This window comes from Bradyrhizobium sp. Ec3.3 (genome assembly GCF_000472925.1).
Lineage (GTDB): Bacteria > Pseudomonadota > Alphaproteobacteria > Rhizobiales > Xanthobacteraceae > Bradyrhizobium.
Genome location: NZ_AXAS01000036.1, coordinates 1 through 106,189 on the forward strand (window position 1 = coordinate 1; position 106,189 = coordinate 106,189).

Sequence of the window (106,189 nt, forward strand, 5' to 3'; positions counted from 1 at the left end):
GCGAAGGGTAGAGTCGAGATGTGGCGCGGTGGCGGTAGGCTGAACATATCTGTTGGCCGCCTCTTTCGTCTGGCGGTGCCTTAGTAGTTCACCCTTGGCTCCGTTTCCACATCCCGCTCATCGAACCGGACAGGCAGATTTCCCGCATCCGGCTCTCGGACAAGACTTCAAGCCTTCGCCCACGGCATGTCGCGCCCAAGCGCGGTTAGGCGTACGAGCCCGAAGTACCCGTATAGGTGCGAGAGTGGATAGGTTCCGCCCCTGCGTCGCCTGACCTTGTGCTTGAAGCGCAACCACCGGCGCAACCGCGCAGCCGCGTAATTGTCGAGCGCCCGATACGCTTTGGTGACGGTGCCTACATTGAAGTAGTTCGCCCATCCGCGCAGCGTGCGGTTCAACTGGCCTACGAGCTCCGTGGTCTCTTGCCAAGTTCCTGATCGGGCGGTGAGCGCGTGAATGCTTTCGATCACGCGTTTGATGCTCTTGCGCGATGGCCGGTAGCCCAGGCGCGCCTGGCCGGTTTTCGCTGAGTACATCCGCCCGAACGTGTAGCCCAGGAAGTCGAACTCTCCTTCCGGTACCTTGCAGATTCGTGTCTTCTCCTCGTTGACCATCAGCTTCAGCCTTCCCATGATCATGCGCAGTTGTCGCAAGGCCTCTTCAGCTTTGCCCCGCCTGCACAGGATTACGAGATCGTCGGCATAGGTCACGATGCGAGAGCCAAGGCTTCGCTCCAGCCCGAGCATCTTCCATCCCAGCACAAACCGGCGCATGTACAGGTTCGCCAGCAGTGGTGAGATGGGTGAGCCTTGCGGGATGCCTCGCCGCTTGTCCCGTGCCTCGGTCGTCCGTTTCTTCCTTCCTCGATCGTCGGTTTCTTCCACGGGACATTCCAGCCACATCTTGATCAGATGCAGCACGCGCCGATCAACAATTCGGCGCGCTACCGACTTGAGAAGTTCGGCATGCGGAATGCTTCCGAAGTAGTCCGCGAGGTCGGCATCCACGACTTCCGGATGGCCACGGAACAGCTGCGCTTCCACCTCGACCACCGCCTGCTGGGCGTTTCGCCCGGTGCGGTAGGCATATTGCTCTGGTGGAAGATCGGCTTCAAAGATCGGCTGAAGCACCAGCATCGCTGCTGTCATGCAGACCCGATCACGCACGGTCGAGATGCCCAATGGCCTGAGTTTGCCATTGGCCTTCGGTATATACACTCTTCTGATAGGGTCCGGTCGATACGTCTCCTGCCTGAGCGCAAGCGCCAGTTCGCCAAGCCACCGCTGCACCCCGTACGCCTCGAGCTCCGCGAAGTCCTGCCCATCTACACCCGGTGCGCCCTTGTTGGAGCGGCATTGAGCATAGGCATGGGCCAAGATGTCTTCCCGGCTGATCTTGTCGTACAGAGCGTAAAAGCGGTAGCCGGCTTCTGCCTTCGCTTTCGCGTGTAACGCCGTCTGCAGTTTCTGAACACTCTTTGGAGTTGTTAGGTTGCCCAATCCCCAGGTCCCTCACCACGTCTTGCGTTCGTCTTGAACTGAGGTCCCTTCCCTCCGCCGGCGTTACCCGGCTTCAGCGGTACTACAAACCTCTCCGCCACCTCAAGGCGCCCGGCCTGTCCCTCGCGGGCGTCCGGTTGATCATCCCTGACCACGCCTTGGGGCCTCCCGTGTTGCGTACGCTTTCCTGGTGTACATGCCGTCGCCACTACCCCGGCACAGCGACTGGAGGTATTGCTTCGCTCACGTCGCCCCAGTCGTGTCAGCCTTCCCTGATATGGCCGTCAGGTCGGCCCGTGCATCGTCCTTTTCGAGGCTTGCTCAGCGTTCACTCGCGTTACGGCCTGCACACTCGCGCTGTCACCGTATATCGTGACAGCTATCCGAAGGCTTCAGCCACTTCGTCACCTCCATAGCTGCTCCGGTTGCTTCCGGCTGGAGCGTTTCGCCGGGTGGGACTTGCACCCACTGGAAAGCGCCGCCTTCTCACGGCGCACGCCAGAAGCGGCCATTCCATGACCTCGTCGGCACAAGTGCACCGGCTTCACTCGGGCAACCCCGCCTTGCGAAAACCCTCGATTACTAGTTTCGCATTGGATTGCCCGCCTCGAGCGATCCACCCAGATATTGTGAAGGCGGGGTCGAACTCAATCACACGCGCTGCAGCCTCATGTGCCTCAGCATCGCGTCCGAGTAGCGCGAAAGCGGACGCGAGACAGCGGTGAGCTGCCGCATAGGAGGGGCTCTGACGTCGGGCTTTCCTGCCAGCGACGATTGCTTCGTCAAAGCGACGAAGCTCGATGTATGCAAAACCCATTCCTGCCAAATTTGAAGCAAGTAGCCGGTCAAATGGGCTTATTCGAATGGCGCGCTCAAAGCTCCTGATAGCCTCTTCGGGCCGTCCCGCTAGCAAGTAAGTGTGACCTCGATGGACCCATGCGTCAGCTGCATTAGGGTTAGAGGAGACCGCACGGTCCGCCAACTCTCGCGCAGTATCGAAATCGCAAGACCACATAGCCGTTGCACGGCCAAGTGCGCTTAACGCCTCAGAGTCGTTCTCGTCGATGCGAATTGCCAATCGGAGAAGCCGCAATCCTTCCGCAATTTCCGACTTCGGATCGGCCGTCCATCCCTCACCCGCATTAACAAAGTGGCAGGTTCCTGCAAGGGTCGCAGCAAAGCCGTATCGGGGGTCAATCTCCAAGGCGCGAGAGGCAAGCCGAAGGGCCTCGACCGTTCCGCCCGGGGCGCGTGAGGTTAAATGCGGTACTGCTCGAAGACAAAGGTCGTAGGCACTAAGGTCATTCGGCCGACGTGCAGCTAAACTGATTTCAATTTGAAACATTTTTGGTGCAATGGCTGAAACAACACTCTCGGTCATCCGATCCTGGAGAGCGAACATATCGGTCAGGTCACCTTCAAATCGATCGGCCCAAAGGTGCACCCCCGTCGCGGCATCGATCAATTGGCCGATGATGCGGACCTTTCCGGCTGCCTTGCGTACACTGCCTTCCAGCACGTACCGCACGCCGAGTTCGCGCCCGACCTGCTTGATGTCGACGGCTTTGCCTTTGTAAGTAAAACTCGAATTGCGCGAGATCACGAAGAGAAATTTGAACCGTGATAACGCTGTGGTGATTTCATCTACCATGCCATCAGCGAAGTAATCCTGATCGGGATCACCACACATGTTTCGGAACGGCAGCACCGCTATGGAGGGTTTGTCGGGGAGCGCGAGGGCCGATTTCAGCGGTTCTACGCGGTCGTCGGGAACTGCAGTGCATCCCGGGCCTCGTATCTCCAGCACTGTTCCGACGAAGCGGAATCCCTTGCGCTGCAGCGTTTTGATAAGGCGCTGCTCGTCGCCGGAATCGCCAATCACGCTGCGGGCTACATTGAGACGGGTCGTCAGTGCTGCATCGGACACGACACGGCCGTTCCAAACGGCATTGATTAGATCCTCCTTACTAACAACGCGTTCCCGGTTGCGGATCAGGTAATCGAGCAGGTCGAATACCTGTGGAGCGATGGAGACCATTTCCGTCCCGCGATGCAGTTCGCGCCGGTCAGTGTCGAGTGCGAACTCCTCGAAGTGATAACGCAAGCTGCCATTCCTTCAGGCTCTGATCATGCCCGGACCTAGCACCTCTCAGAACGTAAAGAATAAGCTGCCGGTGAGGAGAATGTAAGCCAAATGTGAAGCGTGCCCTCCCGTGCTTGGCATCATCCGAGTAGAAATCACACCCAGGAGCTGCCGCGATGAGCACGACCTATGATGCGACAGGGTTGGGACAGACCGCCCCATCGACGCGACGCGTATCCAGCTTCTTCAACAGATGTTGGAGTGCGCTACAGGAACGGCACAGCCGCCAGAGACTACGAGCCACCTTGTGCGATCTAAGTGATCGGGAGCTAATGGATATCGGCACTACGCGTGGCGAGATCGACTACATCGCTTCGAACCGAGGTATCGACCCACGAGGCATCCGGTCCGCATGATGAACGTCCGATACTGCCGACGGTGCATAGCCGGAAATTGGACACACGACCAGACGCACCATTGCCAGACCCGACGATTTGGGCGCGGGTCAGTTTTGTTATCCGTATTTCGCTGAGATGAGCCCGATGGCCAACTTGTACTTTGAAGACGCGGAAATCGGAACCCGTCGCACCGCAACCAAAGACGCGAGATAGTGTTGCAGTGTTTCAGCAACATTCTCGTTGCGCGGCGACCGGATGCGAAAGCATCGACGTAAGCTATTCGATGAGCGCCGCCGGTTTGGTTTTCGCTCCGATGTCCCTTGTGGGTCATTCGCGACTAAGCCGGGCAGTGCTCGCCACCAATCGATGTCCGCTTCGGTCCCGATAGCGCTCGCATTTGTGCAGAAGCAGCAAATGACGCGAGGGGCCAGAAGCGGGAATCTCTACCGTGAAATTAACTGCCTCCATTCAAGGTAGCCAATCGTCCTTGGCATCGCTCAACATTCTTCGTGGCTTGCTAATTTGCGATAGATAGCAAAGTCATCGAAGTTAGCCATCCGCATCTTGGTAGACGAGATCGCCTGAGTGTGAAACCAACCCTCGATCAGAGCGGCCGCCGTCGCGAAGCCTAATCGGCGAGGCGTCTACGACGCCGTTAGGGCCGTATCGCATTGGTCCCTTTCCTAGGGAAAATACGACGATACGGTCGCGGTGTTGTTGCGACAAGCGCGGATTCAAGGATTTCTGGCGGTAAATCCTGGCGGTATGGCCAGCGCCGTTGTGCTCGTTCTGGCGCTAGTCCGCCCAACGAACGCACCGACGAGTGTGCTATGTTGCCGGGGGAGGAAGGGCGATGAAGGTCATTACCGCGGCACTCGCCCTGCTTACTGACGATCTGTAACCTTTCCTGGCCGAAGCGCGTCCCAGTGGACTCCCTAGCGGGTGCCCGCCAGACTCCGTCGCTCAGGAAGATGACCTCCGCAGTGACACGGCCGATGCCGGCACTTGCTAGACCGACGGCACGCGCCGCAGCGGTCGAGAGGTCGAGCACCCGGCCGCGGATGAAGGGGCCGCGGTCGTTGACCGTGACGACCACGCTGCGACCGCCATACGTCACGCGAAGCTTGGTGCCGAAAGGCAGCGAGCGGTGGGCGCATGAGAGCTCGTTCTGGTCGAAGCGCTGGCCCGACGCAGTCCGGCGGCCGGATTCGTTCCCGTAAAACGACGCAATGCCGGAGAACACGCGCCCGCTCTCCGATGAGGGCGCGGCCGACGCGCTGTCGCTATGCAAAGAGGTGCCAGACATGTTCACAGCGTGACGTGCCTGATGGCTGTGATGGTGCCTCGCCTCGGCCGAAAGGTCGGCGGCAGTCACACCGACCAGGAGAGTTGCAGCGAACACGGCGAATGCCGTCCGCGAGCGGGCTACGCATCGCGCCGTCCACTTAGAAGTTACCATTTAGTGCAGGCGCTGGCGGTAACCTTCAAGGGACCGCGTAGCGCGCTCCTCCTTTGTGCAGGCGGGAGCGCTAGCGGTCTCTCAGCCACCGGCGGCCTACGGACGAGCCCCGGCCGGTGATCGAAGCAAACTCGCAAAACGATCTTTGGTTGCTCCAAATTTCCCGGCTATTCGACGATTTTTCCTGGGGCCGACTGCATCAGCATTCTCGGCGCAAGGTGCGAGTTGATTCGCCCGCGGACGGCTCCGCGAAGTCATGGTCGTCGATCGACAACCCGACCAAAAATGCGCGCTGATATCCATGATGGCCCGGAGCCCAACACGCTCCAATCAGAGGCCGGATACATTGATGCAAGACCGCATCTGCCAGGTTGACGAAACCTCTTGCAACGCGCGGCCGGACCATACATTCGGGTCAATCGCGACTGGGCTGGCCGTGCAGAAATTCCGGCGATGTCCGCTTTGCTCTGGAAGCCGGAGTAAAGTCGGCGGGTGCAGGCGTTTTGCTATGCAGTCCCTTCGCATCCGTCCGCCAAAGCAAGGGGGCCACGAGACAAAACGCAGCAGATGCCGGAACGTCGCCACGCGCCGGTTCGGTAGCGGCCCCTCGAGTTCAGGAGTCCGCCAGGAGTCCTTCCCTCCACGAGCTGGAGGGGCAGCCTTGACCCACACAAACGCCCCCATGGACCCCGCTGAGTCACCGAGAGGCATCGTAGTCGGAAGTACCCCCAGCATCCCCGCACTTAAAGCCGGTCATCGGGGCCAGGATCCGTTCCTACCTGCTAGCGATCTGAATGCGATGGTGTCAGGTCATAATGGTCTATTCCGAGCCCAACACCAGGGAGCTACCCAATCGGCAATAGTTGCTGTGTGGCAAGAAGGACCGCGCCGAACCGTCTGCGCTGCACTGCATCCCCGGGGGAGATGCGCTGATGTCCGTCGTCCACCTCATTGATCACGCCGACTTCGGTCGGCTGCAGATCGACGATCCCGAACACGTGCGGGTTGATCGCGAGGGCGAGCATGAGTTCTATGTGATGATCATCGATGGCAGTTTCGAGCAGACCGCCTATAGCCTGCACGACAACGCGGCAGGCGCTGAGGGGACAGCAGCCGTGTTGGCCAAGCGGCTACGATGCGACTGGGGCACAAACTACCGCCGACGCAAGAGGGTCAGTTCGAGCGATTGAGTTGCTTGGAGCAAGGAGACCCGGCTCCCCTACCGTTGCACGCATGGAGCCACTTGGCTGGCAGAACCCGGCGAGACGGCTGCGAACAAAAAGACATGTGTCACTGACCGATACCGGTACCTTGGTGGCTTCGATCCCGGGTGAACGCCCCCGGAGTCCCCACCCCCCTTCAGCGATAGCTGCCCACCGTGAGGGCCGCCAGAGCCGTTGGGCGGAGCGTGTGCTCTACGCAATCCGCCCGGCGCGATCGGCGGTCTGACGGACCAGTCCGACTACGACCAGTAACGCACCGCGCTGAGACCACCGATATCGTATTCCTCCATCAGCAGGCCGCCCAGCTCGCTTCCGCGCCGGATGCCTTCCATCTGGCGCTCGATCATCTTGTACTCGGCGCTGCCCTCGCGAGCATCCTTAAGCCGATAAGCCAGCTCGCGGATGATGTCTTCCAGCTCGACCTCTTCGGCGGTCTTCGGAATGTCAGGCGAGTAAACGGTGCTAGTCATCGGCCCCTCGCGAGAGTGTGCGGCAGACAGACGGTCCTTCCACAGCAACCCATTTTCGTCGCAGGCATAGGGATCGCTACCGCACCAAATTATTCTATCCTAGCTGAGAGGAAACAACCACGGCGCAAAGATCGATTGCGCGCTGATGCCTTGGTGACTACTGCCCCGTGGCACGCCGGCATGTGCCAATCTCGATTAACCGACGGTCGCGCGTCCACTGATCGACGAAACTGCCGCAGCATGTCCCCGCTGCTGAACAATGACATTGCGTACCTTGGCCCGTCCCTCGCTGACAATTCGGTGCAATGATCTTGCTTGCGCTTGCGTCAAGAACTCCTCTTGTTCCCCTTGGTACCACCAGCCATAAACGCCATGTTGGTCCGGTTGGCGCACAACGCCCAGAAGATGGCGACGAATATTTACACAGCGATACCAAATACTCTCTTCACGCTCATCAATCCAATTCTCAGGGTAGCGCGAAGGCTCCAGGCGATAATTCTGAATTAAGGAGGTTCGATTTAAGACCAAGATGCCGCCGCAATATTCCTCGTTCTTTCCGACTGTCGTGTCGGCCCAATATGCTGCGACGTCCGGAGACCTGGTGAGGAAGACCGCGGGATCTCCAACGTCGGCCGGAAGCAACATTCCCGTACGGAGTATGCAAGGCAGCTGACGCGTCCCATGGTACATTGCGTCATGGCCACGTCCGATCTTTCTAGCTAGTCGCGCCATCACCAGTTCGGGAATAGTTCGTAAACGCTTTTCTCTTAGCTGGACCATAGCGTTCATCCACTGCGACTGATCGGCGGAATGCGACGAAGCTAACAACAGAGCTTGTTAATTGCAGGGCGCGCATCACAAGTGCACTCGCAAACCTGTTCGCGGTAGCGATCGCTTACTCACCATCTGTGGGCATTGACATGCCCAGTCCTCCGTTCGACCGGCGGCGACGAGCGCGCAAAAATGAGCTGGGTACTGGTTCAGGTACCCGCACTGATGCAATCCCGACATTAGCCCCCCGGGCCTGCCGGCTGTGCGCCAGCATCATCGCCTTCGGCGACAGGTATTCCCTGCCGGAGCCGTTGGATGCGTGCCCGGTCTGGCGATCCATTCAGGCGCCTGCCGTTCTGACAAGACGCGCCACGGCGGTCGGATGCCACAAACCCCCGCGGGGCGCTCTGACGCCTTGCTGATTCAGCTCATGCGCAATAGCGCGAACGCTGGTAGCGCCCGTTCGCTTGATGCCCTCGATGATGCCTTGGAGATCGATTGCACGCTGCGCCGCCTTCTCCTTGATCTTGGCGACTGCTTCAGCGTTGCCTGTCTGCTTGCCGCGCAGGGCACGAGCGCCGTTCGGGTTACCAAGCTTCACGCCTCGGGCCTTTGCGGCGGCCAGAGCCTTCTTGGTGCGCTCGCCAATCAAACCGGCTTCCAACTCTGCGACCGCGGCCATCTGAGTGAGCAGAAACTTTCCCATAGGCCCAGGAGGAACACTCGGCAGGTCGCAGAACACCAAATCGACATCGCTGGCGACAAGCGATCGCAGGAGGTCCACGTTTCGGGTCAATCGGTCCAGCTTCGCGAATACCAGCTTCGCCCCGATGGCTTTGGCGTGCGAGAGCGCCGCCGCCAGCTTCGGCCGGTCCGATTTCCGGCCGCTCTCCGTCTCCACATATTCAGATACGAGCGTCCACCGGCCCCCGTTGAGGTAGCTCGTAACGGCCTCGCGCTGCGCTTCGATACCAAGGCCGCTACGTCCCTGTTTGTCGGTCGAAACCCGCAGGTAGGAGATAAATTTTCCCTGTGCCACGCGCCAAAAGCCCCATACACGTCTTGATGTAACGCCCGTTAGATCAATTTGTAACACTCTGCGTGGAGAACTCGTACGAACATTTCAGAATCCCTGCGATTCCGTTTTGCATACCTCACCGCGTCTGATGGGAAGTCCTCAAATGTTAGCTAGATTATGTGAGGACGCGAGCAGCGTCAGAAACCTCTTGGCTCGCGGTCTTTTTGCGCGCGCCTACCCAGCGAGAGAGCCTACGATCCTAGCTCTCGTCGGCTATTTCCTCACATCGCAAAACTTGAAGATCACGACTAACGTGGCGTCCATTCGGTAATCAGTCCCCAAAAGGATCAGTTTACCCGCCCGGCGGTCGGACCAGTCGGCGTGAGATCGACATCAGACGGCTCGAGGAGTTGCCGGATGACGATCGTCAACGGCTGACCATCGTCGCCGGCAATGGGCTGCATCGGTTTGCCCCAGCCGCGATCCAGCAGGATGCCTGCCGCAGCTACGCGCGCGGCCGGTGGTGCGGCCTCTTGGCTGACGATCCCCGCAAGCGTCCTGACGCACAACGCGGTGTGCCCCCGCGCCATTGACCGTAAATCAGTTGGAATTTTCTTTCTGGGCAAATGCTTACGGGGTGGAGCTACCCCCCTCCTGTTGGCGCCCTAGCGTATCCAATGCCATCGCATGATGGTTTCTGGCTCAACATCCGACCGGTTCATTGGGACGTTAGTCACAGTATAACGCGATCCGTCCCGGCCGGCGAATGTCCCTCCGCGGCATCTTGACTGATCACTTCTCTCGATCGGGTTTTTTGAGGCGGGTGACAGGTCCGACAGGCTATCCGGTTATCCCCGTTACGCGCGCGCGCGTGACGTCCATAATGGAGAAACCTGTCGGACCTGTCACCGCACTCAGTGCTTCTTGATAAGAACGCGAGCAAAGCCCCGCTGGCCCGTATGTGACTCGCGCCGCTTTTCGTAGCCACGATCCTCCAGCATGCCGGATAACCCCATGGTGCTCCCGGGCTTGATATTGCGTTCCTCGCACCAAACTTTCCAGGAAGCGAACAGGGCGCTCATGCGGGTGAAAGCGGTATCGGCCGCGTCTTCGGTACAGTCCTCCAGCCACTCGCCGACCGTGTCCTGGCTCCGGAAGTACTCGTCGGTCGCCTCGCGCACGCAGGGCAGGTGCTGCGAGCCCATCCCGTTGCCATTGCAGGCAGCCGTCGAGGCACCAGCGCAGGATCGCCGCGCGCTCGCCCCACAGCTTTTCGGGTAGCCCAGGATCACGCTCGCCGGCCGGGATCCGGACGGTGAAGGGTGCAAGCAGCAAGCGCCGCCGCATGGCTTCGTCGACGGTGCCAATGCGCGGCTTGTGGTTGCCGGCGATGAACAACTTGAAAGTCGGCACGAAATCGAAGAAGTCCTGCCGCATGAACCGGGCGGTCAACCTGTCACCACCTGTCAGGGCCTTGATCTTGGTCTCATCCCAGCGACGCCCCTTCTGCGTTTCCTGCGCAACAACTAGGCGCGCGCCGCGGAGCTTGGCGAGATCGGTCGGGTGGCGCTCGGTGTTGCTCGAGACGAATGTGCCCATATCGGCAACGGTCGCGTAGTCACCGAAAATGCGGACAAGCGTGTTAATGAACGTGCTCTTGCCGTTCGCGCCTGTGCCGTAGGCAAAAACGAAGGCGTGCTCGGTCGTGAGGCCGGTGCAGCAATATCCGATGTAGCGCTGCAGGAAACCCTGCAGCTCGGCATTGCCGGCCGTGATGCGCTCGAGGAATGCACTCCACTGCGGGTGAGGCGTGCCGGGTGGTGCGGCCCCGCAAGCCGTGGACTTGGTCATATAGTCGAGCGGGTCCGGCTCGCGGGACAGTCCCGTAGCCAGGTCGTAGACCGCAGCCGGGATATCGCCATCAGCGGCCGTGAGCAGATGCAAGTGGTTCTGGTCCCACTGCTCGACGGTCGCAGAAAGGCGGCGATCGGCGCGGGCAAGCTGCACCACGGCGGCAACGGTCTTGGCCGATGCCACAGCGGTGGGCTTGCTGGATTGCGGCGCGAACTCTCGGCAGATGACGCGAGCCCGGTCGAACGCGTGCAAGGTGTCATCGGCACCCCAGCGGCTGCCGTCATAGACGAACCACCGCCCCCAGGCTGCAACGTAACGGGAATCGGCGGCGTGCCGCTCCGCGTAGATAAGTGCAAGCGCGTCTTCCGAGCTGGCTGGGGGCTCGCCGGCATCCTGCAGAGCAGCCAACTTTACGATGTTGTCAGCCATTACCGCGTCTCCGCAGCTCCCTGCCAGCGATGCTGTTCACAATGCGCTCGACGTCACCGCGAGGCAGTGGGGGCGTGCAGTCGGTAGCGTTCCACGACTGCAGCAGGCCGAGAGCGACAAAAGGGTCGATGTGATGGCGCAGGAGATGGCCGGCGAGTTTCGCAATGCTGCAGTCGCGTGCGCCCTCACTGACACCCTCAATCAGCAATCGCCATTCCAGGGAAGGCGTTTTGCCGACGGGAGCGCCAGCCTGCAGGGCCAGCAGCCAGCCGGGCGCGTCCGCGATCGCGTTTGCACTGTCTACGCTCCAGCAGTAGGGGCGACCGCTGGGGTGGATGGACGGTGGGCTCAGTACATAGCCGCCCTCTCCCCGGACATCGATGTGCCGTCCAATCTTGCCTGCGGAGTTACGCACCGGCTCCTTTGGCCATTTGAAGTAGATATGGCGACCGCGAGCCGTGATGGCCTCGACGGTCGCGGGCAAGGGGCCATGCTCTACTTCAAGCTTGCGCAACGCGGCTTCGGCATCACGACCATCAACGTCGACCACGAAGACGCCGGACGCCGCACCGGTCGCGATAGCAATGTTGTTATCGGGCTGTCGCTGCCACCATGCCGAAATGATGTCCTGATCCGTGGTGGCGTCCTTGAGACCGTTGGCCGTTGCCGGCCGCTTGTCACGCGGCCGGCACGGAAAGACATGAAGTCCCCGCGCCGCGAGAGCCAAGGCTGTCTGGATCACGGCGCGTCTCCCTAGAACGGGATTGCGTCGCCGACCTTGGCGGCCGGCGGGGCCTTCGGTGCGCGGATACGGATGCAGTCGACAGTGCTACCGCGCAGCGTCGTCGTGGACGGATAGAGTTCGATGCGATGGCCGGGCCAGTTATCGGTGTCGTCACCGGCGATCGCAGCGACGCTGTCCCAGTTGGTCATGTTGAGCGGCAACGGCTTCATGCCGCAACGGAAGTACAAGACAGTTTTGGTCTCCGCATTGCCGCCGCTGCCGAGCGTCTCGGTCGGAGCGCGCTCGATCTCGGGCACGTGCGGCTTGCCGTTCAGATCACTCACCTTCAGGTACTTTGACGGGAAGATTTCGTTTCGTTTGGCCATATCTGACTCCTGCCGTTTCCGATCGGGTCTAAGTGGTGTATTACCACCACCATTATGACTCAAACTGTCCGACCAATAAAGGAAAAGAGGTGGACGCCCACCACTTTTTGTGATTTGGTTTGGTTCATGGCTGGTCTCAAATCGTTCCTGCAGGGCGTAGCTCCGATATTGGGCGTTTCCCCCGCCGCGCTGTACGAGCGACAAAGAGCGCTCGTGAACATCGGCGTCCTGGAACCAACAACAGGTCGCGGACCCGGCAGCGGTGTCCCCTTCACTGCCGAAAATTTTGCCGCGGTTCTAATCAGTCTTCTGGCGGCTGAATCGCTGTCCAAGGTTGACGAATGCGTTGCGGATCTGTGCAGGGCAATGCCCGTGCCATCAAAGCAATACAAAAGTTGGTGGATCGAAAGCGGCAAGCCCACCTTCAGGAGCGATGTTGGGCTGTTGCTAGCTGGACAAATGCCGATTTGGACTTTTGACCATATCTTTATAGGGGATTCTTTTTACGAAATCCGCGTCACTCGCCCTTGGCGCGGCCAACTGGTCAGCAGCGCCGGCGAGATCCTCGATTACTATCCCACCGCGATTGACGAGACCATGGTCAGCCGCTCAATCAGTGTTACTGCGGCGATCGAACGCGAAATGTTCTCCAAACTCATTACTTTCACAAAGGGTGCGCTTAGCCAGATCGAAGCGGAGGAAGACGATTCGTGAAACCGTGAGCGGTCCCCCCGGCCGCGTGGTAATCAAACTCGAACAGCGCGGAGCGGCAAAGCGGGGCGCCACGGCGGCAGCGCTTCGGGTCATCAATACGTGCCACCAGGACATTGCCATGAGTACCGGTTCTTGGCGCATAAAACCTTCCGAGGTCGAGCGGACGCTCAAGTCGATACGATCCGTCGGCTTGCAGGTCAGAAGTGTTGAACTGGCCGCGGACGGTACCATCAAGATCGCCGTCAGCGCGTCCGAGACCGGCGAGCCCGTCATCGAGACGCCTGAGCAATTGAGAAAACTATTATGAAGCCGAAGCCGCCTCGCTCTGCCCTGCCCTTGCCGCGCTATGTACGTCGCAAGCCGTGGGGCGGACGTTGGTTCTACTTCTTCGACGTGCCGACGTGGGCGCGAAAGAAGGGCTGCTCCGTCGGCAACGAGCCGCTAGGCTCCGACTACGCCGCAGCAGTCCAGCGCGCGGAGACGGTGCTGCTGCCCGCATTCGATAGTTGGCGCACTGACGGCAACGACGGCAAGCCCGACGTTGGCGTGATCAGGGGCAGCATCGACTGGATGTTCAATGAGTTCCGTAAGACGTGGAATGAGGCGACCGCGAAGCGTCCGCGCCCGCTGAGTCCTGGGCAGCAGCGCGTCCACGAGACCGGCATCGGCATGATTGCCGACTACGTGCTGCAGGACGGCAAGCGCCTCGGCACTAGGCGCGTCACGAGTCTCGACACCGCGTTCGTCGATGACCTGTTCAAGAGGCTGCTTCACAAAAGAGAAAAGGACGCAGGGGGCAACGAGATTCTGGTCCAGCGCCGCACTACGACCAACCACGCGATGAAGACCGCGCGCAACGCATGGAACACGGTTTCGCGCGCCAATCCTGGCGTGTTTCCACTGAAGAATCCCTTCGAGAAGATGGGACTGGTGTCAGGCGATACGCGCGAGACGCCACATGCGACGTTCGAACAGCTGATGATCTTCCGCGCCAAGGCTGTCGAGATGGGTTACCCGTCGTTGGCAACGGCCGCTATGATCGGCTGGGAATTGCTGCAGCGGAAGGCGCACATCTTTATCCGTTTCCAGGTCAAGCACTACCGCCCCACCGACCGGCCGAACCACATCTACGTCATCAACTGGAAAACCGGCACCGGCTCGTGGGAGCCGCTTTTCGATGACAACGGCGAGCCGCTCTACCCAACGCTGATCAGGGAGTTGGACGAGATCAAGGCCAAGCGGCCAACCGGCGGACTGATGCTTCGCCGGGACGGCACCGGCCGCCCATGGGTTGGCAAGGACGAGCAGCTGACGCAGGTTGAGCGCAAGTGCCGGGAGATCATCGACGCGGCTGGCCTGCCCCCATTGATGGACTCTAACGGTGAACCACAGCCACTAACCTTCACCTCGTTCGGCCGCCACGGCGGCGCGACCGAGTCGGTAACGTCCGGCCTGACAGAGCTAGAGCTGATGAAGAAAGGCCAATGGTCATCGACCAAGGCGATGGGCCACTACCTCCATGGCAACGACGAGGGCAAGCAGGTGGCCCAGCTGAAGCGCATCAAGAAGCGCGGCCAGAACGCCTGAGCCCTCGCTCGAGATTGAACTCGGCCTTTATGGGGCACGAATTTTCGCGAACAGATCGCGAAAACTTTGTCGGAAGTGTTCAGCCCGACTTGTCGGAAGTTGGGAGCGCTCGCAGTCTAAGCCATTGAAATCATTGGAGCGGGTGAAGGGAATCGAACCCTCGTATTCAGCTTGGAAGGCTGCTGCTCTACCATTGAGCTACACCCGCATCTGGGCATCCCCTAACACGGCGCGCCGGGCGCCTCAACCGTCCAGACCCCGCCTTTTAGGCGTTGCGAACAGGCTCAGGACGCCGCGGCCCGCACCTCCTCTACTTCTTCGCGACGGTCGGCCATCTCGGCAGCGAGCAGGAGCGCGGCACGGCTAGCGCCGGTGGATGCTATCCCCTTGCCTGCGATGTCGTAGGCGGTGCCGTGCGCGGGCGTGCAGATCGGAAACGGAAAGCCGCCGAGCAGAGTCACGCCGCGATCGAAGCCCATCAGCTTCATCGCGATCTGTCCCTGGTCGTGATACATCGTCAGCACCGCATCGAAGGCGCCGTTCTTCGCGCGCAGAAACACCGTGTCGGCCGGGAACGGTCCCTCAGCGACAATGCCATCGCGCTGGCCGGCTTCGACCGCGGGGGCGATGATATCGATTTCTTCGCGGCCGAAATTGCCGCCGTCGCCGGCGTGCGGATTGAGCCCGGCGACTGCAATGCGCGGCCGCGCAAAGCCGGCGTTGCGCATGCAGCTGTCGGTCAGCTTCAGCGCGCGATGGATGCGCTCAGCGGACAATCGCGCAGCGACGTCCTTCAGCGGGATGTGCGAGGTGACCCGCGCGTTCCAGAGCTCGCCCAGCACGTTGAACTCGCTCGCCGCGGTCTTGAGCCCGGCGATTTCCGCCGAGAACGCGATCTCGTCGTCATAGTCGGCGCGGGTAAGCCGCATCGCTTGCTTGTTGAAGGGGGTGAAGCAGACCGCATCGACGCGGCCGTCGCGGCCAAGCTCGAGCGCGTGCCGGTAATTGGCCAGCGCGAACCCGCCGCCGGCAAGGCTCGCAACGCCGCGTTCGACCTCCGCCGGATCGAGATGGCCAAGATCGACGAACAACGCGTCGCCCTCCGCCGCGCGGAGATCGGCGCCCTGCTCCACCGTCTTCAGCTCCGGCGTAACGCCGGCAACGCGCGCGCCTTCATCGAAGATACGGCGGTCACCGATCACGACCAGTCGGGCGCGGGCGCGGATGTCGTCGAGCGCCACGAGCTTCGCCGTCAGCTCCGGGCTGATGCCGGCGGGGTCTCCCATTGCGAGAGCAACGAGCGGCTTTGCGGTCATATGATCACCTTCTCCTGGCTTGTCGTCTCGTGTGCGGGCGACGTTGGCTTGCGCCAGATGCGCGTGAGCTGCAACACCAGCGGAAGCAGCAACAGCGCGATGCCGGCGACCACCAGGCAGGTCACCAGCCGGTTGGCAAAGAAGATTCCGAGCGACCCCTTGGACATCAGCATCGACTGCCGGAACGCGTCCTCCGCCTTGTCGCCGATGACGATCGCGAGCACCAGCGGCGCCAGCGGATAGAACAGCTTCTTGAAGAGATAGCCGACGATCCCGAAGCCGAGCATCATGACCACGTCGAGATAGGAATTCGACACCGAATAGGCACCGACGACGCAGATGATCACGATCAGCGGCGCGATAATCACGAACGGAATCCGCATCAGGGCGGCGAAGACCGGGACGGTCAGCAGCACCAGCGCGACGGCGACGATGTTGCCGACATACATCGAGGCGATTAGGCCCCACACAAAGTCCTTCTGGTCGACGAATAGCATCGGCCCGGGATTGAGCCCCCAGATCATCAGCCCGCCCATCATCACGGCCGCGGTGGCCGAGCCGGGAATGCCGAGCGAGAGCATCGGCAACAGCGCGCTGGTGCCGGCGGCATGATCGGCCGTCTCCGGCGAGATGATGCCTTCGACCTCGCCGGTGCCGAAGTGGCGGCCGCGGCGCGAGAAGCGCCGGGCGATGCCGTAGCTCATGAAGGACGCCGCGGTCGGACCGCCCGGCGTGATTCCCATCCAGCATCCGATCGCCGCACTGCGCAGCAGCGCAACGCCATGCCGCGGCAGGCGCGCCACCGCGCGAAACACCTCGCCCCAGTCGATCTTCGAGGAGACCGCGCGGGCGTGAACCTCCTCCTCGACAGCGACCAGGAGCTCGCCGATACCGAACAGGCCCATCACCGCGACGACGAAGCTCACGCCCTTCACGAGCTCGTCGACGCCCATCGTGAGGCGGACGCTCCCGGAGACCGTGTCGATGCCGATCGCAGCGATCGCAAAACCGATCGCGAGCGCCACGACGGTCTTGATCGGCGCCGCGCCGCCCATACCGACGAAGCTCGCAAAGGCAAGGAAATAGACCGCAAAATATTCCGGCGGCCCGAAAGCGAGCGCGACCTGCGCCACCCATGACGCCAGGAAGGTGATCAGGATGACGCCGACCAGCGCGCCGAACGCAGCCGAGCCGAAGGCGGTAGCGAGCGCGGTCGTGGGCCGGCCGTCGCGCGCCATCGGATAGCCGTCGAAGGTGGTCGCCACCGACGATGGCTCGCCGGGAATGTTGAACAGGATCGAAGTGACGGAGCCGCCGAACAGCGCACCCCAATACATGCTGGAGAGCAGGATGATCGCCGATACCGGCTGCATGCCGAAGGTCAGCGGCAGCAGCAGCGACACGCCGTTCGGCGCGCCGAGCCCCGGCAGCACGCCGACGAGAATGCCGAGCAGCACTCCGATCACCATCAGCACCAGATGCGGCACCGTGACCGCGATCGTGAAGCCGTGCAGGAGTTCCTGGAGATTATCCATCGACGTCTCCGTCAGAACCCGAACGCGGCGGCAAGCGCGCCGTGTGGCAGCGTCACCTGGAACATGCGCTCGAACACGACGTAGAGCGCGAGCGCTGTCGCCGCCGCCATGGCGAGCGCGCGCGGCATGGACTGATGTCTGGGGATCGCGAGCACCGCGAAGATATAGATGGCCGAGGCGAGATACATCCCGAGCAGCGGAATCGCCGCAACGAAAATTGCGGCCGGCACGAACAGGCTTGCGAGCCGGCGCAGCTCGGTCGGCGTGATCGCCACGGGAACGCTCGCGAGCGTCGCGGCCGGCAATGCGCCGCGCACGAGATTGTACAGGCTGCCGAGAACGATGATGACGCCGGTCAGGAACGGGAATGTGCCGGCGTCCACGCCCGCGCTCGACCACCCGATCCCGTTGTCGAGGCTGGAGACGACCACCGCGGCGCCGAAGCTGCCGGTGAGGATGGCGGTCGAAAGTTCAAGAGCGCGGCGCGATATCATCAAGGGCTCCTGGAGGGCGGGTGACGACAGGACATCATGGCGCGGTGCTTCGCCGTTTCACTTGATGAGCCAGCCCTGCTCGCTCGCCACCTGCTTGAGGTGCTCGAGATCTTCCTTGATGAACTTGTCGAAGTCGCCGCCGGTCAGGAACGTGTCGACCTGGGAGGTCTTCTCGATGTAGTCCTTCCATTCCGGCGTCGCCTGCACCTTCTTCATGAGGTCGACATAGAACGCGGCCTGGTCCGGCGTGACCTTGCCAGGCAGCCACACCGTGCGCGGCTGCTCGTACTGCTTGATGTCGAGGCCCTGCTCGACGCAGGTCGGAACGTCGCTCCAGCCTTCCGTCGCGGTGATCTTCGGCCCCTGCGGCAGCCGCTTCGGGCTGAAGGCGCAGAGCGGACGCTGCGTTCCGCCGCGCCATTGTCCCAGGCTTTCGCTCGGATTGTTGACGTGGGAATCGATGTGCCCGCCGGCGAGCTGCACGGCGGCCTCGGCGCCACTCTTGAAGGGGATGTAGGTCAGTTTGACATGACCGGTCTTCTCGATCATGCGGGTCAGCACCTCGTCGGTGTCCTTTGACTGCGCGCCGCCCATCTTGAATTCGCTCGATGCCGCCGCCTTCAGATAGTCGCCCGCGGTCTTATAGGGCGCGTCCTGCTTGACCCAGAGCAAGAACTCGTCCTGCGCCATCGCTGCGATCGGGGTGAGGTCGGTGTAGTTGAAGGCGACCTTGGAGACGAGCGGCTGCTGCCATGCATTCGACGTGCCGAAGATCACCTTGTAGGGATCGCCCGCAGAGACCTTGCCGTAGACATAGCCTTCGGCACCGCTGCCACCGCCCTTGTTGACGACGACGATCGGCTGCTCGGTCAGCTTGTACTTGGTGATGATGTTCTGCACCGCGCGCGCAAGGTTGTCGGTGCCGCCACCCGGCCCAGCCGTGGCAACGAACTCGATCGGCTTCTGCGGTTGCCAGGCCGCAGACGCCGGCATCGTGCCGGCGAGGACGACCGCGGCTGCGGAAAGCAGAAGTGCTGACGTGCTACGCATGGTTTCCTCCGGCTGATCTTTTGTTTTTATCGGTTGTTCTGGTCCGTCGTATCGACGTCCTGTCAGGCGACTCGTTCCTCGCGCTGTGTGGACGCCGAAACGATTGCGCCCTGTTTTTCGAGCGCTTCGATCTGCTCCTCATCGAACCCGTATTCCGCCAGCACCTCGTGCGTATGCTCGCCATAGACGGGGGCACCGGAACGGACCTTGCCAGGCGTCTCCGAGAATTTGACGGGAAGCCCGATGGTCTTCACCGGACCGAGCCTCGAATGCTCGACCTCGACGACCATCTCGCGCGCCAGCGTCTGCGGATCACTCAAGGCTTCCAGCATGTCGTGCACGGGTCCGCACGGCACGCCCTTCTCATCCAGCGCCGCGAGCCAATGCGCCCGCGTCCTGGTGCGGAAGCGCTCGCTCAAAACCTTCTCGAGCTCCTTCAGATGCGCCATGCGGTCGGCACCGGTGGCGAAGCGCGGATCGGCGGCGAGCTCGCTCGCGCCGAGCGCTTCCAGCATCAACAGCCAATGCTTCTTGTTGGCGCCGCCCACCACCAGCCAGCCGTCGGAGGCTTCAAAGGCCTGATACGGCGCATTGAGCGGATGCGCCGACCCCATTGCGCGCGGCGCGGTGCCCGCGGCCAGCGCAATCGTCGATTGCCAATAGGTCTGCACCAGGGCTGCTTCATAGAGCGAAGTCTCGACCCACTGCCCTTCGCCGGTCTTCAGGCGATGCGTGTAGGCCGCGAGGATGCCCATGCTCGCGAGCAGGCCGGCGGTGATATCGGACAGCGGCGGGCCGCATTTCACCGGCGGACCATCGGGGCGCTCGCCGGTAAAACTCATGATGCCGCTCATCGCCTGCGCGACGAGATCGAAGCCACGACGGTGCTTGTAGGGACCGGTGCGGCCAAAGCCCGACAGCGAGCAATAGATCAGCGACGGAAACTCCCTGTGCAGGTCCTCGTAGCCGAAGCCGAGGCGCTCCATGGCGCCCGGGGCAAAATTCTCGACCAGCACGTCGGCACTCGCTATCAGCCTCCGCAGCACCTCCTTGCCGCCGGAGGTCTTCAGATCCAGCACGATGCCGCGCTTGTTACGGTTCATCATCAGGAAGGAGGCGGCCTCGTCGCCAATCTTCGGCGGCACCGAATGGCGGGTGTCATCGCCGTTCGGCCATTTCTCGATCTTGATGACGTCGGCGCCCATGTCGGCGAGCATCAAGGTGCAGGTCGGCCCGGCCATGACATGGGTGAGATCGATGACCTTGAGGCCGGCCAGCGGTCCCGTGGGGCGAGCGGTGGCGTGCGATTGATCCTTTTTCATCGGCTCGTCCTATTGGCCGCGCCATTGCGGGGCGCGCTTGTTGAGGAACGCATCGAGCCCTTCGCGAAAATCCTGGCTCGTGTAGCACATCAGGATGAGGTCTTCGCCCTCCTCCCGCGTCAGCCGCTTTTGCAAGCGGGCCACCGCCTGCTTGGTCGCATTCAGCGTCAGCGGCGCGTGGCTCGCGACGAGGCGAGCGACCTCGTCGGCACGCTTGTCGAGTGCCGCGCCATCCTCGACGATTTCGCTGAGCAGGCCGACGCTTGCGGCTTCCGTGGCATCAACAAGACGCGCAGTGAAGATCAGATCCTTGACGCGTGCAGCCCCTATGAGCGCGGTGAGACGGCTGACATTGGACATCGACAGGCAATTGCCGAGCGTTCGCGCGATGGGGAATCCGATACGCGCACTCTTCGTGCCGATGCGCAGATCGCAGGCCGCTGCGATCCCCGCCCCTCCGCCGGTGCAGAAGCCGTTGATCGCGGCAATCGTCGGCACCCGGCATTGCTCGAGCGTGGTGAGCACGCGGTCGATCCGGTTCTCGTAGTCGAGCGCGTCCTGTGGCGTCCTGAATTCACGGAATTGATTGATGTCCGTGCCCGAGGCAAAGGCCTTTTCGCCTGCACCGCGCAGCACCAGCACCTTGATGGAATGATCGCTGCTCGCCTCTTCGCAAATCGCGGCGAGCCGCTCATACATGCCGAAGGTCAAGGCGTTGCGGGCCTGCGGGCGGTTGAAAGTAATCCGCCCGATGCCGTCCTCACGCTCGAAAACGAGGTCTTCCGCCTCCGCGACTGCCAGGTCCATTTCCCCGTATCCGTCTTGTTTTTTGCAGTTTTGAATGCAAAATTCTGAATTTTCAAGCTGGAACTTCTAAACTTTCGTCGATAAACTCATTTTTGCATGCAAAATAGAAATTTGTCCGATGCTTCATGAGGACGTCGTCAGCCGCATCCGCGACATCCTGCTCGACGGCGAAATCCCGCCGGGCGCGCGGATTCCCGAGCGCGAGCTGTGCGAGCGGCTCCAGATCTCGCGCACGCCGCTGCGCGAGGCGCTCAAGGTGCTCGCCGCCGAGGGCCTCGTGCAATTGTTGCCCCATCGCGGCTCGCGCGCGGCAAAGCTGACCGACAAGGACATGCGCGATCTCTTCGAGGTCTGCCAGGGCCTCGAGGCGCTCGCCGGCGAGCTCGCCTGCGAGCGCATCACGGAGGACGAGATCGACGAGATTGCCGCCGCGCAAACGGCGATGGCGCAGCATTACCGCGATGGCGATCTGATCCAGTATTACCGCTGCAATCGCGCCATCCACGAAGCGATCGTTACCGCCGCCGGCAATCCCGTGCTCGCAAGCCTCTACAATTCGGTGACGGCGCGCATTCGCCGCGCACGCTACGTCACGCCGATGACGCAGCAGCGCTGGGCGCTCGCCGTCAGGGAACACGAAGCGATCCTCAATGCCTTGCAACGACGCGACGGCACAGGCCTTTCCCACATCCTGCGCGCTCATCTGCGCCACAAGCGCGAGGAGGTTTTGCAGGCCGGATTTGCCGAGACGGACGGCGCGGCTCTCGCTGCCGTGGATGACGGCGACAACTGAACGCGCTCGACGAAATCACAACAGGCGGAGATTTATTCCAGCCCGGCGGCAACAATTCCGCCCCTTAACTTCCGCGCGATCTCGACCTATATTGAGTGTCCCGAAACCAACGAAAGGAGGTGATCCAGTGTCTTATCTCAAGCGCTGTCACCTCGCTGGGATCGCCCGCTAGGCTCGACGTGAAGCCTGGCAGCGGGGCGCTCTCAGCCCTGGACCAGCGAGACAACAAATCGGGCGCGACGGGGTCTTCCCCGCCGCGCCTTTTCTTTTTCGCGCACATGCTGGTCTTTTTTCGCGCTACCCGCAGGATCAATACGGCAAGCTGCCAGTCAGCACTTCGCGGATCTTCTGCGACAGCTCCGACTTCCGGTACGGTTTTCTCAGCAGCGCGATACCGGGATCGAGGTGGCCCTCATGCACGATGGCGTCGTCGGTATAGCCTGACGTGTAGAGCACCCTCACATCGGGACGGCGCTCGCGGATCGCTTCGGCCAATTCCCGTCCGTTCATGCCGCCGGGCATGATGATGTCGGTGAACAGGAGATCGAACTTGATGCCCTGCCCCACCAGCGCGAGCGCGGCCGCGCCATCGCCGGCAACCAGCGTCCGGTAGCCGAGACTGCCGAGCTGGGCGATCACATAGCCCTGCACCAGCGGATCGTCCTCGACCACCAGGATCGTCTCGTGCCCGCGTGGCACGCTGGGCGCGGCCACGGGCCCGGCCTGGCTCGCCATCCGGCCGATAGAACGCGGCAGAAACAGCTTCACCACCGTGCCGCGGCCTTCCTCGCTGTCGATCGCGACCGTGCCGCCGGTCTGCTTGGCGAAGCCGTAGACCATGCTGAGCCCGAGCCCGGTGCCGCGGCCTATGCCCTTGGTGGTGAAGAACGGCTCGAACACGCGGTCGCGGATGTCGGCAGGGATGCCATGGCCGGTATCAGAGACCGCGATCATCACGAACTCACCCGGCTCCATCTCGCGATCGCCGGGCTCGCCCGCGCCGTCGAGCACGCGATTGGCCGTCTGAAGTGTGAGCTTGCCGCCGCCCGGCATGGCGTCGCGCGCGTTGACGGCGAGATTGACGATCGCCGAGGAAAGCTGTGACGGATCGGCCATCGCGAACCACGCATCTTCGGCGAGCTGGGCGTCGATCTCGATGTGCTCGCCGAGGATCGGCTTGAGCAGCCGCGCGGTCTCGACCACGAGGCAGTTGACGTCGATCTCCCGCGAATCGAGCGGCTGGCGCCGCGCGAAGGTCAGAAGTTGAGAGGTGATCTCGGCGCCGCGCGTCGCCGCGTCGTCGATCAACTGCGCGATCGCTGCAAGCTGCGGCTTGTCCGCAAGACCCTCCTGAAGGATCTCGATGGTCCCGGTGATCACCGTCAGCACGTTGTTGAAATCATGGGCGACGCCGCCGGTGAGCTGGCCGATCGCATCCATCTTCTGCGATTGCCGCAGCCGCTCCTCGGTCTCGTGCTGGTCGGTGAGGTCGGTGGTCGAGCCGCGATAGCCCAGGAAGCGGCCGTCGGCGTCGAACACCGGCCGGCCGTTGACGCTGAAATGCCTGATGCGTCCGGCCGCATCGCGGCCGCGATACTCGAACTTGCGGAACGGCTCGTGGCGCTCCAGCGCCGCCATGTGGTCGCGCCATTTCTGCGGCTCGGTTTCCAGATCGATTGCGCCGTCGGGACGCCGCCTGCCGACCACGCGATTGCGCATCATCCCGAAGGAGCCCGCGCGATCCGAGATGTAAGTGAACACGTGATCCGGGCCGGTCTCCCAGAACCAGTCGGACGCGGTTTCCGCGTAGTCGCGGAAGCGCTGCTCGCTGCGGCGCGCATCACCCTCGGCACGCCGCCGGACCTGGAGATCGCGCTCCAGATTGGTGTTGGCGAGCCGCAGATCGCCGTAGGCGCGCTGCAGGCTCGCGCACATGGCGTTGAATGCGTCGATCACCTTGTCGAGCTCGTCGGTCTCGTGCGACGGCCCGCGCTCCAGGTGCAACGGCGGCTGCGGTCGCGTCAGCGTGTATTTGCTGACGAACTCGGCGATGGCGACGAGGTGCCGGGTCACCAGCAGATGGAACATGTAGATGATGAAGAGCGAGACGAGGAACGTCTTGGCCGCCTGGCTCGCCAGGATGATCAGGGCTCGATTCAGCAATTGCCTGTAGACGTCGGTCAGCGTCGCCTCGACATGCAGCGTGCCGATCCTGTGCTTCTCGCCTTGTGTGACGTAGTCGATCGGATAGTCGCGGACCACCACCGAGCGGCCACCCCTGTCGCCGACCGCCACCCGAATCGGGTTGGGACGATCGGCGAATTCGCGAATCTCGACCGCCTGAATGTCCGGCAGCCGAAGGATGCCGTTGAGCTGGAGCTCGAGCTGGTTCCTGTCGAGACTCCACAGGCTTTCGCCGAGGCTGCCGAGATAGCTCCGGCCGATCTCGTCGAGCCGCGTCTCGATGATGCCGACCTCGCGCTGATATTCCAGATAGAGCTGAAGCGCGGTCAGCGTCAGCGTCACGATCGAGGAGAAGAGAAGCACGGCGGCGAGCAGGCGCAGGCCGATGCCGCTGCGAAACCAGGCGAACACGCGCGGCAGCAGGGAACCGATCGGGACCCCGATTCGGGCCAGATCCTCATTCGCGGCCGCCGGCGCGATGGCGCGGCCGCGATTGGGATCGTGCTCACCTGCGTTGCCCATGCACCACTCCCCCGAGATGGCGACGATCCTGCGTCGGCCCGTTACGGCCTGCCGCGGTTCGACAGTTCGGCTCCCCTGGAAGACCCGACCCGTTCGGGCAGCCTCCCTGCTAGATCCTGGACGAATATTCGTCTGTGGGGGGCAATCTTTGCGCCCAGCCGCAGGAAGCCTGCGCAAACTAGCACCATGCGTGCTAAAATGTCATCGGTGAAAGTGCGGAGTAGACCCCGCATCGCGGGTGGCGGATGGTCGCTGTGATTCGCGGGGCCAATCACCATCCGCGGTAGATCCCACCGAATCATCAATCCAGTGGTAGCAAGGATGAGTGGGAGACGGGTGATGTGGCGGATATGTCTTTTCGGCGCGTTGCTGCTGTTCGCCCACCCCTCACAGGCACAGTCGGTCATCCGGCTGGCGCGGATCGCCAACATCCCCGACCAGTATGTCGGCGGCGAGATGCTGCGCGTGGTCTATGCGCAGCTGAACATCAAGCTCGAATTCGAGGATGTGCCTGGCAAGCGTGCGCTCGCGCTTTCGAGTGCAGGCGAGCTCGACGGCGAGATCCAGCGGATCGGCACGCTGTCCAAGGACTACCCGACGCTGGTCCGGGTCACGCCCGCGATCAACTATATCCAGCCTTCTGCCTTCGCGACGAAGCTTCGTTTTGACGTCGCCGGCTGGGACTCGATCAAGGACTACAGCATCGGGATCGTGCGTGGCGTCGGCTCCTCGGAAAACGGAACGCGCGGAATGAGCCGCGTCACGGCGACCACGAACCTTGAGAGCCTGATCCAGATGCTGGACGCCGACCGTTTCGACCTGATGGTCACCGACCTCTTCAGCGGCCTCGTCGCGGTTCGCAAGCTCAACCTCCAGGCACGGATCTATCCGCTCTCGCCGCCGCTCGAGCGTATCGACATCTACCACTATCTGCACGAGCGCCACCGCGACCTCGTGCCGAAGGTCGGAAAAGTGATCGAGGAGATGACCGCAAGCGGCGAGCTCGCCAGATTGCGCGAGCAGCTCGTCAGGCAGGTGCTGAACGAGTCCTGACCGTCTGGCCGATCAGAGCACGCGATGCCGCTCGTGCACGGACATGCTCACGGGCCGCACTCCCTAGAATCCGCAGACATTGCGCGGCCGTTTTCCCCGGCGGCTTTCGACGATCGGCTCACCGCCGTTCAGGATCGAGCTGCCGTAGTAGCGATGGTGGCCGGCACCGTCGTGAAGATCGGCCGGTTCTGATGGCGTCGCGCGCCGCGCATCGCTGATGATCTTGATGGTCCGAGCTGACATTGAAGCCTCCGCCGCTGCCTGTCGTGTTCTTCGCCGCCATCAGTCGCGATCGCGGGAACCCGCGTTCAAGACGAAGCCGGACAATCGGGTTTCAGGACGGTTTCGTTGCCCGCGCGATCACGCAATATTTCCTGATCGGTGATTGTCGGACTCATCGGCCGTCATACGTCCTTGCAAAGGTGCAAAAGTAGCGAGGTGACGATGCTCTACGCCATCCTGGCCTATCACGTGGAAAGCGAGGTCATGTCCTGGACGAAGGAGGAGGACGCCGCCGTCATGACAGGCCTTCGCAAGGTCCAAGAACCCTTGAAAGCCAAGGGACATTTCGGGCCGGCAGCGCGGCTCGACGAGACCAGGAGGGCGCGCACGCTGCGCGGTCCCGGCGCCGGCATGGTGCTCGATGGGCCCTTTGCCGAAACCAAGGAGCAGCTTCTCGGCTTCTACATCATGGAGTTTTCGGACGAGGCCGGCGCGGTCGCCGCCGCGCGGGAGCTACGCAAGGTCAATCCGGGCGCGGTCTACGAAATCCGCCCGATCAAGCTCTTCCTGCCGGCCGATGGGTTTGGCGCGACAGCAGACGTGAGATGACCCTCAGGTGTCTCTGGCCGGATTCCCCTTGACGAACCGGTGCATCAACAACGCGCCGAAGGCGAGAAACCAGACGAATTGCGCATATTCCGGCGCAACCGCGGCCACCAGCGTGCCCGGCAAGAACACCAGCACTGGAAAGATCGCAGGAAGGATCTCGTGAAGACGGCTGGCACGGGCCGCGAGCCACCAGAGCCAGGCATTGAGGCCCGCAATCGCGGTCAGATGCAGGCCATAGAGCACCGCGACGGCACTGCTTAGCCGGTAACTGCCATAGAGTCCGTTGGTGACTGGTAGCAGGATGATCGAGAGCAGGAAAAACAGATTGAGCAACACCACGCCTCGGCCAGCCTCGGGCTGGCGCGCAAGCCGCCGATGATGACTGATCCAGAACACGCCGGCGACGACGAAGGTCAGGATCAGGCCCGCCACGCGTCCGGAATAGAGATGGTCGAGATCGCTCCAGGTCGGCGCCGTCTTGAGCTCGTCGGCCTTGGGCAGGCTATAGGCGAGCAAGGTCATGGCCACACCGAAAATGGTGTTGCTGAGCGATTCCAGCCGGCGCATCTCGAACAGGTCGTTCTCGAGGTCGGTCGTGACGTCGGTCATCTGCGCACCCTCTCGGGGCTGGAACCTTAAGCCCCGTCCTGTCCCCTAAATCCTAAAGCGTGTCCCGTCCAGCCGCATTGCGGATCGCGGCGGGATCGCGGAATCTGCAGCTTTCATCGGGGCGATTCGTGGCGGCTGCGACATATCTGGACACGCTGAATGCCGAGCAGCGCCGCGCCGTCGAGCATGGCGTGGCTAACGGCAGCACTGTCGGCGGTCCCCTCCTCGTCATTGCCGGAGCCGGTTCCGGCAAGACCAACACGCTTGCCCACCGGGTCGCGCATTTGATCGTCGCCGGCGCCGACCCGCGCCGGATCCTGCTGATGACCTTTTCGCGCCGCGCGGCCGCCGAGATGGGGGCCCGCGTGGAGCGGATCGCCAGAAAAGTGCTGGGCGAGAACAACGCCGCGATCATGCGCGACGCTCTCACCTGGGCCGGCACCTTCCACGGCATCGGCGCGCGGCTCCTGCGCGAATATGCCGAGCGGATCGGCGTCGATCCCGCCTTCACCATCCACGACCGCGAGGATTCCGCCGACCTGATGAGCCTCGTGCGGCACGACTGCGGATTGTCGCGGACCGAAAGCCGCTTTCCAGCCAAGGGTACCTGCCTGTCGATCTACTCCCGCTGTGTGAACGCGGAGATGGAGATCGAGAAGGTGCTCGGCCAGCATTATCCGTGGTGCGCGGGCTGGGCTTCGGAGCTGAAGCGGCTGTTTGCGGCCTACGTCGAGGCCAAGCAGGCGCAGCACGTGCTCGACTATGACGACCTCCTGCTCTACTGGGCGCAGATGATGAGCGACGCGGGCATCGCCGAGGAGATCGGCGGCCGCTTCGATCACGTGCTGGTCGACGAATATCAGGACACCAACCGGTTGCAATCCACCATCCTGCTGGCGCTGAAGCCGGAGGGCCGCGGCCTCACCGTGGTCGGCGACGATGCGCAGTCGATCTATTCGTTCCGCGCCGCCACCGTGCGCAACATCCTCGAGTTCCCGCAAAGCTTTTCGCCGCGGGCCGAGATCATTACGCTCGACCGCAACTACCGCTCGACGCAAGCAGTGCTGGCGGCCGCCAATGGCGTGATCGGCCTCGCACGCGAGCGCTTCACAAAGAATCTCTGGACCGACCGCACCTCCTCGCACAAGCCGCAGCTGGTCGCCGTGCGCGACGAGGCCGAACAGGCGCGCTACATCGTCGAGCAGGTCCTGGCCAATCGCGAGCAGGGCTCGCTGCTCAAGCACCAGGCGGTGCTGTTCCGAACCTCCTCGCACTCGGGCCCGCTGGAAATCGAGTTGACCCGCCGCAACATCCCCTTCGTCAAGTTCGGCGGTCTGAAATTCCTCGACGCCGCGCATGTCAAGGACATGCTGGCGCTGCTGCGCTTCATCGAGAACCCGCGCGATCGCGTCGCTGGCTTTCGCATCCTGCATCTGCTGCCGGGTGTCGGACATGCAACCGCGCAGCGGGTGCTCGACCACATGGCAGAGAGCCCCTCGCCGCTTGCCGCGCTCTGCAAGCTTCCCGCACCGCCGCGCACCGGCGACGACTGGGCCGCCTTCATCCGCACGGTCGAGAATCTCAGCTATTCCGAATGGCCGGCCGATCTCGAGCACGCGCGCCTCTGGTACGAGCCGCATCTCGACCGCATCCATGAAGACGCCGAGACGCGCCGCGCCGATCTGATGCAGCTCGAGCAGATCGCGAGCGGCTATATCTCGCGCGAAAAATTCCTCACCGAGATCACGCTCGATCCCCCCGACGCGACGTCCGATCAGGCTGGCGTTCCCCTGCTCGACGAGGACTATCTGATCCTTTCCACCATCCACTCCGCCAAGGGCCAGGAGTGGAAGTCGGTGTTCCTGCTCAACGTCGTCGACGGCTGCATGCCGTCCGATCTCGGCGCCGGCACCAGCGCCGAGCTGGAGGAGGAGCGCCGCCTGCTCTACGTCGCGATGACCCGTGCCAAGGACGACTTGCATTTGATCGTGCCGCAGCGTTTCTTCACCCACGGTCAGGCCGCCTCGGGCGATCGCCACGTCTACGCCTCGCGCACCCGCTTCATTCCGGAAGCACTGGTGCCGCTGTTCGAGCGGACGACCTGGCCGAAGGCGCAAGCCGGCACGGCGCGGACCGCGGCGCAGGGGCCGAAGATCGATATCGGAGCCAGGATGCGGGGCATGTGGCGCTAGCGCCGGCCGCGCGCACGACGCCTCACGAATTCCAAGGGAGCATGGAGATGACGATAGCAGGAAAGAACGCGATCAAGGCGGAGCTCGACACGCTGCGGAAGCTCGCACGCGAGGTGATCCAGACGTCGAAGGGCAAGAGGCCCCTACCCGTCAAGGACCAGCGCACCCTGCGCCAGCAACAGAAACGCGCGGTCGAGGCCATCGTCGCCGAAATCAAGGAGCTCAAGCAGTTGAAGCGCCGCGTTCTCCAGGCGCGCGCCCCCGAGGCAATGGCGGAAAAATTCGTGCCTTGATGCGAGCGACAGCGGCGCTGGCCGCAGCTACGCACCCAGCCTGTCGACCTGAATCTTGCCCGCCTTCATCACCAGCGGAATGTGCTCGCCCTGGCCGAGCAGGCAGGCGACATCGCGCAAGGGATTGCCCTCGACCACCAGGAGGTCCGCGAAAGCCCCAGGCGTGACCCGGCCGAGCCTGCCCTCCATGCCGAGCACCTCGGCGCCGATCACGGTCGCGCTGGCGATCACCTCGCGCGGGCCGAGAATTTCGGCTCGGATGCGGAATTCGTCGCTCTGGAGGCGCTGCGACGGTCCAAGCAGATCGCTGCCGAAGCCCATCTTCACGCCGGCCTTGCGATAGATCGCGAGCGAACGCAGACCGGCATCGCGCACGTCGGCGATCTTGGCGACGCTCTCGGCCGGGAGGCCATACTGCGCCCCCTCATTCGCCAGCGCCTCGTAGGTGACGAGCGTCGGAACGACATAGGCGCCCTTCTCAGCCATCAGTCGCGCGGTCGGCTCATCCACGAGATTGCCGTGCTCGATGGTGCGCACACCGCAACGAACGGCCCGCTCGATTGCCGCGGCAGTATAGGCGTGGGCGAGCACATAGGTCTGCCTCCCCCGCGCCTCCTCGACGATGGCGCGGATCTCGTCCTCGGAATAGCCGAAGGCGCCGACCGGATCGGTCGGCGAGGCCACGCCGCCGGACGCCATGATCTTGATCTGGTCGGCACCCATCTGGAGCTCCTCGCGCGCCGCCTTGCGCACGCCGTCGACACCATCGGCGACACGTGCCAGCGCGCCGACGCGCACGCAGCAGGGACAGGGTGCGTCACTGGCGAGATAATCCGAGCGCCCCCGCATGTCCCCGTGCCCGCCGGTCTGGCTGAGCGCGCGGCCGGAGACGAACAGACGCGGTCCGTCGGTTAGCCCAGTCTCGATCGCCTGCTTCAGCGCGTGGCCGGCGCCGCCGGCATCGCGCACCGTCGTAAAGCCCCGCCGCAGCATGCCGCGCAGCAGCAGCGTCGAGCGCAGCGTCACCAGCACGTTCGGCATGTGGACCTGCTGTGCCAGGTTGAGCTCGACGGCGATCGCGTGCACGTGCAGGTCGATCAGGCCGGGCATCAGCGTCTTGCCCTTCAGATCGATGGTCCGGTCCGCGGAGGCCGATAGCGGCCGGTCCGAGACCTCCTTGATCAGGCTGTCCTCGACCAGCACGTGATACCCCTCCAGCAAGTCCGGCTTGAGCGGATCGAGCAGAGCGGCGTTCTTGAGGAGGATGCTGAACATGTCGGTTTCCTGTCTGGTCAGGACGGTGTGAGCAACGCGGGCAATGCGAGCTGGGCAAACGGGAGACAGGCGTCCACGTCGTCCTCGCCGTACCAGCACGCCTTGTGCAGCAGGTTGAGCGAGCCGAGCGTGCGCCCGCGCCAGCGCACGGGCATGTTGAGCACGCTCGCGCAGCCGAGCGAAGCAATCAGCTCATGGTCGGAGAACACGGTGCGCAGATCGTCCTGGGTGCGGCCGATATAGGCCTCGCCGCGGTCGAGCACCGCCTCAGTCCACGGCCCCGGCGCGAGGCGCTTGCGTCCGCCCGTGGGGTATGGGCCCGGCAGATTGGAATAAACCCGCGCCGCTTCCCCGGTGTCGTCGTCATAGGTCAGGATCGTGAACAGCTTGTGCCCGATCGCCGACTTCAGGGCTCCGTCCAACGCCGCGAACAGTGCATCCGGCTGATCCGCCCTGCCCTGCGCAGCCGCGACAGTGCAGAGCAGCGGATCGGCACGGCGTTTGGTCCGCGTCATGCGACTTCACCCGTCGCAATGTCTTCCAGCGAACGGCCGCGCGTCGGCACGCCCATCAGCACGACCGTGACGGCACCGATCAGCAGCACGATGGTGGTGATGCCGAACACGCCGGCGAAACCGAAATTGGGATAGAGATAGCCGACCAGAATCGGCGAGATGATCGCGCCGATGCGGCCGATCGCGGAGGCAAGCCCGGCGCCCGTGGTCCTGACCGGCGTCGGGAACACCTCGGCCGTATAGGCATAGACGCCGGCATAGGTTCCGTTCATGAAGAAGGACAGGAAGATGCCGGCGAGCATGATCTGCTGCTCGCTCTGCGCGAAGGCGAGCCCGAGCGCGCTGGCGCCGCCAAGCAGCATGTAAGACGCGATCGTCGCCTGTCGGCCGATCCGCTCGTTGAACCAGGCGGCGCTGAAATAGCCGGGCACCTGCGCGCAATAGATCGCCAGCGAGTAGGAGAAGCTCTTGGTGATGCTCATGCCGTTCTGGACCAGGAGGCCCGGAATCCAGACGAAGAATGAGTAATAGCTGAAAGTGATCGCGAGCCACATGATCCAGGTCATGATGGTGATGCGCGCCTGGCGACCTGCGAGCAGAGCTGCGAAATTGGCGAGCAGCGTCCCCGTCGTTGTCGCGGGTGCGGCGGCTTCGACCACCGGCTGCGGCAGGACGTAGCCCTCGCGCACGAAACTAGCCTCGATCCTGTCGAGGACAGCTTCGGCTTCCTTCTCCCAGCCCTGGCTTTCGAGCCAGCGCGGCGATTCCGGCAGCGCCCGGCGCCACCACAAGAGCATGACGACCGGCAGGGCCGTAATGACAAGCACGATGCGCCAGCCATTGTCGTAGGACGGAACGATGAAGTAGCCGAGCAAGGCTGCCGCCACGAAGCCGAAGGAGAAGAAGCCGGCCAGCGAGCCGGTAAAGCTGCCGCGAAAGCGCCGCGCCACGAACTCGGCGAGGTAAGGCGCGATGATCGCGCTCTCCGCACCGGTGCCCATGCCCGCAACGATGCGGGCGGCGAAGAAGGACGGCCAGCTATCCACCGCCGCACTGACGAGCGATGCGGCACAGTAGAGCGCCAACGCCGACATCATCACGGCGCGGCGGCCGATCAGGTCGCCCAGCGTGCCGGCACAGAGGGCACCGAACAGGAAGCCGATATAGGTGCTGCTGCCGAGCACGCCGATCTCGACGCTCGACAGATTCCAGGCCGTGCGCAGCACCGGCAGGATGAAGGCCAGCACGGCTGCGTCCATCGCGTCGAACATGTAGCCGAGCCCGCCCATCAGCAGGAGATGCGTGTGGAAGCGCGCGAACGGAAGGCGCTCGATGCGTGCCGATATCATTGACATGAAAGTCCCCCTCTGTCGGGCGGCCCGGCGCTCCGCCTATCCCGTGGGAGAAATCATAGACAAAGAGATATTATCGTCATAATTTATAATCATGATCTCATATATCACCATTGTGAATGTATTCCCGTGTCGTTTCGCGCGCTCGACCTCAACCTCCTGAAAGTCTTCGAGGCCTTGATGACCGAGGGCAGCGTCACGCGCGCCGCGAACGCGCTGACGATGACGCAGCCGGCGGTGAGCAATGCGCTTGCGCGCCTGCGCGATGCACTTGGCGATCCCCTGTTCGTGAGGTCAGGCACTGGCATCCGTCCCACCCAGCGCGCGGTGGTGCTGTGGGAGCCGATCGGCGAAGCCCTGGAAAGCGTGCGCGGCGCGCTCGACGAGCAGGTGTTCGATCCGCGCCGCGCGCAGACCGAGTTCACCCTGTCGATGTCGGACTACGTCGCGTCCCTCGTCATGCCGAACCTCTTGAACCATCTCGGCGAGGTCGCGCCCAAGGCGCGCGTCCACACCGTCCCCAACACCGTCCTGGAGATCGCCGATCAACTCGAGGACAACCGGGTCGATTGCGTGCTGAGCGTCTACGTCAACGAAGCGCAGCAGCCGGCCGCCATTCGCTCGCGCTCGCTGTGGACCGTCGACTACGCCTGCTTCATGCGGCGCGGTCATCCGCTTGCGGCCATGAAGCGGCTGAGCACCCGCACTTTCCTGAACGCGGGGCATGTCGATGTGAGTTTGGCCGGCAAGACCCTGCCGTCCTACGATTTCTTCCTCGCCTCGCGTGGCCTGTCGCGCAACCTGGTTGCGACCGTCAATCACTACAGCGCCGCCTACGAGATCGTGCGCCAATCCAACCTGATCGCCGTGCTGCCGAGCGATCTGCGCTCACAGTCGCGGCACGCGCCGTTCCTGCACGCCGTACCGCTTCCGCTCCAGGCGCCGCCGCGCATCGTCAGCCTGTTCTGGCACCAGCGCAACGACACCGTGCCCGCGCAGCGCTGGCTGCGCGAGACCCTGGTCGGGATGTTCGCGAAGTCGGAGTGAGGCAAAGCCTCGGCGGCCGTTCGGATGCAAGAATGGAAACCGAGCTTTTCCCAAAGGCAGCTTGTGAAGCGTGGACCACCGTCTAAATCAGCGATGCCTTCCCCAGAGACCTGATCAATGACCGCACCGCTCGAATTCGGACTGGATACCTTTGGCGACGTCACCAAGGACGCCTCCGGCACGCCGCTGCCGCATGCGCAGGTGATCCGCAACGTCGTCGAGGAAGCGGTGCTGGCGGATGAGCTCGGCATCGACTTCATCGGCCTTGGCGAGCATCATCGGGCTGATTTTGCGATTTCCTCGCCGGAAATCGTGCTCGCCGCGATCGCGGCCCGCACCAAACGCATCCATCTCGGCTCTGCCGTGACGGTGCTCTCCTCGGACGACCCCATCCGTGTGTTTCAGCGGTTTGCGACGCTGGATGCGCTCTCGAACGGACGCGCCGAGGTGATCCTGGGGCGCGGCTCGTTCACGGAATCTTTCCCGCTGTTCGGCTTCGACCTGCGCCGTTACGAGGAACTGTTCGAGGAAAAACTCGACCTGTTCGCCGCACTTCTGTCCCAGAAGCCGGTGACCTGGGATGGCAAGCTGCGTCCGCCGCTGAAGAACCAGCTCGTCTATCCGCCGGTCGAGCACGGCCAGCTCAAGACCTGGATCGGCGTCGGCGGCAGCCCGGAATCGGTGGTGCGCGCCGCGCATTACGATCTGCCCTTGATGCTCGCTATCATCGGCGGCGATCCCAAGCGCTTTGCACCCTATGTCGAGCTCTATCACCGCGCCTACAAGGAATTCGGCCGCGCGGTGAAGCCGATCGGCGTGCACTCGCCCGGCTATGTCGCCGAGACCGACGCGCTGGCGCGCGAGGAGCTCTGGGCCGACTACAAGACCATGCGCGACCGCATCGGCAAGGAGCGCGGCTGGCCGCCGATGGGCCGCGACGAGTTCGTGCAGGAGGCCGATCACGGCTCGCTCTATGTCGGCTCGCCCGAGACGGTCGCGCGCAAGATCGCCGCGACCGCGAAGGCGCTCGGCATCTCGCGCTTCCAGCTCAAATACTCCGCCGGGCCCCTGCCCCATGAGAAGCTGATGCGCAGCATCGAACTCTATGGCAGCAAGGTGATCCCGATGGTCAAGGAGATGATGGGCTGAGGTTTAGTCTCAGCCCTTGAGCGCGGTGACAACGACCTCGATCAGGGCGCTGCCACCGAGATCGGCGACGCCGACGGTCGCGCGCGCCGGCAGATTGTCGCCGAAGAACTCGGTCCAGACCGCGTCCATCTCCTTCTTCTTCGACAGGTCGGTCACGAAGATCGAGGCGCTGACGATGCGCGAGGCATCGCTGCCCGCTTCCTTCAGATAGCCGGCGATCTTGCCGAGGATGTTGCGGGTTTGCTCGCCCATCGACACGCTGGTGTCGTCTGCGATCGTGCCGCCGACGAAGACGAAGCCATTGGCCTCGACGGTGCGGTGCATGATCGGCGTGCGGATGCTGCGGATGATGGTCATGAAGTCCTCTTCTTGTGTTGCTTAGGAGTTGGATGGACGAAAGCGGTCGATGCTGAGATCGCCGATCCGGGTCTGGGTGCCGCCGTTCACGATCAACTCCGCCATGACGGCGCCGGCGCCGGGGCCGAGCTGGAAGCCGTGCAGCGAGAAGCCGAACTGATGGTAGAGCCCGGCGTGGTGCGCGCTCGGGCCCAGCACGGGCAGATCGTCCTTTGTCTTCGCCTCGATGCCGGCCCAGGCGCGCATGATGGTGGCATCGCGCATCACCGGAAACAGCTCGAACACGGTACGGGCGCTGATGGCGAGGCTCGGCCAGTCCAGCACCGTCTCGTTGCGGTCCTGGTCCGGCGTCGCCAGATGGCCGCCGCCGATCAACACGGTGCCGTTCTTGAACTGCTTGAAGGACAGCTTGCGGCCACGCAGGATCACCACGGGGTCGATGAAATGCGGCACGCGCGAGGTGATCATCAGCATCGGCGCCACGGTCTCGACCGGCACCGGCTCGCCGAGCGCGGCGGCGATGCGCCCTGCCCAGGCGCCGGCGGCGTTGACCAGCACGGGTGCGGCATAGGTCTCACTGCCGACATCGACGCGCCAGAGCCCATCCTCGCGGCGGACATTGCTTGCGGCCACGCCCTCGCGCACGGTGGCGCCGAGCTGCTCCGCCTTGCGTCGGAACGCCGTCGTCGTCTGCGCCGGATTGGCCGCGCCGTCACGGCGCGAGACCACGCCGCCGGGACAGGTGTCGGCGACCGCGGGCACCAGCCGCCGCAGCTCGGTTCCGTCGATCAGCTCCTCATGGGTGAAGCCGAGCGCGTTCAGCTCGGCGACGCGCGCGCGGCATGCCGCAAGCTCGGTCTCGTTCTCCGCGACCAGAACCTGGCCGTGACTCTCAAAGCTGCAATCATCGTCGAGCAGCTCGTTTATCCGCTCCCAGATTCCCATCGAGCGGATCGAGAGCGGGATTTCGGCGACGTGCCGCGCGAGCTGGCGCACGCCGCCGGCATTGACGCCGGAGGCGTGGCGGCCAGCGTAGTCCTTCTCGATCAGCACAGGCTTCATGCCAGCGAGCGTCAGGTGCAGCGCCGTCGAGCATCCGTGGATGCCACCACCCACGATGATGGCATCCGCAAGCTTGGTCATCCCCGCACCACCGCCTTGACGTCGTCATCCGTCTTCGGCATCGCCGCGAGCTCGGCAAGCGTGATCGGCTTCACCGGCGCGCGCAGCCGGTAATAGCCGATCTCCTGCGGGGTCTTGCCGCGCGCCTCCGCCATCAGCTCGGTGACGGTGAGGCCGCACAGACGACCCTGGCACGGGCCCATGCCGGTGCGGCGATAGGCCTTGAGCTGGTTCGGCCCCGTCGCGCCGATCGCAACGGCATCGACGATGTCCCTGGCCGTCACCTCCTCGCAGCGGCAGACGATGGTGTCGCCTGCGGGAATGCGAAACTGGCGCGCAGGGCGGAACAGCGTATCGAGGAAGGCTCGGCCGCGCTCCGCCTTGGCGAGATCGGCATGCAGCGCCGCCATCGGCGAGAGCTTCGCGGCAGCCGCGGGCGCAAGCGCCTCGACCGCGCCTCGCGCCGCAATGCGGCCGCGAACCACCGCGGCGTTCGCGCCACTGATGCCGGCGCCGTCACCTGCGATAGCAATTCCTTCAACCGACGTGCCGCCATTGCCATCGAGTGCCGGCGACCAGCAGAGTTGCAGGTTATCCCAGCGATGCTCGACGCCCGCCGCCATCGCGAGATTGACGTTGGGCACGACGCCCTGGTGCAAGAGAAGAAGGTCGGCAGGGATCGTCTCGCGATGGTTGCCCGCGACATAGCTCACGCTGGCGAGCCGCCCCTCGCCGGCCGCAGCAAGCTCGGTGACGCCGGTCGTCACCTCCACCTTGGCCTTTACCTCGCGCATCATCGCAAGGCCCTTCGTAAAGTAAGCCGACGTCACGAAGGCGAAGGCATGAGGCAGTGCGGCAAGATAGTTTTTGCGTTCGGTCGTATCGAGAATGCGATCGATCCGGCCGCCGAGGCGCAGGATCTGCGCCGCGAGCAGCCACAGCAGAGGTCCCTGGCCGGAAATCACCGTGCGGCTGTCAGGCACCAGCGCCGATGATTTCAGCATGGTCTGCGCGGCGCCCGCGGTCATCACGCCCGGCAGCGTCCAGCCGGGAATCGGGAACGGCCGCTCCAGCGCGCCGGTCGCAAGGATCACGCGCCGCGCCTTGACGAACGCGGACGCCCCGCCGATGGAAATCCCGATCTCGAGATGACGATCGAGACTCCAGACGGTCGCGCGATGGATGATCTCGGCCTTGCTCGAGCGCACCTCGCCGACGAGCTCGGCGCCCGCCCAATAGTCGGCGCCGAGCTGGTCGCGCGCCGTCACGGGCGTCGATGCGATCGCGCGCCAGACCTGGCCGCCGGGGCCCGGGTTCTCGTCGAGCAGTAGCGTCGACAGGCCGGCTGCTGACGCGGTGGCCGTTGCGGCAAGACCCGCGGGCCCGGCCCCGATCACGACGACGTCGTAGGCGTCACGCTGAGGAGCCGCGTTCATCGACCGATCTCCCTCTTGCCTTTCTGGATTTCGATCTGCATGCCCGCAGCAACCGGCACCAGGCAGCCCTGGCGATTGCCGACACCATCGATGGTGACGAGGCAGTCGAAGCACACACCCATCATGCAATAGGGCAGCCGCGGCGCGCCGCTCACCGCGGTCTCGCGTCGCACGTCGCGCCCCGAGGCAAGCAGCGCAGCGGATACGGTGTCGCCTTCGCGCGCCTCGACGGTAACGCCATCGACGAAGATCTGCAACGATGGACGCCTGTCCTGGTCGGATCGTCTGAACATTGGATGCCTCTTGGCCCCTTCTCTGGTGTCGCTAGTAGCCGCTGTTGTTCGCTGCGCCCTCGCCGCCGAAGCGGCGCGCCGAGAACGCGCCGACCAGCTCCGGCTCGAGCGCGCCGGCAGTGACCATGCGCGCAATCTCGAAGGCGTGATTGGAGGCGAGCGTCACGCCGGAATGGCAGCAGGCGACGTAGGCGCCGGGATGCGTCTCCGACTGGTCATAGATCGGAAAGCCATCCTGCGGCATGACGCGGATGCCGGTCCAGCTCCTGACCACGTTGAGCCGCGCCAGATGCGGAAACATGCGCTGCGCGCGATCCGCCATCACGGCGCTGATCGAATGCTTCAGCGCGCGATCGTCGAGCTCGTCCTCCTTGCTGTCGCCGATCATCACCGTGCCCTCGTCGGTCTGGCGGATCGTGGTCAGCGGATGCGGCAGGAATGGCATGGTGCGTTCAGTCACCACGATCTGGCCACGGGTCGGCCCCATGGGCGCAAAGAGGCCGACCATCGGCGCGAGCGTCTGGTTGGCATTGCCTGCGGCAAGCACGATCTTGTGGGCACGGATTTCGCCCTGCGGCGTCGTCAGGCTGAATTCGCCGCCGCTCTTCGTGATCGCCGAGACCGGCCGCTCCGGGAAATAGTCGACGCCGAATGCCTTGAAGCCGGTATGAAACGCGCGAAAAGTGCGCAGCGAATTGACGTGGCCGTCGAACGGACAGAAGCTGCCGCCGGACACCTCCGGGCCGATCAGCGGCAGCATCCTCTTCACCTCGGAAGCCTTCAGCATTTCCATCCTGTAGTCGGCCGCGCCAACCTGGTTATGCATGCGCGTGACGAGCTGGGTGCGCTGCTCGTACTCGTCCTCGCCGAGCGTGAGGTGAAAGCCGCCGTTCTGCTGGAGGCAGACGTCAAGGCCGGTCTGGTCCTTCAGTTCGGCGGCGAGGCTTGGCCAGGCCTGCGATGCCCGCACCGTCCAGCCCGTGTAGGCCGGCATGCCGAGCCCCTTGCTCTGCACCCACACCAGCGCAAAGTTCGCGCGCGAGGCGCGCTTGGCGATGTCGCCCTCGTCGAGCACGGCGACGCTCTTGCCGAGCCGTCCGAGCCCCCAGGCAATGGCGGAGCCGAGCAGTCCGCCGCCGACGACGGCGACGTCATAGTCCCTGTGCATGCTTTCTCCTATCGCCCGGGATCGCTCTTGCCTGCGAGCACGCGGTCGAGCCCGTAGAAGCGGTCGAGCAGGATGAGGGCAGTCATGGTGATTGCGATGACGCTCGCCGAGACGGATGTCACGAGCGGGTCGATGTTGTCCTGGATATAGAGGAACATCCTGACGGGCAACGTTTCGGTGCCGGGTGCGGCCAGGAAGACGGTCATCGTCAAATCGTCGAAGGACTGGATGAAGGCGAGCGCCCAGCCGCTGATCACGCCGGGCATGATCAGCGGCAGGGTCACGCGACGAAACAGCGTGAAGCCGCCGGCACCGAGCGAGACCGCGGCCATCTCGACCGAGCGGTCCATGCCGGTCGCGACCGCCAACGTCAGGCGCAGCGCAAAGGGAAACACGACGATGACATGCGCGATCAGCAGCGCCGCAAAGGTGCCGCCGAGCCCGAGTGAGGTGAAAAAGCGCAGAAAGGCGATGCCGAGCACGACATGCGGGATCATCAGCGGCGACAGGAACAGCGCTGCCAGCGCATCGCGGCCTGGAAATCTGTAGCGCGCAATCGCGAGCGCCGCCGGCACGGCAAACAGCAATGCGACGAAGGAAGACACCATTCCGAGCCCGAGGCTGACCCAGAACGCGTGCACGAATTCCGGATAGCTCGCGATCGTCCTGAACCAGCGCAGCGAGAAGCCGTTGACCGGCAGCGAGAGAAAACCCTCGGGCGTGAAGGCAACGAGGCAAACCACCACGATCGGCGCCAGCATGAAGACGACGAAGAGCGTATGAAAGATCAGTGCGAGCGGGCCGTTCGTCCTCATCGGAACACCTCGGCATAGCGGCGCTCGATCAGCGCGTTGCTGCCGACGACGATCAGCACCAGCGCGAGCAGCAGCAGCACCGCGACGGCTGCACCCAGCGGCCAGTTCAGCGTGTTGAGAAACTCGTCATAGGCGAGCGTCGCCGCGACCTTGAGCCTGCGGCCGCCGATGATCGCCGGCGTCGCAAATGCGCTCGCCGACAGCGAGAACACGATGATCGCGCCCGAGAGCACTCCGGGTATGATCTGCGGCAGGATGATGCGGCGAATGATGGTGAAGGCGCCGGCGCCAAGCGACATCGCGGCATTCTCGATCTGGGGATCGACGCGCTGCAGCGCGGCCCAGACCGACAACACCATGAACGGCATCATCACATGCGCGAGCGCAACGACCATGCCGGTCTCGGTGAACATGAAGGGCAAGGGCGCGCGGATCAGGCCGAGCGACATGAGCAGCTTGTTGACGAGACCGTTGTTGCCGCCGAACAGCAGCGCCCAGCCGAGCGTGCGCGCCACCACCGAGATCAGGAGCGGACCTAAAATCAGGAGCAGGAAGATGCCCTTCCAGCGTCCGCTCATGCGGTTGAGGATGTAGGCCTCGGGCGCACCGAGCACAGCGGTAATCAAGGTCGCAAGGAGCGCTATTCGGAAGGTCCGCCAGAACATCTCGGCGTAGTAGGGATCGCTCGCGATCTCCTGCCAATTCTTGAGGATGAAGACCGGCTCGATGCCCTTGTACTGGCCCCAGTCGTGGAACGAGAGCATCACGGTCATGAGAAGCGGGATCACCAGCACGCCGACGAACAGCATCAGCGCGGGCAGCGTCAGCGCCCAGGGCGCACGCGTCTCGGAGGACGCGGCTTGCGTCGAGGCGTCGGTGGCGGCGGTCATGCGGCGCCTCCGCTCGTGCGCAGGCTCATGTCCTCCACGCGCCAGGCGAGACGGACCGCCTCGCCTTCAGTCGGCTGCGGCGTGCCGTCATTCTGCCGGATCACGATCGCCGGCCCGCATTCGGTCTCGCACTGGAACAACCAGTGATTGCCCTGGAAAATTCGCGTAATGATTTTCGCGGCAAGCCCAGCGTCGGCGAAGCTGATCCGCTCCGGGCGGAGGCTGATCGTCACCGCACCGCTCACGCCCGCCGGCGCGGGCGCGTGCCAGGAGCCCGCGACCAGCCGGGCCGGCTGAGCCGTCCGATCGATGGTCGCGGCGAAATCGTTGGTTTTGCCGAGGAACTGCGAGACGAAGGCGGAAGCCGGCCGCTCATAGGTCTGCTGCGGCGTGCCGATCTGCTCGATCTTGCCCTGGCTCATCACCACGATGCGGTCGGACAGCGACATCGCCTCGTTCTGGTCGTGGGTGACGAGGATCGTGGTGGTCCCGATGGTGCGCTGGATCTGGCGCAGCTCGATCTGCATGTCCTCGCGCAGCTTGGCATCGAGATTCGACAAGGGCTCGTCGAGCAGCAGGACGCTCGGCTGGATTACCAGCGCCCGCGCCAGCGCCACGCGCTGCTGCTGGCCGCCCGACATGCGCCGCGGATAACGCTCCTCAAAACCCGCAAGCCCGACCATCACGAGTGCCGCGCTCACGCGCTTGGCACGGTCTTCCCGCTTCACGCCGCGCATCTCCAGACCGAAGGCGACGTTTTCGGCAGCGGTCATGTGCGGAAACAGCGCGTAGCTCTGGAACACGATGCCGAGGCCGCGCTTTGCCGGATGCACCTTGGTCAGGTCGCGCCCATCGAGCCGGATCGCGCCGCGCGACGGCTCGAGGAATCCCGCGATCATCTGGAGCGTCGTGGTCTTGCCGCAGCCGGAGGGACCGAGGAACGAGATGAACTCGCCCCTCTCCACCGCGAGGCTGAAATCCTCGACGACGGTTTGCGAGCCGAACTGCTTGCCGACGCGATCGAGCTCGAGGAAGGCCATCGCTCTAGCGCTCGACTTCGCGGTTCCACCGCTTGGTCCACTCCTCGCGCTTCTCGTTGATGACGGTCCAGTCGGGGTTATAGAGTTTTGCCGCACGCTCGCCGATCGGCGCCATCTTGCCGAGCTCCGGCGGCACGACGAGCGATTTCAGCACCGGACCGTAGCCATAATCCTTCAGCATCACGAGCTGGATTTTTGGATCGAGCAGCATCTTGATGAAGCTCGCCGCGAGCGGCGAAGCAGTGGACTTGGCGATCGGACAGGCGGTGGTCAGAAGGGTCGCCGCGCCTTCCTTCGGATAGACGAAGTCGACGGGGAAGCCGGTGTTGGCAAAGCTCTGCACGCGCCCCGTGCCCCACACCGCGATGACGGCCTGGCCGGACTGGAACAGCTCGGTCATCTTGCCCGGCGACGGCTCATAGGCGAGCACGTTCGGATTGATGTCGTTCTTGAAGATCTTGAAACCCACATCGACATTGGCCTCGCCGCCGCCGTTCATCTTGGCGAGCATCACCAGCGCCTCCAGGCCGTAGGTGTTGTTGATCGGCGGGATCACGAGCTGCTTTGCGTATTTCGGATCCTTCAGATCGTTCCACGAGGTCGGCGGCGCCCAGCCCTTCTCCGTGAACACCTTGGTGTTGTACATCAACCCTGTCGCCACCAGACCGATCGCGACAGCACGATCGTCCTTGAAGCGCGCAGCGTCGTAGAGGTCGGCGGGCAAGCCGTCGAGCTTGCCGCAGAAGCCGAGCTGGATCGCCTGATACATCGGGCCGTCGTCGACGATCGCGACGTCGATCTGCTGATTGCCCTTCTGCGCCTGGAGTTTTGCCAGTGTATCGGTCGAGTTGCCGGCGACGTATTCGACCTTGACGCCGTTCTCCTTCTCGAAATTCGGGATCACCTCGTCGCGGATCGTCTTCTCGAACGAGCCGCCATAGCCGGCGACATAAAGCGTCTTCTGCTGTGCCGAGACGACCGACGGAGCCGCGGCGAGCGCCGCGATGCTGACCGCTGTCAGAAGGCTGAGAGTCTTCATAAGGACCAATCTCCAATACCGGGATGAGGTGACGTGTCGACGATCAGACGGCCGAAGCGCACCCGCGTTCCCCTCGGCGCAAATCCCGCTCCGACCAGGGCTCCGGCCCCTGCTCACGGGTTTTGATGCGATCGGCAGGCTTTTAGGCCCCGATCTGCCGAAAAAGCGGGCTGTCTCCAGCGCTGATGAAAAAGATCGCAGAGCTATACTTCCATCGTCCAATGAATAATGGCACCCTCTGCATGCCGAAATGTTATGAAGAGCATACGGAATGGCGCGGATCAATTCGCGGCAGGTGGAAGCCTTCCGCGCGATGATGCTGACCGGCAGCGTGACCGAGGCCGCGAAGTTGATGGTCGTGACGCAGCCGGCGGTCAGCCGGCTACTCCGCGACTTCCAGGCGCTCTTGAAGATGGAGTTGTTCGAGCGGCGTGGCACCGGGCTCGTGCCGACCGCAGCCGCAACGGCGCTCTATACCGAAGTGGAGCGGTCCTTCGTCGGCCTCGAACGTATCACTGCCGCCGCCGAGGAAATCCGCGGCCGCCGCACCGGCTCATTGCGGATCGCCGCGTTGCCGGCGCTCGCGAACGGTTACCTGCCGCGGCTCGCCGGGCATTTCCTGAAAGAGCGGCCCAACCTCAACCTCGCCTTCTTCGGCGTGATCTCGCCGATCGTGGTCGACTGGGTGCTGAACAATCAGTGCGACATCGGTTTTGCCGAGGTGCCGATTGCCCATTCCGGCCTGCCAAGTCTGCGGCTGCCGCCGCTGGCGCGCGTCGCGGTGCTGCCGGCCGGGCATCGTCTCGCAGAAAAGGAAGTGCTGGAGCCGCGCGATTTCGAGGGCGAGACGTTCATATCGCTCTCGGCGGGATCTGCGAGCCGGCATCTCGTCGACCAGGTCTTCCACCGCAACGACGTCCGCCGCGTGCTGCGCGTCGAGACCACGCTGTCGGAGATCATGTGCGGAATGGTATCGTCGGGACTCGGGGTTGCGATCTGCGACCCCTTCACGGCGCAGGAGTTCTCGACCCGCGGCGTCATCGTGCGCCGCTTCCTGCCACGCATCGACTTCGAATTCTCCGCCGTCTTTCCCGCCCAGCGCAGCCCCTCGCCGGTGGCGCTCGATCTGGTCGAGGTCCTGCGGCGCGCGCTGGAGGAGATGGAGGGATGAGTGAGCGCGAGATGGCTTGGCCTGGCCGAAGCTCGCGGACACAACGCCCGCCTTCGCCCTGCGAAAAAGCTTCGCCTCGCGCGCTGGGGCCGTTCCCTCTCTACTGCCACTCCATTGAATGCCCGAAGGGACAACCGATTGGCTGAGGCGGACGCGGTGTTCCCAGCCACAGCCGCATTACCTGGGAAAAACCGGCAAAAGGCATTTGAAAGCCAAAAATGCCATCTAATCTCTGCATGATGAGTCGGGGGTTAGCTGTGGGCGTTTATTTGTTATCCCTCGCCGCCTGCCTGGTCGCTATGCTTCTCTTTTTGGCATTCTGCCGATAAGGCCGACAGCGGACACATTTGTTGCCACTAGTCCTCAACCGAACGCGGAAACGACGGTTCCTTGAGGATGTTTTTGACTGTGCAGGAATGAGCGCGTTCACTCCCGTGAGGAGGTGGATGTTTTGCTCGCCTGGATCTTCGCTCTTGTCGTTGCCTTAAGCGTGGCGGTTCTCGTTGCCCACGTGATTGACGCGATGCGTACTTGATTGCGCGATTGCAGTCAGTGCAGGTATTTGAGTGCGCTCCATGGCCGCTATCATCTGTCAGCTGGTCTAATGGGTCGTCCGCGATCTCGATGGGGTTAGGTTCGGAGCACCGCCCTTAGCCTTCGGTACGCAATGGTTCGGCTTGCATGCCTCGGTGGCTTGTGCACTCGGCCCGAGATAGATCCTCGTTAGCCGGGGCTGGAAGTCGCAATTCATCGACAGTCAATTTTCCCGGATGGCCGCAGGAAGGGGTAGGCCTGCGGCCTTTTCAACTGCATTCATGAAAGCGGGGAATGGTGACAACAGTCATAAGGAATTTGCTTTCACGGAAGCAGGCGCTTGTCGATCAGCTTGGGAAGACTAGCGCCGTTGACGAGCGAGAAAAAATCGAAGGTCAGCTTGAGCAGATCAATACCGCCTTGCATTTTCTCGACAAGCCCGAACCGAAGAGCGGAGAATGACCGTCTGAACGGCGCGAAGTTGCTCGACCTCATCGGCCCGCCCGCGTGAACCGGCGGGCCTTCGCAACTCCCGACACTGTCACAAGACCGTGGCATGACCGTTGCATATTAAACCCAACTGGGATTTCAGTGCCCAGTTGGAGATTAGATCGCTGCGGGGACCCGTGGCATTTCGAGCCCGGCAGCCTGATTTCTTGTTGCTCCATGGCGCACGCACACATGCGCAAGGTAAGAACAAAAGGGCAAGAACATGAGCGATAACCTACCGTCTGCGCCGAGATTTATGGTGCGGCAGGCCTCTCAGGGCTGGATGGTCTACGATCGACAACGTAAAGGGCCCGCATTAGTCGGGGCTAATCTAGCTCCAGCGGTCAATCTGACGAAAGACCAGGCCGAGCGCGTCCAGCGGTCGCTAGCCGCCGGCCTTGGGCCGCAAGCCATCATCGTGTCAAATAGATCCGATCGCCTCTTCGTTAGTCGTTAGCGCTATGTGTGCCCGCTCCAGTTTTAGTCTCTAGACCGCCGTTAATGCGCCGCCAAAGCTCCCACGGGGTGCCAGCCGACACCGTTTGGGCCTTCCGTTTTGCCGTAGCGTCGTTGGCGCATTCAAACTCTACCGCACCGACCAGGTTGCCGCGTTCATCCAGAATGTGGAGACGGTAATGGGTCATTGCACATCCGTGCTTAGGCCCGACATTTTCTATCCCCCCTGCTAAGCGAGCTTTGCAAGCCCCATGCATTCCAATCGGACACTCGCACTAAAGAAAGCCCGCCATTGGCGACGGGCTCAAGGCTAAGGGAGAGTAAGACGCCATGAAGGCGCACCCAAAGCGTACGGCGATTCCCAATGATGCGCTGTGTCGCAATTCACACTGTGGACAAGAAAGCATCCCTGGCGCTGAAGAATAAGCAAGGCTGGGGACGGCCTTTTGGAGAACCGATAGAGGCGGACTGCCGCAAGCTGGTCGCGCGGCGGATGCCGGCGCCGCGACGGCGCTGGGGGCGATGGAGGGGCGAGCTTCGTTGCGCAGCCTCTTGACGAGTACAGATCAGTCTCAAGTTGCGGCCGCCGCCTGGTACAGGCGGTCGCGCAACCAGGCGTGACCTGCGTCCTCCTGGTTGCGCGGATGCCATAGCGCGACGATGCTTGCGGGTGGCAAATCAAGCGGCGGTGGCATGAGGTCGAGTTCGTGGGCGAAACGCATCAGGAACCGCCGTGGCAGCGTGCAGATGCAATCGCTGTTCGCGAGGATCACGGGAGCGAGCGCATAGGTTTGAATCGAGACAGCGACACGCCTGGAGCGGCCGCGCGCGGCAAGCGCCTCGTCGACGAGGCCTGAGAACCCGCCGCCGTCCGCGGAGATCAGCAGATGGTCGAGCGCGCAAAACGCGTCGAGATCAAGCGTGCCGGTGCCGCGCGGATGGTCTTTGCGCTGCGCAGTCAGGAAGCTGTCCTCGAAGAGCGGACGCTGCATCAGCTCGCCGCTCGTCCGGCCGGGCCCCGTTACGAGGATGTCAATCTCGCCACGTTCGAGACGATCGACGATGTCGGGCGTGGGGTGGACAAGGGCGAGCCGCGTGCGAGGAGCCACCGCCGTTAATCGTGCAACAAAACCCGGCGCGAGCGTCACCGCCGGATTCTCGTGAATGGCAACGACGAAGGTGCGCTGGGCTCGCGCCGGGTCGAAGACAGCTGGTCCCTCCACCATGCGGCGCAGCTTGCCGAGCACCTCTGCAAGCTCCGTCTGCAACTCGCTCGCTCTCGTCGTCGGTACCACGCCGCGGCCCGCTGCCGCAGGCGCGAAGAGCGGATCAGCGAAGATCTGTCGCAGCCGGTTCAGCCGGGCCGACAGCGCCGGCTGGCCGATGTTCAGCCGCGACGCCGCGCGGGTGACGTTGCGCTCGCGCAAGAGGGCCTCCAGGGCGAGCAGAAGACCGACATCGATCTCGGCCAGATCGGTATCGTCGCCAGGCCGTCCTCGACCGTTTTCCATATCCAGCATCGCGCCAGCTCCGTTCAAGGCAGAAGATCCTGACCGGACGAGCCGCCAAGGTAAGGCCTTGACGAGGGTCTGAAAAGGCGCGTTCCGCGGAAAGGCGCTCCATCAACGGCATCGATGAGACCTATCAGGCCCACGGCCCTCCCGGCGATATGGCCCGGCGCGTAGCTCATTGGCTACGGCGGCAAGTCCAGGACGTCGGCAATCACGCCACGTCCGGCGCCGACCGAAGCAGAGGAGGCCTCAGTGACGAAGGAGACGAAAACGTATCATATCGGTGACGCAGCCATCACGCGGATCGACGAGTTGAGCCTTGCGGCCTTTCAATTCGGCACGCTCTATCCCGGCGGGGACCCGCGAGCGCTGGAGCGCCATCAGGGACGGCTTGAGGCCGGATCGTTCGATCCCGCAACCGGCACGTTCATTCAGAGCATCCACAGCTGGCTGGTCAGGACGCCGCAGCACACGATCCTGATCGACACGGCGACCGGCAACGACAAGAACCGGCCCGACATGCCACCGCTCGATCGGCTCAACGAGCCCTTCCTCGCGCGGCTGGCGGCGGCAGGTGTTGCGCCGGAAGAGGTCGACCATGTGCTCCTCACCCATGTCCACGCCGATCACGTCGGCTGGAACACGCGCCTCGTCGATGGCCGCTGGAGACCGACCTTCCCCAACGCGACCTACATCTTCTCCCGCGTCGAGCAGGCCTATGGCGAGAGCCTTGCCAAAGGCGCGGAGCCCACGGGAGCCGCCCGTCCCGATCCTGCCTTGGGTCCCGCGCTGCGCAAGCCGGCCGATCGCGTCTATGACGACAGTGTGCGGCCGGTGATCGAGGCCGGCCTGGCGCGATTCATCGCGGTAGACGGCAGTGAGGTCCTGGAGGGGATTTCCTTCATCCCAACGCCGGGCCACAGCGTCGACCACGCCTCCATCCGTCTCGTCTCGCGCGGCGAGCAAGGGCTGTTCGCGGGCGACGTGATGCATCATCCGCTACAGGTCTATGAGCCCTTGCTCAATTCCTGCTTCTGCGAATTCCCCGAAGCGGCCCTTCGCTCGCGCAACTTTGTCCTGGAGGACGCGGCCGAGAGTGGCGCGACCGTCTTCACCACCCACTTCGCGCAGTCCTCCGTCGGCCGCATCAAGCGCACCGGCGGGCGCTTCGCCTGGCGATTCCTCTGATCAAAGGAGAGCAATCATGGACCAGAACGTTCTTGCACATGCATACGCGCCCGACCTCGTGGTCGAGGACTTCATGATCCCGAGCGACACGGCCGGCATTTCGCTTCACCTGCGCAACAAGCGAGCCGCCGCGCAAAAGGCTTTCTCCGCCGAGCGCACCATCCTGATGGTGCATGGCGCGACCTATTCGTCGGCAAGCCTTTTCGATGTGCCGCTTGGCGGCCGCTCCTTCATGGATCATCTCGCCGTGCAGGGCTACGACGTCTTCGCACTCGACGTACGCGGTTATGGCGGATCGACCCGGCCGCCGGAGATGAACGCACCGGCGCAGGACTCCGAGCCCCTTGTTCGCACCGATGTCGCCGTGCGCGACCTCACCAGTGCGGTCGAGCACATCCTCAAGCGCCGCGGCATCCCGCGCCTCAATCTCGTCGCCATGTCCTGGGGCGGCTCGGTGGCCGGTGCCTACACCGCTAGCAACAACGGCAAGGTCCTGAAGCTCGCGCTGATTGCGCCGCTGTGGCTGCTGAAAACCCCTGCTCCGATCGATTCTGGAGGTGCCCTCGGCGCCTATCGCAAGGTCCCTGTGCTGGATTTCAGGGAGCGCTGGCTTGCGGCTGCGCCGGAGGCCGCGCGTGAGAGCCTTGTCCCGGAAGGCTGGTTCGAGCGCTGGGCGGAGGCCTCACTCGCAACGGATGCGCAGGGTAATGCCGAACGCCCCCGCGTGATGCGCGCGGTGAACGGTCCCATCCAGGATATCCGCGACTACTGGGCTGCCGGCAAAGCGTTCTATGACGCGAGCGATATTCGCGTCCCAGTGCTCCTCGTCCACGCGGAATGGGACCGGGACGTGACCATGGCTTCAACGCAGGACTTCTTCCTCTCGCTCAAGCGGGCGCCATATCGGCGATGGGTGGAAATCGGCGAAGGCACGCACATGGTGCTCCTCGAAAAGAACCGCCTGCAGGCCTTCGATGCCGTCAGTCAGTTCCTCGCCGAGGCGTACGCTCCGGCCGCTACTCCGCGAGGATGACCCTCGGCCCGCGCCATCCATGATTGCGTCGTATGATGGCGTCGCGCTCGGACGCCCGACAGGGTCTGCGACCGACATCCCAGTGCGCGGAGCTGGCCGCGCATCTGGACCGACGCGCGGAGGGAACAGGTGTCAGTTGAACAGATCCGGCTCCGCTTCGGTGATCCAGTCCCAGAGCGGCTGGAAGCTGAAATAGCCGCCCCTGTGCGTCCCCACCTGGCTTGAGGTCAACTTGGCGATCTCATGCGGGATCGGCTTTGTTGTGCCGGCCGCGTCCGCAAGCAATTGCGTCCGCGCCCCGGCTGGACACCCGGAACAGGATATTGCCAGGACGACCGCCGCCGGACTCTGATCTTGACGGGGAAAAAATTTCGATTTGAGACCACTATTTTTTTGACCTCTTCCTACGGATCGGCATGATGGCTGCGCGAGTGGCAAGTTTGGCACTCCCCTCTGATCCGCCGTAGAGTGAGCCCTGGGTTGGATTGCATGCCATGGTGCAAGAGCCGCCCATCCGAGTTGAACGTCGGTTGGCGGCGATATTGGCCGCTGACGTGGCGGGCTATTCGCGGCTAATGCATCATGACGAAGAAGCCACGCATGCCAAACTGACAACGCTCCTCGCGGACGGTGTCATACCCGCAATCTCCGCACACGGCGGTCGCATTGTGAAGAATACGGGTGACGGGTTCTTGGCGGAGTTTCCAAGCGCGGTCGAGGCCGTTCGCGCCGCTGTCCAATTCCAAAGCCGCATCGGAGAACTTACAACCGCCGATGCGGAAGACAGGCGGATAGCTTTCCGTGTCGGCATCAATGTTGGCGACGTGATTATCGAGCCGCACGACGTTTTTGGCGACGATGTAAATATTGCGGCGCGGCTTGAAAGCATCGCAGAACCCGGAGGCATTTGCATCTCGTCCTCTGCTTACGACCATATCCGAGGCAAGATCAGCGCTGAGTTTGTTGATCTGGGTGAGCAGAATCTCAAAAATATAACCCGCCCGATCCGCGCCTATGCAGCGGTCCTGGATGGGCGCAGCCCGACGACACAGGTTGACGGCATCAGGCCGGGCCCGCTTCCGCCACCTCGTCTTTCAATTGTTGTGCTGCCCTTCGCCAACGTCAGTGGCGATCCCGAGCAAGACTACTTCGTCGATGGTGTGACGGAGAGCCTTACTACGGACCTGTCACGCATCGCACGCTCATTTGTGATCGGTCGACACACCGCTTTTACATACAAGGGCAAATCGGTTGATCTTAAACAGATCGGTCACGAATTGAATGTCCGCTACGCTCTAGAAGGCTCTGTGCAGCGTGGCGACAGTCGACTGCGCGTAAATGTCCAGTTGGTAGACACGGAAACGGGCACGCATCTTTGGGCCGATCGTTTTGACAAACCTATTGGCGATTTATTCGACATGCAGGACGAGATTGTATCGCGGCTTGCGAACACACTGAAAGGCGAACTAATTGCGGTAGAGGCGCGGAGGTCACAGCGCTCGATACACCCCGATGCAATGGACCTGAATTTTCAAGGCCAAGCCTACATTTACAAGGGGATTACCGCCAAGAACATGAGCACAGCGCGCCACTTTTTCAAACGTGCTTTGGCAGTCGATACCCGAAGTGTCTCGGCGCTGGTCGGAATGGCAATGGTCGATCTTCTAACTGCGGCTGGCTTGCTGAGCGAGGACCGGATCGCACGGTTCTTAGCCGCCGAAGAAATGGCGAACGACGCCTTGTCGATTTATCCTAACCATGCAACGGCTCATTGGGTGCTGGGTGGCGTCTACATCTATACGGACCGTGTTACGCAAGGGGTTTCCGAATGCGAAGAGGCGTTGCGGCTCGATCACAACGCCGCCTGTGCTCATGGTTTTATTGGTTTGGCCAAATACTATATGGGTCGGGCCGCCGAGACAGAAGGCCATGTGCTTGAAGCCCTCCGCCTATCTCCCCGCGACAAAACTGTCTACTTGTGGACGAGTTCTGTGGCGATAGCCAAGTTACAACTCGGTCTAGACGCCGAAGCCGCAGTCTGGCTACGACGAACCGTTGAAGCCAATCGCAATTTTGCTTTCGGGCATTTTTTGCTCGCTGCTACGCTAAGCTTGCTTGGTGCCCTCGATGAAGCGCAAGCCGCCGTGAGAGCAGGACTTGCGCTCGACCCAGACTTTACTATTCGGCGCATCACTGCAACCCGGCTAAGCGACAATCCAACTTACCTTACTGGGCGGGAGCGCATCTGTGAGGGTATGCGCCTAGCCGGGATACCGGAGGGGTGACGCCCGTAATCTGACAACGCTGCGGAGAAGCCTACCATGCAGTTGTCTAAGGTCGCCGCTTTAGCGCTTATCGTTGACTGTCTAAGCATACTGTCCGTGTCTTCGGCGCAGGCCGCTCCTGAATGTTCAGTTTCCGGGACACTGACGGATTGGGGCGAGAATTCGACCGCCGACATTGACCTCACGTCCGGGGGAAGTTGCCAATTTCCAATCAGAATGCGCGGCACGGTAAGTGGCTCGGACATCTCTCAAAAGCCGTCACACGGCAAGCTGAAAAGGCTCAACCCGTCAACGTTCGAGTACAAGGCGAAGGCCAAATATAAGGGGAGCGATACTTTTGCCATCAAAGCAACGGGTCAGGGGCCGACGGCTTCTGGCACGTCGGTAATCACTGTGCACGCGACGATGAAATAGCGTCCATTGCAGCGTTTGGAGGCGGCATGACGCCACGATACCTCGCGGACCACGGCGATGGTTTCAACCGTACGAACGGGGACTGTTACCACCAGCGTTACACCTGATCGGAGGGTGGTCGCTCGCCGAAGCTCGTTTGATTCGCAAATTTGCTAGCAAGATCAAGCTGGTGGGGGAGGCAGGACTCGAACCTGCGAAGCCATGAGGCGGCTGATTTACAGTCAGCTCCCTTTGCCACTCGGGACACTCCCCCGCTCGACGGCAGCACAATCGGACCGGACCTTGCCGGCGGACCGAAACGGCCATGGAGACGTGAAGACCGCGACTGCCCGAAGGGACACGGGGCGCGGCCGGGCGCGTTTATGGGCGAAGCGGCGGGGCAAAGTCAACCGAGCTAAGCAGCTAAAATCACCTCTTTGGACACCCAAATTGCCAACTTTCGGAACCCGTGAGACAAGCGAGCCCATGAACGATCGCAAATTTGCCCAGAAAACCCGGCGCGGCGGGGCTAAGCCCTTCAACAAAGGCGCAAAATCCGCGTCCCGGCCGGCCTGGCGCGACCGTGATTCGCACTCTGACGGGCCGGTCATCCTCTATGGCTGGCACACCGTCACGATGGCGCTGCAAAACCCCGAACGGCGGATCCGAAAGCTGACGCTGACCGAGAATGCGGCCCGCCGCCTCGCCGAGGAGAACATCGAGACCCGTATCGCCCCCGAGATCGTCCGCCCCCAGGAGATCGACCGGCTGCTCTCGCCCGATGCCGTGCACCAGGGCCTGCTGGCGGAGGCCGATCCCCTGCCCTCGCCTGACATCGAGACCCTGGAGCAGGAAGGCATGGTGCTGGTGCTCGACCAGATCACTGACCCGCACAATGTCGGCGCGATCCTGCGCTCCGCCGCGGCCTTCGCCGTGAAGGCGATCGTCACCACCGCGCGCCACAGCCCCGAGGCGACTGGCGTGCTGGCGAAAGCCGCTTCCGGCGCGCTCGAGCTCGTGCCGATCGTGACCGTGCAAAATCTCGCCCGCGCGCTGACCGCGCTCAACGAGCGCGGCTTCCAGACCGTCGGGCTCGACAGCCAAGGCAGCGAGGATCTCTCCGAGGTCGCTTTGCGCGAGCCGCTCGCGCTGGTGCTCGGCGCCGAAGGCAAGGGCCTCAGGCAATTGACGCGCGAGACATGCAGCGTGGTGGCGAGGCTCGACATGCCCGGCGAGATCAAGAGCCTCAACGTCTCCAACGCCGCCGTGCTGTCGTTGTACGTCGGCGCGAGCCGGCTCGGGCTGATGAAGCGCTGAATTCGAGACAAGCAAAACGCCCGTCCGCGTGATGCGAACGGGCGTTTCGTGATTCAACTCAACCGATCAGGCAATCAGTAATAGCGGCGCAGCACGCGATGGCCGTGGTAACGGTACGGCGCGTAACGATAGCCATAGCGCGGGCCGTAGCCATAGTGCACGCGCGGCAGATAGCCGTAGCGCGGACCGTAGCCGTAGCGATACGGACGGTAGTAGGGATAGGCGGGCGCTGCGACGGCCGCGCCATAGCCGTAGGGCCGCGGGGCATAGTTCACGACAGCGTCTTCCTGGTAGGTCGGATACGGGGCAAACGCGCCGGGGCCGGTGTAGGTCGGACCCTGGTTGACGTAGTAATACTGCGTGCTCGGCTCGGCGAGGCGGTCAAAGCCCCAGCCGCCGCAGCCGGTGTTGCAGCCCGAATAGACCGGTGCAACTGGCGCCACACAGGGGCTCCAGCCGCAAGCCATGGCAGGCGCTGCCCCCACCACCATCACGGCTGCCGCCGCGACCAATCCTGAAATCATCTGACGCATTACTCTCTCCTGTAGATTTCCGTTTGTTGGATTTTGCTTGGGTATGATCTGCCTGGACTTACCTGTGCAGCTCATGATTGCCGGGCGCCCCCGCGTGAGGCGACGGGTGGACACGACGATGCGGATCGACGGCGATCTGCGGTGCAAGGATCACCGGCGGCGGATCGGCCGGCACATCCACCTGCGGCGGCAGCGGCGCCGATTGCACGCCCCAGCTCCGGTAGTAGCTCTCGGCCGGCTGCGGCACCTTGCGGTTCGCCGGCGGCTCGACCTCGAGGCGGCCGTAGCCGGGCCGCAAGCCCATGCTCGGATAGTAATGGCCGACATCGCTCGGCTGCCGTTCGCCGATGTAGCGCCCACCATAGATCGTGGGCTGCACCTGCACGTTCTTCGCCAACCCCCATTCGCCTACGACGACGGTGTAGGAGGCATCGATGCCGTTGATGATGACGGGCACGCCGGGACGGCCTGGAATCACGATGTCGAAGCCCTCGCTGGCAAGCGCCGTCGCGGGCAGTCCGACCAAAAGCGCAAGCAGCGCGACAGCGCGCATAAGAGGGTCCCGGGTTGATCGGCCGAGAACCTATCCGATCACCACAGTCAGAGTGTTAAGGCAGGCCGCTGAAATTCCGGTAAGCCTAACGCGTAAGGATCGGCGGGCGCTCAAATGCGCTCGGCGGCGCTATCGAAGCGTTAACGGCAACCGGGCGGCGCCCATCGCATGACGCCTTGCTGCGCGGTTGCGTGGCAGCAAACAAACATCCTGCACGGGTTCACGTCGATGTGACCCTGCGGGCGACAAACCGCGGAACCACTGCTCCACGTCGTACTTACCCAAGGTCTCAACCACATGGAGCAAATGCCATGACGAGCCCCAAACTTCTTGGCGCGGCGGCCCTTTTCGCGTCCGCGCTGGCGACACCTGCCTTCGCGCAAACCATGACCGACAACCCCCGCTGCACGGGTCTCTTCCAGGACCCCGGCTGCCAGTACATGACTCCCGGCACGGCCGCCGATCGGCGCTATCGTCGCCGCCACGCCGCCTATCGGCAGGCGAATCCGAATGATCAGACCGGCTTCTGGCCGGCCGATGCGGCTGGCGCTGTCGCCGGCGCCGCCGTCGGCACCGCGGCCGCCGTGACGGGTGCTGCCGTTGGCACTGCGGGCGCTATCGCAACAGCGCCGTTCGGAGGCTGGAACAACTCCTACGCCTATTATGACCAGGGCGGCCCCGCCTGGCACGGCGACTGGAACAGCTACGCCGCCCGCAACGGCATCGTTTGCAGGCCCGGCACCTGGATCAAAGGTGACGACGGCCGACGGCACCTCTGCCAGTAGGAGGTTCGCTTTCAGCTGAATGGTTCAGGCGGCCCTCGGGCCGCCTGTTTTTCAATGCTTGCGCGACTCCCTTGAAACAGCGCCGGCGGGTTCTGGCACTTTTCGGACAAGTCTGGTAAGGCGACCGCACACCAGCGGATCCGCCGGCACCAAACCGGCGGCTTTTCGTGGTCAAGTCGCCGGCTTAGCTCAGCGGTAGAGCAGCGGTTTTGTAAACCGAAGGTCGGGGGTTCAATCCCCTCAGCCGGCACCACTTCGCCCAACTGAAAATTATACCTTGGCTCGGCAAAGGTTTCAGTCGCGACGGCCTCATGTCAGAAGATTTCTCTCGGCTCGACGAGTTTTTTCACGCGAAAGTCGATGCGCCTGACGAGGCTTTCGATCTGATCTTCATGTTGGACGCCGATGACTGGGTGGCGCTCGATCTAGCTTGGTCAGAACGACCAGCGCATTGGCGGCGAGACTGTGCCTATGTACTCCATTATGGGCCACCCGCGGGATGCATACCTCTCTTGCAGCGAGCGATCTTTGATCTTGAAGAGGATGTCGCGATTGAGGCGGCGATTAGCCTGTCCATCCAATTACGTGAGACGGGACACACGAGTGTTTCTGAAAATGTTGGAGCCAAATTCATCGAACTCGCGGGGCGCCCCGATGCAAAGGACCATGAGGAGCTGCAGCAATTGGTGAGAACCATCGACAGCCTTTGACGTCCGACCGCCATCGAGGAACGCTCCGTGCGGACCGCGGGTTCAATCCCACTCAGCCGGCAGCAGCTTCCCGGCCGAATACTGGCCTGCTCGCCTCATCCATCCGGCTTGACTGTACTGGCGGCGCGATCGCGCAGCAGGTCGGCTTCGAGATCGAGGACGATGTGTTGCAACAGACGCGCGGCAAGCGGGTCCGTCACCTCCTGCGCCAAAATCCTGTAGCGGGCGATCTCGCTTTCACGCTCGTCGAAACCTGCATCTGTGACCATCGCTGCACCCTCCCAGCAGACTGACGCGAAGGGCCCGCAGATCGTTTCGCTAGAATTTTCCGATCATTTTTCATGGTTCACAGCTCGTAAATAATGTCGACTGGCGTTCGTCCCGCAGCAGGACAGTCTCGAGACGATCAAAAAAACGGCCTCAGCATCTGGGGGCCCTGGTGGAGGCTTAATGCTGAGGCCGCACGTCCGCGCCGGTGTCAAAACGGCACGCCGGCAAGCTGCTCTGCTTCGCGGGTTCCCGCACTTGCTTATGTGAATCCGGTTGCGCCCCGCTCATGAGCCACAGGCGCCCAACTTCACTTCCCCACCTCAAACGCCAGCAGCACGTTACCGGCGGTGCCGCTCCATTGGCCGTAACCAGAGTTGGTGTAGAGCATGCCGTCGACGATCACCGGGCCCGGGCCATCGATCGCACCTCCGAACGCCGGAACGCCATTGACGGCCTTGTAGTCCCGCGAGGTGTCGAACTCCCAGAGCAGCTTTGCATCCGCCGTCGCATAGGCGCGCAAGTAACCGCTGACACCGCCGGAAAACACGACGCCGGGAATGACGCTGATTGCCGCCGACAGCGCGGGGCTGCATTGCGGGCGCTCGCCGCAAGGCACCGGCGCCACCTCCGTCAAGACCTTGCCGCTCGCGAGATCGAGCGCGAACAGGCCGCCGCCTTGCGTGGAGTCCAGCCGCCGCGTGCCGTCGCGCAGGAAGCGCACGTCGGAGAGCGCGACATAGATGCGGTCCTGGTCTGCAGCCGAGCCCCATTCGGTGCCGCCGAGCGGGCCGCCCTTGCCGATCCGCGTCTGCCAGAGGATCTTGCCCTCGTTATCCGGATCGAGCGCATGCACGACGCCGGACTTTTGGCCGATGACGATGACGCGCTTCCCGTCGTGCAAGGTCACCAGGATCGGCGACTGGCCGAAATCATGATCCGGCCCGTGATCATCGGGACAATTGGTCTGGTTGGCACCGAAGCAGGCCACGACGAAGGCGTCCTTCGGCGACGCCTGCTGCTTCCAGAGCAGCCGTCCCGTCGCAAGCTCGAACGCAAGCACCGCATCGGCGGTCGCGGCTGGCGGGTTCGAATAGGAATTGCCTGTCGCGACATAGATCGCGTTGCGCTGCGTGTCGATCGTCGGCGCCGACCAGATGGCGGCCCCCGATGGGCCATAGAGCTGCGTGCCGCGCGCGTTCCTCGTCGTTGGATGCGGCACCTCGGGGATCGTGTTGGCCTTCCAGATCAGCTTGCCCGTCGCAGCCTCCAGCGCGACGAGGCTGCCGCGGAAGGTGCAGCATTCATAGCTCGGCTCCGATCCGGCCACCTCCTCCAGCGAGGAGACCGGCACATAGAGCACGCCGGAATGGAACACCACCCCGCCGGTGATCCGCGCGGCTGGATGCTCCTCCACGTTCACCTTCCAGATCAGCGCGCCGGTCAACGCGTTGACGGCATAGGCATTGGCGCGGCCATCGCCGAAGAAGACGGCGAACTGATCCGTGCCCGGGACCTGTCCGAAGCTGATCGACCCGCGAACCGCAAGGTCGCTCGCAAACGTCCACAGCGTGCAGCCGCTCTTCGCATCGAGTGCCCGCACCTTTCGATCGGGGCCACCGACGAACAACAGCCCGCCGACGACCGTCGGCTGCGCAAAGGAGAGCGTCGCGCCGGGAAATGCATACGCCCATTTCAACGTCAGGTGCGGCACCTGTTCTGCCGTCAACCCGGCCATCCCGGCCGGCTGGAAGCGGCTGTTGTTGAGATCGGCGCCCCAACCATTCCAGCGCGGCCCGTCGATGCTTTTCGGAAAGGCGGTGAAGGCTTGCGTGCAGTGGCCCGACGCGTCGGCGGCCGCAGCCGCGCTGCTCACGGCCGCTTTGCCGGTGACGAAGGATGCGATCGCCTTGCGCTCGTCATCGTTGCGCCCCCGCATCATCGCCGCCATGCTGCCGGTGCTGAGCGCCGCCAGCACCTGCTCGAACGACATCGCCTGCATCGCGCTGCGAGGCGGCACCCGGCTCTGCGCTTCGCTGCTATCGTGGCATTGCGCGCAATGTGCGGCATAGAGCGCGGCGCCATCCTGCTGCGCGATCGCAGGGGCGCCGCAAGAGATCAGCAACAAGGCCACGATCGCGTTCAGCTTCATCGTTCCCCCCGGCAAGAGCAGCGAAGCGAAATCCCGTCACGCAAGACGAAGTGTAGTGCGAAGCCGGTGGAGGATGCAACCGACGTTGCGGCGAGGCGCGTCACACAGCCTTCGCAATGTCTCCTGCCTCACCGGACAGATCGGCAAGCCGCCACAGCCCGAGGCTCTTGTCCCGCCAGCCGCCTTCGCTCTCCTCGCAACGCTCGTTGATCAGCTCCAGCGGCGCCGGCCAGGCGAACGGCGCCCGCTGGAGATTCAATGCGCGCCAGTCGCCATCCTCGCAGTCGAGGTTGTCCTGCCATTCCGGAAACGTGGTGGCCAGCAGGAAACGTGCACCGCTGGCGCGGAAACATCCCAGGGCGCGGGAGATGTTCTGAAAGCTCAGATGCACCAGGCAATCCCTGCACAGAATGATGTCGGCCTGCGGCAGCTCATCTCGCGTAATGTCAGCGCTGATGAAACGGCCCAGCAGCTCGCCCTGCTCCACCCGCCGGCGGTTGCCTTCGATCAGAGACGGCACGATATCGACGCCGATATAGTCGACTTCGAGCCCGCATTTGCCGATCCAGCCGGCATCCCCGCAGGGCGCATCGAGCAGCGAACGCACGCCGAGGCGTCGGAGCAAAGGCGGCAGCGCTACCTTGATCGCGGCGGTGGCCGGGTCTTCGGAGCCGAGCCCCGACACCGAGGTCGAAGCGCCCCACAGATTGGTGCGGACGATGCGCTCGAACCGTCCGGCAAGATCGAGACCGGCAAAATTCTCGCGGTCGGCGAGGAAGTGCTGGTGAGCAAGCACGGGCGGACGATCGGGGATCATCGGCAAGACCTCGAGAAAAATGTACGGTCAAATTTTCGTCGCGGGTGCACTATACAGGCGGCGCTTCCCGATCGGAATTCCGCTTGAAGAGAGCTGAGTGATGATCACGCGACGAACCACCCTTGCAGGCCTGGCCTTGCTCTCGCTGTCGCCAGCGGCGCGCGCCGAGCCCGGCAACGACGCCATGACGCGTTATGCCGCGGAGGTTTCCGGAAAACGCCCCGCAGTGATCCTGCTGCACGGCTCGCGTGGCATCGAGCTCAGGCGGCGCGCCTATGAGCGATATGCCGATGCGCTTTCGGCCAAGGGCATCGATGCCTATTTGCTCCGCTACATGACTGAGCACGACACGGCGACGCTCACGTCCAAGACCAGCACGAAGGCGAGCCGCGAGACTTTCGAGACGTAGCGGTTCGACGGCTGGTCGGACACGGTCTCCGCCACCGTGACAGCCATCCTGGGGCAGCCCGACAGCTCGGGGCGTATCGGCCTGCTCGGCTTTTCGCTCGGCGGCTTCATCGCCGCCAACACAGCCGCGCGCGACGAGCGCATCGCCGCGCTCGCCGTGCTCTATGGCGGCATGCCCGATGCGATGGCCGGCAAAGTCAAGCACCTGCCGCCGACGATCGAATTGCACGGCGAAGCCGACCAGAACGTTTCGATCGCCAACGGACGGAAATTGATCGAGCTTGCGAAGTCCGTCGGTGCGGAGACCGAGTTCGTACCCTATCCCGGCAAGCCGCACGGCTTCGACTTCTCCGACACCGATCCGATGACCACCGATGCGATCGACCGCGTCAGCAGGTTCTTTCAGGCGCGGCTCGCCAGCTAGATGACACAGCGCGATCAAGCCGGCTTCTGCCACTCCATGATTTGGAAATACGGCACGCGGCGATGCATCGCGTTCCTTTCGGGATCCCCGCCCAGGGGCTGAGGCTCGCTGAACAGGCGCAACTGGAGGCCGTGATCGAGCAGCAGCGTCATGTATGTGCTCAGTGGACGGTGCCAGTTCTGGATCCGGATGCCGCGCCGGGCGACCCAGATCGCCCGCTCGTCCATGTAGTGATCGATCGGGAATCGCAAGGTGCCCTCGCCGTCGCTGATCCATCCATCCGGCTGGCCGGCGGTGTTGAAGCTCGTCAAATTGGCGATCAGGAGCGTGCCGCCTGGCCGCAGCGCCGCCACCATCTTCGCGATTCCCCTGCCGAGATCCGGTATATCGATCAGGCTGAGATAGCTGACCACCAGATCGAAGGACGCATCGACATCCATCGTTTCGGCGCGGCCGAGCCGATAATCGCCACGAGGGTCCAACTCGGCGCGCGCGAGCAGCGCCTCGGTCGGGTCGATGCCGGTGGTGGCGATGCCGGCGCGCTGCATGATGCGGCAGAAGCGCCCCTCACCGCAGCCGACATCCAGCGCACGGTGGAAGCCGCGTCCCTCGATCCGAGCCCACATCGGCGCGTCCAGCACGAAGCGGCGGCCATAGTCGCCGTCGTCCCCCTGCTCCACGATCCATGCAGACGCGGAAGCGGCCCAGCCGTCGCTGACATCGTCGCTCATGGCTTGACCTTCAGGAATGGATGTTGGCCGCTTGCTTCGCGGAGCGGCCATTAACCACACGTTGGATCGAAGTTCAACATGAGCTAACATGCGCACCGCATGCGCCCCTATTCCAACCAGGAGAGAGCCAAGATCACCGCTGGTGCGGTCGCGGCCGTCGTCGCGACGGGCATGCTGTTCGTGGTCGTGTTGGCTCTGCTGATTGCGCCATAAGGTCTGCGGCGCCGGCGGCGCAAGGCCGCCGGATCACAAGAGCCCGACTAACCGGCGCGCACCGTCGACAGGAATTTGCCGACTTCGAGCTTCAGCCGGTTGCTGTCGGTGGCCAGCATCTTCGCGGTCGAGAGCACCTGCGAGGAGGCCGAGCCGGTCTCAGCAGCGCCGCGCTGCACGTCGCTGATGTTCGTGGAAACCTGCTGGGTGCCGTGGGCGGCCTGCTGAACGTTGCGTGCGATCTCCTGCGTCGCGGCGCCCTGCTCTTCCACCGCCGCGGCTATCGTCGAGGAGACTTCCGACAGCCGCTCGATGGTCGCGGAGATCTCACGGATCGCCGTCACCGAATCCTGGGTGGCGGTCTGGATGCCGGAAATCTGCTGGCTGATCTCGCCGGTCGCCTTCGCGGTCTGCTCGGCCAGCGACTTGACCTCAGAGGCGACGACCGCAAAGCCGCGGCCGGCCTCGCCTGCGCGCGCGGCCTCGATGGTGGCGTTCAGCGCGAGCAGATTGGTCTGGCCGGCAATCGTGTTGATAAGCTCGACGACGTCGCCGATCCGCGTCGCCGCGGTCGAGAGCTGGCTGACCCGCTCGGTTGTCGAGCGCGCCTGGCCCACCGCATCGATCGCCATCCGCGCGGATTCCTGCACCTGGCGGCTGATCTCGTTGACCGAGGACGACAGCTCCTCGGTCGCGGTGGCGACCGACTGGACGTTGCCGGTGGCTTCACCCGAGGCCGCCACGACGACCGACGTCAGCTGCTGCGCGCGCTGCGCCGTGGTCGCGAGCGTGGAGGAGGACGCTTCGAGCTCGGTGGAGGCGGAGCCGACGGTGTCGATGATCTCGCCGACCGCGCGCTCGAAACCGTCAGCAAGGTTGAACATGTCCTGGCGGCGCTGCGCGGCGGCCTGCCGCTCGGCGTCCTCCTGCGCCTTCTTGAGCCGCTCGACCTCGAGCGCATTGGTCTTGAAGATCTCGACCGTCTTCGCCATCTCGCCGATCTCGTCGCGGCGATCCTTCTCGGTCACCTCGGTCGAAAGATCGTTCCGGGCCAATCCCTCCATCGCGAGCTTGAGCCGGGCAATCGGCTGCGACATCGCCTTGAGGCCGATGAAGAGCGCGATGACGACGCCGAGCAGCAGACCGGCGGCGCTGACGCCGATCACGGTCCTGATCGAGGCATGTGCCCCAAGGCCGATCTCCTCCTTGCGCTTGGTGACGAGCGCGCCGTTCTGAGCTACGAATCTCGCGATGTCGGCGAGCGCTGTATCCATCAGAGGATCGCACTCCTTGTGCGCGCGGTCGGCAGCCTTGGCATTCTCCTCCGACGTGCTCGCCCTGGCACCGGCTTCGAGCACCGGGTCGCACACGGCAAAGACGCCCTTCAACTTGTCGCCGATAGCGCGAAGTTCTCCGGCGTGGCCCACATCTTCCTTGATCGCTGCGTCGAGAAAGCCTGCGATCGGATCGCGGTTCTCGCGCGCCGTCTTCAAACGCCTTGCATTGCCCTCCTCGGTCGTCTCCGTCAGCGTCGCGTAAAGCGCCGCGTGATAGGTCTCCATCCGGCGTTGCGCGCGCGTGAGGTTGAGCGCCGCCGACTGTGCGTCCGACAACTCTGCATAGCCCTCCACCGTCGAGGAAAGCTGGACGGCACTGAATGCCGCTACGCCCAGGAGCGCACAGCCCAGCGCGGTAACGATCAGGCCGACCTTGAAGACAATCTTCAGATTATTCAAAAAGCTCATCGCAACTTGTCCGGTTAGAGCCAACGGCGTGGAACCCGGCAGGGAACCCGACCAATGGAACCCAACGGACGTTAAAATTTGATACAATATGCCGCGCGTAAAATTACGGGAAAATAGCATTTGGCCCAAGCTTCGTAAGCTTCGTGTAAGCTTTCTATGGCTGCGGCGACATCGACCGGATCGTGCGCGACATGAAGGCGGTTCGTCCAAAACCCTTCCAGTCGGTGTGCTCGACGAGATCCCAGCCGAGCCGCTGATAGAACCCGGCAGCGCTGATCGTGTAGAGGAAGATCCGCGCAAAGCCGCGCAGGTGGGCCTGCGCCTCGATCGCGCGCACCAGAACGGCGCCGGCCCCATGCCGCCGATGCTCGGGCGTCACGAACAATCCTGCCAGCCACGGCGACACCTGGTGATTGGGCGCGATCTCGGAGGGCACCAGCAGGCAGGTGCCGACCGGCACCGTGCCACGCTTGGCAATCAGCGCCACCTGCCGCGTCTGGTCCGCCGCGAAGCGATTGAGCGCGCGTCGCTCTTGCTCGACACTCGCCTCGAGCACCGAAAACGTCTCCGCGCGCCAGCGCGCGCAGATGTCGATCTCGGGCGTGTCGGGGTTGACGATGTAGGTCTCTATCTCGGCAATTTCCATCTCGGTCATGGCGCCGATAAGAGCCGAGGCCGTACGAACGCGCAAGCTGTGCGCGGACACAGCTACAGCCTGAGCGAGGGTGCCGTGCTCAGGTCGGGGATGCTTCCGTCCCCTCCTCGTGGCGGTCCTGCGCGCGCGCAAGCTCATCGGCGAATTTGAGCACGAGCCGCCGCTTGTCGGGCGGCAGGAGCAGAAAGGCGCGCACCAGACACAGGCCCTCGGCCTCTCCCGACCGTTCGTCCTTTGGTTTCATTGCCGCAGTTTCGGGCGACCGGGAAAAATATGCAATCCCCTGCAAGCAGGCATGCCTTGATTCGGAGCAGCCGGTTTGCTGGAATGGGCTGTGCGCAGAGGTGGACCATGAAGTGGATCAGGGAACGCGATGCGCTGATCGCGCAGACATTGGCCTTTGTTCAATCCGTGACCGGGCGGAAGGAGGAGCAGCTTCCGACGGAGCCTGCTGCCGCACCCCCTCCGCTAGCCGTGGAGGTCACCTCCGTGGTGGTGATCGAAGAGGTCCGTGAGGCCGACCAGCCGCCGCAGGCGGCGCCCACGCCCCAGCCCTTCCAGGTCGCGCCGCCCAGAGGATCGGGCGATTTCCGCAGCGAAGTGCAGGCCAGGGTTGCCAACTTCCGCAAGCATCAGGAGCGTTTCGAGCGCGAGCGTGAGGAGTTTTGCCAGTCGACCCTCGCCAAGGTCAGGGACGCCATCCACAATCCCCCGCCCCGGCCGCCAGCCGGAAGCTCAGGCCATTAGAGCCAGGACCAGACCAGCAGCAGATTGGCCGCGCAGGCGCCGATCAGCGCCAGCGTAAGCGGCAGGAGCATGTGCTCGCAGGAGGTTTTCAGGCCAGTCGTCATGGCCAGAAACATCCGCTGATTCCAGCCTGGGAGTCCCAGGGATTCTTTTTTTTGGGATTCAGGACTCGTTTACGACTCAAGGCCCGGTCGAAATGTTCACGGATCCGTGATCACGCGCCATCCGGTCAAGCCAGGCTGAAACCCTCAATCCGCTCGAGCGTTAAGGCCGTTCCGGAGGCAGGACCGATGCCCTACGCATTGTTTTGCAACGACGCGCAACTCAGCAAGGCCTACCCAAGCGAGGCCGATGTCTGGAAAATTGCGCAGGAGAGCGGCCTGGTCGTGGATGTCGCCACCGACCAGGACAGGCCGGGGCCGCGCCGCGTCCTGGACAATGATTATGAGATCAAGCCGTGCCGCACTGATCCCGGCGAGGATCCTGCCAAGAACAAGGCAGACGCGGAGCGACAATCCAGGATGGAGCTGCAGTTCAATTCGTGAAGACGCGCTTCAGGGCGTTGCGATCGCCAGCGATGCCTGCTCGCCCGACAACACCACGCAGGCCTTGCGCCGATGCAGGCCGCGGATCGCGCCCGTGACCTTCAGCACCCGGCCGGGTCCGCAGGCGAAATCCTGCACGAAGGCCACCTCATAGGGCGCCAATACCAGCGGTTCGGATTTGAGGATCGTCTGTGCCGAGCACGGCAGCGTGACGAATAACGAGATCACCACCGACGCCAAGATACGCATGTTCGTCATCTCACCCAGCCCGGCAACCACATAATAACGCGTTCCGGCGCGCGTGTTCCGTAAGTGGCAAAAATTATTTTTGCTTTACCGCAGGCCCATGACGCTGGTGAGACCACGCTGGTGAGACCAGCTTCCTAAAAAACAAAGGCCGGCAAAGCCGGCCTTCGCAGTCTGTCGTTTGCTGCCCGAGGATCAGTAACGCGAGGCGGCCGGGCCGCCCCAGCCGAAACGATAGTTCACGCCGACCTTGACGGTATGCTCGTCCTCCCGGCCGCGGACACCGACGACGTCGGCCGGGCCTGCGGTGACGGTGGTGTTGCCGAAATTATAATACTGGTACTCGGCCTTGGCCGACCAGTTCGGCGCGAACATGTATTCGAGGCCGGCACCCAAGGTGTAACCGTCCTTGTTGTTGCCGGTGGTGGTGACCGCGGTGGGCACACCGCCGACACTGGCGCCGAAATTGTTGTTGCGCCAGGCGTAGCCGCCCTTGGCGTAGACCAGCGCCGGGCCCCAGGTGTAGCCGAAGCGGCCCGTCACCGAGCCGAGCTGATCGGTGTTGGAGGTAACCAGCGTGCCGGCCGGAAACAGGGTGCCGTGGTTGTTGGACGGCAGCCAGGAGTACTGGGCCTCGATACCCATCACCCAGTTGGGTGCGAACTGGTAGTCGAAGCCGCCCTGCACGCCGCCGAGAAAGCGGGCGTCGCTCGACTGGAATGTGTTGTCGCCAGCGAACGCACCGCCGACATGGCCGCCGATGTAGAAGCCGGTCCAGTTATAGATCACCTGCGGCGGCGTATAGGCCGGAGCCTTGGTGTAGGGACGCGCCGGTATGTCGGCTGCGGAGGCTGGCGCTGCCAGCGCAAGCACAGCGGCTGCGCCAAGCAAGAACGTCTTCATGGATGATCCCCGTTATCTCGAATTCACCCTCAGCAAACAACGTGGCCTGAATTTGGTTGCTTCGCGGCGATGCCGGAGCCTTGATCGTTCGGTGCAGTGACGAGGCCGCATCAACGGTTTTTGTTCCCCGGCGTTCCCTCATCACGACAGATTTTTTCGCTCGCGCGCACACTACCGTGATGATTTGTCGCAAGGAAAAACGCCCCCGTTCAAAGCTCCCCGAAATGTGATCAGCGGATTCCAGTCGCTCCTGTCCTAGCAGGCGCCGGTGAAGACGCGCTTTGCGCTACCGCGTCATCTTTTCCAGTTCTGGAAAGGGTGCGTAAACCGCTCCCGCGCACAGCTCGCCAGCCCGGTCAGTGACCCGGTCAGCGCGTCCATTGACGTAGATGATCGCCCGCTCGCGCATTCCCCTGTAACTGCCATCACCCTCGCGTGGGGTGAAGTGCAGGCAGCTCACATAGAACGGCCGGCCGCCGACCGTGCGCAGCACCGGATCCGCCATGGCGGCATCGCGTACGCCGAGCGGATCGTTCAGATAGCTGTGCATGATGGCGAGCGCCTCGCTGCGGAAACTGTCCGGAAACGGCTGCTGCGCTGGATTTCCCGCGTCGTCGACCAGTGACGGCCGGCCGCCATCGCTGCCGAAGCAGGCCGCAAGCATCAGCGGCAGCACCAGGACGCTCGCGCGTTTTGCCAATTCCCCCACGACTCCCCTCTCTCGACCGGACGCTAAGCCGTTCTAGCCGCAAGGTCGGGCCGAGGGAATTCGCTTCTCGCTCCTGAAATGGGCTTAACCGGCCCGCCGCCATCGCTCACGCTTTCGCGAGGCGATGGCAGTCGGGCCGGGCCTGAACCCTGCGCGCGATGGCGGGGCAATGTGGGTCGCCACCGCGCGGGATCAGTTTCGTTGCTAGCTGCGCTTCTCGGTCGTCACCGGCGCGCTGGGCTTGGTGACGTCGGGCTGGGCCTTCGGCTGCTTCTTGGCCGAAAGCATCTTGTGGTGATGACGATGCTTGTGGAGCGACTTGTGCTCGCTCGGCGCGATCGCGGCGTTGGCGTTCATCGCTTTCGTCTTGGTATCGAGCTTGGCGCCCGCCTTGGCATCGGTCTTGACGTTGGTCTTGGCGTCCGCCTTGACGTCAGCCTTGGTGCCGGTGTTCGACGCCTTGGTCTGCGTCTGCTCCGACTTGATCACCGGGGCCGGCGTCGTGGTCTTGCCGGACTCTGCGGCGAAGGCCGGAGCGGCGATGACGGAAGCGGCAAGGAAGGCTGCGGAAATGGTCTTCAACATGGTGTTGTCTCCTCTTTGAAGGATCTTGAGGCGGCGCCCTCTCGCCGACCCTTCGATCATGGAGCAGACGTTAGGCGGGGCGCGCTGAACCCATTCTGAAGCGCAATGTTCGCCTCCGTTCATCTCGATGACATCTTTGTCATGTTTCGGCGGAGGGCCTGACCATGGTTGTCCTGGGAATAAGCCGTGCGGCCGGGAATGTTTTTGCGGCGCGGGTGTTCCCGTCTTGAGGCAATCGTGTAGGATCGCCGCATTCCATACGGGAGACTTAGATGAGCAAAGTTGCAAAGCTTCTGGTTCCGGCACTCGTCTGCATGACGCTGGTCGCCGTGCCGGCAATCCAGAGCGCCTATGCCAATGGCAGCGATACCCCCTCCGGCTCGGGGTCATCAGATACGACGTCGACCAAGAAAAAGAAGAAGAGCTCCTCCGTCAGCGACCCCAAATTCCTCGCCGCCTATCGCACGGCCTACACAACGATCTACGATCGCCACGACTATGCGAGCGCAATCGACCAGCTCAAGACTCTCAAGCGCGACGACGTCGCCGATGTCGCCAACCTGATCGGCTACTCCTACCGCAAGCTCGGCGACTACAAGCAGTCGCAGACCTATTACGAGCTGGCGCTCAAGGACGACCCGAACCACGTGCGCACCTGGCAGTATTACGGGCTATGGCAGCTCGAGCAGGGCAATCGCGAACAGGCGCAGTATCATCTGAACAAGATCGCCTCGCTCGCCGGCACCGGCAGCGACGAATATCGCTCGCTTGCGGCTGCGCTCGACAAGCCGACGGGCGCGACGCTCGTGTACTGACGACCGCTCCACTCCAGGGATGAATGAACCGGCGCAACTCTCGGGGGTTGCGCCGGTTCTGTCTTGTCGGCTAGCTTTCGCGAAGAACCTCTCCTTCGCGTATGGTGTGCAATGGATGCGTGGTTACGAGCCGCGATCGACTACATCGGCTCATGGATCGAGTTTCAGCTGGTCGGATCGCAACAGCCCGGCCTCATCATCGCGATCACCCATCGCGGCGAAGTCGTCGCCGAGCATGCCTTCGGCCTTGCCGATCTCGACACCGGCGAAAAGCTGACGCCGCGGCACCGCTTTCGCATCGCCTCGCATTCCAAGAGCTTCACCGCCGCCGGCATCCTGAAACTGCGCGAGCAGCGCAAGCTGCGGCTCGACGACACCGTGGGCCAACATGTCGGCGGCTTGCATCCGCGTGTTGCCGAGACGACGATCGCACAGCTGCTCTCCCATAGCGCAGGCCTCACGCGCGACGGCGCCGACTCCGGCCAGTTCATCGACAGCCGTCCCTACCTCAACGAGAAGGAATTATTGGCCGAGCTGCGAACGCCCACGGCGATCGATCCCGGCACACGCTTCAAGTACTCTAATCACGGCTTTGGCCTGATCGGTCTTGTGATCGAAGCCGTCACGAAAGAGCCTTACCCTGCCTGGATCAAGCGCGAGATCATCGCGGCTGCCGGCCTGCGCGAGACCGAGCCGAGCGCGCCGCTTGCCAAGGGCGCGCCGTTCGCCCGCGGCCATACGCGCAAGCTACCGCTCGGCGAGCGCTGCGTTATTCCCGGCGACAACCCCACCCACGCGATGACGTCCGCCGCCGGCTTCGTTGCAACCGCCGCCGACACTGCCCGCTTCTTCGCGCAGCTCGCGCCCAACGCAAGGAAGAGCGTGCTATCGGTCGCGAGCCGCCGCGAAATGACGCGGCACCATTGGCGCATTCCCCAGAGCTTCGAGTGCTATTATGGCCTCGGCGTCAACGCCAGCAGGGACGACGGCTGGGACTGGTTCGGTCATAGCGGCGGCTTCCAGGGCTACGTCTCAAGGACGTGCTCCATTCCGGCCTGCGAGCTCGCTATCACCATGCTCAGCAACTGCATCGACGGCGCGGCGCCGATTTGGATGGACGGCGCAATGCAGATCCTGCGTGCATTCCAGAGCCGCTGGACACCTGACCGGCGGTCACGCGACTGGACGGGCCGCTGGTGGACGATCTGGGGCGCGGTCGATCTCGTGCCGATGGGCAACCGCGTCGTGGTCGCCAATCCGCACTTCAACAATCCGTTCATGGATGCGGCCGAGATCGAAGTCACCGGCCGCGATTCCGGCACCTTCGCCGCAGCCACGGGCTACGCCAGCCATGGTGAGCCGGTGCGCCGTATCCGCGACAAGCGCGGCAAGATCCGCGACATCTGGCTCGCCGGCATCAACGTCAAGCCGGAGAGCGTCATCGCCCGCGAGATCGCGCACAAATATACGCCGCGGAAACGCCGGCCTACTGTTTGATTATCGCCTCGACCTCGGCGCGAAACGCCTGCCGCGACGCATCGCGCGAGTAGAACATGTGACCGCCAGGATAGACCACGAGTTTTACCCGTGGCGCCGACGCAAAGGCAGGCAACTGGTCGAGCACGATCTGCGAGCCGAAATAGGGCGTGGCGAGGTCGAACATGCCGTGTCCGACCAACACCGTCATCTTCGAGTCCGTTGCGAGGATCTGGCGCAGCTCCGACACCGACTGCGCGGGATTGATGCCGTGGCCGAAATCCCAGGCCCGTTCGACTGCGCCGTTGAGCACCTCATAGGAGCCGTCCGGCCGCCAGTTCAGCTTGCGCGTGAGGAGGTCGACGGCGGCACTGGTCAGTGGCGCCTGAAGCGCGTCGCCCGAGGGATCGCCGAAGCGGAAGCTGCTGGAATCCGGATAGGGATCGAAGCCACGCACGGAGGCATCGTAGCGGCCAGTTACCTTACCGTTCTTGCGGTCGAGCTCGCGGCGGAATTCGCCGACGTCAAAGCGGCCCGCGAGCCTGCGGCTCACCGCCTGGTCGATTCCGGTCAGCGCGGCGACCTTGTCGGCCAGACGCGTGGCCGCCTCCCTGTCCGCCTCGCCTTTGACGAGGTCGGCCAAGAACTCGCCGCGCGCGTAGGCTTCCACGTCGGCGAGATCGGCTCGCTTCACCGGCCCCTTGGCTTCGCGCACGGTCGCGGCATAGCTGGGCAGCGTTGCGACGTATTGCAGAAGGCTGGTGCCGGTGAACTCGCGGAAGTCGAACAGCGGCGAGACCATGATCAGGCCCTTGACGCCGACGCCCTGCTGCATCTGCAACTGGCGTACGACCTTCGGCCCGCGAATGCCGCCATAGCTTTCGCCCGCGACATATTTCGGCGACAGCAGCCGGTCGTGCTTCTCGAGCCAGCGGCGGATCACCAGCGCGAGCGCGCTGACATCGCCGTCGACGGAATAGAACCGCCTGCGGACATCCTCACCGGTCGCCACGAAGCGGCTATAGCCGGTCCCGACCGGATCGATGAAGACGAGGTCGGTGAAATCGAGCCAGGTCTCCGCATTTGGCTTCACCTCCGGAGAGGTCGACGGCGTGACCTCGTCGGCATTGATCGGCAGCCGCCAGGGACCGGCATTGCCGAGCTGTAGCCAGGCCGACGATGCGCCGGGTCCGCCGTTGAAGAAGAACGTCACCGGGCGCATGGCGCGGTCGGTGCCGTCGAGCTGGTAAGAGGTGTAGGCGATCTCGGCCTGCGGCTCGCCCTTGTCGTCGAACAGGCGGATCGAGCCTGCGGTCGCGGCGAAGGCCAGCGTTCGCCCAGGCAGCTCGAGCGTCTGCCGGGTGGTGGAGTCCGGCGGCAAGCGATGCTGCTCGGCCGTTACAGGAGGATTTTGCTGCGCATTTTGCACGTTGCCGCCGCGCCCGCCGCCCTTCTGGCCAGCCGGCGCCGTCGCCTCGGGACGGGGCGGATCGTCCGCTCGGGCCGGGCCGAGGGTGGCAAAGGCGAGGAGCGCCAGCAAAAGCCCCCCGCGGCGAAGCGCCGGCGATGTGATGGTCACGTTGCTCACTCCCTGTTGTCCGCTACAGGCTGTAGCACAAGATTACGCCAAACGCGCGGCATCACGGCGTATTGACCGTTTGCCATGGCGCGGGGTCACGCTCGACAAGAACGGCCGAGGTCGTATAGGACGACTCGGCACACCTTTTCGAGCCGGCCTGACCCTTTCGAGCCCCGCGATTACATGACAAAGCCCAAGCGATATGATCGGATCGCCTTCGTAGCCAGCGCGGGCACCGAGGCCCAGGAAGCCTATACGCAACTGACCGGGTTGTACGGCAATTGCGCACCCGATGAAGCCGACGTCGTCGTGGCGCTCGGCGGCGACGGGCTCATGCTGCAAACGCTGCACCAGAACATGCGCACGGGAAAGCCGATCTACGGCATGCACCGCGGCACTGTCGGCTTCCTGATGAACGAATTCTCGACGGTCGACCTGCGCGTGCGGCTCGAGGCCGCACATGTGTCCGTGATCCATCCGCTGCTGATGCGCGCCACCGACGTGCAGGGCGCGGTTCACATTCATCACGCCATCAACGAGGTCGCCCTGTTTCGTCAGACCTATCAGGTGGCGCGGCTGAAGATCCTGGTCGACGAGCATGAGCGCATGTCCGAACTGATGGCCGACGGCATCATGGTGGCGACACCTGCTGGCTCGACCGCATACAATCTCTCAGCGCAGGGGCCGATCCTGCCGATCAACGCCGCCCTGCTCGCCCTCACGCCGATCAGCCCCTTCCGTCCGCGCCGCTGGCGCGGCGCCCTTCTTCCCAACACGGCCTATGTCGTGTTCGAGGTGCTCGATTGCGAGAAGCGCCCCGTGGCGGCGGTCGCCGACCATGACGAGGTGCGCGACGTGCGACGCGTCGAGGTGCTGTCCGACAAGACCATCTCGATGCGGATGCTGTTCGACCCCGGCCACAGCCTGGAAGAGCGGATCCTGCGCGAGCAGTTCGGCTACTAGCACCAGCCTCGGCAGGCGGGAGGCAACGCTTCATTAACCTCGGACGCGATATGGTTAACGAAGTTTGACCGCTTCGGCCTGGGCGTCATGTTCCGCATCGATTTCAACAAGCTGCGCTTCCTCGTCTGCGACGACAATCCGCACATGCGCCGCATCCTGCGGACGCTGTTGCACTCCTTCGGCGCACGCGAGGTCTATGAGGCCGAAGACGGCGCGACCGCGCTCGAAATGTACAGCCACTACGTGCCCGACATCGTCATCACGGACTGGGCGATGCCGATCTTCGACGGGCTCGAGCTGGCGCAGATGATCCGGCAGCCGGAATCCAAGGGTAACCCCTACGCGCCGATCATCATGCTGACAGGTCACTCCGAAAAACGCCGCGTCACCGTGGCGCGCGATGCCGGTGTCACCGAATTCCTGGCCAAGCCGATCTCCGCCAAGGGCCTCTACCAGCGCATCCTGAACGTGGTCGCCAACCCCCGGCCCTTCATCAAGACCAAGACCTATTTCGGGCCCGATCGCCGCCGCAACACCAGCTCCGCCTATATGGGCCCCGAACGCCGCGTCGGCGAAAAGCACGAGGTGCTGCAGCAGCCTTCGCTGCTCGACAAAGCGCGGTCCTCCATCTAGCGAGCGTTCTCAACCATCGAGGCAGGCATCATGGCCAAGAACAGCCCCAGGGACATCGAGGTCAAGGCCTTCGCCACCCACCAATTGATCACGCAGCCCAATCCGCTGCGCAAGGTGCTGCGCCGGGTCGGAGAGAAGGACATGGACGATCCGGTCGGTCGCGCCGAGCAGGCGCTCGCCGGACTCTCCGGGGAGTTCAAGGACTGGATGGCGGTCGAAGCCGGACGGCTGGCTGCGGCCTACGCGGCCGTGCAGACGGACGGCTTCACCAGGGAGGCGCGCGACGAGCTGTTTCGTGCAGCCCACGACATCAAGGGCGATGCCGCGACGTTCGGTTATCCGTCCGCCGCGGTCATCGCCGAAAGCCTGTGCCGCGTCATCGAGCATGCGCCGGATCTCGCCAGGGTGCCGAGCGAGCTATTCTCGCACCACGTCAACGCCATTCAGGCCATCGTGCACGAGAACACCAAGCTCGACAGCCTGAGCGTCTCGAGCGAGCTCAGCCGCCGCCTGCGCAGCGTTGCCGACGACTATCTCGCCCACGTCAACCGCGACCGCCCCGAGCATCTCGAAGCGATTCTGGCGCCGAGCATCGTGCCGGGAGAATAACGTTCCGGTCACTCCCCGTCATTGCGAGCCACCGGGTCCGCGCGTAGTGCGGCCCGATGACTGGCTCCGCGAAGCAATCCAGAATCCCTCCTCGCAAACAGCCTGGATTGCTTCGTCGCTACGCTCCTCGCAATGACGGAATTTAGTTGCTTGTTCGCCTTGGCAACGGCTATCGCTACGCCGCGATCAAATCATCATACAGCGGCGCGATCGCCTCCTCCGCGACGAGCTCGTCGCAGAACAGGCGCGCTTCCTCGCGCGCCGACTCGGTCGCGAAGCGGCGCAGCAGGATCAGCAGCGGCTCGGTCGCGCCGCGATCGGTCTCGCAATGGGTGAGCACGCGCTCGACCATGCGCCTCCGCAGCCGCGCAGCGCCATCGTGGCTGTCGACAAAACCGTTCTCGTGGCAGGCCTCGAGCGCGACCTGGAACGCCGCGAAGGTCGATTCCGGGAAGCCCGCGCGGCGCAGCAGCGCATGCAGGCTGGCTCCGCCGCGATCATGCAGCAGCGCTGCCACGCGCGCCGGCGGCAGCTCCGACAATTCCGCAAGCGCCGCATTGAACAATTCGAGATTGCCCGACAATAGCGCGCGCAGGATCAGGCCGGCCGTGAGCTGCGACGTCGCGCGCAGGTGGCGTACGAGGCCTTGCATATCTTCACCACGCGAGCGCGCCGCGATGTTGACGGTGGAGCGGTCGCGGGCCTCGGTCGCGATGCGCTCGGCGCGATCGGCACTCAGCCAGTTGCGGGCGATCACGAACTGCGCCAGCGTTTCGGAGAGCTTTGCGACCAGCGCCGCGCGCGTGGCCGCGGGCAGATCCTCGAGCACCAGCAGCGCCTCGCGGATCGCGGCGAGATGGCCGTGACGCTCGACGATGCGATCCCAAGAGAACGGCGCGAGCTCGGCATAGGGATTTTCGATCAGCTCGAGCGCGGCCGCCGCGCAGCCGACCTCGGCGATCGCGGCACAGACCGACGCCGGCAGCGCGATGCGGCGGGCGATGGCGCATTGCACCTCGCAATTTCCGGTCGCGGCGATGTCGACGAGGTCGGCATCGATCAGGAGCGGCGAATGTTCGAGCACGGGAAGCGCGACCGAGGGCTGGTCGGTCGACAGCGCCTGGACGATGGCCGCTGGCGCCTCCGTCGAGCGTGCAAACGCCTCCGCCATGGCCTGGCGCACCAGCGGCGACGGATCGTCGAGCAGCATCAACAGCGCGCCTTCGGCGGCGACGCGATCGTCGTGGGAAAGATCTGAAATCAACCAGGCACGGGCCAAAGCCCGTGTTGCCTCTGCCCGCTCACCGGCGGACGCGGTTCTGATCCAATTGATAAACTGCCGAACGATCATTGTGCCCCGGCCTACGCAACCAAACGCGACGGCGCCCCGTCACCTGCAAGACAAAATAAACCACGACGCTTAACAAAGCGTTCACCATAACCGACTGGTTTTATTGACGTTTTGTTAAGGGCTGCAAATTTTGCAGCGCGAGACTAGCTCGAGAAGGTGCCGCTGCGATCGCTAAAGAGGTCGAGCGGCTGCGGCGCGCGAACGTCGGGCGTCGTATTCGTAACTGACGTGAGCGAGGCGTTATTGCCCCACAATTTCTGCACCGTGGCCGAGACGGGCTGCGTGCTGTCGCCGGGCTGATAGATCGAGCGAAACACCGGTGTGCCCGGCGAATTGTCCGCCACCGTTGTTGCCGAGGTCGCGCTGCCGGGTGTGGCCACGCGCGTGTCCGGGAAGGTCTGGAGATAGGCGGCGTTGTCGATCAGCGGCGTGGGCTGCACGCCGTTTGCGCTCGCGACCTGCGTCGTCGACCGCGTGTCGCCGTACATCGCCATTGCGCTCCGCGTCGATTTCGAATTCGCAGCGCTGGCATAGCGTGAATCCAGCACCGAATAGACTTCGGAGACGCTGCGCGCGCGGCCGTCCCTGGCGTAGAAGATCGAACGGTTGGCCGCGGACGCATTGGGAAACAGCCGCGCGCCCACGGCTTGCGGATTGTCCTCGGCGTTGGCAATCAGCTTGGCCGCGCCGCCGACGCCCATGAAGTGCGCCATATAGAGCTCGCTGTCGCTCGGACGGCGGCCGAGCAGGCCCGTGAGCTTGAAGCTGTTCGACTGCGTCAGCACGGCGGCCATGCTCGATGCGGCCTGCGGATCATCGCGCAGCTTCATGATCGAGCTCCGCATGGTCGGGTCGGTGACCGTGTAGCTGCCGGAGGAAGTCCTGGTGATGGCATCGGCATAGCTGCCGTAGCCGAGCTGGGTGCCGGCCTCCTTCACGGTGCCGAGCCAGGTCTGGTCGATGAACTGATAGAGCCCGTGCGCGGACGAGGTCGACGCACCCGCGGTCGGATTGAAATCCGATTCCATTTTGGCGGTGGTCAGCATGTATTCGAAGCTGACGCCGGTGAGATTGGAGGCCTGCTTGATCGCGCCGGTCACACGCGCCCGCGACGGATCGATCCCCGCCGTCGTCGTGGCACTAGAATTGTCGACCGACATGTTGCGCAGCCCCGCTCCGCGCGGCGTTGATAACGCCGGCAATTCGGCGTCATGTCGTCTCACGGTGGGACAGGTATGGTTAATGCGAAGTTAATTTCGCATCCCCCGTCATTCCGGGGCATCACCCGGCGATGGACCCGGAATGACGGAGGTTATTTCTTATAGACCGCGCCCGGATCGAACAGCCGCTCGGCCTCGACGAAGACGAGCTTCGCGCTTCCGCCATCGGCCTCCACCTTGCGGTAGAAGCACGACCGGCGGCCGGTATGGCAGGCCGCGCCAACCTGCTCGACCCGGATCCAGACCGCGTCCTGGTCGCAATCGGTGCGTATCTCGACGACTCGCTGGGTTTGACCTGACGTCTCACCTTTTCGCCACAAGGCGTTACGCGAGCGGCTGAAGTACCAGGCCTCGCCGGTCGCAATCGTCTTGCGCAGCGCCTCGTCGTTCATGTGGGCGACCATCAGCACGTCGCCGGTCGCGGCATCCGTTGCCACGCAGGTGACGAGACCGGCCGCGTCGAATTTGGGCTGGAAGCTCAGCCCTTCCTCGATGTCGTGGGAGTGCGTGGACACGAGACCTCTCGCAAATTCATGGCGAGGGTCAGCGCTGTGAGCCTCGCACCAGGGACAGGAAGCGGGCCTGCTCCGCCGGATTGTCGCGGAACATGCCGGTGAAGCGGCTGGTGAACGTCATCGCGCCATGCTTGGCGACGCCGCGCACCGACATGCAGGTATGCTCGGCCTCGACCAGCACCGCAACGCCGCGGGGCTTCAGGATCTCGTCGATCGCGGCCGCGATCTGCGCGGTCAGATGCTCCTGGGTCTGGAGCCTGCGGGCGAAAATGTCGGTCAGCCGCGCGAGCTTGGACAGGCCCACGACGCGCTCGACCGGCGTGTAGGCGATGTGTGCCTTGCCGTAGAACGGCATCATGTGATGCTCGCACTGCGAGGTGAACTCGATGTCACGCACCAGCACGAAGTCGTCATAGCCGGCGGTCTCGCCGAAGGTGCGGTCCAGCACTTCGGCCGGGCACTGGTGGTAGCCCTGATAGAGCTCGTCGAAGGCCTCGACCACGCGGCGCGGCGTGTCGAGCAGACCCTCGCGGTCGGTGTTCTCGCCGATATAGGCGAGCAGCGTCTTCACCGCCTGCTCGGCCTCGGCGCGCGCTGGGCGCGGCTGGTCGGCACGGACGGCGGCCGCGAGAAATTCTGCAGGATCAAGCTCAGCGGGTCGATCGACCTGCTTGTCGGAAGGCTTGCTCGGGCGGATGGGTTTGATCAACGCGTCCATGTCAACTCCGTTCGACGGCCTTGCGGCCGGAGTGTCACCGGCAGACGGGGCGGTCAAGCCGCCGGACGCCTGAGAGAACAACCAAATTGAGGCGATCAACCGCCCTCGCCTCTACGTCGGATGCGGGGTGCTCGACCACCGCCGACAAGGCCACCGGGCTGTTTTTCCGCCAGTTCCAACCCTATATAAGACCGAGGACGGCGGCCGCCAAGGCCGATCCCGCCGGAAGCCGCCCGGAAGGTCTCGGACTCCATCACATGCTGAACGACATCTATAACAAGCGGATCATCGAACTGGCCGGGAATATCCCGCGTCTGGGTCGCCTCTCCGATCCCGACGCCAGCGCCACCGCTCACTCCAAGCTGTGCGGCTCGACCGTGAAGGTCGATCTCAAGATGAGCGGCGACACCGTCACCGACTTCGCCCACGACGTAAAGGCCTGCGCGCTCGGACAGGCGTCTTCATCCATCATGGCAAGTCACGTGGTCGGCTCGACTGCGAGCGAACTCCGTGAGTTACGCGAAGCCGTTCGCAAGATGCTGAAGGAAAATGGCACCCCGCCGGACGGAAAATGGGCCGAGATCAAGTTCCTCGAGCCGGTCCGCGACTACAAGGCACGCCACGCTTCGACACTGCTGACCTTCGATGCCGTCGTCGACGCCATCGGCCAGATCGAAGCGAAGACGAAACAGCCGGCCGCGGCGCAGGACTAGGTCACTGCTCGCGTCATTCCGGGGGCGGGCGCGAAGCGCGGGCCCCGGAATAAGCAGACCAGTTGTCGGGCTTACTTCTGTGACGCCGGGCCAGGCGCCGACGCACCGCCGGTCGCCACCATTGCTTCCGCCGTCTTGGTCGATCTGACCTGCTGCTCCGGTTCCGCCGCAAAGCGATCCTGCGCCTTCGGCGCAGCGTCCGCCATCGCAGGGGCCGAGACATCGACATGCGGCAGCACGTCAGAAGCGGCATCCGTCGTTACTACATTGGTGAGCTTGAGCTCGGCCGCATCCAATTCGTGCAGATCTTCCCACGGCGGCACATTCAATGCGAGCGACAGCAAGTCGCCGGCGCCGCCCATATCGAAGGTGTACTTGGCGAGCCGGCCGATGTCGCGCTCGACGATCATCAAGTCCTGCGCGCTGTAGCTTGCGGCCCGCGCGTCGTCGGCGCGGTCGCCCATCCAGATCTGATGCACGCGGACATGGGCCGCTTCCGGCACGAAACGCGTCTTGCCGGCCAGCAGCAGGAACACGCACATGGACTCGCAATACGCCTCGGGCGCGACTACTGGACGCGCGCCCTGCCCGCCGCGGTTCTGCACGCTGATGCCGACGGTGGTCAAAAGGCCGAGGTTACGGAAGCGCCGCCCAAGCGTGATCGCGTCGTTGACGGAACCACCGCTGGAGTCGAGCACCACGGTCGCGCCGCCAAGCTGGCGCCCGCGGGCAAAATCCTCAAAATCCTTCGGCGTATCGGCTGTGATGATGCCGACGGCGCTGACCCAGCCGCGGCAGTTCGGCTCGCATGCAATCCAATTGAATTTCATGGGCAGCTTGCGCTCTTCGAGCGTACCGCCGGCATGCGCGGAAGAGCTGAAGGTCGCGACCGCGCCCGTCAGCGCGACGCAACAAGCAGCGGTTCCCACAAGCAACCAGCCGCGAAGATCAAGCGACTTCAGAAGTCTCAACGTGGTTCCTTCCCCAAGCCTCAAAAGCGATCAGGCAAGCCCCATGTAACGTCCGACTCTGTATCACACGGCCGTCACAAAAAATGTATCCGGGGGAATACAGATCGTCCATAGGTACTTGCTGCACTGCCCCCTAAAAGCATGCAAAATATGGCGTCCGCGCAACGGCTTGCTGTTCCCTGCGCTGGAACCGCGCAACACCTCGCACAGCTTCGCAGCAAGGCGCACATGAAGCGTTCAGCGTCAGAACCGGATCGCACCATCGTCGCATCGCTGCTGCGGCTGCCGCGCATTGTCGGACGCGGGCTGATCTGGCTGTACCGACACACGCTGTCCCCGCTCGTCGGCTACAACTGCCGCCACCTGCCGACCTGCTCGGCCTATGGCGATGAGGCGATCGAACGTTTCGGACTGTGGGCCGGTGGCTGGATGACGCTCGCGCGGCTGTTGCGCTGCCACCCGTTCGGAACGTCAGGCATCGACAACGTGCCGCTGACAGCCCCGCAAGGCGCACGCTGGTATCTGCCCTGGCGCTATGGACGCTGGCGCGGCGTCAACGCTCCCTGATTTCGTCGCACCGCTTCCAAGCGTGCCCTGCATCTCTGACGTGCAGGGAACCGCGAATGCTAGGATCGCGTTGTTGTGATGCTCCCCATCGGGAGGAAACAACAATGCGCTGGAAAATCAGCCCCCATGGTCACGACAGCAGGACCATCGACCTGCTCGCCATCATCGCGCTGCTCACCCTCGTCCTCGGCTCCGGCTGGTACCTGGCAACGAGCCTCGCAACCCCGCCAAGCACGACGGCCTTCATCGTTCCGAGCCAGAGCGTTCACTGGTAGCTAGAAGCATGATCCGGAAAGTGTGAAGCGGTTTCCTCGCGACAAACGCGGAACGCGTTTGCGCGGAGATCATGCTCAAACAAATAACCTGAAGCGCGATCTCATCGCGCTTTAGCGAAACCAGAAGAAGCGTCCGGGCGGCGGCGGGATCGGCTCGGGCGGACGCGGCCGCTTCGGACGGACCGGCTTTGGCGGCGGTTCAGCCCACGAGGTGGTCTCGGCCGGCACGGCCTCGCTTCCCGGCACCTTCACCGACAGCAGCAGGTTCGATTCGTTCATGCGCCAGCGATAGCCGATGCCGAAATCGATCGGCTGGGCACGCGTGAAGAGCTCGGCATAGCGTTCCTGATAGCGGCCTGGAAATTCCGCAATCGGGCCGAGATAGCGCCCGAACGGGAAGAACCGCCATTGCCGCGCATTGTAGTTCGCGAGCGGAACGCCGGAATCGTCCTGGATGATGGTGGCGCTGTTGGCAAGCAGCCAGTCGCGCACGGTCGTGAAGTTCCCGGCATGCAGGAGATACGACGCGCTCTTGAGCAGGCTGTTGCCGGGTCCGAGCGTCTCGCAGAATTTCAGGAAGCCGGCCGCGCGCGCGCCGGAATTGGAGAGATCCGTCGAGAAGTAATACAGCGTCCGCGCCTCGCCATCGCTGCCGGCGAAGGTGATGCGCACGCCGTGGGTGGCGTTCGGACCTGCGTTTTCGCCTGCGACATGCAGGCCGCCCTTGTCGTCGATCGAGATCATCTCGACGTTGCGGATCGTCTTCCCCGAACGCGCCAGGAAAACGTAGAGGATCGGCAAGGTGCCGTTGACCTCGTTGGCGTGCAAGTCGACCTTCATGTGCTTGGTGATGAAGAAGCTGAAGCTGAGGATCGAGCCAAGCGAGCGCTCGACATTGTAGAGCGCGGGCGCGATCGCGCCCCGCGGCACACGCGTCAGGTCGGGAACGTTGCCGACCGGCTCGAGCGCGCCAAGCACGTAGGTGCTCGCCTTGGAATAGAATGCGTCGGCGTAGAGGAAATCCGGCCCCGAGAACATGTAGAACATGGTCGGCCTGGGCGCGGCCAGATTGACGTCGGACCAGGCGCGGATCTTCGAAAGCTGGCGCTGCTCGAGCTGGGCGAAGGCGCCGTCGAAGAACTTGGCGTGACGCTGCCAGGATGGATCCCTGGTCAGCGCCACAAGCGGAGACTCCGCGGATGGCTGCATGCCCGCGAGGAAGCGCGCCGTGTCGTCGGCCGTGACGGTGCCGGCCGCACGTGCGGGGGTTACGACCGCGAACAACAAGGTGAAGGCGACAGCCGCGATCTTCATGGGTCGAAACATGTCTATTCGCGATTGTGTGAGGTTGCAGCGGCGTCCGGCCGCCTGCGGAATATGGCGTAGATCAACAGGCCCGAGAGCATGATCAGCATGCTCGACAGCGACTGAACCGGCCGCTCGGTCAGCAGATAGTACATCATGAAGGCGGTCACGAGCAGGAAAACCACCGGCGTGACCGGGTACCCCCAGGCGCGGTAGGGCCGCGGCAAGGCGGGATCCGTAAAGCGCAGCTTGATCACCCCGAGCACGGTGAAGAACGAGCAGAACAACAGCGCGAACTGGATGAAGTCGAGCACCGCCTCGAAGCTGCGCGTGAAGAGCAGGAGGTTGGCGACCGCGAGCTGAAACAGGATGGCATAGGCCGGCGCGCCGCTCGCCGATTTCCGGGAGAACACGCGGAGCGCAGGAATGTCCTCGCCCATCGTCATCATGACGCGCGGACCGATCCACATCATCGCGCTGATGGAGGAGATCAGGCCGATGCAGATCATGGTGCCGACGATGCGGCCGCCGAGGTCGCCGAAGATGGCAGCGCCGCTGATGCTCGCGACCTCGAGCTGGCCGGCGAGCTTGTCGATCGGGGTTGCGTAGAGAAAGACCGCGTTCAGCGCCACATAGAGCACCATCACGATCAGCGTGCCCGCTAGCAGCGCGCGCGGAAGGCTCTGCTGCGGCATGTGCAGCTCGCCGATGATGTAGGTCGCCGCGTTCCAGCCGGAGAAGGAGTACATCACGAAGACGAGCCCGATCGCGAAAGGCGCACTGGTGATGTGGCCGAAGTCGCCCGCCGCCGGCACGAACGATACCGGCTGCCGCACCCCGATCGCAAAGCCCGCGACCAGGAAAGCCACGATCAGAATGACTTTCAGAATCGTCGAGACGAGCTGAAAGGTCGATGAGTGTTTGACGCCGGTGAGCTGCACGATCGACACCAGCCACACCACGCCGATGGCCAGCGGAATCGGCGGCAAGGCCGGAATGACGGACTTCGCATATTGGCCGAACGCCATCGCCGCGAGCGCGACCGGTGCGGCAAAGCCGACGGTCGCCGAGACCCAGCCGGCGAGAAAACCGAATGCGGGATGATAGGCGCGGCCGAGAAAATTGTACTCGCCGCTCGAGCGCGGAAACATCGCGCCGAGTTCGCTGTAGGAGAACACACCGCATAGCGCGACAATGCCGCCGACCGTCCACAGCAGCAGGATCGAGAAGCCGGACGGGATGTCCTTGACCTGGAAGCCGAGGCTCGTGAACACCCCGACGCCGACCATGTCGGCGACGACAATCGCAGTCGCCACGAGGACGGAAACGCCGGCCCCGCTTCCGAGACGCCGGCCCGTCCACGCCGCGCTTCCCGCATCTGATGCCGTCATCGCCGTCCTTAGCTGAGGCCTCGCGCCTCTCCCAAGCATCGTGCAGATTGGTCCAGTCAATTCAAGCAGGGTTAACAAGGGCTAAATGAGGCAATCGAACGCGGTATCTCAGCACCACACATGTACCTTGCCATGCAATAAATCTGCTGCGGAGCTGCGAAGGCCGGCTCCCCCTCCCCACAATCGCGACACGATTGCGTGGTCATTTCAAGCGTTCCGGATGTGGGGAGTTTTCTCCGGAAGCTTAAGCTTAACGTCGCCTAAACGCCAGTCGGCTCAACTAGCTCAAGATAGCCGATTGCCTTGGGGTTAGTGGGTGGATGGTCGGGGCCGATCCGAGAGTCGAAACAGCCATGAGTGCTGACCGGGCGAGATCGCCCGGCATGCATCGTCGTGCGTTTCGATTTGCCTGCCGGATCGGCCTCGCCTCAGTCCTGGTGCCGCTCTCGCTGACGCTGGTTCAATGCGGCAAGGCGCCCAACCCGGCGATGCTGGCGGCGAACTCCCAGGCAACCTCCGAGGCCAATACCCAGATCGTTGCCAAGACCAGCACGCAAGTCGCAAGCGGCGACACGTTCGAGGATCGCTTCCCGGCCCCGCAGTTCAACGAGCGCTTCCCCTCGGCAAGCGAAAGCTTCCTGCAACGGCAGATGTCGGACTTCTCGCCGAAGCGCGCGGTGCAGGAGCCGGCGCCCGCCCGCTACAAGGTTGCCTCGCTCGAGCCGCAGGTGCCCTATCAACGTCCGCAACGCGACGACCTGACGACGCTCGTCAGCATGAAATCGTCCGCCTTCCCGTATTTCGGCAACAATCCCGCCTCCGACGCGCCCTTCCTCAACATCTCCAAAGGCGATCGCCGCGGCCATCGCAGCTATTCGGGACGGGTGTTCTGGCAGGACGAAACCTACAATGACAGCCGCGTGCTCGTGCACGTGCCCGAGCATTTCGACGTGCGCAAGCCTGGGGTGATCGTTGTGTTCTTCCACGGCAACGGCGCGACGCTCGAGCGCGACGTGCGCGACCGGCAATTGGTGCCGCAGCAGATCTCCGAGTCCGGCGCCAACGCCGTGCTGCTTGCACCGCAGATGGCGGTCGACGCTGCGGATTCCAGCGCCGGCAAGTTCTGGCAGCACGGCGGGCTCAAGCGCTTCATGGAGGAGTCGAGCCAGCATCTCGCCCGCCTCTACGGCGATCCGAACACTGCGCGCGCCTTCGCCAACATGCCGATCGTCATCGTCGGCTATAGCGGCGGCTTCCTGCCGACCGCCTGGAGCCTCGAGGTCGGCGGTATCAGCGACCGCGTTCGCGGCGTCGTGCTGCTCGACGCGGTCTATGGCGAACTCGACAAGTTCGCCTCCTGGATCGAGAGCCACCGCTCCGGCTTCTTCGTCAGCTCATACACCCACTACACCGCGCGGCGCGATCGCGAGCTGATGAGCATGCTCCGACAAAAGGGCATCAGCGTCTCGGAGGACATGGACGGCCCCTTGCGTTCCGGCAGCGTGGTGTTCGTCGAGACCGGCGACGGCATCAGGCATCGCGACTACGTGACCCGCGCCTGGACGCAGAATCCACTGAAGGACGTGCTCGTCAAGATGTCGGCGACACCGTCGCTGGCGCTGACACGCGTGGCCGCGAGTGCGCCATCCTCATCGAGCCGCTAGCCCGGCGATCGCTGCTCGCGCCACCACACTCCAAGGTGCCGCCTGCTGATCAAAATGTGATGTTGATGGCCCGAGCCCCCGGAGTGCCCGGGATTGTTTCCCCTGACGATGCCCATAACGTGGGCTGGGGATTCGGTAAGGGCCTGAAGTTGCGTGAGGGACTCTACAAGGCCAACTTTCACACCGTGCACGGCACGGGGTGCGGGGTGCTCTATGTGACGGACGGCAAGCTCCGCGGCGGCAATTCCGCTTTCGCTTTCATCGGCACGTATACGGGCGAAGGCGAGAGCATCAAGGTCAAGATCTCGACTGAGCGCTACAACGACGACCCGACCTTCCGCCCGCTGTTCGGAACGGACAGGATCACCCTCACGCTCAGCGGCCGGGAAGACGGCGAGATGGCGGAATTCGAGGGCAGCGCTCTGCAGCTTCCCGGCGTCGCATTCCGGGCCGTGCTGACCCGGATCAGCGACTAGCCGCGGGTCAGCACGCTTCTCTGATCAGGCACCAATCAGTTCTTGGGGAGCTTCGGGATGCTTTCCGCAAAGCCGTTGAAGCAGGCCAAGCGCTCGTCCTCTTCCTTGAAGAAGCGGCAGTCGGCGACGCCCTTCGCCTTTGCGGGCTTCGGCTTCGGCTGGGGCGGGATCACCCCGTCGTAGCAGTTGAGCCGGTCCTTGGTGCCGTCGTCGAGATCGAGACAGGCCTGCAGCCTGACCGCGGTGGACTGCGGCTTGCCCTTGGGCGCGGCCGCCTCCGGTTTGCCCTTGGCCGCCGCCTCCTTGGTACCCTTGCTGGCCCCCTTGGGCTTGACCTGCACCAGCGGCTTGTCGCCAACCATCGGCGTGTCGGTTTGCGCAAAAGCGGCGGCCGAATACAGCACCGCGACAAGCGCCAGAATCATCCTCATGTCAGTCAGCTCTCGTTGGTCCCCAACCCTCGCCTTCTAGCGCCCTCCTGCGCGGTTTGCCAAGCGTCCGCTGAGGAGAAAAGCCGGATGTGACGGGCTTTGCACTATGCCGCGGCCGTCGCCACGGCCTGCCGGGGCCGGGTCAACCCGACAACGGCAAGCGCGAGAACGACGAAGCCGGCCGCCACGAAGCCGATGGTGTGCAAGAGATCGCGCGCGAACAAGGCCCCGCCCGCTGCGGAGCCCACGGCCTGCCCGACATAGAGCACGGACGTATTGAGCGAGACGGTGGCCGGCGCCAGCGACGGCGCTGCCGCGACCAGGCGCACCTGCTGCATCGAGTTGGTCGAGGCAAAGCCCAGCCCCCAGATCGCGACCGAGAGGATCATCAGTGCAAAACTGCCGGCGCCGAGCGCCCATCCGGCGATGCCCGCGAGCAACAGGCTCGTGAACAGAACCGAGGTCCTGTAGGGGCCCCAGGTATCGACGATCCGCGTGGCAATGAGGAGGCCGAGGAAGCCGCAGATACCGTAGACGCCGAAGGCCAGACCGACCGCATCGGGACTGGCATCCGTCAGCTTGTTCAGGAGCGGCCCCATGAAGGTGAAGATCACGAACTGCCCGGACATCTGCAGCATGGTGATCGCAAACAGCAGCACGATGGTGCGATTGCGCCCGACTTCGCCCCAGGTCTTCAGATCGACCGGCGTGCCCTTCAACCCCTCCGGCAGCCGCCACAGCAACAGCAGGAAGCTGAGGCAGCCGAGCGCGCCAATCGCGCCGTAGGATGCCCGCCAACCGTAACGGCTGGCGATGAAGGTGATCAGCGGCAGCCCGACGGCCGCGGCAATCGACCATCCAAGAAACACATAGGCGATCGTGCTGCCACGCTTTTCGACCGGCACGATGATCGCCGCAGTGCCTGCGGCCTGCGGGGTATAGAGCGCGCCGATCGCGAGCATCAACAGGCGAATGGCGAGCAGGCTCGTATAGTCGGGTGCGAGGGCCGAGCCGATATTGCCGACGGCAAGCAACGCCAGCGTTGCGGTGAGCAGCATGCGCCGCTCGATCCGGCTGGTCAGCCACGCCGTCAGGGGCGAGCCGATGCAGAGCGTGATGGCGCCGAAGGTGATCAGAAGGCCCGCTGTGCGGATGCTGATGTCGAGCTCCGACGACAATTCAGGGAGCATCCCGGCCGGCGCGAGCACCGCGCAGCCGGTGACGACATTTCCAAGCATCAGGGCGGTTGGCGCGAAGCGGCGGGAAGCGGGATCGGATTTCATGCAGGTGCATGTAGGTAGCATCGGCACGGCGCGGAAGGTCCGACCATGTCTATTTCGCCGGATCCACGATGTCGCTGCGCGCACCAGCCGTGTTCACCTTCGCCGGCGCGCAGGTAGCGAGCAGCCGGTCGAGTGCCACCGTGAGCCCTTCGTTCGAGAGCCGGCTGGTGCGGGATGGCCCGGCGCCGTCGGGCCCCTGCGCCGCCTCCGTGAAATCGAAGTGTGGCGCATCCGACAGCGAAAGCAGCGTGGCCTTCCTGAATTGCGTGCCCCAGAACTCAAATCCCTGCAGCTTGACTGGAATCGAGATGAGCGCCAGCGAGTTTGCGCTTCCCAGCGCCACACGAACCGAGGCAGGGCTGGCCGCGGACGCCGCAGGACGCCGGAACTCGAGCGCGAAGCGATCGAGGTCGAAGCATGTGAGGCGCCAGGCAATCAGGCGAAAGGATTTGTCGGTGTCATTCCGCTCGGCGACAACCTTCTGGACCATGCTGCGCATGCCGAATTCGAACAGCCACGGCGTTTCCACGTGCTCGCGCCGGTCGATGCCGAACCGCACGATCTCATCGCGCGTGAGCATGTGCATGTCCTCATATCTCACGGTGTCGGCAAGCCTGAGCAGGGCGAGGTCGACGCCCATTTTTTTGATGTAACTCGTCAGCAACTGCTCGGCCCGATCGAGGCCGCGCCTGGTGGCTGCCGCGCGCATCTCCGCTGTCGGCGCCTCGACCCGGAAATGCGTCACGACCTTCGGCGAGTGCACCCCGAGCACGGCATCCGGTGCAATCTCCCGTGTCGCAGCTCCCAGCATCACATAAGGACAGGCCGAGGCGCAGACTGCCCCGCGGGTGGAGAGGTCACCATGCAATTCGCGCCCCGCGGCCTTCACCTTCAGACATACGTCACTGTCCTGCGCCTCGAAGCCACACTCTTCCGCCATCGTCCGCCCGACCCGCGCCACCGCGGCCCGCTCCCGGAGCATGGCACCCATCGCAACAGCCTGATCCAGATTGCCGCCGGGTGAGGCGAAATAGATCGGCAGGCGGCGATCGGGAACCTTTTGCAGGAATTTGCGAAACCGCGGCGCGGCTCCGGCGTCGATTGTGCCTTCTGCAGCGATCCAGCGGTCGCAGCCGCGGCCGCAGGCATCGGGCCCTCCTTTGACGACATAGAACGTGATTGGCCGCTGCGAGGTCGGCGGCGTCTTTGGCCGCATTTGTGGCAGCGGGCGTCCCGGCAACGGCTGACTTGGCTGCGGCGTCAGAGGGGCCCGCGAGACGCGGCTCAGGGCCGGCGCGGCCCAGGCAGGACCCAACGTTGGCCCGCCGACCAATGTCAGAAATGTGACGATGACAATGCCGGCGCCGCCCCTGAGGCAAGTCGATCCAACGAACGTCACGAAGCAACTAACCCCAAAACCGCAGCCCATTCCCGACAAGTCCCATGAAACAACAACCTGTGGACGCATGCAACGTCAAGGTGCGTCTGGCGTCCGGCTCTGAAACGGGACGCAGGCAATTTCCTCGTTTTGCCCGATTGCGCAGGCCGAATCGCCTGATATACCGCTCGTTCCCGCTTACCTGCGCTCGTTCGCAGGAGTGAGCTTCAGGAGAAATGTCATGTCCGACGACCACAAGTCCGAATCCGGTTTCCAGTACAGCCTCAGCAATTTGAAGCCCGTGACCCCGGCCGCCAAGGTTACCCTCACCTTCCCCGACGGCGCCAAGCGCCAATTCGACAAGAGCATTACCGGCCTCGACATCGCCAAGGGCATCTCGCCGTCGCTCGCCAAGCGCACGGTGGCGATGGCGCTCGACGGCGCGCTCACCGATCTCAATGATCCCATCGAGTCCGATGCCAAGATCGAGTTCGTTGGCCGCGAAGATCCCCGCGCGCTGGAATTGATACGGCATGACGCCGCGCATGTGCTCGCCGAGGCCGTGCAAGCGCTGTGGCCGGGGACTCAGGTCACCATCGGCCCGGTGATCGAGAACGGCTTCTATTACGACTTCTTCCGCAACGAGCCGTTCACCCCGGAAGATTTTGCCGCGATCGAGAAGAAGATGCGCGAGATCATCGCGCGCGACAAACCCTTCACCAAGGAAGTCTGGGATCGCGAGAAGACCAAGCAGGTGTTCCGCGACAAGGGCGAGGCCTTCAAGGTCGAGCTGGTCGACACCATTCCCGGCAATGAGCCGATCAAGATCTATTTCCAGGGCGACTGGTTCGATCTGTGCCGCGGCCCGCACATGACCTCGACCGGCAAGATCGGCAACGCCTTCAAATTGATGAAGGTGGCGGGCGCCTATTGGCGCGGCGATTCCAACAACCCGATGCTGACCCGCATCTATGGCACCGCCTTCGCCAAGCAGGAGGACCTCGACGCCTACCTCAAGCAGATCGAGGAAGCCGAGAAGCGCGACCATCGCAAGCTCGGGCGAGAGCTCGACCTCTTCCACTTCCAGGAGGAAGGTCCGGGCGTGGTGTTCTGGCACCCCAAGGGCTGGACCATCTTCCAGCAGCTCATCGCCTATATGCGGCGGCGCCTGACCGGCGACTACAGCGAGGTCAACGCGCCGCAGATCCTCGACAAGGTGCTGTGGGAGACCTCCGGCCATTGGGGCTGGTACCGCGAGAACATGTTCGCGGCGCAGTCGGCCGGCGACGAAGCCGAGGACAAGCGCTGGTTTGCGCTCAAGCCGATGAACTGCCCCGGCCACGTGCAGATCTTCAAGCACGGCCTGAAGAGCTACCGCGACCTGCCGATGCGGCTCGCCGAGTTCGGCGTGGTGCATCGCTACGAGCCATCTGGCGCCATGCACGGATTGATGCGCGTGCGCGGCTTCACCCAGGACGATGCGCATATCTTCTGCACCGAGGAGCAGCTTGCCGACGAGTGCCTGAAGATCAACGACCTGATCCTGTCGACCTATGCCGATTTCGGCTTCACCGGCGACCTCACCGTCAAGCTGTCGACCCGCCCCGACAAGCGCGTCGGCACCGATGCGATGTGGGATCATGCCGAGCGCGTGATGGCGACGGTGTTGCGCGAGATCCAGTCGCAGAACAATCACATCAAGACCGAGATCAATCCGGGCGAAGGCGCCTTCTACGGGCCGAAGTTCGAATACGTGCTGCGCGATGCCATCGGCCGCGACTGGCAGTGCGGCACCACGCAGGTCGACTTCAACCTGCCGGAGCGGTTCGGCGCGTTCTATATCGACCATGACGGCGGCAAGAAACCGCCGGTGATGGTGCACCGCGCGATCTGCGGCTCGATGGAGCGCTACATCGGCATCCTGATCGAGCACTATGCCGGCAACTTCCCGCTCTGGCTCTCGCCGGTGCAGGTGGTGGTCACGACCATCACCTCGGAAGCCGACGAATACGCCAAGCAGGTGGTGGAGCAGGCACGCCGCGCCGGCCTGCGGGTCGAGATCGACCTGCGCAACGAGAAGATCAACTACAAGGTCCGCGAGCACTCGCTGGCCAAGATCCCGGCGCTGCTCGTGGTCGGCAAGAAGGAGGCCGAGACGCACTCGGTCTCCGTCCGCCGGCTCGGCAGCGACGGCCAGAAGGTGATGCCGACCGACGAGGCGATCGCCGCGCTGGTCGACGAGGCGAGCCCGCCTGACGTCAAGCGGGCACGCGGCGCTGCCTAAACCACCGGTGCCGCCGTCGCGACCGGGCGTCCGGCGGCGGCACTTCCCGGCAAGGCTACTTCAGCGCATTCGGCCAGATAGAGGAACATGGTGGCGAGCAGCCCTTCCATGGCCACGCGCCCGCGCGGCAGGATGGTGATTTCATCATTGGCGGCCCCGCCCCGCCGCAGCAATCCCTGCGCTTCGGCGTCCCGCAACAGCGTGAACACGTGTTTGCGGGACACCGAGAACCGTGTCGCCAATGCCTTCATGGACAAGGGCACGGGCTTGACCGGCGGAAACGACTCGTCCGCCGGACCCGCCAGCGCCAGGCTGAACAAGACCATCATTCCGGCGCTGCGCTCGGCAAAGAGTTCGAGTTCGGGGGCGTTATCGAGCACGCGCAAGCCCGCGACAAAGCGGCGGCCGAGCTCGATCGCAAATGCACCCACGAAAGCGGGATCATCGACGGCGGCCCGATAGGCCCTCGCCTGCGGGATCACCATGCCAATGGCATCAAAATGGGCGCTCCATCGGACCCGGTGCAGTGTCAACAGCTTCTCGGTCGGCACCAGCGGCCGCCGGCGCCGGTCACGGTCCGGCGCGGCCGAAAGCAACCCGGCCGCACGCATCAACGCCAGCATGGCCTCGCAGCGTCCGCGGCTGCACAGGCCTAGGCGGACGCACAGGTCCTTCATGGCACCGACGGTCAGCCCCGGCTCTGTGGCGCGCCGTCGGCTGTAATGAAGATAGAGGGCAACGTGCGGAAGCACAGCGCGGGCGCGGTCGTTGAGCAGCGCATTCAGGATGCGGTCGCCCCGGTAGAGCGAGACCGAACTTTGCGCACAAGCCCGGATGGCAGCGGCGAAGGCGGGATGACCGCGCAAGGCGGCAACGGCATCGGGAGAAGGAGTTAACGCGGCGTCCGACATTCCCGGTTCACATCACATGCGGATCTTCCTGCCGCGCTTTGGCAACTAGCAATTCATGCACACTCTTACAATTGCCACCACTCTTGATGACGGCGGCAATGCAGAGGCGGCATCGCCGGTGTTGCACGCAAGCCACGGCGCGCTGGAACGATAACGATCTGCGGAATCCACCCAAAAAGTCGCAGTTCTCGCAAGCCCTCTTGGTGGCTACCCGTCCTTGGTCGCAGGTCGGATTCACCGGATGCGTCTTGATGCAATGGGGGTGCAGTGCTGGTCGCGACGAAGCAGCTTTGGCTGGCGACGGCGCTGTCACTGGCTGCAGCGAGCCCTGCCTTCGCGCAGGCGACCGAAGGCGGCGCGGGCGGCAGCAGCTCTGCCTTTTCGAATGGCGGCACGAGCTCGGCAACCAGCCAGGGCGGCTACGGCGGCGACTCGCCGGCGGTCATCCGCGGCGGTGGCGGCGGCGGCGCCGGGGCGTCGGGCGGCGGCGGCGGATCGGGCTCCGGCGGCGCGGTCGGCGGCAATGGTGGCATCGGTGCGGGGCTTAGCGGGGGCGGCGGCGGCAATGGCAGCAGTGGCAATAGCGGCGGCGGAGGTGGCGGCGGCGCGCATGGCGACGTCGTGACCGTCGACACCGTCAACGCCGCAACGACAACGGGCGGCGCGGGCGGTCATGGCGGTTCGAGCACGGGCACCGCGAGCGGGGGCGGCGGAGGCGCCGGCGGCTATGGCGTCGTGGTCGATGGCAGCGTCCTCACCTACTCCAACAACGGCACCATCGGCGGCGGTAACGGCGGAAACGGCGGCGCCAATACCACTGGCAACGGCTTTGGCGGCAACGGAGGCGACGGCGGATACGGTGTCTACCTGACCGGCAGCAGCATCCTCAGCAATTCCGGGACCATCGCGGGCGGAAACGGGGGCGGCGGCGGAAACGCAACCTCCAGCACCCAGAACTCGGCCGGCGGCGACGGCGGCAACGGCGGCACCGCCGTCACTTTCGCCAGCGGCGGCACGCTGATCAATTCGGGCACAATCACCGGCGGCACGTCCGGCGCGCCTGGTGCCGGCTCCTCCTCAAGCTTACCCAATGGCGTGAAGAGTGACGGGGAGGCTGGCTCGGCCGGCGACGGCGTCGTCGGCGCCAATCTCACGATCATCAACAGCGGCACGATCTCGGCCGGCGTGAACCTCGGCGCGGCGGTCGACGCCAACGCCATCACGTTCACCGGGGGCAGCAACATCCTCGAACTCTGGGCCGGCTCGGTCATCAACGGTAACGTCGTCGGCACGGGCACCGATACGTTCCGGCTCGGCGGCTCGACCGACAGCACCTTCGACGTCTCCGGCATCGGCTCGACTGCGCAGTATCAAGCCTTTTCGAGCTTCGTGAAGACCGGCGGCAGCACCTGGACCCTGACAGGCACGACGACGGCGACGACGCCGTGGAGCATCAATCAGGGCACGCTTGCGGTCAGCTCCGACGACAACCTCGGCGCGGCATCCGGCGGGCTCGCCTTCGGTGGCGGCACGTTGCAATTTCTAGCGGGATTTTCCAGCAGTCGAACGGTGACGCTGAATGCGGGCGGCGGCACGATCGACACCAACGGCTACGACGCGGCACTCGATGGCGCCGTCGGCGGCACCGGCGGCCTCACCAAGATCGGCAACGGAACTCTCGCGCTGACCGGCGTCAACTCCTACTCCGGCGGGACGGCCGTCAACGGCGGCACTCTCGCCGTTGCTTCCGACTCGAGCCTCGGCGCGGCGTCGGGCGGCCTCTCCCTCGACGGCGGCACGCTGCAATTCCTGGCTGGATTTTCCACCGCTCGAACGGTGACGCTGAATGCGGGCGGCGGCACGTTCGACACCAACGGCTTCAACGCGACGCTTGATGGCCCAATCGGCGGCGCCGGAGGTCTAACCAAGATCGGCAGCGGGACGCTCGTGCTGGCCGGCATCAGTTCCTATTCCGGCGCGACGACAGTCAATGCCGGCGTGCTCGACGTCGAGGGCACGATCACCACCTCGGCGGCGACCGTCAACGCCGGGGGCGCCCTGACCGGCGCCGGCACCCTCGCGCCGCAGACTCTGACGGTCAATGCCGGCGGCCTACTCGCGCCGGGCAATGGTACGTCGGGCTCGTCGTTCACGATCATCGGCAACCTCGCCTTGCAATCCGGCGCGATCTATCTGGTGCAGCTCGATCCGGCGGCGGCATCGTCCACGAACGTAACCAGTGGCGCGACACTCGGCGGCGCAACCGTGAAGGCGGTCTTCGCCAATGGCAGCTATGTCAGCAAGACCTATACCATCCTCACCGCAGATGCCGGCATCTCCGGCACCTTCAGTTCGCTGGTGAACACCAATCTGCCTGCGAATTTCGCGGCCAGCCTGAGCTATGACGCCAACGACGTCTTCCTCGACCTGACCCTGAGTTACACCATTCCGAGCGGCCTCAACCGCAATCAGCAGGCGGTCGGCAACGCACTGACCAACTTCTTCAATGCGAACGGCGGCATTCCGCTGGTCTATGGCGCGATGACGCCGGCGGGCCTGACGCAGGCGTCCGGCGAACTCGGGACTGGTTCGCAGCAGACCACGTTCAACGCGATGAATGGATTCATCGGCTTGCTCATGGATCCCTCCATGCAATGGATCGACAGGCCGGGCGGATCGAACGGCACGAGCGGCTTTGCGGCGGACGATTCCGCGACCACGCGCGCCAATCGCAAGCCAACCGACGCCTTCGCAATGCTGCCCCACCCGCGCGAAGACACCTTCGCCCAGCGCTGGAACGCGTGGGCGAGCGGTTTTGGCGGCTCGCAATCGACCAGCGGCAACGCAGCCCTGGGCTCGAACGACACGACAAGCCGCATCTTGGGCACCGCGGTCGGCGCCGACTATCGCTTCTCGCCGCAAACGCTGGCCGGCTTTGCGCTGGCAGGCGGCGGCACCAATTTTGGCGTGACCGGTCTCGGTTCGGGTCGCTCCGACCTGTTCCAGGCAGGCGCCTACCTGCGCCACATCGTGGGACCGGCGTATATCTCTGCCGCCCTCGCCTATGGGTGGCAGGACATCACCACCGACCGCAGCGTCGGCGTCGACCGTCTGCGCGCCGAGTTCAACGCCAATGCCTATTCGGGCCGCGTCGAAGGCGGCTACCGGTTTGTCGCACCTGTGGGCACCGGTATTGGCCTCACGACCTACGCAGCAGCCCAGGCGACCACCTTCAATCTGCCGGCTTACGCCGAACAGGTCGTCTCCGGCGCGTCGACCTTTGCGTTGAGCTACGCCAGCAAGACCGTGACCGACGCCCGCAGCGAGCTCGGCCTTCGAAGCGACAAGTCCGTCGCCGTGCCTGATGGCATCCTGACATTGCGCGGCCGCCTCGCCTGGATGTACGACTTCAACCCGGATCGCTCGGTCGCGACGACCTTCCAGTCGCTGCCGGGCGCAAGCTTTGTAGTCAACGGCGCGGCGCAGGCGCGCAACGCCGCGCTCACGACGACGTCGGCCGAACTGAAATGGTCCAACGGCTGGTCGGCCGCCGCGACATTCGAAGGTGAGCTCACCGCCGTCACGCGCTCCTATGCCGGCAAGGGTGCGGTGCGCTACGCTTGGTGAACTGCAACGGGCGCAGATCACAATCCGTCTAGATGGGGGGTCTACGGTCTCGTGGCCAGCAGGATCGCGTGCTAATGCGATGGCCAAAATTGGCCCCATGAAAGAGATACCCGTGCCCGACGCCATCGAATTGTTAAAGACCCGCCGCTCCGTCAAGCCGCGCGAGATGGCTGGGCCCGGCCCCTCGCCGTCCGAGCTCGAGACGATCCTGACCATCGGCGCGCGGGTGCCGGATCACGGCAAGCTCGCGCCCTGGCGCTTCATCGTCTTCGAGGGCGAAGCCCGGATGCGCGCCGGCGAAGTGATCGCGCGCGTGTTCGCGCGCAAGAATCCGGGCGCACCGGCGGCCGAGATCGAGGTCGAGAGGAAGCGGCTCACTGACGCGCCGCTCGTCATCGGGATCGTCAGCTTCACCAAGCCGCATCCGAAGGTGCCGGCCTGGGAGCAGGAATTGTCGGCCGGCGCCAGCGCCATGAACATCGTCACGGCCGCGACCGCGCTCGGCTATGGCGCGTGCTGGCTGACCGGCTGGTTTGCTTTCGACCGCGACGTGCTGGAAGGGCTCGGGCTGAAGCCGGATGAGAAGCTCGCCGGCCTCGTGCACATCGGCAGGCCGACCAAGCCAAGCGAAGACCGCCCTCGCCCGGCACTCTCGGAGATCGTGACGCGGTTTTAGTCGACTTCACCCAGTTGACGGACCGCTCATCTTCCGGCTTTGATCCCGTTGCGTCGGCCGGGCAGGATACCGAAGTGACGCTTGCTCACGCCCGTGCCGCCGCCTGACGCTGCGCGGGCTCATGCCATGATCACCACGCGACGAACATTCCTCGCCGGCGCAGCGCTGCTCGCCGGCACCGCCATGCGCAGCCGCGCGAAAGACATCCCTGCGCCCTCGCCCGACCAGCTTGAGCGTATCACGGCATTCTTCGACAACGAGGTCTCGGCCCACCGGCTGCCGGGTGCGATCATCCTGGTTCAGCAGCACGGCAAGCCGCTGTATCTGAAGACCATCGGCGTGCGCGACGTCCGGACCGGCCTTTCCATGACGCCGGACACGATCTTCTCCATCCATTCCATGACCAAGCCGATCACGAGCTTAGGGGCGATGATGCTGATCGACGCCGGCAAGCTGTCGCTGTCCGATGCCGTCTCCAAATACATCCCGGCCTTCGCCAGCGTGAAAGTCGGGCTCGACACGCCGGCCGCCGAGCGATTGCATGTGCTCAAGATCGTGGCCCCGATCCGGCCGGTCACCATTCAGGACCTCATGCGGCATACCTCCGGGATCACCTACGGATATATCGGCGGCGAGCTGATCGAAGAGGCCTATATGGCCGCGAACATCTTCGAAGGCCATTTTGACAACAGGGAGTTCGCCGAGCGCATCGCAAGACTGCCGCTGGCGCGCCAGCCCGGCACGCTGTGGCGCTACGGCCACTCGACCGACGTGCTCGGCCGCGTCATCGAGGTCGTTTCGGGGCAGGCGCTCTACCAGTTCCTCAAGCAGAACGTGCTCGATCCGCTCGGCATGACCAGCACCAAGTTCGTGCTGACGACGCCCGACGAGTTCAAGCGGATGGCGCGGCCGCTGCCGAACGACACGATTCTGCTCGACGCCGAGCGCGACCGTCTCGCCCATCCCGAATGGGAATCCGGCGGCGGCGGCCTGCTCTCGACCATCACCGACTACGGGCGCTTTGCGCAGATGCTGCTCAACGGCGGCGAGCTCGACGGCAAGCGCTATCTCAGCCCCGCCACCTTCAAGGACATGACGACGGATCACATCGGGCCAGGCTCGGGCGTCGATCGCGACTACTTTTATTTCCCGGGTGACGGCTTCGGCTATGGCTACGGCCTTGCGGTGCGCACCGATCCGGGCGATGCCAAACCGCCGCCGCCGGGCTCGATCGGCGAATTGAAGTGGGATTCCGGCAGCGGCACCTATTTCGGCGTCGATCCCAAGCTCGACATGGTCTACGTCATGATGCAACAGACCCAGAACGAGCGCGGCCGCATCACGCCTGCCTTCAAGGCCCTCGTCTACGACGCCTACCCTCCCGGGCTACGCCGCCCGTGAGGCGCGCTGTCCGATCGTCGTCAGCAACTCTTTGATCTCGCCCGCGGGGCGCGCCGCGCTGAACAGGAATCCCTGAACCTCGTTGCAGCCTTCCGCGCGCAGCCAGTCGAGCTGGTCCTCGGTCTCGACGCCTTCCGCCGTCGTCGTGATGTTGAGGCTGCGGCCGAGCCCCGAGATCGCGCGAACGATGGCGACGCAGTCGGGGCGCTCCGCGAGATCCTTCACGAAGGAGCGATCGATCTTGATCTTGTCGAAGGGAAAGCTGCGCAAATAACTGAGACTGGAATAGCCTGTGCCGAAATCGTCCATGGAGATGCCGACACCGAGCTCGCGGAGCTGGTGCAGAGTGGCGAGGTTTGCGTCGGTCTCGGCCAGGAAAATCGACTCCGTGATCTCGAGCTCGAGCCGCTTCGGCGCCAGGCCCGATCGTGCCAGCGCCGAGATCACGACCTGGACCAGGTTGCGGCTGCGGAATTGCGCCGGCGAGAGGTTGACCGCGACCTTGATCTCGCGCGGCCATTTCACCGCCTCGCTGCAGGCCTCGCGAAGCACCCATTCCCCGAGCTGGGTGATCAGGCCGATGTCCTCGGCCACCGGGACGAACTCGGCCGGCGAGATCATGCCCTTGTCCGGATGACGCCAGCGCAACAGCGATTCGAAACCCGAGATGCGGTCGGAAGCGATCGAGACCAGCGGCTGGTAGTGCAGCTCGAATTCGCCATTGGCGAACGCACGCCGCAGGTCGAGCTCCATGTCGCGCCGCCGCTGCGCCTGCAGATCCATCTCCTTCTCGAAGAAATGATGCACGCCGCCGCCGTCGGACTTGGCACGGTAGAGTGCCATGTCGGCATTGCGCATCAATTCCTCCGATGTCACGCCGTCGCCGGGCGACAGCGCGATGCCGATGCTGGCGCCGATCACCAGCTCCAGGCCGTCGATCTCGTAGGGGGCGCTCAGCATCTCGATCAGGAGGCTGGCGCAAGCGCTGGCCTCGTTCGGCGACACGTCGGCTGCGAGGATTACGGCGAACTCGTCGCCGCCGACGCGAGCGGCAAGGTTGGCGCCGCGGATCGCGATCGCCAGGCGCTCGGCGACGTGTTTCAGTAGACGGTCGCCGATGGGATGGCCGAAGGAATCGTTGATGGTCTTGAACAGGTCGAGATCGATGCAGAGCACGCCGACCCTTTTGCCCCCGGCCTGATCGAGCGCCAGCTTCAGGCGTTCCTGGAAATGCTCCCGGTTCGCCAGATTGGTAAGCCCGTCATGATGGGCCATGTAGGCGATGCGCGCCTCGGCCTTGCGCCGTTCGGTGATGTCAACCACAGCGACCAGATAACCGTCGCGGCCTTCGAACGTGACGCGGCGGCCGAAGGTCAGGACCTCGATCTCACTGCCGTCGGCGCGCAGGTGCCGCCAGTTGCGCGAGGAGTGATAGGTGTCGCCAAGGCGCTGCAGCGCCTCGGAGTGGCTGTCCCATTCGTCGTGCGGCCAGATCTCCAGCAGGCTCATGCGCAGGAAGGCGTCCCGGTCGTAGCCATAGTGCTGGACCGCGGCGTCATTGACGCCCAGGAAGCGCTTCGTCTCGGCGTCGAACACCCACATCGGCATCGGGTTGTTGTCGAACAGCAGCCGGAACGATGCGTCGCGCTGCTTCAGCGCGGTGACATCGGAGATCGTGAGCGACACGACGTCGGCAAAGGCGGTGGCGCAGAGCCGGAGATGGCGTCCATCGTGCTCGATTTCGCGCTGCTCGCTGCGGCCGCCCGAGACGGCTGCATGCAGAAGCTCCACGACGCCGGGTGTTCCAAGGATCGTGCCGCCCTCTCCGAGCCGGCGCCATAACAGGCTTCCGCTCTCTGCCTTCAGCAGCACCTCCGCGCTTCTGTTGTGATGCACGATCTGGAAGTCGAAGGCCCTCGCATCGGCATCGCGCAGCGCTGCCAGCGACACCACCGCATCGTCGGTCGCAGAGAAGATCGCATCGAGGAGATTATATTGCGCGCCGCGCTCGTTGACGTAAGTCCCGATCAGCATGGCGCCCCAGCGCGAGGCGGTCGGCAGCGCCAGCACATCGTAGGTCCTGACCATGCCGTCGCGCACGCAATGTGCGCGCGCATGATGCGGGCGGCCGTTCCGCAGCGCGTTCGCCGCGACTTCCGTAAGCGCAGTTGCGCAATCGGGCGCCAAGGCTGCCACCGGAACGTCCCAGCGCTCGTCGCCGAGCCATGTCTGCACGTAGCGTCCACTGCGCGACAGTTCGAGCGCACCGTCGGCCCGAAGCAGCGCGATGTGGTCGGCGAGCCGCCCGAGGCTGCCGAGCATCACATCCTCGTAGCGCGGCAACCGTTCGCCCGGTCGTAACGCAGCGTGCCATTTGCGCTGAAGCACCGGGATGTCGCCAAACATGTCGGTGGCCGGCTTGCCCGGCATCTTCTTCGCGGCACTCATTGCAGTCCCCAACGCTATCCCAATGCATCCAAGGCAGGCGCACTTAATGGCGTGTAAAAGGTTTTTGCCTGCGGCGCTCGAAGGGCGATTATGACAGTTTTAAGTCAGGCGATGGTTAGTGCGCATTAGCGACTGTGACAGTTCGTACGCGCTTCAGTCCGGGCGATGAAGTGTACGGGATGACGGGTGGCGTTGGTGGCGTCCAGGGATCGCTTGCCGAATTCACCGCAGTGGATGCAGACCTGCTGGCGCTGAAGCCTGCCAATCTCAGTATGCGGGAGACGGCCGCCCTGCCCCTCATCTTCATCACCGCCTGGGAGGCCTGGCCGACCGGGCCAGAATTTCACCCGGCAGCAAGGTCCTGATCCACGGCGGTGCCGGCGGCGTCGGTCATATCGCGATCCAGCTCGCACGTGCGTCCGGTGCTGAGGTGTATGCCACCGGCTCCAAGGCGCAGCGAACGTACATCGAAAGTGTCGGCGCAACCTTCATCGACCGCGACGATATTGTGGAGGCTTACGTTGCGCGGCACACGGCAGGGCGCGGTTTCGATCTCGTCTACGACACCGTCGGCGGAACCGTGCTCGACACCTCGTTCACTGCCGTGCGCCGCTTCGGCCATGTGGTGAGCGCGCTCGGCTGGGGCACGCATGCGCTCGCGCCGCTGTCGTTCCGTGCCGCAACCTATTCCGGCGTGTTCACGCTGCTGCCTCTGCTCAGCGGCGAGGGCCGCGCGCATCACGGCGAGATCCTGGCGGAAGCGACCCGCCTTGCCGAAGCGGGCAAGCTCGTGTCGCTGCTCGATGCCCGCCGCTTCACGCTTCAGACCGTCGCGGACGCCTACGCGCTGATCCGCGACCGCGATGCAAAGGGCACGCTAATCGTCGGGCCCTGAGCCGATGACAATCTCGTCGCGCTTCATGGTCCCGCGCCCTTCCGAGGCCGGGTAGGCTGCCGCCCGCTAGTCCTCGCTCGAGGCTGCCGACCGGTTGTTCAGATAGGCCTGGGACAGCAGGAAGAACAGCGCGCGTTCACCCTGATACTTGGCCGCCGGACGGGTGCGCTCGAAGCCATCGGCAAACAGCTTGCCTGACTGGTCGCAAACCTGCCACCGCCAGCCAAATCGCTTGCGTCTCGTTAGGACCACTTCGAACATGCCGATGGGTTGCGCCCCCTGCTCGTTGCCGGCCACGCGAGGCGAAGACAGACGACCCGCGCATCCGGCCCCCTTGGACGGATGCCAGAGATATAACGCAGCAGGAGCGAAAGAGAACAAAATTGATTATCGGAATTGCGTTGCTGGTGCGGTGTTTCCCCAGGCCTTGCGCCTGAAGACGATTTTGGTAGCGCTTTCGCACGCGCATGCAAATCGGAACTCACGCCTGGAGGTGCGGTGAGGAGAGACTCACCGGTCATCCAGGCCAAAATCTCAGCCGCCGACTCGCGCCTGCAAATGCGCGGGATAACGATTGCCCTCGCTTCGAGACGGTATAGCTTTCGCGATCGCGCCGAGCGGTCGACGAGCGCCTGGCCGGCATTTCGTGCGCTGGATGAGAAGCGGGCGAGGTAAGAAGGCTTCGCTGTCCCGTTCACACTGAACGCGTCAGCGCGCGACGACTTCGACTTCGCCGTCGACGCCGTTGACGACGTTGAAGCCGCGCTCATAGACCTTGCCCTCGTTCTTGGCGATGGCGCGGTATTCGCCTTCGGAGAGCACGACCTTCGGGAAGGCGCCGATCGATTCCTTGATCACGTCGCCGCCGGGGGTGAGCACCGACCAGGCGGTGTTGGCGAGCGCCTCGCCGCCCTTGTCGCTGACGAGTTTCAGCGTGATCACGGCGGCGCGGTGGGTGATGGTCACGTCGGTGAGCTTGCCGGCCTGCACGCGGATGTCGGAGCGCACCACCGAGTTGGCGTCGCCGTAGTTGGAGATGATGTAGTACGTGCCCTCCGGCAGCAGCACGACGTCGCCGGCGGCAACGTTCGGCACCAACGAGGAGCGCTCGCCGCCTTCGAACTGGCTGCCCTTGTAGATCGCGAACGAGATCTGGTTCTGCGGAATGCGACTGGTGCCGACGCGGCCCTCGATGCGCAGGCCTCCCGCCGGCAGCACGAAGGCCTCGCGGTCGGTCTCGGCTTTCAGGCTCACCGTGCGCACGGCGCTGACGAGACCGAAGGCCACGTGCACGACGTAATTGCCGGGCGGCAGCACGATGTTGGGCGTGGCGTTGCGATCCTCACGGATCAGCTTGAACGTGCCGTTCTCGTCGGGGCGGTCGGCAAACACCCGCCACACCAGCCCGCTGGTGATCGGCGGCAGATCCTTGCCGTATTTAGCGGTCAGCGACAGCACGGCCTGGCCGGGCGCAGCAGCTCCCATGGGCGCGGCCGGCGGGACGGTCGCGACCGAGGGCGGGATGGTGGGAGATGCCGGCTGCGTCAGCGTCGGCGGCAGGCTCGGCGGCGCCGCGCCCGGGCCCGAGGGCGGCGCGAGGCTGACGGCCGCACCGGGATCGGGCACGGCGGCCGGTGGCACCGGCGGCGGGCGGTCGGAGAACAATTGCGCGTGAGCGGCGCCATCGCCGAGGAAGCAGGCAAGCAAAACGGCCGGCAGCAGCCATCCGCCGCGCCGCCACCGTCTGATGCCGTCACCCCCGAAAATCATGTACGTGCTTTTCACCGAAAACGCGGCAAATTCAAGCCACCGGAACCCCGGGAAACACCTGTTTCTGGAACGGGCGGAACCTCAAATGGTTAGTCTTGCGGCAACCAGCCATCGCCATACTCCTGCCCAGTGCCCTCCCCAAAGCGGCATAAACCATGCTTCGCTGTGTTTCTGGCGGGGCTGGATCGCGGTGCCTAGTCTGGTTAGCGTCAGTTGGGTCGTAGGAGATCTTCGGTGCTGGATATGTTGAAGGGTCGCGGCGCGAACGGCTCCAACGGTGCGAACAGCGAAAAGGTGGGGCTCGGCAGCATTCGTCGTCCGGTCATCGGCCTTGCGCTCGGCGGCGGTGCGGCGCGTGGCTTTGCCCATATCGGTATTTTGAGAACGCTGCTCGCCAACGGAATAGTGCCGAACGTCGTGGTCGGCACTTCGATCGGCGCGGTAGTCGGCGGCGCTTATGCCTCAGGTCATCTCGACACGCTCGAGGACTGGGCCCGCAGCTTCCAGGGCGTGCGCAACATCCTCTCCTATCTCGACATTCGCCTCAATGGCTCCGGCCTGATCGGCGGTGAGAAGCTCGCAACCCGACTGGAGGCAGCGATCGGCCAGACCCTGATCGAGGATCTGTCGATCAAGTTCGCCACGGTCGCCACCGAAGTCCGCACCGGCCACGAGATCTGGCTGACTCGCGGCCGCATGGTCGAGGCGATGCGCGCTTCGTACGCGCTGCCGGGCATCTTCGCGCCGGTGCTGATCGGCGACCGCTGGTTGGTCGACGGCGCGCTGGTTAACCCGGTGCCGGTCTCCGCGGCGCGGGCGCTGGGCGCGGAAATCGTCATCGCCGCAAATCTTTCCAGCGACATCTTCACCCATTCCACGACCATCTATTCACACGGCGCGATGGCCGCCCCGGTCGAGCCGGCAGCAACCGAGGACGCGGCGGCCAAGGACGGCGCCAAGGATACCACCAAGCGGCGCTTCCCGAGATTTTTCTCGCCCGAGCGCACCGTGAAGCGCGAGTTCTTCGGCGGCGGCGGACGGCCCGGCATCTCCTCGGTAATGGTGGATGCCTTCAACATCATGCAGGACCGCATCACCCGCGCGCGCCTTGCGGGCGATCCGCCGGACATGCTGATCACGCCGCGGGTCGGCCAGATCGGCTGGTTCGACTTCCACCGCGCCGACGATCTGATCGCCTTCGGCACCCGCGCCGCCGAGCGCGCGATCGACTCCATCCAGGAGGCGATCCACGTGCTGGCGCCGGCGCCGGAAGGCACCGCGCCCAAGACTGACCAGAACAAGACTGATCAAAACAAGGCCGAGAAAGTCAGCGAATGAGGCTTAGGCCGTCTTGATGTAGTCGCGCAGGGCTTCCTGCTCGGTCTCGTATTCGCGCACGCGCCATTTGACGATGTCGCCGATCGAGATCAGGCCAACCACCTTGCCATTATCGATGACCGGCAGATGTCGGAACTTGCCAGTGGTCATCATCTCCATGATCGCGGAGACCGTGTCGGTGTCCTTGCAGGTCACGACCTTCCGGGTCATGACGCTCGAGACCGGCTCCTCCAGCACGCCGGCGCCCCGCTCGCCCAGCACGCGCACGATGTCGCGTTCCGACAGGATGCCTTCGAGCCGGCTCTGATTCATCACCAGCACCGCGCCGATCTTCTTCTCCCCGAGCAGCTTGATTGCGGCCGACATCTTTGCGTCGGGCTCGACGGTCATGATCTGGTGGCCCTTGGTGTCGAGGATAGAACGTACCGTCATTGCCGCCTCCCTGAATCCTACCCGGCCCTCTAAGCTTGGGCCGGACTTGTTCGCGAGTCTTCAACTAACAGTCTCAATGCCGGTTTCATTCTCAGGCGCTGCGCGAAGCAGGGCCGCTACCGGCTTGTCGCATCACGACATTCTTCGCATGCGATGATGGATGAAATCGCCCCATCCCGCAAGCGTCGCTTCAAACGCGGTCTGAAATGTCCTGTGATGACGCATCTGCAGCATTGGGGCGCGCGCGCGGCACGGGATCGAAAAGCGAGAACAGCAGAAGGCCTGCGAAGAAGCCGCCGATATGCGCCTGCCAGGCGACGGTTGCGCCCTCGGTGTCGACCCCGATGGCCCCGATGCCGAAGATGATGTTGACGCCGAACCACACCGCGAGAAAACCCATCACCCGCCCGTCCCGCAGCGCCCGCGACAGCGGCAGCGCCGGCACTTTTGCCGCTGTGTCGGCATCGCTACGGCTGAAGGACAGGAAGCTGCCGCGCACGAACGCAAAGCGGATCGCGGCCGCCATGGCGCCGGATACCGACGCCGACGCCCCGATCATCGGCGCCACCGCATGCTCATGGGTGAGCAGATGGGCAAGCGCGCCGGCCGCCGCCGTCACCGCCAGGAACAGGTAGAAGCGCACCGGCCCGAAGCGCCGCGCCAGCGCGCTGCCGAACGGCAACAGCCACAGCACGTTGAAGCCGAGATGGGTGAGATTGGCGTGGAGCAGAGAATAGGTGACGAAGGTCCATACCTTCGCACCGGCGCCGCCGGGGATCGCCAGGTTGAGCAGCGAAGAATCGTAGCGCTTCGGGATGAAGCCGAAGACGTCGATGGTCCAGTTTTCGAGTTCAGGCGGCAGCAGCACCCGCAGATGGATCACCGCCAGCAGCGCGATGTAGGCCGTCAGCGCGCCCGGCAGCGTCAAAACCGGCTCGCGCCGCGCGTCCTGAAGTGCGGCCGGTTCATCCGGCGGAGAATTTGGCGGGGCGTCCAAGGGATTTTTGGCTTTCAAAGCGCGAACAGTGCGACAAGCGTGGAGATAGTCGCCTTTGCCCACCCCGTGCAAGTGCACAAAAGGAAAAGGGAGGGCCCTGGGAAAGCCCTCCCTGTCCGTGTCGGCCTTCCGGGACTTGGAGGAAAAAGGTGTATCCCCACCCCTCCCCACGGCCCGTGACCAAACTGTTTGACGCCTTGTGTACAGGCCCCGCCGAGAACCTGGAGTAAAGCAGCGCGGCTTGCGACCACGGCGACCATAGCAGCCGCGCGAACGGGTTAAAGCCCATCGTTAATTTAACGTTAACGACGCAAAGGCCCGTCCCTGGGGGCCAAAAACGCGCCTGCGGCATGGACGCTGCAGATCCGCTCCTGCACAACAAAGAAGGGGACCCGAGGTGCACTGAAGCGGGACAAGTCTGTCCCACGACGTGCAGCCGAGGGGCGAGCGTAGAGTCATGAAACATCCGTCAAGCCGCGAATTCTTCGCCTACTGGGACGACAAGCGCGGCACCGCGCGGGCGCCTGACCGTGCCGATATCGATCCGGCCGCCGTCCGCGGGCTGCTCGGCGACATCTTTGTCCTGTCCTGCGAGCCGACGCTCGGCTTCCCCTTCCGCGTCGCCGGCACGCGCGTCTGCGCACTCGCCGGACGTGACCTCAAGGACCAGAGCTTTGCCGCGCTCTTTACGCGCGAAAGCCGCACCGAGATCGAGGAGATCACTGCCATCGTCGCCGAGGAGACGCTCGGCGCCATCGCCGGCCTCACCGCGACGCGGCAGGACGGAACGCGCGCCCATCTCGAGCTCTTGCTGCTGCCCTTCAACGCGCGCCCGCATACGCCGGTCAGCGTCACCGGTGTGCTCGCCCCGTTCGACGACGAATATGGCGCGCTCGGCGAATTCGCCCTCACCTCCTGGCGCTATCTGCACCAGCCGGAGAAGCTGTTGCCTCGCGCCATCCGCAAGCTGCAGATCGCGCGCGGATTGATGGTATATGAGGGGCTGAGATAAACGCCCGCTTCGGGCGCGCGGGAAACAACGTGCAATCACATTGGCGCCGCGCCAAGCCCTCCGATCTGCCGGCGATCATCGCGATCGCGACGGCCATCCATCCCGATCTGCCGGAGCGCGCCGACGTCCTTGCGGAGAAGATGAGCTTGTTTCCGGAAGGTTGCGGGGTGCTCATCGCGGGCGACGATGTCTTTGGCTACGGCATTGCTCATCCCTGGACGCTCCACCGGATTCCGCCGCTCGACGACTTCCTGCAAAGACTGCCGCTCGCGCCCGACTGCCTCTACGTGCATGACGTCGCGGTGATGCCTGCCTCACGCGGCAGTCGCGTCGCGACATCGTACATCGAGATGCTCGTACGCCTGGCGCGCGCGAACGGAATCGAACATCTCGCGCTCGTCTCCGTCTACGACACCTCTCCGTTCTGGGCGCGCCATGGTTTTCGCGTGATCGCGCCCGACGCGGCGTCGCGCATCAAGCTGGCGTCCTATGGCGAAGGCGCGAGATACATGATCCGCGATCTCGATCAGCGCGGTTGAACGGCGCCTAAAGCGGGATGGGGTTAGGTTGAATCGATTTGGGATTGAACGAAGCCGCTGTCGCGGCATGTAGGGAGCCATAGCAAGGATTGCCTCCTGTCTGAGAGGATTGCGGGTTTTCAAAGCCCAACCCTTCAGACAGGAGGTTTTCCGATGGCTGAGATCAGCCCACTTCGCCGCCGCATGATCGAGGACATGACGGTCCGCAATCTGTCACCGGCGACGCAGCAATCCTACCTCAACGCCGTAGCGAAGTTGAGCCGGTATTTCGGTCGCTCTCCCGACCGCCTTGACCTGGAGGATATCC

104 protein-coding genes, 3 tRNA genes and 2 pseudogenes are annotated in these 106,189 nt (G+C 63.9%); 45 read left to right on the top strand and 64 right to left on the bottom strand.

The window, feature by feature from the left end; genetic code table 11:
* Positions 1-167: 167 nt before the first annotated feature.
* On the bottom strand, positions 168-1,499 hold the full coding sequence (gene ltrA, locus YUU_RS0129200) for a group II intron reverse transcriptase/maturase (protein ID WP_051389937.1): 1,332 nt from the start codon (positions 1,497-1,499) through the stop codon (positions 168-170).
* 544 nt (positions 1,500-2,043) lie between these two features.
* Positions 2,044-3,603, bottom strand: coding sequence for a tetratricopeptide repeat protein (locus YUU_RS0129205; RefSeq protein ID WP_027525566.1), 1,560 nt, complete (start codon positions 3,601-3,603; stop codon positions 2,044-2,046).
* A gap of 155 nt (positions 3,604-3,758) precedes the next feature.
* On the opposite strand from YUU_RS0129205, the gene YUU_RS56760 reads away from it, so the two are divergent.
* On the top strand, positions 3,759-3,998 hold the full coding sequence (locus YUU_RS56760) for a DUF1127 domain-containing protein (RefSeq protein ID WP_084801595.1): 240 nt from the start codon (positions 3,759-3,761) through the stop codon (positions 3,996-3,998).
* Positions 3,999-4,635: 637 nt separating this feature from the next.
* On the opposite strand, the gene YUU_RS62420 is transcribed toward YUU_RS56760, so the two are convergent.
* Positions 4,636-5,439, bottom strand: a complete 804-nt coding sequence (locus YUU_RS62420; protein ID WP_084801596.1) for a septal ring lytic transglycosylase RlpA family protein — start codon at positions 5,437-5,439, stop codon at positions 4,636-4,638.
* Between the two features lie 932 nt (positions 5,440-6,371).
* On the opposite strand from YUU_RS62420, the gene YUU_RS52055 reads away from it, so the two are divergent.
* Positions 6,372-6,629, top strand: coding sequence for a hypothetical protein (locus tag YUU_RS52055; protein WP_035663636.1), 258 nt, complete (start codon positions 6,372-6,374; stop codon positions 6,627-6,629).
* A gap of 272 nt (positions 6,630-6,901) precedes the next feature.
* On the opposite strand, the gene YUU_RS0129220 is transcribed toward YUU_RS52055, so the two are convergent.
* The 7 genes from YUU_RS0129220 to YUU_RS0129250 form a co-directional block, all read right to left on the bottom strand.
* Positions 6,902-7,132, bottom strand: coding sequence for a hypothetical protein (locus YUU_RS0129220; RefSeq protein WP_027525568.1), 231 nt, complete (start codon positions 7,130-7,132; stop codon positions 6,902-6,904).
* A gap of 195 nt (positions 7,133-7,327) precedes the next feature.
* Positions 7,328-7,912, bottom strand: a complete 585-nt coding sequence (locus YUU_RS58970) for a hypothetical protein (RefSeq protein ID WP_156944565.1) — start codon at positions 7,910-7,912, stop codon at positions 7,328-7,330.
* 331 nt (positions 7,913-8,243) lie between these two features.
* Positions 8,244-8,942 (bottom strand): recombinase family protein, encoded by a 699-nt coding sequence (locus YUU_RS0129230; RefSeq protein ID WP_027525570.1) that lies wholly within the window; start codon positions 8,940-8,942, stop codon positions 8,244-8,246.
* A gap of 326 nt (positions 8,943-9,268) precedes the next feature.
* Positions 9,269-9,511 (bottom strand): hypothetical protein, encoded by a 243-nt coding sequence (locus YUU_RS0129235; protein ID WP_035663637.1) that lies wholly within the window; start codon positions 9,509-9,511, stop codon positions 9,269-9,271.
* A gap of 250 nt (positions 9,512-9,761) precedes the next feature.
* Positions 9,762-11,204 (bottom strand): phage/plasmid primase, P4 family, encoded by a 1,443-nt coding sequence (locus YUU_RS52060; RefSeq protein ID WP_051389938.1) that lies wholly within the window; start codon positions 11,202-11,204, stop codon positions 9,762-9,764.
* Positions 11,197-11,946 (bottom strand): bifunctional DNA primase/polymerase, encoded by a 750-nt coding sequence (locus tag YUU_RS52065; protein ID WP_084801597.1) that lies wholly within the window; start codon positions 11,944-11,946, stop codon positions 11,197-11,199. Before YUU_RS52065 ends, YUU_RS52060 begins: the two co-directional genes overlap by 8 nt.
* Before the next feature lie 11 nt (positions 11,947-11,957).
* A complete protein-coding gene (locus YUU_RS0129250) occupies positions 11,958-12,314 on the bottom strand; it encodes a hypothetical protein (RefSeq protein WP_027525572.1) in 357 nt (118 codons plus the stop codon).
* Between the two features lie 126 nt (positions 12,315-12,440).
* On the opposite strand from YUU_RS0129250, the gene YUU_RS0129255 reads away from it, so the two are divergent.
* From YUU_RS0129255 to YUU_RS52070, 3 genes are all read left to right on the top strand, one after another.
* The gene (locus YUU_RS0129255) at positions 12,441-13,028 is read left to right on the top strand and encodes a hypothetical protein (RefSeq protein WP_027525573.1); all 588 of its coding nucleotides are present in this window, start codon (positions 12,441-12,443) and stop codon (positions 13,026-13,028) included.
* Positions 13,029-13,146: 118 nt separating this feature from the next.
* Positions 13,147-13,335 carry a hypothetical protein gene (locus YUU_RS0129260; RefSeq protein WP_156944566.1) on the top strand — a complete coding sequence of 63 codons (189 nt, stop codon included), beginning with the start codon at positions 13,147-13,149 and terminating at the stop codon, positions 13,333-13,335.
* A complete protein-coding gene (locus tag YUU_RS52070) occupies positions 13,332-14,615 on the top strand; it encodes a hypothetical protein (RefSeq protein WP_245288121.1) in 1,284 nt (427 codons plus the stop codon). Before YUU_RS0129260 ends, YUU_RS52070 begins: the two co-directional genes overlap by 4 nt.
* 134 nt (positions 14,616-14,749) lie before the next feature.
* Here YUU_RS52070 and YUU_RS0129270 read toward each other — a convergent pair.
* The 7 genes from YUU_RS0129270 to YUU_RS0129300 form a co-directional block, all read right to left on the bottom strand.
* A tRNA-Gly gene (locus tag YUU_RS0129270) sits at positions 14,750-14,823 on the bottom strand.
* Positions 14,824-14,899: 76 nt separating this feature from the next.
* Entirely contained in the window at positions 14,900-15,931 is a 1,032-nt protein-coding gene (locus YUU_RS0129275; RefSeq protein WP_027525576.1) for a 4-hydroxythreonine-4-phosphate dehydrogenase PdxA, read from the bottom strand.
* A complete protein-coding gene (locus tag YUU_RS0129280) occupies positions 15,928-17,466 on the bottom strand; it encodes a tripartite tricarboxylate transporter permease (RefSeq protein ID WP_027525577.1) in 1,539 nt (512 codons plus the stop codon). Before YUU_RS0129280 ends, YUU_RS0129275 begins: the two co-directional genes overlap by 4 nt.
* Before the next feature lie 11 nt (positions 17,467-17,477).
* Positions 17,478-17,960 (bottom strand): tripartite tricarboxylate transporter TctB family protein, encoded by a 483-nt coding sequence (locus YUU_RS0129285; RefSeq protein WP_027525578.1) that lies wholly within the window; start codon positions 17,958-17,960, stop codon positions 17,478-17,480.
* Positions 17,961-18,017: 57 nt separating this feature from the next.
* A complete protein-coding gene (locus YUU_RS0129290) occupies positions 18,018-19,010 on the bottom strand; it encodes a tripartite tricarboxylate transporter substrate binding protein (RefSeq protein WP_027525579.1) in 993 nt (330 codons plus the stop codon).
* A gap of 62 nt (positions 19,011-19,072) precedes the next feature.
* Positions 19,073-20,332 (bottom strand): CaiB/BaiF CoA-transferase family protein, encoded by a 1,260-nt coding sequence (locus YUU_RS0129295; protein WP_027525580.1) that lies wholly within the window; start codon positions 20,330-20,332, stop codon positions 19,073-19,075.
* Between the two features lie 9 nt (positions 20,333-20,341).
* Positions 20,342-21,139 carry an enoyl-CoA hydratase/isomerase family protein gene (locus tag YUU_RS0129300; protein ID WP_027525581.1) on the bottom strand — a complete coding sequence of 266 codons (798 nt, stop codon included), beginning with the start codon at positions 21,137-21,139 and terminating at the stop codon, positions 20,342-20,344.
* A 118-nt stretch (positions 21,140-21,257) separates the two neighbouring features.
* Here YUU_RS0129300 and YUU_RS0129305 point away from each other — a divergent pair, with 118 nt between their 5' ends.
* The gene (locus YUU_RS0129305; protein WP_198031847.1) at positions 21,258-21,932 is read left to right on the top strand and encodes a GntR family transcriptional regulator; all 675 of its coding nucleotides are present in this window, start codon (positions 21,258-21,260) and stop codon (positions 21,930-21,932) included.
* A 309-nt stretch (positions 21,933-22,241) separates the two neighbouring features.
* Here the strand turns inward: YUU_RS0129305 and YUU_RS0129310 are convergent, their stop codons facing one another.
* On the bottom strand, positions 22,242-24,638 hold the full coding sequence (locus tag YUU_RS0129310; RefSeq protein ID WP_027525583.1) for an ATP-binding protein: 2,397 nt from the start codon (positions 24,636-24,638) through the stop codon (positions 22,242-22,244).
* Between the two features lie 339 nt (positions 24,639-24,977).
* Between YUU_RS0129310 and YUU_RS0129315 the strand changes: the two genes are divergently transcribed.
* Entirely contained in the window at positions 24,978-25,691 is a 714-nt protein-coding gene (locus YUU_RS0129315) for an ABC transporter substrate-binding protein (RefSeq protein ID WP_027525584.1), read from the top strand.
* 63 nt (positions 25,692-25,754) lie between these two features.
* Here the strand turns inward: YUU_RS0129315 and YUU_RS0129320 are convergent, their stop codons facing one another.
* Positions 25,755-25,934, bottom strand: a complete 180-nt coding sequence (locus tag YUU_RS0129320) for a hypothetical protein (protein ID WP_027525585.1) — start codon at positions 25,932-25,934, stop codon at positions 25,755-25,757.
* A 201-nt stretch (positions 25,935-26,135) separates the two neighbouring features.
* On the opposite strand from YUU_RS0129320, the gene YUU_RS0129325 reads away from it, so the two are divergent.
* Positions 26,136-26,522, top strand: a complete 387-nt coding sequence (locus YUU_RS0129325) for a YciI family protein (RefSeq protein ID WP_027525586.1) — start codon at positions 26,136-26,138, stop codon at positions 26,520-26,522.
* Positions 26,523-26,525: 3 nt separating this feature from the next.
* Here YUU_RS0129325 and YUU_RS0129330 read toward each other — a convergent pair whose 3' ends face one another.
* Positions 26,526-27,131 (bottom strand): TMEM175 family protein, encoded by a 606-nt coding sequence (locus tag YUU_RS0129330; protein WP_027525587.1) that lies wholly within the window; start codon positions 27,129-27,131, stop codon positions 26,526-26,528.
* 128 nt (positions 27,132-27,259) lie between these two features.
* Between YUU_RS0129330 and YUU_RS0129335 the strand changes: the two genes are divergently transcribed.
* Together YUU_RS0129335 and YUU_RS0129340 are read left to right on the top strand one after the other, a co-directional pair.
* A complete protein-coding gene (locus tag YUU_RS0129335; RefSeq protein ID WP_027525588.1) occupies positions 27,260-29,323 on the top strand; it encodes an ATP-dependent helicase in 2,064 nt (687 codons plus the stop codon).
* A gap of 47 nt (positions 29,324-29,370) precedes the next feature.
* A complete protein-coding gene (locus tag YUU_RS0129340) occupies positions 29,371-29,616 on the top strand; it encodes a hypothetical protein (RefSeq protein ID WP_156944567.1) in 246 nt (81 codons plus the stop codon).
* Between the two features lie 27 nt (positions 29,617-29,643).
* Here the strand turns inward: YUU_RS0129340 and YUU_RS0129345 are convergent, their stop codons facing one another.
* From YUU_RS0129345 to YUU_RS0129355, 3 genes are read right to left on the bottom strand one after another with little or no spacing between them, the layout of a single operon-like run.
* On the bottom strand, positions 29,644-30,891 hold the full coding sequence (locus YUU_RS0129345; protein ID WP_027525590.1) for an amidohydrolase family protein: 1,248 nt from the start codon (positions 30,889-30,891) through the stop codon (positions 29,644-29,646).
* Between the two features lie 17 nt (positions 30,892-30,908).
* Positions 30,909-31,406 carry a GAF domain-containing protein gene (locus YUU_RS0129350; RefSeq protein ID WP_027525591.1) on the bottom strand — a complete coding sequence of 166 codons (498 nt, stop codon included), beginning with the start codon at positions 31,404-31,406 and terminating at the stop codon, positions 30,909-30,911.
* Entirely contained in the window at positions 31,403-32,761 is a 1,359-nt protein-coding gene (locus YUU_RS0129355; protein ID WP_027525592.1) for an MFS transporter, read from the bottom strand. The genes YUU_RS0129350 and YUU_RS0129355 overlap by 4 nt, the downstream gene beginning before the upstream one ends.
* A 120-nt stretch (positions 32,762-32,881) precedes the next feature.
* Between YUU_RS0129355 and YUU_RS0129360 the strand changes: the two genes are divergently transcribed.
* On the top strand, positions 32,882-33,805 hold the full coding sequence (locus tag YUU_RS0129360; RefSeq protein ID WP_027525593.1) for a LysR family transcriptional regulator: 924 nt from the start codon (positions 32,882-32,884) through the stop codon (positions 33,803-33,805).
* 117 nt (positions 33,806-33,922) lie between these two features.
* On the top strand, positions 33,923-34,954 hold the full coding sequence (locus tag YUU_RS0129365) for an LLM class flavin-dependent oxidoreductase (protein WP_027525594.1): 1,032 nt from the start codon (positions 33,923-33,925) through the stop codon (positions 34,952-34,954).
* Between the two features lie 9 nt (positions 34,955-34,963).
* Here the strand turns inward: YUU_RS0129365 and YUU_RS0129370 are convergent, their stop codons facing one another.
* Genes YUU_RS0129370 through YUU_RS0129410 form a run of 9 tightly spaced genes read right to left on the bottom strand, consistent with a single transcriptional unit; the run spans position 34,964 to position 43,114 of the window.
* Positions 34,964-35,311, bottom strand: a complete 348-nt coding sequence (locus YUU_RS0129370; RefSeq protein WP_027525595.1) for a RidA family protein — start codon at positions 35,309-35,311, stop codon at positions 34,964-34,966.
* A gap of 21 nt (positions 35,312-35,332) precedes the next feature.
* Positions 35,333-36,454 (bottom strand): FAD-binding oxidoreductase, encoded by a 1,122-nt coding sequence (locus tag YUU_RS0129375; protein WP_027525596.1) that lies wholly within the window; start codon positions 36,452-36,454, stop codon positions 35,333-35,335.
* Positions 36,451-37,869: an NAD(P)/FAD-dependent oxidoreductase gene (locus tag YUU_RS0129380; RefSeq protein WP_027525597.1), complete on the bottom strand. Its 1,419-nt coding sequence runs from the start codon at positions 37,867-37,869 to the stop codon at positions 36,451-36,453. Before YUU_RS0129380 ends, YUU_RS0129375 begins: the two co-directional genes overlap by 4 nt.
* Positions 37,866-38,162, bottom strand: coding sequence for a (2Fe-2S)-binding protein (locus tag YUU_RS0129385; RefSeq protein WP_027525598.1), 297 nt, complete (start codon positions 38,160-38,162; stop codon positions 37,866-37,868). The genes YUU_RS0129380 and YUU_RS0129385 overlap by 4 nt, the downstream gene beginning before the upstream one ends.
* 31 nt (positions 38,163-38,193) lie before the next feature.
* Positions 38,194-39,330: an FAD-binding oxidoreductase gene (locus YUU_RS0129390; protein ID WP_027525599.1), complete on the bottom strand. Its 1,137-nt coding sequence runs from the start codon at positions 39,328-39,330 to the stop codon at positions 38,194-38,196.
* An 8-nt stretch (positions 39,331-39,338) separates the two neighbouring features.
* The gene (locus YUU_RS0129395; protein ID WP_027525600.1) at positions 39,339-40,145 is read right to left on the bottom strand and encodes an ABC transporter permease; all 807 of its coding nucleotides are present in this window, start codon (positions 40,143-40,145) and stop codon (positions 39,339-39,341) included.
* Entirely contained in the window at positions 40,142-41,035 is an 894-nt protein-coding gene (locus tag YUU_RS0129400) for an ABC transporter permease (protein WP_027525601.1), read from the bottom strand. Before YUU_RS0129400 ends, YUU_RS0129395 begins: the two co-directional genes overlap by 4 nt.
* Positions 41,032-42,075 (bottom strand): ABC transporter ATP-binding protein, encoded by a 1,044-nt coding sequence (locus YUU_RS0129405; RefSeq protein WP_027525602.1) that lies wholly within the window; start codon positions 42,073-42,075, stop codon positions 41,032-41,034. The genes YUU_RS0129400 and YUU_RS0129405 overlap by 4 nt, the downstream gene beginning before the upstream one ends.
* Before the next feature lie 4 nt (positions 42,076-42,079).
* Positions 42,080-43,114, bottom strand: coding sequence for an ABC transporter substrate-binding protein (locus tag YUU_RS0129410; RefSeq protein ID WP_027525603.1), 1,035 nt, complete (start codon positions 43,112-43,114; stop codon positions 42,080-42,082).
* A gap of 271 nt (positions 43,115-43,385) precedes the next feature.
* Between YUU_RS0129410 and YUU_RS0129415 the strand changes: the two genes are divergently transcribed.
* Positions 43,386-44,285 carry a LysR substrate-binding domain-containing protein gene (locus YUU_RS0129415; RefSeq protein ID WP_027525604.1) on the top strand — a complete coding sequence of 300 codons (900 nt, stop codon included), beginning with the start codon at positions 43,386-43,388 and terminating at the stop codon, positions 44,283-44,285.
* 828 nt (positions 44,286-45,113) lie between these two features.
* Positions 45,114-45,281, top strand: a complete 168-nt coding sequence (locus YUU_RS58975) for a hypothetical protein (RefSeq protein ID WP_156944568.1) — start codon at positions 45,114-45,116, stop codon at positions 45,279-45,281.
* Between the two features lie 1,055 nt (positions 45,282-46,336).
* On the opposite strand, the gene YUU_RS0129425 is transcribed toward YUU_RS58975, so the two are convergent.
* Positions 46,337-47,284 carry a LysR family transcriptional regulator gene (locus YUU_RS0129425; protein ID WP_035663640.1) on the bottom strand — a complete coding sequence of 316 codons (948 nt, stop codon included), beginning with the start codon at positions 47,282-47,284 and terminating at the stop codon, positions 46,337-46,339.
* 243 nt (positions 47,285-47,527) lie between these two features.
* On the opposite strand from YUU_RS0129425, the gene YUU_RS0129430 reads away from it, so the two are divergent.
* The 4 genes from YUU_RS0129430 (at position 47,528) to YUU_RS0129450 (ending at position 52,195) form a co-directional block, all read left to right on the top strand.
* Positions 47,528-48,463 carry an MBL fold metallo-hydrolase gene (locus YUU_RS0129430; protein ID WP_027525606.1) on the top strand — a complete coding sequence of 312 codons (936 nt, stop codon included), beginning with the start codon at positions 47,528-47,530 and terminating at the stop codon, positions 48,461-48,463.
* Between the two features lie 16 nt (positions 48,464-48,479).
* Positions 48,480-49,496, top strand: coding sequence for an alpha/beta hydrolase (locus YUU_RS0129435; protein ID WP_027525607.1), 1,017 nt, complete (start codon positions 48,480-48,482; stop codon positions 49,494-49,496).
* A gap of 494 nt (positions 49,497-49,990) precedes the next feature.
* Positions 49,991-51,781 (top strand): adenylate/guanylate cyclase domain-containing protein, encoded by a 1,791-nt coding sequence (locus tag YUU_RS0129445; RefSeq protein WP_027525608.1) that lies wholly within the window; start codon positions 49,991-49,993, stop codon positions 51,779-51,781.
* A gap of 36 nt (positions 51,782-51,817) precedes the next feature.
* Positions 51,818-52,195, top strand: a complete 378-nt coding sequence (locus tag YUU_RS0129450; RefSeq protein WP_027525609.1) for a hypothetical protein — start codon at positions 51,818-51,820, stop codon at positions 52,193-52,195.
* 167 nt (positions 52,196-52,362) lie between these two features.
* Here YUU_RS0129450 and YUU_RS0129455 read toward each other — a convergent pair.
* Positions 52,363-52,448 (bottom strand) — tRNA-Tyr (locus tag YUU_RS0129455).
* A gap of 212 nt (positions 52,449-52,660) precedes the next feature.
* Between YUU_RS0129455 and rlmB the strand changes: the two genes are divergently transcribed.
* The gene (gene rlmB, locus YUU_RS0129460) at positions 52,661-53,491 is read left to right on the top strand and encodes a 23S rRNA (guanosine(2251)-2'-O)-methyltransferase RlmB (protein WP_027525610.1); all 831 of its coding nucleotides are present in this window, start codon (positions 52,661-52,663) and stop codon (positions 53,489-53,491) included.
* A 74-nt stretch (positions 53,492-53,565) separates the two neighbouring features.
* Here rlmB and YUU_RS0129465 read toward each other — a convergent pair whose 3' ends face one another.
* Both YUU_RS0129465 and YUU_RS0129470 read right to left on the bottom strand, forming a co-directional pair.
* Positions 53,566-54,024, bottom strand: a complete 459-nt coding sequence (locus YUU_RS0129465) for a hypothetical protein (RefSeq protein ID WP_027525611.1) — start codon at positions 54,022-54,024, stop codon at positions 53,566-53,568.
* Between the two features lie 58 nt (positions 54,025-54,082).
* Positions 54,083-54,577: a hypothetical protein gene (locus YUU_RS0129470; protein ID WP_027525612.1), complete on the bottom strand. Its 495-nt coding sequence runs from the start codon at positions 54,575-54,577 to the stop codon at positions 54,083-54,085.
* Between the two features lie 311 nt (positions 54,578-54,888).
* Between YUU_RS0129470 and YUU_RS0129475 the strand changes: the two genes are divergently transcribed.
* From YUU_RS0129475 to YUU_RS55810, 3 genes are all read left to right on the top strand, one after another.
* Positions 54,889-55,362 carry a hypothetical protein gene (locus YUU_RS0129475; RefSeq protein ID WP_027525613.1) on the top strand — a complete coding sequence of 158 codons (474 nt, stop codon included), beginning with the start codon at positions 54,889-54,891 and terminating at the stop codon, positions 55,360-55,362.
* 178 nt (positions 55,363-55,540) lie between these two features.
* A tRNA-Thr gene (locus tag YUU_RS0129480) sits at positions 55,541-55,615 on the top strand.
* Positions 55,616-55,673: 58 nt separating this feature from the next.
* On the top strand, positions 55,674-56,072 hold the full coding sequence (locus YUU_RS55810; protein WP_027525614.1) for a hypothetical protein: 399 nt from the start codon (positions 55,674-55,676) through the stop codon (positions 56,070-56,072).
* 95 nt (positions 56,073-56,167) lie between these two features.
* Here YUU_RS55810 and YUU_RS60395 read toward each other — a convergent pair whose 3' ends face one another.
* The 3 genes from YUU_RS60395 to YUU_RS0129500 all read right to left on the bottom strand — a co-directional run bounded on the left by YUU_RS60395 (position 56,168) and on the right by YUU_RS0129500 (position 59,308).
* Entirely contained in the window at positions 56,168-56,341 is a 174-nt protein-coding gene (locus YUU_RS60395) for a hypothetical protein (protein WP_198031848.1), read from the bottom strand.
* 308 nt (positions 56,342-56,649) lie between these two features.
* The gene (locus YUU_RS0129495; protein ID WP_027525615.1) at positions 56,650-58,491 is read right to left on the bottom strand and encodes a PQQ-binding-like beta-propeller repeat protein; all 1,842 of its coding nucleotides are present in this window, start codon (positions 58,489-58,491) and stop codon (positions 56,650-56,652) included.
* Between the two features lie 100 nt (positions 58,492-58,591).
* Positions 58,592-59,308, bottom strand: coding sequence for a class I SAM-dependent methyltransferase (locus YUU_RS0129500; RefSeq protein WP_027525616.1), 717 nt, complete (start codon positions 59,306-59,308; stop codon positions 58,592-58,594).
* A gap of 100 nt (positions 59,309-59,408) precedes the next feature.
* On the opposite strand from YUU_RS0129500, the gene YUU_RS61435 reads away from it, so the two are divergent.
* Both YUU_RS61435 and YUU_RS61440 read left to right on the top strand, forming a co-directional pair.
* Positions 59,409-59,717 (top strand): hypothetical protein, encoded by a 309-nt coding sequence (locus tag YUU_RS61435; protein WP_245288123.1) that lies wholly within the window; start codon positions 59,409-59,411, stop codon positions 59,715-59,717.
* 30 nt (positions 59,718-59,747) lie between these two features.
* Positions 59,748-60,140 (top strand): annotated as a pseudogene (locus YUU_RS61440) (dienelactone hydrolase family protein); the annotation flags it as partial.
* Positions 60,141-60,154: 14 nt separating this feature from the next.
* On the opposite strand, the gene YUU_RS0129510 reads toward YUU_RS61440, so the two are convergent.
* The 4 genes from YUU_RS0129510 to YUU_RS60400 form a co-directional block, all read right to left on the bottom strand.
* Positions 60,155-60,871 (bottom strand): bifunctional 2-polyprenyl-6-hydroxyphenol methylase/3-demethylubiquinol 3-O-methyltransferase UbiG, encoded by a 717-nt coding sequence (locus YUU_RS0129510; RefSeq protein WP_027525617.1) that lies wholly within the window; start codon positions 60,869-60,871, stop codon positions 60,155-60,157.
* Between the two features lie 260 nt (positions 60,872-61,131).
* The gene (locus YUU_RS0129520; RefSeq protein ID WP_027525618.1) at positions 61,132-62,829 is read right to left on the bottom strand and encodes a methyl-accepting chemotaxis protein; all 1,698 of its coding nucleotides are present in this window, start codon (positions 62,827-62,829) and stop codon (positions 61,132-61,134) included.
* Positions 62,830-62,983: 154 nt separating this feature from the next.
* A complete protein-coding gene (locus YUU_RS0129525; protein ID WP_198031849.1) occupies positions 62,984-63,520 on the bottom strand; it encodes a GNAT family N-acetyltransferase in 537 nt (178 codons plus the stop codon).
* A gap of 43 nt (positions 63,521-63,563) precedes the next feature.
* Positions 63,564-63,728: a hypothetical protein gene (locus YUU_RS60400; RefSeq protein ID WP_198031850.1), complete on the bottom strand. Its 165-nt coding sequence runs from the start codon at positions 63,726-63,728 to the stop codon at positions 63,564-63,566.
* Between the two features lie 107 nt (positions 63,729-63,835).
* Between YUU_RS60400 and YUU_RS0129535 the strand changes: the two genes are divergently transcribed.
* Complete coding sequence (locus YUU_RS0129535) at positions 63,836-64,231, top strand: hypothetical protein (protein WP_027525620.1); 396 nt, start codon at positions 63,836-63,838, stop codon at positions 64,229-64,231.
* 290 nt (positions 64,232-64,521) lie between these two features.
* Positions 64,522-64,776 (top strand): hypothetical protein, encoded by a 255-nt coding sequence (locus YUU_RS0129545; RefSeq protein WP_027525621.1) that lies wholly within the window; start codon positions 64,522-64,524, stop codon positions 64,774-64,776.
* A gap of 9 nt (positions 64,777-64,785) precedes the next feature.
* Here the strand turns inward: YUU_RS0129545 and YUU_RS0129550 are convergent, their stop codons facing one another.
* The 4 genes from YUU_RS0129550 to YUU_RS0129565 all read right to left on the bottom strand — a co-directional run bounded on the left by YUU_RS0129550 (position 64,786) and on the right by YUU_RS0129565 (position 67,219).
* Positions 64,786-65,025, bottom strand: coding sequence for a hypothetical protein (locus YUU_RS0129550; protein WP_027525622.1), 240 nt, complete (start codon positions 65,023-65,025; stop codon positions 64,786-64,788).
* 192 nt (positions 65,026-65,217) lie between these two features.
* On the bottom strand, positions 65,218-65,925 hold the full coding sequence (locus YUU_RS0129555) for an outer membrane protein (RefSeq protein WP_027525623.1): 708 nt from the start codon (positions 65,923-65,925) through the stop codon (positions 65,218-65,220).
* Positions 65,926-66,211: 286 nt separating this feature from the next.
* The gene (locus tag YUU_RS0129560) at positions 66,212-66,634 is read right to left on the bottom strand and encodes a hypothetical protein (protein ID WP_027525624.1); all 423 of its coding nucleotides are present in this window, start codon (positions 66,632-66,634) and stop codon (positions 66,212-66,214) included.
* Between the two features lie 204 nt (positions 66,635-66,838).
* Positions 66,839-67,219 carry a His-rich protein BRANT gene (locus YUU_RS0129565; protein WP_027525625.1) on the bottom strand — a complete coding sequence of 127 codons (381 nt, stop codon included), beginning with the start codon at positions 67,217-67,219 and terminating at the stop codon, positions 66,839-66,841.
* A 272-nt stretch (positions 67,220-67,491) separates the two neighbouring features.
* Here YUU_RS0129565 and YUU_RS0129570 point away from each other — a divergent pair, with 272 nt between their 5' ends.
* Together YUU_RS0129570 and YUU_RS0129575 are read left to right on the top strand one after the other, a co-directional pair.
* Positions 67,492-68,034, top strand: a complete 543-nt coding sequence (locus YUU_RS0129570) for a lipopolysaccharide assembly protein LapB (RefSeq protein WP_027525626.1) — start codon at positions 67,492-67,494, stop codon at positions 68,032-68,034.
* Positions 68,035-68,145: 111 nt separating this feature from the next.
* A complete protein-coding gene (locus tag YUU_RS0129575; protein ID WP_027525627.1) occupies positions 68,146-69,531 on the top strand; it encodes a serine hydrolase in 1,386 nt (461 codons plus the stop codon).
* Here YUU_RS0129575 and YUU_RS0129580 read toward each other — a convergent pair.
* Entirely contained in the window at positions 69,521-71,083 is a 1,563-nt protein-coding gene (locus tag YUU_RS0129580) for a peptidase S10 (RefSeq protein WP_027525628.1), read from the bottom strand. The genes YUU_RS0129575 and YUU_RS0129580 overlap by 11 nt on opposite strands.
* A gap of 189 nt (positions 71,084-71,272) precedes the next feature.
* Here YUU_RS0129580 and YUU_RS0129585 point away from each other — a divergent pair, with 189 nt between their 5' ends.
* The 3 genes from YUU_RS0129585 (at position 71,273) to YUU_RS0129595 (ending at position 73,294) form a co-directional block, all read left to right on the top strand.
* Positions 71,273-72,052, top strand: coding sequence for an NAD kinase (locus YUU_RS0129585; RefSeq protein WP_027525629.1), 780 nt, complete (start codon positions 71,273-71,275; stop codon positions 72,050-72,052).
* An 87-nt stretch (positions 72,053-72,139) separates the two neighbouring features.
* Entirely contained in the window at positions 72,140-72,685 is a 546-nt protein-coding gene (locus YUU_RS0129590; RefSeq protein ID WP_027525630.1) for a response regulator, read from the top strand.
* 30 nt (positions 72,686-72,715) lie between these two features.
* Positions 72,716-73,294 carry an Hpt domain-containing protein gene (locus YUU_RS0129595; protein ID WP_027525631.1) on the top strand — a complete coding sequence of 193 codons (579 nt, stop codon included), beginning with the start codon at positions 72,716-72,718 and terminating at the stop codon, positions 73,292-73,294.
* Between the two features lie 175 nt (positions 73,295-73,469).
* On the opposite strand, the gene YUU_RS0129600 is transcribed toward YUU_RS0129595, so the two are convergent.
* The 4 genes from YUU_RS0129600 to folE form a co-directional block, all read right to left on the bottom strand.
* Entirely contained in the window at positions 73,470-74,645 is a 1,176-nt protein-coding gene (locus tag YUU_RS0129600) for a DUF2336 domain-containing protein (RefSeq protein WP_027525632.1), read from the bottom strand.
* Positions 74,646-74,788: 143 nt separating this feature from the next.
* On the bottom strand, positions 74,789-75,805 hold the full coding sequence (locus YUU_RS0129605) for a lytic transglycosylase domain-containing protein (RefSeq protein WP_198031852.1): 1,017 nt from the start codon (positions 75,803-75,805) through the stop codon (positions 74,789-74,791).
* Positions 75,806-75,957: 152 nt separating this feature from the next.
* Positions 75,958-76,380 carry a phosphoribosyl-AMP cyclohydrolase gene (gene hisI, locus YUU_RS0129610; protein WP_027525634.1) on the bottom strand — a complete coding sequence of 141 codons (423 nt, stop codon included), beginning with the start codon at positions 76,378-76,380 and terminating at the stop codon, positions 75,958-75,960.
* Positions 76,381-76,408: 28 nt separating this feature from the next.
* Positions 76,409-77,098: a GTP cyclohydrolase I FolE gene (gene folE, locus YUU_RS0129615; protein WP_027525635.1), complete on the bottom strand. Its 690-nt coding sequence runs from the start codon at positions 77,096-77,098 to the stop codon at positions 76,409-76,411.
* A gap of 257 nt (positions 77,099-77,355) precedes the next feature.
* On the opposite strand from folE, the gene YUU_RS0129620 reads away from it, so the two are divergent.
* Positions 77,356-77,811 (top strand): iron-sulfur cluster assembly scaffold protein, encoded by a 456-nt coding sequence (locus YUU_RS0129620; protein WP_027525636.1) that lies wholly within the window; start codon positions 77,356-77,358, stop codon positions 77,809-77,811.
* Between the two features lie 71 nt (positions 77,812-77,882).
* On the opposite strand, the gene YUU_RS0129625 is transcribed toward YUU_RS0129620, so the two are convergent.
* Positions 77,883-78,782 carry a hypothetical protein gene (locus YUU_RS0129625; RefSeq protein ID WP_027525637.1) on the bottom strand — a complete coding sequence of 300 codons (900 nt, stop codon included), beginning with the start codon at positions 78,780-78,782 and terminating at the stop codon, positions 77,883-77,885.
* Between the two features lie 228 nt (positions 78,783-79,010).
* Between YUU_RS0129625 and yidD the strand changes: the two genes are divergently transcribed.
* Together yidD and YUU_RS60405 are read left to right on the top strand one after the other, a co-directional pair.
* Positions 79,011-79,349 (top strand): membrane protein insertion efficiency factor YidD, encoded by a 339-nt coding sequence (yidD, locus tag YUU_RS0129630; protein WP_027525638.1) that lies wholly within the window; start codon positions 79,011-79,013, stop codon positions 79,347-79,349.
* A gap of 104 nt (positions 79,350-79,453) precedes the next feature.
* Positions 79,454-79,624, top strand: a complete 171-nt coding sequence (locus YUU_RS60405; RefSeq protein WP_198031851.1) for a hypothetical protein — start codon at positions 79,454-79,456, stop codon at positions 79,622-79,624.
* 111 nt (positions 79,625-79,735) lie between these two features.
* Here YUU_RS60405 and YUU_RS0129640 read toward each other — a convergent pair whose 3' ends face one another.
* Together YUU_RS0129640 and YUU_RS0129645 are read right to left on the bottom strand one after the other, a co-directional pair.
* Positions 79,736-80,950, bottom strand: coding sequence for a hypothetical protein (locus YUU_RS0129640; RefSeq protein ID WP_027525639.1), 1,215 nt, complete (start codon positions 80,948-80,950; stop codon positions 79,736-79,738).
* A 2-nt stretch (positions 80,951-80,952) separates the two neighbouring features.
* Positions 80,953-82,320 (bottom strand): APC family permease, encoded by a 1,368-nt coding sequence (locus YUU_RS0129645; RefSeq protein WP_027525640.1) that lies wholly within the window; start codon positions 82,318-82,320, stop codon positions 80,953-80,955.
* Between the two features lie 353 nt (positions 82,321-82,673).
* Between YUU_RS0129645 and YUU_RS0129650 the strand changes: the two genes are divergently transcribed.
* Together YUU_RS0129650 and YUU_RS0129655 are read left to right on the top strand one after the other, a co-directional pair.
* Entirely contained in the window at positions 82,674-83,984 is a 1,311-nt protein-coding gene (locus YUU_RS0129650; RefSeq protein ID WP_245288125.1) for an alpha/beta hydrolase, read from the top strand.
* A gap of 119 nt (positions 83,985-84,103) precedes the next feature.
* Entirely contained in the window at positions 84,104-84,460 is a 357-nt protein-coding gene (locus tag YUU_RS0129655) for a GrlR family regulatory protein (RefSeq protein WP_245288126.1), read from the top strand.
* Between the two features lie 35 nt (positions 84,461-84,495).
* Here the strand turns inward: YUU_RS0129655 and YUU_RS0129660 are convergent, their stop codons facing one another.
* From YUU_RS0129660 to YUU_RS52080, 3 genes are all read right to left on the bottom strand, one after another.
* Complete coding sequence (locus tag YUU_RS0129660; protein WP_027525643.1) at positions 84,496-84,891, bottom strand: hypothetical protein; 396 nt, start codon at positions 84,889-84,891, stop codon at positions 84,496-84,498.
* 104 nt (positions 84,892-84,995) lie between these two features.
* On the bottom strand, positions 84,996-86,174 hold the full coding sequence (locus YUU_RS0129665) for an MFS transporter (RefSeq protein WP_027525644.1): 1,179 nt from the start codon (positions 86,172-86,174) through the stop codon (positions 84,996-84,998).
* Between the two features lie 49 nt (positions 86,175-86,223).
* A complete protein-coding gene (locus YUU_RS52080) occupies positions 86,224-87,390 on the bottom strand; it encodes a hypothetical protein (RefSeq protein ID WP_051389941.1) in 1,167 nt (388 codons plus the stop codon).
* A 403-nt stretch (positions 87,391-87,793) separates the two neighbouring features.
* Here YUU_RS52080 and thrS point away from each other — a divergent pair, with 403 nt between their 5' ends.
* On the top strand, positions 87,794-89,836 hold the full coding sequence (gene thrS, locus YUU_RS0129675; RefSeq protein WP_027525645.1) for a threonine--tRNA ligase: 2,043 nt from the start codon (positions 87,794-87,796) through the stop codon (positions 89,834-89,836).
* On the opposite strand, the gene YUU_RS0129680 is transcribed toward thrS, so the two are convergent.
* Positions 89,833-90,747 (bottom strand): hypothetical protein, encoded by a 915-nt coding sequence (locus tag YUU_RS0129680; protein WP_027525646.1) that lies wholly within the window; start codon positions 90,745-90,747, stop codon positions 89,833-89,835. The genes thrS and YUU_RS0129680 overlap by 4 nt on opposite strands.
* A 267-nt stretch (positions 90,748-91,014) precedes the next feature.
* Here YUU_RS0129680 and YUU_RS0129685 point away from each other — a divergent pair, with 267 nt between their 5' ends.
* The 3 genes from YUU_RS0129685 (at position 91,015) to YUU_RS0129695 (ending at position 96,451) form a co-directional block, all read left to right on the top strand.
* Positions 91,015-94,374, top strand: coding sequence for an autotransporter domain-containing protein (locus YUU_RS0129685; protein WP_245288127.1), 3,360 nt, complete (start codon positions 91,015-91,017; stop codon positions 94,372-94,374).
* A 112-nt stretch (positions 94,375-94,486) separates the two neighbouring features.
* Complete coding sequence (locus YUU_RS0129690; RefSeq protein ID WP_027525648.1) at positions 94,487-95,050, top strand: nitroreductase; 564 nt, start codon at positions 94,487-94,489, stop codon at positions 95,048-95,050.
* 126 nt (positions 95,051-95,176) lie between these two features.
* On the top strand, positions 95,177-96,451 hold the full coding sequence (locus YUU_RS0129695; protein ID WP_027525649.1) for a serine hydrolase domain-containing protein: 1,275 nt from the start codon (positions 95,177-95,179) through the stop codon (positions 96,449-96,451).
* On the opposite strand, the gene YUU_RS0129700 is transcribed toward YUU_RS0129695, so the two are convergent.
* The gene (locus YUU_RS0129700; RefSeq protein WP_027525650.1) at positions 96,437-98,899 is read right to left on the bottom strand and encodes a bifunctional diguanylate cyclase/phosphodiesterase; all 2,463 of its coding nucleotides are present in this window, start codon (positions 98,897-98,899) and stop codon (positions 96,437-96,439) included. The two genes, YUU_RS0129695 and YUU_RS0129700, sit on opposite strands and share 15 nt — an antisense overlap.
* Before the next feature lie 146 nt (positions 98,900-99,045).
* Between YUU_RS0129700 and YUU_RS52085 the strand changes: the two are divergent.
* Positions 99,046-99,794 (top strand): annotated as a pseudogene (locus YUU_RS52085) (zinc-binding dehydrogenase); the annotation flags it as partial.
* Between the two features lie 66 nt (positions 99,795-99,860).
* Here YUU_RS52085 and YUU_RS0129710 read toward each other — a convergent pair.
* Both YUU_RS0129710 and YUU_RS0129715 read right to left on the bottom strand, forming a co-directional pair.
* Entirely contained in the window at positions 99,861-100,055 is a 195-nt protein-coding gene (locus YUU_RS0129710; RefSeq protein ID WP_027525651.1) for a hypothetical protein, read from the bottom strand.
* Between the two features lie 447 nt (positions 100,056-100,502).
* Complete coding sequence (locus tag YUU_RS0129715) at positions 100,503-101,564, bottom strand: hypothetical protein (RefSeq protein WP_027525652.1); 1,062 nt, start codon at positions 101,562-101,564, stop codon at positions 100,503-100,505.
* 234 nt (positions 101,565-101,798) lie between these two features.
* On the opposite strand from YUU_RS0129715, the gene YUU_RS0129720 reads away from it, so the two are divergent.
* Positions 101,799-102,902, top strand: a complete 1,104-nt coding sequence (locus tag YUU_RS0129720; protein ID WP_027525653.1) for a patatin-like phospholipase family protein — start codon at positions 101,799-101,801, stop codon at positions 102,900-102,902.
* A 3-nt stretch (positions 102,903-102,905) separates the two neighbouring features.
* On the opposite strand, the gene YUU_RS0129725 is transcribed toward YUU_RS0129720, so the two are convergent.
* Together YUU_RS0129725 and YUU_RS0129730 are read right to left on the bottom strand one after the other, a co-directional pair.
* Complete coding sequence (locus YUU_RS0129725) at positions 102,906-103,334, bottom strand: CBS domain-containing protein (protein WP_027525654.1); 429 nt, start codon at positions 103,332-103,334, stop codon at positions 102,906-102,908.
* A gap of 190 nt (positions 103,335-103,524) precedes the next feature.
* Complete coding sequence (locus tag YUU_RS0129730) at positions 103,525-104,331, bottom strand: rhomboid family intramembrane serine protease (RefSeq protein ID WP_027525655.1); 807 nt, start codon at positions 104,329-104,331, stop codon at positions 103,525-103,527.
* Positions 104,332-104,788: 457 nt separating this feature from the next.
* Between YUU_RS0129730 and YUU_RS0129735 the strand changes: the two genes are divergently transcribed.
* The 3 genes from YUU_RS0129735 to YUU_RS0129745 form a co-directional block, all read left to right on the top strand.
* Positions 104,789-105,343 (top strand): PAS domain-containing protein, encoded by a 555-nt coding sequence (locus YUU_RS0129735; protein WP_027525656.1) that lies wholly within the window; start codon positions 104,789-104,791, stop codon positions 105,341-105,343.
* 29 nt (positions 105,344-105,372) lie between these two features.
* Positions 105,373-105,882 carry a GNAT family N-acetyltransferase gene (locus tag YUU_RS0129740; protein WP_027525657.1) on the top strand — a complete coding sequence of 170 codons (510 nt, stop codon included), beginning with the start codon at positions 105,373-105,375 and terminating at the stop codon, positions 105,880-105,882.
* A gap of 153 nt (positions 105,883-106,035) precedes the next feature.
* Positions 106,036-106,189: phage integrase N-terminal SAM-like domain-containing protein (locus YUU_RS0129745; RefSeq protein ID WP_027525658.1), on the top strand; the 154-nt coding region annotated here is incomplete at its 3' end.

Bases quoted from the DNA above. Each gene is read 5' to 3' on its own strand.
- YUU_RS56760 (WP_084801595.1), top strand. From the start codon at position 3,759: ATGAGCACGACCTATGATGCGACAGGGTTGGGACAGACCGCCCCATCG.
- YUU_RS62420 (WP_084801596.1), bottom strand. From the start codon at position 5,439: ATGGTAACTTCTAAGTGGACGGCGCGATGCGTAGCCCGCTCGCGGACG.
- YUU_RS52055 (WP_035663636.1), top strand. From the start codon at position 6,372: ATGTCCGTCGTCCACCTCATTGATCACGCCGACTTCGGTCGGCTGCAG.
- YUU_RS0129220 (WP_027525568.1), bottom strand. From the start codon at position 7,132: ATGACTAGCACCGTTTACTCGCCTGACATTCCGAAGACCGCCGAAGAG.
- YUU_RS58970 (WP_156944565.1), bottom strand. From the start codon at position 7,912: ATGGTCCAGCTAAGAGAAAAGCGTTTACGAACTATTCCCGAACTGGTG.
- YUU_RS0129235 (WP_035663637.1), bottom strand. From the start codon at position 9,511: ATGGCGCGGGGGCACACCGCGTTGTGCGTCAGGACGCTTGCGGGGATC.
- YUU_RS52060 (WP_051389938.1), bottom strand. From the start codon at position 11,204: ATGGCTGACAACATCGTAAAGTTGGCTGCTCTGCAGGATGCCGGCGAG.
- YUU_RS0129250 (WP_027525572.1), bottom strand. From the start codon at position 12,314: ATGGCCAAACGAAACGAAATCTTCCCGTCAAAGTACCTGAAGGTGAGT.
- YUU_RS0129255 (WP_027525573.1), top strand. From the start codon at position 12,441: ATGGCTGGTCTCAAATCGTTCCTGCAGGGCGTAGCTCCGATATTGGGC.
- YUU_RS0129260 (WP_156944566.1), top strand. From the start codon at position 13,147: ATGAGTACCGGTTCTTGGCGCATAAAACCTTCCGAGGTCGAGCGGACG.
- YUU_RS52070 (WP_245288121.1), top strand. From the start codon at position 13,332: ATGAAGCCGAAGCCGCCTCGCTCTGCCCTGCCCTTGCCGCGCTATGTA.
- YUU_RS0129275 (WP_027525576.1), bottom strand. From the start codon at position 15,931: ATGACCGCAAAGCCGCTCGTTGCTCTCGCAATGGGAGACCCCGCCGGC.
- YUU_RS0129280 (WP_027525577.1), bottom strand. From the start codon at position 17,466: ATGGATAATCTCCAGGAACTCCTGCACGGCTTCACGATCGCGGTCACG.
- YUU_RS0129285 (WP_027525578.1), bottom strand. From the start codon at position 17,960: ATGATATCGCGCCGCGCTCTTGAACTTTCGACCGCCATCCTCACCGGC.
- YUU_RS0129290 (WP_027525579.1), bottom strand. From the start codon at position 19,010: ATGCGTAGCACGTCAGCACTTCTGCTTTCCGCAGCCGCGGTCGTCCTC.
- YUU_RS0129295 (WP_027525580.1), bottom strand. From the start codon at position 20,332: ATGAAAAAGGATCAATCGCACGCCACCGCTCGCCCCACGGGACCGCTG.
- YUU_RS0129300 (WP_027525581.1), bottom strand. From the start codon at position 21,139: ATGGACCTGGCAGTCGCGGAGGCGGAAGACCTCGTTTTCGAGCGTGAG.
- YUU_RS0129305 (WP_198031847.1), top strand. From the start codon at position 21,258: ATGCTTCATGAGGACGTCGTCAGCCGCATCCGCGACATCCTGCTCGAC.
- YUU_RS0129310 (WP_027525583.1), bottom strand. From the start codon at position 24,638: ATGGGCAACGCAGGTGAGCACGATCCCAATCGCGGCCGCGCCATCGCG.
- YUU_RS0129315 (WP_027525584.1), top strand. From the start codon at position 24,978: ATGTGGCGGATATGTCTTTTCGGCGCGTTGCTGCTGTTCGCCCACCCC.
- YUU_RS0129320 (WP_027525585.1), bottom strand. From the start codon at position 25,934: ATGTCAGCTCGGACCATCAAGATCATCAGCGATGCGCGGCGCGCGACG.
- YUU_RS0129325 (WP_027525586.1), top strand. From the start codon at position 26,136: ATGCTCTACGCCATCCTGGCCTATCACGTGGAAAGCGAGGTCATGTCC.
- YUU_RS0129330 (WP_027525587.1), bottom strand. From the start codon at position 27,131: ATGACCGACGTCACGACCGACCTCGAGAACGACCTGTTCGAGATGCGC.
- YUU_RS0129340 (WP_156944567.1), top strand. From the start codon at position 29,371: ATGACGATAGCAGGAAAGAACGCGATCAAGGCGGAGCTCGACACGCTG.
- YUU_RS0129345 (WP_027525590.1), bottom strand. From the start codon at position 30,891: ATGTTCAGCATCCTCCTCAAGAACGCCGCTCTGCTCGATCCGCTCAAG.
- YUU_RS0129350 (WP_027525591.1), bottom strand. From the start codon at position 31,406: ATGACGCGGACCAAACGCCGTGCCGATCCGCTGCTCTGCACTGTCGCG.
- YUU_RS0129355 (WP_027525592.1), bottom strand. From the start codon at position 32,761: ATGTCAATGATATCGGCACGCATCGAGCGCCTTCCGTTCGCGCGCTTC.
- YUU_RS0129365 (WP_027525594.1), top strand. From the start codon at position 33,923: ATGACCGCACCGCTCGAATTCGGACTGGATACCTTTGGCGACGTCACC.
- YUU_RS0129370 (WP_027525595.1), bottom strand. From the start codon at position 35,311: ATGACCATCATCCGCAGCATCCGCACGCCGATCATGCACCGCACCGTC.
- YUU_RS0129375 (WP_027525596.1), bottom strand. From the start codon at position 36,454: ATGACCAAGCTTGCGGATGCCATCATCGTGGGTGGTGGCATCCACGGA.
- YUU_RS0129380 (WP_027525597.1), bottom strand. From the start codon at position 37,869: ATGAACGCGGCTCCTCAGCGTGACGCCTACGACGTCGTCGTGATCGGG.
- YUU_RS0129385 (WP_027525598.1), bottom strand. From the start codon at position 38,162: ATGTTCAGACGATCCGACCAGGACAGGCGTCCATCGTTGCAGATCTTC.
- YUU_RS0129390 (WP_027525599.1), bottom strand. From the start codon at position 39,330: ATGCACAGGGACTATGACGTCGCCGTCGTCGGCGGCGGACTGCTCGGC.
- YUU_RS0129395 (WP_027525600.1), bottom strand. From the start codon at position 40,145: ATGAGGACGAACGGCCCGCTCGCACTGATCTTTCATACGCTCTTCGTC.
- YUU_RS0129400 (WP_027525601.1), bottom strand. From the start codon at position 41,035: ATGACCGCCGCCACCGACGCCTCGACGCAAGCCGCGTCCTCCGAGACG.
- YUU_RS0129405 (WP_027525602.1), bottom strand. From the start codon at position 42,075: ATGGCCTTCCTCGAGCTCGATCGCGTCGGCAAGCAGTTCGGCTCGCAA.
- YUU_RS0129410 (WP_027525603.1), bottom strand. From the start codon at position 43,114: ATGAAGACTCTCAGCCTTCTGACAGCGGTCAGCATCGCGGCGCTCGCC.
- YUU_RS0129415 (WP_027525604.1), top strand. From the start codon at position 43,386: ATGGCGCGGATCAATTCGCGGCAGGTGGAAGCCTTCCGCGCGATGATG.
- YUU_RS58975 (WP_156944568.1), top strand. From the start codon at position 45,114: ATGGTGACAACAGTCATAAGGAATTTGCTTTCACGGAAGCAGGCGCTT.
- YUU_RS0129425 (WP_035663640.1), bottom strand. From the start codon at position 47,284: ATGCTGGATATGGAAAACGGTCGAGGACGGCCTGGCGACGATACCGAT.
- YUU_RS0129435 (WP_027525607.1), top strand. From the start codon at position 48,480: ATGGACCAGAACGTTCTTGCACATGCATACGCGCCCGACCTCGTGGTC.
- YUU_RS0129445 (WP_027525608.1), top strand. From the start codon at position 49,991: ATGGTGCAAGAGCCGCCCATCCGAGTTGAACGTCGGTTGGCGGCGATA.
- YUU_RS0129450 (WP_027525609.1), top strand. From the start codon at position 51,818: ATGCAGTTGTCTAAGGTCGCCGCTTTAGCGCTTATCGTTGACTGTCTA.
- rlmB (WP_027525610.1), top strand. From the start codon at position 52,661: ATGAACGATCGCAAATTTGCCCAGAAAACCCGGCGCGGCGGGGCTAAG.
- YUU_RS0129465 (WP_027525611.1), bottom strand. From the start codon at position 54,024: ATGCGTCAGATGATTTCAGGATTGGTCGCGGCGGCAGCCGTGATGGTG.
- YUU_RS0129470 (WP_027525612.1), bottom strand. From the start codon at position 54,577: ATGCGCGCTGTCGCGCTGCTTGCGCTTTTGGTCGGACTGCCCGCGACG.
- YUU_RS0129475 (WP_027525613.1), top strand. From the start codon at position 54,889: ATGACGAGCCCCAAACTTCTTGGCGCGGCGGCCCTTTTCGCGTCCGCG.
- YUU_RS55810 (WP_027525614.1), top strand. From the start codon at position 55,674: ATGTCAGAAGATTTCTCTCGGCTCGACGAGTTTTTTCACGCGAAAGTC.
- YUU_RS60395 (WP_198031848.1), bottom strand. From the start codon at position 56,341: ATGGTCACAGATGCAGGTTTCGACGAGCGTGAAAGCGAGATCGCCCGC.
- YUU_RS0129495 (WP_027525615.1), bottom strand. From the start codon at position 58,491: ATGAAGCTGAACGCGATCGTGGCCTTGTTGCTGATCTCTTGCGGCGCC.
- YUU_RS0129500 (WP_027525616.1), bottom strand. From the start codon at position 59,308: ATGATCCCCGATCGTCCGCCCGTGCTTGCTCACCAGCACTTCCTCGCC.
- YUU_RS61435 (WP_245288123.1), top strand. From the start codon at position 59,409: ATGATCACGCGACGAACCACCCTTGCAGGCCTGGCCTTGCTCTCGCTG.
- YUU_RS0129510 (WP_027525617.1), bottom strand. From the start codon at position 60,871: ATGAGCGACGATGTCAGCGACGGCTGGGCCGCTTCCGCGTCTGCATGG.
- YUU_RS0129520 (WP_027525618.1), bottom strand. From the start codon at position 62,829: ATGAGCTTTTTGAATAATCTGAAGATTGTCTTCAAGGTCGGCCTGATC.
- YUU_RS60400 (WP_198031850.1), bottom strand. From the start codon at position 63,728: ATGAAACCAAAGGACGAACGGTCGGGAGAGGCCGAGGGCCTGTGTCTG.
- YUU_RS0129535 (WP_027525620.1), top strand. From the start codon at position 63,836: ATGAAGTGGATCAGGGAACGCGATGCGCTGATCGCGCAGACATTGGCC.
- YUU_RS0129545 (WP_027525621.1), top strand. From the start codon at position 64,522: ATGCCCTACGCATTGTTTTGCAACGACGCGCAACTCAGCAAGGCCTAC.
- YUU_RS0129550 (WP_027525622.1), bottom strand. From the start codon at position 65,025: ATGCGTATCTTGGCGTCGGTGGTGATCTCGTTATTCGTCACGCTGCCG.
- YUU_RS0129555 (WP_027525623.1), bottom strand. From the start codon at position 65,925: ATGAAGACGTTCTTGCTTGGCGCAGCCGCTGTGCTTGCGCTGGCAGCG.
- YUU_RS0129565 (WP_027525625.1), bottom strand. From the start codon at position 67,219: ATGTTGAAGACCATTTCCGCAGCCTTCCTTGCCGCTTCCGTCATCGCC.
- YUU_RS0129570 (WP_027525626.1), top strand. From the start codon at position 67,492: ATGAGCAAAGTTGCAAAGCTTCTGGTTCCGGCACTCGTCTGCATGACG.
- YUU_RS0129575 (WP_027525627.1), top strand. From the start codon at position 68,146: ATGGATGCGTGGTTACGAGCCGCGATCGACTACATCGGCTCATGGATC.
- YUU_RS0129585 (WP_027525629.1), top strand. From the start codon at position 71,273: ATGACAAAGCCCAAGCGATATGATCGGATCGCCTTCGTAGCCAGCGCG.
- YUU_RS0129590 (WP_027525630.1), top strand. From the start codon at position 72,140: ATGTTCCGCATCGATTTCAACAAGCTGCGCTTCCTCGTCTGCGACGAC.
- YUU_RS0129595 (WP_027525631.1), top strand. From the start codon at position 72,716: ATGGCCAAGAACAGCCCCAGGGACATCGAGGTCAAGGCCTTCGCCACC.
- YUU_RS0129600 (WP_027525632.1), bottom strand. From the start codon at position 74,645: ATGATCGTTCGGCAGTTTATCAATTGGATCAGAACCGCGTCCGCCGGT.
- YUU_RS0129605 (WP_198031852.1), bottom strand. From the start codon at position 75,805: ATGTCGGTCGACAATTCTAGTGCCACGACGACGGCGGGGATCGATCCG.
- folE (WP_027525635.1), bottom strand. From the start codon at position 77,098: ATGGACGCGTTGATCAAACCCATCCGCCCGAGCAAGCCTTCCGACAAG.
- YUU_RS0129620 (WP_027525636.1), top strand. From the start codon at position 77,356: ATGCTGAACGACATCTATAACAAGCGGATCATCGAACTGGCCGGGAAT.
- yidD (WP_027525638.1), top strand. From the start codon at position 79,011: ATGAAGCGTTCAGCGTCAGAACCGGATCGCACCATCGTCGCATCGCTG.
- YUU_RS60405 (WP_198031851.1), top strand. From the start codon at position 79,454: ATGCGCTGGAAAATCAGCCCCCATGGTCACGACAGCAGGACCATCGAC.
- YUU_RS0129640 (WP_027525639.1), bottom strand. From the start codon at position 80,950: ATGTTTCGACCCATGAAGATCGCGGCTGTCGCCTTCACCTTGTTGTTC.
- YUU_RS0129645 (WP_027525640.1), bottom strand. From the start codon at position 82,320: ATGACGGCATCAGATGCGGGAAGCGCGGCGTGGACGGGCCGGCGTCTC.
- YUU_RS0129650 (WP_245288125.1), top strand. From the start codon at position 82,674: ATGAGTGCTGACCGGGCGAGATCGCCCGGCATGCATCGTCGTGCGTTT.
- YUU_RS0129660 (WP_027525643.1), bottom strand. From the start codon at position 84,891: ATGAGGATGATTCTGGCGCTTGTCGCGGTGCTGTATTCGGCCGCCGCT.
- YUU_RS0129665 (WP_027525644.1), bottom strand. From the start codon at position 86,174: ATGAAATCCGATCCCGCTTCCCGCCGCTTCGCGCCAACCGCCCTGATG.
- YUU_RS52080 (WP_051389941.1), bottom strand. From the start codon at position 87,390: ATGCGGCCAAAGACGCCGCCGACCTCGCAGCGGCCAATCACGTTCTAT.
- thrS (WP_027525645.1), top strand. From the start codon at position 87,794: ATGTCCGACGACCACAAGTCCGAATCCGGTTTCCAGTACAGCCTCAGC.
- YUU_RS0129680 (WP_027525646.1), bottom strand. From the start codon at position 90,747: ATGTCGGACGCCGCGTTAACTCCTTCTCCCGATGCCGTTGCCGCCTTG.
- YUU_RS0129695 (WP_027525649.1), top strand. From the start codon at position 95,177: ATGATCACCACGCGACGAACATTCCTCGCCGGCGCAGCGCTGCTCGCC.
- YUU_RS0129700 (WP_027525650.1), bottom strand. From the start codon at position 98,899: ATGAGTGCCGCGAAGAAGATGCCGGGCAAGCCGGCCACCGACATGTTT.
- YUU_RS0129710 (WP_027525651.1), bottom strand. From the start codon at position 100,055: ATGTTCGAAGTGGTCCTAACGAGACGCAAGCGATTTGGCTGGCGGTGG.
- YUU_RS0129715 (WP_027525652.1), bottom strand. From the start codon at position 101,564: ATGATTTTCGGGGGTGACGGCATCAGACGGTGGCGGCGCGGCGGATGG.
- YUU_RS0129725 (WP_027525654.1), bottom strand. From the start codon at position 103,334: ATGACGGTACGTTCTATCCTCGACACCAAGGGCCACCAGATCATGACC.
- YUU_RS0129735 (WP_027525656.1), top strand. From the start codon at position 104,789: ATGAAACATCCGTCAAGCCGCGAATTCTTCGCCTACTGGGACGACAAG.